Origin of the sequence: Mesocricetibacter intestinalis, from assembly GCF_004363295.1 — a bacterium.
In the GTDB taxonomy this organism is placed as follows: domain Bacteria; phylum Pseudomonadota; class Gammaproteobacteria; order Enterobacterales; family Pasteurellaceae; genus Mesocricetibacter; species Mesocricetibacter intestinalis.
The window spans coordinates 245,080-360,422 of record NZ_SNYQ01000002.1 but is presented as its reverse complement, the minus strand read 5'-3'; the positions used below and the strand labels follow the sequence as shown (position 1 = coordinate 360,422).

The window sequence follows — 115,343 nt, the reverse complement described above, 5'->3', positions numbered from 1 at the left end:
ACGGATACAGCTGTCGAAGGTTGCACCGCCCCAAGCTTCCAACGACCAATAACCGATTTCATCCAGTTGACTGGCAATGGGCAACATATCATCAAGGCGTAAACGAGTGGCAAAAAGAGATTGGTGAGCGTCGCGAAGAACCAATTCGGTAATTTTAATTTTTTTCGTCATAGTAACATCCTTATTATCTACTTGAACTTTATATTTACTTGAACTGCTGGGTACGGCGATGATGGGCGATCGCCGCAGCAATCACCGGGCGTAAACGCTCAAAATCTTCGCCGGGTGCGGCGCTTACGGAAAGTGCGGTGGAATTTGAGAGTGTTTTTGGCGAGAGCTGAGGCTCGGGAAAATATGTGTTGACCAGCTTTGACATCAGCCTGATTGCGCCAATTAAAATAAGCAAAAAGACCAATACAAATCCCATCCCCGCTAGCATCAGATTAACGCCTTCACCGAAAAGTTCTGCCGAAGTCATCTGTATTTCCTTATATTTCTGAAAAGGGGGATTTATTCTAGCGGATTTGGCGAATTAAAACCGTGATTAAGTTCACAATTCGAGCGGATAGAGAACGCGTAGCAGCAAAGTGCGGTGGAAATTCAGGTGTTTTTTTATGGAAAATCGTTGAAAAATCAAAATTATCCGTCCAAAGGGAAAGGAAATTTCATGACAGGGTAACTTCACAAGCCCTTTGACGGATTCGCAGTTTTTAGTATTGGGGCGGGCTTATTTTTGATTCAAACCGAGAAAATCGCCCACTTCATGCTCCAGCTGGCTCATGGCGAGCAAGGCTTCCTGAGTTTGTTTCGCTTCATCTTCGTCAATAATACTCATGGCAAAACCAACGTGAACCAGAACCCATTTACCGAGTAAAGCCTGGGGATCATCATCGCAAATCAGGGAAATATTAACTTCGCGCTGAACCCCGCATACATCGACAGAGGCCAGCTGTAAGGCATTATCGCCGATTTTTACAATTTGTCCCGGAACACCTAAACACATAATTCTCACTCCAATAATAAATTCGCTCTATTTTAACATCGAACGGAAGATGTTACGACGATTTTGATCCGGCGTATCCTGTTTGCTCGGTAAAGATAACAACATACGCAGGCAGTCGTTGCATAATTGTTCGCCCTGCTGCTGCGTCAGCGCCGTATGCAGCGGAGATTGCAAAGAACAGCTGAGATAATGGGGGATAGCCTCAATTCCGCTAACAGTGAAGGTAAGCGCTTTATAAGGCAATTGCAGGGTGATTTTATCTCCGATTTCCCGTGCCGGCCAAACCTGTTCGGGCCCCGGTAAGACCAGAACGCTCATTGTCCAGGGGGTGAGCAAGGTACCTAGCCATTGCTGCTCAAACAAAATAAAGTTTGGACAATAGCAGCTAATATCTTGTCGGTAAAAAGGTAACTCCTGCATGGATTGTGCGATAATTTGCATTTCCTGCCGTACTTTTTCGGCAGGATTGTTCGCAAAGCCCTTGGTTAAGGCCGCAAGAGCGGTGGGATCCTGTTCGTTTTTCTGATGTCTGTACATAAGATATAATCCGTTACCGCCTGAGGACGCCGCTGATTAAAAATAAAACGGCATCCCAGCACTGCTATTCTTGCATAAGATGAAAATGAAAGCCGTAGTCCGCAAGCTGTTTTTCCAAGGCGGTAAAAATTGCCGGAAAAGCGGCTTGCAAGGTGGCGCTTAAGCCGATTCCCGATGTGAGAGATTCGGGTTGAATACCGATGAGACAAAGATGTTTTGGCGATTCTTCGGTTAATTTCAGGGCGGAAAGCACATCGCAAATACCTAATTGATGCGGGGAAATTTTGCGCGAGAAAAAAGTCGGCACCTGTTCGTCGTGCAAAATAATAATTTCACCGGGCGCTTTATTCGCCAACACCGCATCAATAATAATCAAATGTTCCCGCTTCGCCATTTCATCCAATAATTCCATGCCGCAGGTACCGCCGTCGATAATATCGAAGTGTGCGAGTAAATCCGCGCGTCCTTCCAATTCCTGCACGATGCGTACGCCGATACCTTCATCGCCGAGCAAGATATTACCTACGCCTAAAATCAGCGGTTTCATTACAGCACCTTCACTGAAGTAACGTCGCCGTTTTCAGTGTTGACCACATGTACCGCACAAGACATACAAGGGTCGAAAGAGTGAATGGTGCGTACCACTTCCAGCGGTTTGCTCGGATCGGCCACCGGCGTGCCTATAATGGAAAGTTCGTAAGGGCCCATTTGATCTTTTTCATTACGCGGACCGGAGTTCCAGGTTGAAGGTACCACCGCCTGATAGTTTTCGATTCTACCGTCTTTAATCACTACCCAGTGGGAGAGCATACCGCGCGGTACTTCGCCGAAGCCAACCCCTTTAAACTCACCGCTTTGCGGAATATCGGTTTTAATATAAGCGACGGTATCGCCGCGCCCGATATTATCAATGAGCAGTTGCCATTGTTGGGCTAAAATTTCGTTCAGTGTGCAGCAATGCACGGTTCGCCCGATAATTCTGCCCAGGGTGGAATGCAGATGTTCAACGGACAGGTTATTACCGGTCAGGCGGTCATAGATTGCCTTCACCTGATTAAAATGATCAAGGGTTAATTTATCTTTAGCGGCGATACCGCACATTAAATAGGCTAGCGGTCCCACTTCCACCACTTTACCGTAGAAAGTCGGCGCTTTAACCCAGGAATATTTACCGTCGTCCTGCCAGCCGGTATATTTCGGACGGGTTAGTCCGACCCAAGGTTCGAGCGGCTCGTCGTCTTCATACCAGGCGTGTTTACCGCTTTCTTTAATTCCCTGCACCACAAATTCTTCTTTGTGATGTCTGATGCGTTTAAAGCTGACTAAATCTCCGTTTTCAATATAGCCTCCGCTTAAGACAAATTCGGTATTATCGGCATTCAGCGGGTATTCCGGCACGGACAGATAGTTGCCAGAAGTTTTACCCAGGCTTAGCCATTCCGGATAATAGGCGGCGATAATTGCCGTATCGATTTTATACACTTGATTAATAAAGTCGGTTAAACGATCGATACAGGATTTTACAAACATTAGGCGTTCCAAGTTGAGAACCGCCTGGGAATCCAGATTAATCGGGTTGGCAACGCCGCCGATAGCCAGGTTCTGAATATGCGGGGTTTTACTGCCGAGCAGAGCGACCACACGATTGGCGTCGCGTTGGCATTCTAAGGCCTGTAAATAGTGCGCCACGGCAATCAGATTAACCTCCGGCGGTAATTTCATCGCCGGATGACCGAAATAGCCGTTAGCGAAAATACCGAGCTGACCGCTTTCCACCAAGGCTTTAATTTTATTCTGTACATTGCGGAATTCATTGGCACTGTTTAAAGACCAGGTTGAAACCCCTTTCAGCATTTCGGCCGCTTTATCCGGATCCGCCTGCAGGGCGGAGGTAATATCCACCCAGTCCATGGCGGATAGCTGGTAGAAATGGACGATATGGTCATGAATGGAGTGGGCCGCCAGAATCATATTACGGATATATTGCGCATTAACAGGTACTTTGGCGCCGATGGCGTCTTCTACCGCACGAACGCTGATAATGGCATGAACCGTAGTGCAAACGCCGCAGATTCTTTGCATAATCATCCAGGCATCACGAGGATCGGCGCCTTTGACGATATTTTCCATGCCGCGCCACATCGTACCCGATGACCATGCGTTGGTGACTTTACCGTTTTCAATTTCACAATCGATGCGTAAATGTCCTTCAATTCGGGTAATAGGATCGATGCTAATGCGTTTCTTGTCTGTCATGCTTTATCTCCACTCATTTTTGCACTATGTGCCGCTTTTTCCGCAATCATTTTTTCCGATTTTTCCGTACGCGCTTCTTTTAATACCGGCAATACAGGGAATAAACGGATAATTAAAATATAGGCGCAGATTTCAATGGAAACGAAACCGATTGAAATCAGCAGTTCTTCCGCCGACGGGAAGTATTTATAGCCGTTGCCCGGATTATACATTATCAGGGAATAGTTCATTCGCCATAGGGCTGCGCCGAGCAGCATACTGAGGGCGGATACGAATAACCAGCGGGAGTCGGATTTTTTCTCGCCCAGGAATAGGGTGAGTAACGGCAATACCATCAGCCAGATTTCCATCCAGAACATCCAGGCTTCAAATTTATTGAGTTTGTCGAAACCAACCACATAATGCAGTTTATCGTGATAGAACAACTCGCCGAAACGAACCAACAGGAATAAACCGATCAATACCGCGGTAACTTTCGCCAGTTGGGTAAACAGGTGGCGTTCGTCCGGCGTTTTTCCCGCCAGCCCCGCCCGAACCAGGGATCCTTCGAAGATAACGATGGAAAAACCCATAATAAAGGCGGTAAGCAGGGAAAGTACCGGCAGGATTTCATAGCTTTGCCATACCGGATGAACCTTATGACCGGCCGCAATCATCAGGGAACCCATAGAGGACTGGTGCATCATCGGCAGCAGGGCGCCTAAGGCGATAATAAAGAACATCACTTTGTTCAGTTTATTGAACCATTTTTTCAAGCCGAAATAACCGAGCAGAACAGGGGCGAATTCCAGGGTAACCACACATATATAGATGGTCATACAGACTGCGGTTTCAAATAATACGGAATTGGTATTAAATTGGCCCGGAATATAGAAATACGGCAAATGCCAGTAGCGTCCCATATCGATGGTAATGGATAAACCGCCCAGGGAATAGCCGAATAAACTGGCCAGCAGAGCAGGGCGTACCAAAGGATGATATTTGCCTTTATTGAAAATATATACGGTCCAGGCTAAAGCCCAGCCGCCGCAGGCAAAACCGGTACCCACCAGCAGATCGAAAGCGATCCATAAACCCCAAGGATAGCCGCCGTTTAAAGCGGTAACGGAGCCTATACCGAATACCAAACGTTTTAAGATTAGCAGTATACATATTACCGCCAGCGGGCCGAAAAACAGAATGGCGGCGGAGATCAGTCTGCCGCCCACCGGACGTGGATTACTCATGATGCTCATCCTCCGCTTCTTCCATTTCTTTACGCGCCTGAAGCATAGCTTCTTTCCGGGCTTTAATCTGTTCGGCAATTTTATCGCCGTGCATATTTTTATAGGTCATAAAGGTTAGACCGGCTAATGCCACTAACGGCAACGCCATTCCCCGGTACAGGAAATGTTGCAAATGCGCGGCGCGGGCGCCGGTAGCGATTTCGTCCAACTGCGGGAAGCCTAAATTTTCATAAGGCACACCGCTTAGTACCAGTACCTGGGTACCGCCGCCTTCATATTCACCGTAAAGATGGTGCTGATAAACGGGAACAGTGGCGCGATATTTATCGCTGCTGTTCACGTGCTGACGGGGATAATCATATTGGGTGCCGCGTAGCAGGCTTAGGCGCCGTTTGGCTTCCGCCATTAATTCTTCGCGGGTACCGAAAATAATCGCACCGGTCGGACAAACATGGCAACAACCCGGCAGTTCGCCCTTATCGATACGTTCCAAGCCTTTTTGGTTGCAAAGCTCGCATTTACTGATTTCGCCGAAAGGATTGTCATAATCGTATTTAGGTACGTCAAATGGGCAGCCCACCATACAATAGCGGCAACCTGTGCAGATATCGGGATCATATTTAACGATGCCGGTTTTGCTGTCTTTCGTCAGTGCCTGTACGGGGCAAACGGCCACACAGTTTGGATCAACGCAGTGCATACATTGTTTTTTTACATAGGCGTAGCCGTCTTTAACCTGATCCTTATTTTTTCCTTCGCCTTCAGACCAGACCTGAATTACATTCCGGGTGAAAGGGGTCAGCTTATCGTTATTCGACCAGGTTTGTTCGCCCTGAGGGTTAACCGGAGTGCCGTTAAGATGTTGACATTCGGCAACGCAGGCTTGGCAACCCACACATAGGGTGGAATCGTACAGCATTCCTAAAGCGCCGGGAATCGGCGGCAAATTTTCTGCGGCACGAACCTCCACCGCAGGCACGGCGGAGGCGATTCCGCCGAGCAGGCTGGCTTTGAGAAACTTACGTCTGTCCATCTTATTTTCCTGTATTGCGCGGTTGCTGCTGTTCTTCGGCTTTAGCTGCATCGGAACGGGCTTTATGCTGAATACTAAGCTCTCTTAAGGTCATCACGCTGACGCCGGCTAAAATTGCCGCCGCACCGCCTAGCAAAGCTATGGCGGTCATGGACGCACCCTGACCTTCAACATTGGCGACATCAGGTTTATTGACGCGCGGAGTCGGATTTTCTACCGATGCCAGCTGGAAAATACCCTTGGTGAAACCAATTCCCTGTTCATTACAACCGTAGCAAGGGTGGCCTATTCCCACCGGCCAGTTATTACCGCCTACATCACAGAATTCCAAGGTTGAACAGTTACCGTAAGTTTCCGGTCCTTTACAGCCCAAATGATATAAACACCAACCTTGGCGATGACCGTAATCACCGTATTCACGGGCAAAACGTCCCGCATCGAAATGCGGACGACGGTAACAGTTTTCATGGATTAAGCGATCGTAAGCAAATAGCGGACGATTCAGTTTATCCATGCCTGGCAGTTTCTTATAGGTAATAATATAAGCCACGGTGGCAAGGAAGTTGTGCGGATTAGGCGGACAGCCCGGAATATTGATTATCGGGATATTCGGTAAAATCGCCTCCAGTCCCACCGCACCGGTAGGATTGCCGCCGCTGGAAGGCACACCGCCCCAGGCGGCGCAGGAGCCGATAGCGATAACGGCGGCCGCATCCTGTGCCGCTTCTTTGATATGTTCGATAATAGGTCTGCCCGCCACCATACAATAAACACCGCCGTCTTTCAGCGGAATGGAGCCGTCGACCACTAAAACGTATTTTCCTTTATATTTGTGCAGTGCATTATGTTTATTGTCTTCCGCCTGTTGACCGAAAGCGGCGGACAGCACTTCATGGTATTCCAGAGAAATGAGATCCAGCACCAGATTTTCTACGGTAGGGTGAGTGGCGCGCAGCAGAGATTCGGTACAGCCGGTACATTCCTGCGCACCGATCCAAATTACCGGCGGACGCGCAGGCGCCGTTAAGGCCTCACTCATTTCAGCACCGGCACGGGAACTCAGCCCCATGGTCGCCGCCAGAGCAGTACATAATTTCATAAAATCGCGGCGGGAAACATCCGCCAGCGCAGAAAACACCCCATCGTTTCGTTGCATATCTTTCACTCCAAAGCACACATTTTTAATATGGTTATCGGCATGATACGCTGATGAAAAAAAAAAAGATTGATCACTATCAATAAGATAACAATCTGTTTACAAAATAACCTTTATTAGGTATTTTATTTCACGAATATTTCACTAAATAAGATTAATTATTATTTTATTGATATTAATAATAAATTAAGACGGGCGTTGAAAGGGAGTGGGGGCGCGATAATTGAAGGCGCCCCTTATTTATCAATAAAATGCTAGAATTTTGTTAAATAAAAAACTCAATTTATCCTTGTCTTTAACCCCGGGGCAGGACTCCGCACCGGAATTCAGATCCAAACCGAGACAACCTTGCGCCAAGGCGGATTCAATATTATCGGCATTAATGCCGCCGGCAAGCATAATATGGGGTTTCAATTCGGACGGAATTTTCGACCAGTCGAAACTTTGTCCGCTACCGCCGCGACGGTTTCCCACCTTGCTGTCAAAAATATAGCGATCGGCGCAGAAATCTTCGATATTTTCCACCGCACTTTGAGCGTCAATATCTATGCTAATCGCTTTCCAGATTTGAATCTCCGGCGCTAATTTCGTGCGTAATGTGCGGATAAATTCGGGGGATTCCGTTCCGTGCAGCTGCACTGCATACAGATTTAACTGAAGGGCGATTTTTACGATAAATTCCGCCGCCTGATTCTGAAACACCCCGACGAAGCGCAAAGGCGCCCGGGTAACCAGCTCCTGAGCCTGACGCAAACTAAGGCTGCGGGGGGAATGTTCGGCAAAAATCAACCCGGCATATAAGGCGCCTGCGGCATAAGCCGCTTCTACGTCCTGCGCACGAGTGAGACCGCAAACCTTATTTTCACCGTAAATAAGCGCTCTGATCGCATTATTTAAATCTTCGCTGCCCATTAGGCTGCTACCGATTAGAAATCCATTTACATAGGGTTTCAGCTGAACTATCTGCTCATGGCGATAGATACCGGATTCGCTGATAATAATTCGATCCGGCGGAATTTGTGCGGCTAAAGGTGGCGTTCTGTTCAGATCTACGCTGAGATCATGTAAATCGCGGTTATTGATACCTATGACCTTAGCGCCCAAATTAAGGGCTCGCTCCAGCTCCGCCTGATTAGAGGTTTCGGTCAGCACTCCCATTCCCAGTTCGTGAGCCAGCGCCGCCAGATGCAGATAGCTTTCATCGTCCAATACCGACAACATCAATAAAATCGCATCCGCCTGATGATAACGGGCCAGATAGACCTGATAGTCGGAAATCATAAAATCCTTACATAATACTGGTTGTGAAATTTGTTCTCGTACCTGACGGAGATAGCGGAAATCCCCCTGAAAATATTTTTCATCGGTCAGAACCGAAACCGCCGCAGCATAATCTCGGTACACTTCGGCAATCCGAGCCGGATTAAAGTCGCTGCGGATTAACCCCTTGGAAGGAGAAGCCTTTTTACATTCCAGAATAAATGCCGGATTTGCATGCGTACCGCGTTCCAAGGCCTGATAAAAAGAGCGGTCGGATTTTGTGATATTTTTTTCAAATTGCGCTAAGGGCAGTGTTGCCGATGCGCTTTCTACCCATTGGATTTTATCTGCAATAATTTTTTGCAGAATGCTGGGTTTATCATGTAAGTTTTGCATAAATTGCCCGTTAAGGTTAATTGCGACAAGCCGGAGCCTTTAAGGGTCGCTACGAATGATTAATAATGCGTCAGTTTTTCCAAAGTTTGATAGGCTTTACCATCGGCAAGGCAGGCAAGCACCTCCGCGGCGTTTTGTTTCAAATTATCTTTACCGAACAGTTTGAAAACCAGTGCGGTATTCATGGCCACCGCTTGGGCATGAGCGGATTGCCCCTTGCCCTGTAGTAGGGCGGTAATAATCGCCGCATTTTGCTCCGGATCACCGCCGCGCAAACTTTCCAAAGGCTGCGGATTAAAACCGAAATCACTCGGCGAAAGACGGTAATATTCTATTTTGCCGTTATATACTTCCGCAACTTCGGTTTTGCCATGAATAGCCACTTCGTCCAGACCGCAGCCATGTACCACTATCGTATGCTTATGACCCAAGCGTACTGCGGTTTCCGCATAAGGTCGCAGTAAGTCGGGCGAATAAACGCCGAGTAACTGGCGCTTCGGACGGGCGGGATTAATTAAGGGGCCGAGAATATTAAAAATCGTGCGGGTTTTTAATGCCTGGCGGGCGGGCGCCGCATATTTAAAGCCGAGATGATATTGCTGAGCGAACAGGAAACACAGATTAATTTCATCCAGCGCTTTGCGGGCCTGTTGTGCCGACATGGAAATATTTACGCCTAAACGGCTTAGCACATCGCTGGCACCGGTTTTGCTGGATACGCTGCGGTTCCCGTGCTTGGCGATTTTAATATCCATACTTGCCGCCACAATAGCGGAAGCGGTGGAAATATTAATGGTATTGGCGCAGTCGCCGCCGGTACCGACAATATCGGCAAAAGGATAATTGGGGATATCAAAAGGTTGACTGTTATCCAGTAGTGCGCTGACCGCACCGCTGATTTCTTCTGCGCTTTCTCCGCGCAGTTTCAGGGCGATTAAGGCGCCGGCCAGTTGTTCGGAGCTAAGTTCGCCGTTAACGATGGCGCTGAAGAGCAGATTGCTTTCGCTGCGGTTAAGGCTGCTTTGTTCAAACAGCTTGCTGAGTATATGTTCGGTTTGCATTTTATCATCCTTAGATATTTTTATTATGCTATGTAGTTATGGTTTTATCATACGCCGATCGGCGCAGGAAAGGGGAAATATTATCTTTTCAGCAGCCAATCGACGGATTGTGCCAATAATTGCGCCCCTTGAACCGTCAGAATGCTTTCCGGGTGAAATTGGAAGCCGCAAATAGGCAGACTGCGATGGCGAAACGCCATCACCAGCTGATTAAATCGGGCGTTAACCTCCAGTTCCGGGGGTAAGTCCCGTCCGATTAAGGAATGGTAGCGAGCTACCGGCATCGGATTGGTAATACCGGAGAACATTGCCTGCCCGTCGTGCTCAATCCGAGATACTTTGCCGTGCAGTACTTCACCCGCATGTACCACTTTGCCGCCGAAAGCTTCAATTAACGCTTGATGACCCAGGCAGATACCGATCATCGGCACCTTATCTTTTAGACTTTGGATCAGCGTCGGCATATTACCGGCTTCAGAAGGGGAGCTCGGCCCGGGAGAGAGAGCCAGTATGGTACCGGGCTGCGCCAGCACCGCGGCTTCCAGCGATTCCAAGGGGCAATCGTTGCGGTACACCCGTACCCGATGACCGAGGCTGCGGAATTGATCGGTCAGATTATAGGTAAAGGAATCGAAATTATCTAAAAATACAATATTCGCCATAATATCTCCTATTCGTTTCCGGCCCGTTGGTTGGTTTGCTGAATCGCTTTGATTACGGCAGCGGCTTTATGGCGGGTTTCGTCCGCCTCCGCCTGAGGATCGGAATCCAATACTTCGCCGCACCCCGCCTGTATATAGGCGATACCTTGTTGTACGAAAGCGGAGCGGATGACGATACAGGTATCTAAATTTCCGTCGGAAGTTAAATAACCCACTGCACCGCCGTAACTATGCCGCTTTTGTCCCTCGAAACGATAAATCAGCTGCATGGCTTTAATTTTCGGCGCGCCGGTCAGGGTACCCATATTCATACAGGCCTGGTAAGCGTGCAGGGCGTCCAATTCGGGACGCAGCTTGCCCACCACGCGGGAAACCAGATGCATAATCATGGAGTAGCGATCCACCTGCATCAGTTCTTCCACCCGGCGGCTGCCGCTTTCACATACGCGGGCCACATCGTTGCGAGCCAGATCTACCAGCATCAGATGTTCCGCCTGCTCTTTGTGATCCAGACGTAATTCCAGTTCCAGACGGGCGTCCAGTTCGGGATCTATATTGCCTTGTCGATCGAAACCTCGGGGGCGGGAACCGGCGATGGGGTAAATTTCCAGTTGGCGTTTCTCTTCCTCATATTTTAATGCGCTTTCCGGTGAGGCGCCGAACAGGATAAATTCTTCGTCCTGCATAAAGAACATATAAGGGCTGGGATTATTGTGCTTTAACTGATGATAGCTGGCCAAGGGATTGGGACAGGACAGAGAAAAACGACGTGAAGGAACGATCTGAAAAACATCGCCTTTATAAATATGAGATTTCAGTTTGGTGATGATTTGTTTAAATTCCTCGTCCTCAGGATAAACCTTAACTCCTTCCGGTGCCGGGCGAAGCTTCGGCAATGCTTGGATATGTTGCAGTCGAGCGGCGATTTGATCGGCGCTTAACGTCAACGGTTGTAACTGTTGAGGATTAAAACAGAAACTTTGCAACTTTGCCCGCCGATTGGGATGATCCAACTGCAACAGATGTTCCGCTAAATAAAAAACATAATCGGGACAACTGAGGCCGTCGTTACGCAGAGAAATCTCTTGCAGCGGAATAAAATTTGCAACTAGGTCATAGGCGAATAAACCGCCTAAAAATACAGGCACTTCACTATGCCGATAGAGATTATTGATAATTCTCAATCCGTCGAATACCGTACTTGACATCAGCTTGCTGTCTTCATCCAGATTGGCGTCCAAAGGGAAAAAGCGTGCTTCCAACCGTTGCGGCGAGCAAAAATTCGTTTGCGCCTTTTCCTGTAATTCCGCTGCTATTAATTTTAGCAGCGGCGTCGCATTTTCACTGAGGGCGATAAAGCAGACCAGATCGCCCCGACAATGAATTTTCATGGCGCTATTGATCAGCAATAAACTTTTCAGACTGTTTTTACTGCTTATTTCCGCACTTTCCAACAATAGCGTATTGGGCTGGTTTTGGCACAGGGTGGCAAATAATGCGCTGGGATCTTCATGATAATCCACTTCCCGACAAGAGGTTTGAATATAAGCTGGGGACATATAGAATTCCTTGTTAATTAGTTGTGTACTATTAAACTAGTGCGATATTGTGTTGTCAAGATTTTTATTCAGAATCCTCGCTTCAGGCGCATAAATTTTCGATTTGCATAATTTAAGTTTTTTACCATGAAAACAGTTGCCTAAGGCAAATATTTCTTTTTGTCATCAAACTGTAATATTTCTTCACTACACTTTGTAGCGTCATCCGACAACAGTCATTAACAGGAGAATCTTATGTTAGATCGCGTAGTGAAGAAATTTGCGGCCTTAGGCGTATGTTTAGCTGTATTGGCACCTCATGCCATGGCGGAAACCATTACCGGTGCGGGAGCATCTTTCCCTTACCCGATTTATGCCAAATGGGCGTCTTTATATGAAAAAGAAACCGGCAATAAAGTGAATTATCAATCCATTGGTTCAGGCGGCGGCCAGCAGCAGATTATCGCCAAAACCATTGATTTCGGCGCATCGGACGATCCGATGAAACAGGATTTACTGGAACAGCACCAACTTTTACAGTTCCCGGCGATTATCGGCGGTACCGTCCCTGTGGTGAATATTCCTGATATAGGCGCCGGTAAGTTGAAACTGTCCGGTGAAGTTGTTGCGGATATTTTCCTCGGTAAGATCAAAAAATGGAATGATCCCGCTATTGCCGCATTGAACGGCGATATTAATTTACCGAATAAAGATATTATCGTGGTGCATCGTTCCGACGGTTCTGGTACCACTTTCGGCTGGACCAACTATTTATCTAAAGTATCCGCCGAATGGAAAGAAAAAGTCGGTCAGGGTAAATCGGTCAAATGGCCGACCGGGCAGGGCGGTAAGGGCAACGAAGGGGTCGCCGCCTATGTGGCACAGATTAAATATTCCATCGGTTATGTGGAATATGCCTATGCGAAACAAAATAACCTGAGCTGGGCGTCCTTACGTAACCAGGCGGGTAAATTCGTACAGCCGTCAAAAGACAGCTTTATGTCCGCCGCAGCAAATGCTAAATGGGACAGCGCACCGGGCATGGGCGTAATGCTGACGAATGAAAGCGGCGAGGGTTCCTGGCCGATTACCGCCGCAAGCTTTATTTTAATCCATAAAAATGCACCGGATGCGACTAAAACCAAAGCGGTATTCGATTTCTTCGACTGGGCCTTTGTGAAGGGTAAAGAGGCGGCGACGGAGCTGGACTATGTACCTTTACCTCAGTCCGTGGTTGAAAAAATTCAGGCGCAATGGAAAAGCGACGTTAAAGACGCTCAGGGTAAAAGCGTACTCTAAAAGTGCGGCGGATTTTAACCGAGTTTTTGATAACTGTGGCGAAATGCCGCAGTTATCTTAAACCGAACGGATAGAAAAGTATGCAACATTCCATAACCGAACCGAAATGCCTGAACCATAAATGGGTGGAAGGCGTGTTCAGAAATACCACGAAGTTTTTCGCAGTATTTGTATTTATCGTATTGGCGGCAATTTTGCTGTCTTTGATTTTAGGGAGTTGGGACTCTTTAAGTAAATTCGGAATTTCTTTTCTCTGGACCAATGATTGGGATCCGGTTCAGGAAAATTACGGAGCGCTGGTGCCTATTATAGGTACGCTGATTTCTTCTTTTATCGCTTTATTAATTGCCGTTCCCGTTTCTTTCGGCATCGCCGTATTTTTAACCGAACTGGCGCCGGAGTGGATAAAACGCCCGCTCAGTATTGCGGTGGAAATGCTGGCGGCAATTCCCTCCATTATCTACGGTATGTGGGGATTATTTATCTTTGTTCCGCTCTTTCAGGAACATATTCAGCCCCATTTGATTGAAGCCCTGGGGGATTTGCCTTTTATCGGTATGTTATTTTCCGGAGCGCCTTTCGGCATAGGTCTGTTTACCGCAGGTTTAGTGCTTTCCATCATGATTATTCCTTTTATCGCCTCGATTATGCGCGATGTTTTTTCCGTAGTACCGCCTTTATTAAAAGAATCCGCCTATGGATTAGGTTCCACCACTTGGGAAGTGGTGTGGAAAATCGTGGTGCCTTATACCAAATCCGGGATTATCGGTAGCTTTATGTTAGGTCTGGGGCGCGCACTAGGCGAAACCATGGCGGTTACATTCGTGATTGGTAATGCCTTCAACCTGCCGGGATCGATTTTTGCACCTTCCACTTCCATTGCTTCGGCGATTGCCAACGAATTTAACGAAGCGGCCGGATTGCAGAAGTCCGCTCTAATGGAATTGGGATTGATTCTGTTCTTAATTACCACTGTTGTATTGGCCTGTTCTCGATTGTTGATTATGCGTATGGCCAAAAAAGAGGGACGAAAATAATGATGAATCATGCGAATACAAGGTTTCACTGCCGTAAATTAAAAAATAAGATTATGCTGGGCTTATCAATGCTGGCGGTAACCTTCGGTTTATTCTGGCTGCTGTGGATTATTTTTACCCTGGTGATGAAGGGCATTCCCGCGCTTTCTTTCGATATTTTTCTGGATAAAACCCCGGGCCCCGGCGAGCAGGGCGGGTTGATCAATGCCATTATCGGCTCCGTATTGATGGTGGGCGTAGGTACGCTAATAGGTACCCCGGTGGGGATTCTGGCCGGCACTTATTTAGCGGAATACGGCCGCTACAGTAAAATCAGTTGGGTAACCCGTTTTCTGAACGATATATTATTATCCGCGCCTTCCATTGTTATAGGTTTATTTATTTATTCCCTGTATGTGGCTCAGGTAAAACATTATTCCGGCTGGGCGGGTTCCTTAGCTTTGGCAATGCTGGTCATTCCGGTGGTGGTGAGAACCACCGACAGTATGCTGAATCTGGTGCCGAACAGCTTGCGTGAAGCGGCGGCCGCATTAGGCTGCCCGCAATGGCGCGTGATTACCATGATTTGTTATCGGGCGGCGCGTTCGGGCATTATTACCGGCGTATTATTATCGGTAGCCCGTATCGCCGGCGAAACCGCTCCTTTGTTATTTACCGCATTGTCCAATCAGTTCGTGTCTTTCAATATGAACGGGCCGATGTCGAACTTACCGGTAGTGATTTATCAGTATGCGGCCAGTCCCTTTAAAGATTGGAACGATCTGGCATGGGCGGGGGCGACGCTAATTACATTTTTCGTATTGTTCCTCAATATCATTACCCGTATTTTCTTCCAGAATAAACAGAAGTAAGGAATTTTTATGCATAACTTAATCCCGGATCTTTCAGAAACTAAAATTGCGGTCAATAATTTAAATTTTTACTACGGCGATTTTCATGCGCTGAAAGAGATTAATATGCGTATCGCTAGAAATAAAGTAACCGCTTTTATCGGTCCTTCCGGTTGCGGGAAATCCACCCTGTTACGCACTTTCAACCGTATGTTCGAACTCTATCCGACTCAGCGGGCGACGGGAGAAATCAATCTGGACGGTGAAAATTTATTAACCACCAACACGGATATTTCTATTATTCGTGCTAAAGTAGGCATGGTTTTTCAGAAACCTACCCCTTTCCCGATGTCGATTTATGACAATGTGGCGTTCGGTATCCGTTTATTTGAAAAACTGAGCAAGGCGGAAATGAACGAACGGGTGGAATGGGCCCTAACCAAAGCGGCCCTATGGAACGAAGTTAAGGATAAACTGAATCAGAGCGGCGACAGCCTGTCCGGCGGACAGCAACAACGTCTGTGCATTGCGCGCGGCATTGCGATTAAACCCGAAGTGCTGCTACTGGACGAACCCTGTTCCGCTCTGGATCCTATTTCCACCGTTAAAATTGAGGAATTAATTTCCGAATTAAAACATGATTATACCGTGGCTATCGTTACCCATAATATGCAGCAGGCGGCGCGTTGTTCCGACTATACCGCCTATATGTATCTGGGCGAGCTGATTGAGTTCGGCGAAACCAAACAGGTATTTAATCAACCGAAAGAGCAACGTACCGAAGATTATATTTCCGGCCGTATGGGTTAATGCGGAAAGCAAGGGTAAATCTCCGTTCGTCGCCGGTTCGAATAAAAACTTCGGTTTTTTTGACCGCTCTTTCATGTCGGGTAAGGATTAATTTCCTTGCCGGATGGTTCCGGATAAGGATTTACTATGAATGAAAAAATATTAGTGGTGGAAGACGAACGGGCGATTCGTGAAATGATCGTTCTGTTTTTACAACAACACCGGTATCAGGTTATCGAATCGGAAGATTATCAGAGTGCATTGCATAAGTTGGCGGAAAAACCTCAGTTGATTCTACTGGATTGGATGTTGCCCGGCCGTTCCGGGATTCATCTGATTCAGTACTTGAAAAAACAGGAGGAAACCCAGTCGATTCCGGTGATTATGCTAACCGCGCGCAGTGCCGAAGACGACTGTATCACCTGCTTAAATGCGGGGGCGGACGATTATATCAGTAAGCCTTTTTCGCCTAAGGTTCTATTGGCTCGGATTGAAGCGGTACTACGCCGCAGCTATGCACTGCCCAATGATCTTATTGATATTGACGGTTTGGTGCTGGATCGTCAGGCGCAGCGGGTCAGTTATCAACAATGTCAAATTGAGCTGAGCGCCACCGAGTATAAATTATTACAATTTTTTATGACTCACCCGGAAAAAGTTTACAGCCGTGAAAAACTGCTCGATTCCATCTGGGGGGACGATATCTATGTGGAAGACCGAACCGTAGACGTTTATATTCGCCGTTTACGTAAAAGCCTGGAACCCTATGGGTTCGAACAATATATCCAGACCGTACGCGGCAGCGGGTATCGGTTTTCCAATCATTAGGATAAGTGCGGATACTGTTTAGCGCAGTATGGTTTAAGTAAGGGAGAGCGGACTGGCATGAAATTCAAATTTTCCTATAAGCATTTTCTGCTGGAAATTATCGCAGCGGTGGCCGTTGCCTTGCTGTTCGGTTATTTTGCCAAGAGTTTTGAATTCTGGTTCATTGTGATATTGATTTTATTGCTGATCTGGCATCATAACAACGAATACAGCCTGTTACAGCTCCTTAATCCTAAAGCGGAGGGTAAAAAAATATTAACCCCCTGGGATAATTTTTCGCAAACCGTGGCTTTCAGTAAAAAGAAAACGAAAAAAGATAAAATTAAAGCCTTGCGTCTATTATCTAAGTTAAACCGCAATATTCAATATTTGCCGGACGGTGTGATAATCTGCAGCAGAGAAGGAGAAATTAGCTGGTGCAATAATGCGGCGCAGGAGTTATTTTCCTTTTACTGGTCGAAAAAGGTCAGTAAAAATATTTTCAGCGTGATTTTTTATCCGGAATTTAAAAATTATTTCCACCAATCGAAACATCAGCGTCCGCTGGTGATTATTACCCATGAAAAGCGCTATGTGGAAATCAATATCAGCCTCTATGACAGCGACAGCTTAATGATTATCTGCCGCGATGTAACCCAGATGATCAGCCTGATTTCCTCGCGACAAACCTTTCTGGCCAATATGAATCACGAATTGCGTACGCCGCTAACAGTATTACAAGGCTATTTGGAGATTCTGGAATTCGACAGTCAGAGCGGAGAATTACATAAAAAAGCCATCGAAGCCATGCGCGAGCAAACCCTACGTATGGCGAATCTGCTGCAACAGCTGAATATTCTGGCCAAAATTGAAGGTTCGAATAATCTGGAGCATCAGGAAGTGAATATGTCAGAGCTAATTAATTCTCTACAAAAAAGTACCGCATTATTAAATGAGAACGATCACCATATTCACTTTGATATCGAACCGGAGATAAAGGTCTGGGGAGATGAAAACCAGTTGCAAAGTGCGGTTTCCAACCTAATCTTTAATGCCATTAAGCATTCCGGAGCGGGTTCGGAGATTCAAATCAGCTGGAAAGCTTGTGAGAAAGGGGCGAAATTCAGCGTGAAGGATAACGGCGTCGGTATTGATGAAGCCCATTTACCCCATTTGACCGAGCGTTTCTACCGCGTGGACGAATCGCGCAGTAACGCCACGGGCGGCAGCGGTTTGGGGCTGGCTATTGTTAAACATGCTTTGGAACAGCATGGGACTTGCTTGAATATCGAAAGCGAACCGGGGCAGGGCAGTGAATTTTCCTTTGTATTAAAAACCAAACATTAATTAAGCGCCGGAACGGCTAGCGTTACAAATGGGCGTCCTTTGCGGGCGCCCGTTATTTTTGTCCTATAGGAAAGGGCGCGCTAATTTGCTATTGGTTTCGAATCGGTTATTATAAGCGCTTATTTTCGTTATTTAAAGGAGAAGGTATGTGGTCTGAAATTCTGGTCGGATACGGTATTTTTATTTTAGAAATTTTAACCCTGATATTGGTTATCGCCGCCGTTTTTGCCCTGGTTATTAGTTTGAAGCACAAAAAACAGGGCGTGCAGGGCGAATTACAGTTGAGGGATCTGGCACAGGAATATCGGGATAACTGCAAAATAATGCAGGATTTTCACCTGAGCGAAGAAGAATTTAAACGGGCGGAAAAGGCGCAGAAAAAGACGGAAAAGGCTAAGGCAAAAGAGGAAAAAGCCAGACTGAAACGCGGAGAGGAAAGTCCCGCTCATAAGCCTTGTGTTTATGTGCTGAATTTTAAAGGCGATATTCAGGCTTCGCAAACGGAAGCATTGCGGGAAGAAATCAGTGCGGTGCTGAGCGTCGCCGACCCGGAAAAAGATGAAGTGTTATTATGCTTGGAAAGTCCGGGCGGCGTGGTGCACGGCTACGGATTGGCGGCTTCGCAACTTAGTCGCTTAAAGCAAAAGGGCATCAAATTAACTGTTGCGGTAGATAAGGTGGCGGCCAGCGGCGGTTATATGATGGCCTGTGTGGCGGATAAAATTGTCGCCGCACCTTTTGCAATCGTCGGTTCCGTCGGCGTGGTGGCGCAGGTGCCGAATATTCATCGTTTATTAAAGAAACATGATGTGGATGTAGAGGTAATGACGGCGGGAGAATATAAACGCACCCTGACCCTGCTTGGCGAAAATAGCGAAAAAGGCAAGCAGAAATTTCAGCAGGAGCTGGAAGAAACCCATGATTTGTTCAAAACCTTTGTTGCTCAAAACCGCCCGCAGGTAGAAATCGATAAAATCGCTACCGGTGAGCATTGGTTCGGTCAACAGGCCGTGGCGCTGAATTTGGTGGACGAAATTGCTACCAGCGACGATATTATCTTAGCGGCAATTAAAGAAAAATCCGTTATCGGGGTGAAATATGCGCAGAAAAAATCACTGTTGCAGAAATTCGGTAAGCAAGCGGAAGAAAGCGCGGATAATCTGTTGTTAAACTGGTTACAACGTCCGAATAAGAGTCGTTTATAAGCGCTCTAAACAAACTTAACAATCCTTATTAAAAAGCGGGAATATCCCGCTTTTTTAGTTTTATCGCATTTATTAAGTGCGGAAGAAATTATTTTTGAGCAAGCCGCTGCAACAAGGCCTGATCGATTTCCAATAAGGCGTTTAATTTTACATCGGCTAAGGACCAGCGCGGATCCTTATTATCTAAAATGCCGGGAATGACGATACATTTCATCGATGCGGCTTTTACCGCAGTCATACCTACGATGGAATCTTCAATTCCGACGCATTCCGCCGGCGCAACATTCAGCATTTTAGCCGCATGCAGATAAACTTCCGGATGGGGTTTGTTATAGCTGAGTTCAGTGGCGGAAGAGAGGTAGGAAAAATAAGCTTCGATATTGCAGCTTTTGGTAATTTCCTCCAAGAGTTTACGCGGAGAGGCGGAAGCCACCGCCATTTTGTAACCGAGGTCGGCCAATTTTTGCAGCGTTTCTTTCACCCCCTCGATTAAGGGCTTTTTAGCCAGAATCGATGCAATCGCATATTCGTTCAGGTGCGCCGCCATTTCCTCAACGGGCATCGGCTCCGCATTATATTTGGCGTAAATGGCTTTGACGATACCTAGCGCCGGGGTTCCGGTCAGGGCCATTAAATCGTCCCAGGTGGCGGGAATACCGAAGGAATTGAATACATCGACGCCGGATTGCTTCCACACAGGTTCGGAATCGATCAGCACGCCGTCCATATCAAAGATTACAGCTTTTATTGACATTGTTTTCCCTTAGGATAATGAATTAATAATTTTACGGGTCAGGTTTATATAGTTTCCGTTAAAACGGTGGCTGAAGTTTAACAGATAATAGAGCTGATAAATAGGTTTACGGGCCTGATAACCTTCAGGCAGCGGATAGCTTTGCTGATAGCTGCGGTAAAAAGAGGCCGGAAAAGGTTCGAATAATTCGCTGAACGCCAAATCACATTCTCTGTCCCCCCAATAACAGGCGGGATCGTAAGTAAATATTTTATTGCCGACCTTAGCGCAGTTTTCAATCCATAAGTTACCATGTAACAAAGCCGGTTGAGGCTTATGTTTAGCCAGACGCGCCGCTACCGTTCGGATAATTTCATCAATATCGCCGAATTGGATGGATTTTTCTTTGCAAATCTGCAACTGCCAGCCGATACGCTGTTCGGCAAAAAAGGTCGCCCAGTTGGTTTTCCATTCGTTAGGCTGATAAACCGGGCCGAGCCAGGTATCAAATTCCAGACCGTATTTCTGGGTGGCTCCCGATTGATGCAGGCGTGCCAGTTGGCGCCCGAATTCTGCCATGGCATCTTCTTCAACGGCCTCAATAGGCAGCGCCTCCAGCAAGAGAAAACTATGGTTTTGCGAACAGCCGACCCCGTACACTTGCGGCACATGAATCGTATTAGTGGCGGCCAGTAAGGCCAATTGATCGGCTTCGGCACGGAACATGGAACGATAGGATTTTTCATTACTCTTAACGAAAACCGGCTGGATATGATCGTTGATAAGCCAGGATTCGTGCATTTCGCCGTGATGAACCTTCGCTTTCTCTTTGATATTGTAGTAAGCACCGAACTGGTCCGCCAGAACCTGAGAAACTGATTTCCACATATCCGCCTCCGTCCAAAGGATAGTTAGCTGTATTTGCATGATAAAAGGTATCGCTCGAATAATCTGTGAGATAAATCAAAAAACGCGAATAATCTTGAAATAAAACGGAAAAACCGCTTAAATGGAGGCCTTATTGCGAACATAAGGAAGCTAAAAATGAAATTATATGTTTATGATCATTGCCCGTTTTGCGTACGCGCCAGAATGATTTTCGGCCTAAAAAATATTGCGCTGGAACTTATTCAGTTGGCCAATGACGATGAGAAAACGCCCGTCGAACTGGTGGGACGAAAAATGGTACCTATTCTGCAGAAAGAGGATGGTACGGCAATGGCGGAAAGTTTGGATATCGTCGATTATATTGATCGGCAGTTCGGTCGCAAAATCCTTTCTGAAGAGGTTCGCCCGGCATTATCGGATTGGATGCAAAAGGTCGGCGAATATTATAATCATTTATTGCTTCCCCGCTTTATTCACCTCGGTTTAGCCGAGTTTGAAACCCAGAGCGCAGTGGATTATTTTGTCGCCAAAAAACAGGAATATATCGGCGACTTCGCTCGCAATATGGCGGATACGCAACAATACCTCCACAGACTGGAGCAGGATTTAGCCGAACTTGAACCCTTGATTTTAAGCGATACGGCGGCACAGGGAAAATTATCCTTGGAAGATATTCAATTGTTCCCGATGTTGCGTAATCTAACCTGCGTAAAAGGGCTGGTATTTCCGCCAAAAATCGCCCGTTATACCGCCGCCATGGCGAAACTCAGCGCTATCGACCTTTATAGCGAAAAGGCCTTATAACATCTGAGAAAAAATATGTTAAAATAACCGCACTTTTATTACACAATTGTGGGTGTAATCACAAGTAAGGTGCCTTCGGCACTTCGACTCAGGCTTTATCACAAGGGATTGCGTATCCCTTGTTTTATTTCGGCGCAACGGATAACCCCCTTGCGGATAAAGCAAAACTTTTTCATCAAAACAAGTAACCTTGCGTATGGGTTACCACTGTATAAGGATTTAACATGCCAATTATAACTTTACCTGACGGCTCTCAGCGTCAGTTTGATAAACCCGTTACCGTACTGGAAGTGGCGCAGAATATCGGAGCGGGCCTTGCCAAAGCCACCATTGCCGGCCGTGTAAACGGCGTTCGTCGCGACGCTTGCGACTTAATCGAACAGGACAGCAGTTTAGAAATCATTACCGCCAAAGATGAAGACGGTCTGGAAATTATCCGTCATTCCTGCGCACATTTGCTGGGCCATGCGATTAAGCAACTTTTCCCCGATGTAAAAATGGCCATCGGGCCGACCATTGAAAACGGTTTCTATTATGATGTGGATTTGGACCGCTCTTTAAGCCAGGAAGATTTGGATGCACTGGAAAAACGTATGCACGAACTGGCGAAGACCAATTATGAGGTAATAAAACAACCGGTTAGCTGGCAAGAAGCGCGCGATACTTTCGAAAAACGCGGCGAGCCTTATAAAATGGCGATTCTGGATGAAAATATTGCAAAAGACGCCCGTCCGGCCTTATATCATCATCAGGAATATATCGATATGTGCCGCGGCCCGCATGTGCCGAATATGCGTTTCTGTCAGCATTTTAAATTGCAGAAAGTCGCAGGGGCTTATTGGCGCGGCGACAGCAAAAATAAAATGTTACAGCGTATCTACGGCACCGCATGGGCGGATAAAAAACAGCTGGCCGAATATTTACAACGTCTGGAAGAAGCGGCGAAACGGGATCATCGTAAGATCGGTAAAGCGCTCGATCTCTATCATATGCAGGAAGAAGCGCCGGGCATGGTTTTCTGGCATAACGACGGCTGGACAATTTTCCGCGAACTGGAAACCTTCGTACGCACCAAACTGAAAGAATACGACTATCAGGAAGTAAAAGGTCCTTTTATGATGGACCGCGTATTATGGGAACGTACCGGACATTGGCAGAATTACGGCGATTTGATGTTTACCACCTCATCGGAAAACCGCGAATATGCGATTAAACCGATGAACTGCCCGGGCCATGTACAAATTTTTAATCAGGGCTTGAAATCTTATCGCGATCTGCCGCTGCGTATGGCGGAATTCGGTTCCTGCCACCGTAACGAACCTTCCGGTTCATTGCACGGATTAATGCGGGTACGAGGTTTTACGCAGGACGACGCTCATATTTTCTGTACCGAAGATCAAATTGAAAGCGAAGTAACCTCCTGTATCCGTATGGTGTACGATATTTACAGCACCTTCGGCTTTACCGATATTTACGTTAAATTGTCCACCCGTCCGGAAAAACGTATCGGCTCCGATGAAATGTGGGATCGCGCCGAGGCGGACTTAGCCAAAGCTCTGGCCCATAACAATCTGGCTTATGAAGTACAGAAAGGCGAGGGCGCTTTCTACGGGCCTAAACTGGAATTTGCCCTGCGCGACAGCCTGAATCGCGAATGGCAGTGCGGTACGGTACAGCTTGACTTTGCCTTACCGGGCCGTTTAAACGCTTCCTATGTGGCGGAAGATAACGAACGCAGAACCCCGGTTATGATCCACCGTGCGATTTTAGGTTCCATCGAGCGCTTTATCGGTATCATCACCGAAGAATATGCCGGTTTCTTCCCGCCTTGGTTGGCGCCGGTGCAGGCGGTGGTGATGAATATCACCGATTCTCAGTCCGATTATGTCAGTCAGGTCGTAAAAAAACTATCCGATGCGGGACTGCGGGTGAAATCGGATTTACGTAATGAAAAAATCGGTTTCAAAATTCGCGAACATACCCTACGTCGCGTTCCTTATATGCTGGTATGCGGCGATAAGGAAATCGAAGCGGGTAAAGTGGCGGTTCGTACCCGTAAAGGCCAAGATCTCGGTTCCTACAATGTGGACGAATTTATTGAAATTCTGAAAAATCAGGTTAGAAACCGCGCGCTGAAGCTACTGAACGAAGCCTAAAAAACTCGCCGAAAAACAACCGCACTTTATGTAGTGCGGTTTTTTCTATATAGGTAAATAGGTAAATATATTTAATTTACCGGAAGAGAGAAAAAGAGATGGATATACAAGCCCGAGCCGTCGGCGCTTTTTTGGGTTTGGCTTGCGGTGATGCGGTAGGGGCGCGGGTGGAATTTTTGCCCAGAACGCGTTTTAAGCCCTTAACCGATATGCAGGGCGGGGGGAAGTTCCGTCTGGCAAAAGGAAAATGGACGGACGATACTTCCATGGCCATTTGCCTGGCCGAAAGTTTAATCGCTAAAAACGGATTTGACCCCTACGATCAGTTACAGCGCTATTATCAGTGGGCAAGTACGGGGATAAACTCCAGCTTGGACAGAGCTTTCGGTATGGGAAAACAGGTGGCAATGGCACTGGGAGAATTTAGAAAAAAACCTAGGCCCTATAGTTTAAATACCGCGTCCCGCTACTCCGGCAACGGTTCGCTAATGCGTTTGATTCCGGTATTGCTTTTTTATCATCGAGCGCCGGAATTAATGGTGAAATACGCCGGATTAAGCTCTAAAACCACCCATGCTTCGCAGGAAGCGGTTCAATCCTGTGAATATTTCGCTTTGCTGATTTCACGTATTTTTGCCGGCAGAAAAAAACAAAATCTGTTTGAAGACAATGACGCCCTACGTTTTGAGCCATTAACGCACATTTGCCAAGGACTGTTTAAAACCAAGTGCGCTGATCAAGTGGGCAGTGCCGGTTATGTTATTGACAGTTTGGAAGCGGCACTCTGGGCCTTTTGGCATACGGATAATTTCCGTGCGGCGATTTTGGCTGCGGCTAACTTGGGTGATGATGCGGATACCAATGCCGCCATTTGCGGTCAGATTGCCGGCGCTTATTACGGGGTGGAGAATATTCCCTCCCCTTGGCTTGAGGTGCTATACCGGAAAGCGGATATAGAGCAGCTTGCCCTTGGTCTTATTCAGAATCGATTGTAAGATTTTTGTTCGTTTTTCGTCTAAATAAATGTCCTTGACTTAAGGATAGGATTTTTTTAGCTAAAAAGATAAGGAGATCTATGAAAAGTATCAAAAAAACGCTTCGCGGCGTAGGGGCTTTGGCATTATCCGCACTGCTGTTCCCCCAACTCGGTTCGGCGGCGGTGCAGAATAATCTGCCGGAGGATAAGGACATTATGATCCATATTCAGGATAAAGCCATGGAAGTAACCAGCTCCGCCATTGTGGACGGCAAATTTGCGGATAAATTCGGTAAACGCGGTACCCAATTCAGCCCGAACGGTATGCCTTCTTATTCCATTCCTTTCGAAATAAAAAACGCCCCTGAAAACACCAAATCTTTCGCTGTGGTTTTTGAAGATAAAGATGCGGCGGAAGTGGCGGGATTTGTCTGGACCCATTGGCTAATCGCCGATTTGGAACGTACTTCCGTGAAGGAAAACGAAAGTATTTCCGCTAAGGATTTCGTTCAGGGGGCAAACAGCTGGGCCAGTAAAATCAATAACCTTTCGATTAAAGAAGCTTCCGGCTACGGCGGCATGGCACCACCGAATAAACCCCATCGTTACGAGCTTTATGTGTATGCGTTGGATACCAAGCTCAATTTAAAACCGGGATTCCGCTATAATGATCTGCATTTCGCCATGCAGGGACATATCCTTGATCAGGCTTATTTAGTGGGAACCTACGATTCTAAATAATTTCTCGCTTATGCTTGCTTTCTTTTGCCGTTCCTTGTGAACGGCAATTTTATGTTTACTCCGTCCTAAGCTTATTCTTTGCCGATAGTGCGATATTGTTTCGCCTCAACTAAAAAAATACCTTCCCTGTGCTTTTTATTGGCTGCAAGCATTAAATTCAATTGCATAATCAGCAAAAATCCATTAAAATTTTCCGCGTTTTTGCTCGCTTGGAGCAAGCTTTTATCTTCTGCGCCGCAGCAGGATAGCGGATAAACTTACTAGAGGAACAATATTATTAAAACCCTAAAAAAAGCCCCGGTGGCTAATCGTCCTAATCGTATTAATGAAGAGATTAGAGTGAAAGAGGTTCGTCTGATTGACCAAGAGGGTGAACAGGCGGGTATCGTATCAATTCAACAAGCGTTGGATATGGCCGAACAGGCTTCACTGGATCTGGTTGAGATTAGCCCTAACGCAGAACCGCCGGTGTGCCGTATTATGAATTACGGGAAATTCCTTTACGAAAAGAGTAAGACGGCAAAAGAGCAGAAGAAAAAGCAGAAAGTTGTACAGGTGAAGGAAATCAAATTCCGTCCCGGTACTGATGAAGGCGACTATCAGGTAAAACTACGCAGCCTGATTCGCTTCTTAGAAGATGGGGATAAGACTAAGATTACATTACGTTTTCGCGGTCGTGAAATGGCTCATCAGCAAATCGGCACTGAAATGCTGGAACGAATTAAAAACGATCTGGCAGAGTTAGCGGTGGTGGAATCCGCACCGGGTAAACTCGAAGGCCGACAGATGGTGATGGTGCTTGCCCCTAAAAAGAAATAGTCGGTGCTTAGCAAGTAATTAAAAAGTGCGGTCAAAATCTGAAAAGTTTTTACCGCACTTTAATTCGCCCGATTATTATGTATTAACCCAAACAATGCGGAGTTTTTTTAACAATGCCTAAAATTAAAACAGTACGTGGTGCTGCCAAACGTTTCAAAAAAACAGCGTCAGGCGGTTTCAAACGTAAACAATCTCACTTACGTCATATTTTGACTAAAAAAACCACTAAACGTAAACGTCATTTACGTCATAAATCAATGGTGGCGAAAGCCGATCAGGTTTTAGTCGTAGCGTGCCTGCCATACGCATAAGCACGAGCGTACGATTAGTTTATTTTTAGTTAATTTATACAATAGGAGATTAAATAATGGCTCGTGTAAAACGTGGTGTTATTGCAAGAGCACGCCATAAGAAAGTTCTTAAGGCTGCCAAAGGTTATTATGGTGCGCGTTCACGCGTTTATCGCGTTGCGTTCCAGGCTGTGATTAAAGCAGGTCAGTATGCTTACCGCGACCGTCGTCAACGTAAACGTCAGTTCCGTCAGCTATGGATTGCGCGTATCAACGCCGCAGCCCGTCAGAACGGTTTATCTTACAGCAAATTTATCAACGGCTTGAGAAAAGCTTCCGTTGAAATCGACCGTAAGATTCTTGCCGATATCGCAGTTTTCGACAAAGTGGCATTTGCCGCATTAGTTGAAAAAGCAAAATCTGCACTTTAAGTTTTTAAAGTCTGCAAAATGAGGACGCTGAAAAGCGTCCTTTTTTTATGTTTTACTGTATTAGATTAATAGCGGTAATACCGGAGAAAAGTCGTATTGAATAGTCAATTCATCATCATAGTCTTTATAAATGGAGCGATATTTTAGTTTTATTTTTATTTTCCCTTCTTTAAGCATATTAACGAAAGGAACAATACATTGTTGTTTTATCTGAGAATTATTCGTCGAATAAATTAAACTAAGAAATTTGTCTTCTTCCTGCCCGCTGCTTAACACCGATCCTTTAATTAACCAACCCTCGCTCATGGGACATTGTTCCGCAATGCCATGTTGGTGCAAAATATTTTTCCATTGGGAGCCGAGATCGGAAGTATAAGTCTTTCCTGCGCTTATTATCGAAAACTTGTCGATAATGGCCGTACCTTCGCCGTAGTTTCCTACCACCAGTTGAAATTCCAGCCCCTGCGGAACGGTTTTTGAAGCCACAACCTTCGGGGTAAAGAAAATATAGGGGCGTTTTCCCTCAATGATTAACTGGTTTTGATGATAAAGCAAATAAACGGACAAGGCGGCAAATGGGAGAGCAAGAAATGACTGTATAATGGCGCTGAATTTTTTCATCCTTATCTTCCTTGAATGATGAATTAAACTGCGAGAATAAAAAAACGCTATCCGAAAACGGATAGCGGGGAGGTCTTAATAATTAAGAAAGATCTTTAAAAAAAGACAACTGCAGATTGCAGTGCACTAGCAATTAATCAGACTGATAACTTAGCGAAAAGTTCAAATATTTAATAAAAAATTAAGAATTATTTAAAAATTTACTTATCTGCATTTCAATGCCTTGCTTATCTAACTGCAGTTCCGCCAGTATTTCTTGTTGCGTACCCTGCGGAATAAAGCAATCCGGTAAACCCAGTTGCAACAGTTTCACATTTTGTTGCCGCTTGTTCAGGGTTTCGGCTACGGCACTACCGGCACCGCCCTGTATGGCATTTTCTTCCAAGCTAACCAGTAATTCGTGGCTTTGCGCCAGACGAGCCACCATCTCCGTATCCAAGGGTTTGACAAAACGCATATCAACCAGGGTCGCATTTAAATTTTCCGCAACGCATAGCGCTTCTTCCAGCAAGGTGCCGAAATTAAGGATGGCAATTTTTTCCCCTTGACGAATCAAGCGGGATTTACCGATTTCCAGCTTGGTTAAAGGTTCGATTCGGCTGCCCCGGGCATTACCGCGCGGATAGCGCACCGCTGCCGGTTTTCCGCATTTATAGCCGGTATAAAGCATATTTCGGCATTCGTTTTCATCGCTCGGGGTCATAATAATCAGATTCGGAATACAGCGCATAAAGCTGATATCGAAGGCGCCCTGATGGGTTTGTCCGTCCGCGCCGACAACCCCTGCGCGATCAATGGCGAATAACACCGGAAGATTTTGAATGGCGACGTCATGAATCAACTGATCATAAGCGCGCTGCAGAAAGGTGGAATAAATCGCCACGACCGGCTTATATCCGCCGATGGCCAGGCCGGCGGCAAAGGTTACCGCATGCTGTTCGGCAATAGCCACATCAAAGTAGCGATCGGGGAAGCGGTTGGAGAATTCCACCATACCGGAACCCTCTCGCATTGCCGGGGTAATGCCTATGAGCTTCGGATCCTGTTCCGCCATTTCACACAGCCAATCGCCGAAGATTTTCGAATAGGTCGGCTTGGCATTCGTTTTCGGTAATTGACCGATATGGGGATCGAATTTAGGTACGCCGTGAAAACCTATAGGGTCTTTTTCCGCTGGGGCGTAACCTTTGCCTTTTTTGGTGCGGATATGTAAAAACTGCGGGCCTTTTAGGGAACTCATATTATTTAAGGTCGCAATTAAATCCTCGATATTATGACCGTCAATCGGGCCGATATAGTTAAAGCCCAATTCCTCGAACAAAGTGCTGATTGGAGAAATCACTCCTTTCATATGCTCTTCGGTTTTTTTCATGAAATTTTTGATCGGAGGCACATTGGACAGAATTTTTTTACTGCTGTCGCGGAACGAGGAATACAAGGAACCGGAGAAAATACGAGCCAAATGATTATTCAGGGCTCCGACATTTTCCGAAATGGACATTTCGTTGTCGTTTAAAATAACCAGCATATCCGTGTGCAGAGCGCCGGCATGGTTCATCGCTTCAAAGGCCATACCGGCGGTAATGGCGCCGTCTCCGATAACGCAGATGGTTTTGCGCCCGGCATTTTCTTTTTGCGCCGCAACGGCGATACCTAAACCTGCGCTGATGGAAGTGGAGGAGTGGCCGACGCTTAGTACGTCAAATTCGCTTTCTTCCCGCCATGGAAAAGGATGTAAGCCGTTCTTCTGACGGATTGTCGACATCTGATCGCGGCGACCGGTCAGAATTTTATGGGGATAGGCTTGATGCCCCACATCCCAAATCAGTTGATCAAAGGGCGTTTTGAATACATAGTGCAGCGCTACGGTTAATTCTACCGTACCTAATCCGGAAGCAAGGTGGCCGCTGGTTTGGCTGACGCTTTCCAGTAAATATTCGCGTAACTCATGGCAAACCTGAGGTAATTGTTCCTTACTCAGCAGGCGCAGATCGTCCGGCGAGTTTATTAAGGATAAAAGCGGATAGTTTTGCATAGTTATAGCTTAGTCCCACAGATTATTAATTTTTTCGATGAATAATAAATTCCGCCAGTGCCTGTAAGGCACGGGTGTCAAAAGGCAGAGGTTGCAAATGTTGTAATGCGCTCTGATAAAGTTCCTGAGCTTTTTGTTTTGCCCCGTCCAGTCCTAACAGCTTCGGATAGGTATTTTTATCCGCCGCAATATCGGCACCGATATTCTTGCCGATAATTTCGCTTTCGCCCTCGATATCCAGAATGTCGTCCTGAACCTGAAAGGCTAAACCTATGGCTGCCGCATAATTTTCCAGTTGCCGCTGTAAATCCTGATCCCGGTAATGGGGAGAACATAGAAATCCCATGGTTAAGGCGGCGGATAATAAGGCGCCGGTTTTATTGCGATGCACTCTTTCAAGCTCGGCCAGGCCGATGTGCTTATGTTCGGAAATCAAATCCAGACTTTGTCCCAGACACATACCGGAAACCCCGGCATGATGGCTTAGGGTACGCACCTGCAGCAGTTGCTGCAAGGGCGAAACTGTGCTGTTGTGCGTTAAAATTTCAAAGGCAAAGGCTTGTAACGCATCGCCGGCCAGAATGGCGGTGGCATGATCAAAGGCAATATGACAAGTAGGTTGACCGCGGCGCAGGGTATCGTTATCCATTGCCGGTAAATCGTCGTGAATCAGCGAATAGGCATGAATCGCTTCAATTGCCGCCGCCGCATAATCTAGTTGACTGTCTTCGGCACCCAGCATTCTGCCGGTGGCATATACTAAAAAAGGACGAATCCGCTTACCGCCCAGCAGCAAACCGTATTTCATAGCCTCGACAAGCGGGGAGGGGGCGGTATTAATCTTTGCGAGTTGATGATGTAAAAACAGGTTGATACGTTGCTGAACTTGCTGTAAGTCTTGAGAAAATTGATACATTGACACACTCGTTAGTTATCAATATCGGAAGGATAATCGCTTAATTCGGCATTATCGCTTTTCTGGAGTAAAATCTGAATGCGCTGTTCCGCTTGCTGCAAGCGCTCCTGTCCCAGTTTTGCCAGCTGAATGCCCTCTTCAAAATCCTTTAACGCCTGTTCCAGGGGTAAATCTCCGTTTTCCAGACGGGAAACGATGGTTTCCAATTGCTCAAGGGTTGTTTCAAAATCAAGTTCTGTTGTTTTTGCCGGCTTACGCGCCATAGTTGTTTCCTAGCATCGGGGAGAAAATGATTAGTTGGGCTATTGTACTTTATTTTTCGGTTTATGGTTAAAAATTCGTGTACAATAGCGCAAAAATTTTTACTTGGTTAACAAAATAAATAAATTTATGAAATTCGTTATTAAGCTTTTTCCCGAAATCATGATTAAAAGCGAATCCGTACGGAAACGCTTTATTAAAATTCTTACCGGAAATATCCGTAACATACTGAATAAATACGATGATAGCGTCGCCGTGGTGCGTCATTGGGATTATATTGAAGTGCGTTCGAAAAATGAAGAAAATCGACCGCACTTAATTGAACTGCTGGAACGTATTCCCGGCATTCATCATTTTCTTGAAGTGGAAGAGCATCCCTTCGCCGATTTACATGATATTTTCACCCAAACCTTAGCGCTGGTGGGGAATAGTTTGGAAAATAAAACCTTCTGCGTGCGAGTAAAACGTAAAGGCAAACATCCCTTCAGTTCTTTGGATATCGAGCGCTATGTGGGCGGCGGATTGAATCAGCATATTGCCAGTGCCAGAGTGAAACTGACCAATCCCGAAGTAACGGTGCGCATTGATATTGAAAATGAGCATATGATGCTGGTTAAAGCGCGCCATGAAGGAAGCGGCGGCTATCCTATAGGTACTCAGGAAGACGTGTTGTCTCTGATTTCCGGCGGATTCGATTCCGGCGTATCTAGCTATATGCTGATTCGGCGCGGTTCAAGGGTACATTATTGTTTCTTTAATCTGGGCGGTGCCGCACATGAAATCGGTGTGAAACAGATGGCTTATCATATCTGGAACAGATACAGCGGCTCGCATAAAGTACGCTTTGTCGCCATAAATTTTGAAGGCGTGGTGGGTGAAATTTTAGAGAAAGTGGATAACGGCCAAATGGGCGTGATTTTAAAGCGTATGATGGTACGAGCTGCCAGCCGAATTGCGGAACGCTTCGGTATTCAAGCCATTGTAACCGGTGAGGCGCTGGGTCAGGTTTCCAGTCAGACCTTAACCAATCTGCGCCTGATTGATGAAGCCGCCGGGGCTTTGGTACTGCGTCCGCTGATTACCCATGATAAAGAGCAGATTATCGCCATGGCCAAGCATATAGGTACTGATGATATAGCTAAATCCATGCCGGAATTTTGCGGGGTAATTTCTAAAAATCCGACGGTAAAAGCCGTACGTGAAAAAATTCTGCAAGAAGAAGAGAAATTTGATTTCGATATTTTGGAAACTGCGGTACAGAATGCGCAATATTTGGATATTCGTCAGATTGCCGAACAAACGGAGAAAGAGGTGGTTGAAGTGGACAGCGTTTCCGTATTGTCCGCAAATGACGTAATTCTGGATATTCGCAGTCCGGAAGAACAGGAAGAGGCTCCCTTGGAAATGCAGGAACAGGCGATCATACATATGCCGTTTTATAAGCTTTCTACGCAATTTGCTAGCTTGGATCAGGGAAAAAATTATCTGCTGTACTGCGAACGCGGCGTGATGAGCAAACTGCAGGCATTGTATCTGAAAGAGAGCGGCTTTAATAATGTGAAGGTGTTTGCCAAAAATAAATAGGCACATAATACAAGCAGGGGCGCTCCCTGCTTTATTTAAACAGCTATTTAATCAACTTCTTCCAAATCATTAATCAAATCATCAATGGCACGGCACAGCAGTTCCCGATCATGACGGTAGCTGACGTCGTCCGCATGTAAATCGCGGGCGATAACCCGAATATCTTTCAGTTCGGCATGGGGGATAAAAGCAGAGGAGGTAATAATACCGTCGATAATAGGTTTACCAATGCTGTTTTCAATCCATTTAATTCGCTCAGGCAGGGATAAGGCCGCCGCCGCGCTGTGTTCCGTTCCCAAATTATCGATAAAAATCTTTTTCGCCCGACTTTGCCGCAGCGCCTCAATAATTTCCGCCAAAAGAAGCGGCGGCATAATACTGGTAAAAAAACTGCCCGGGCCGAGCAGAATCACTTGCGCCTGCTGCAAGGCTATTACCGCTTCCGGAGTTGCGGGTACCACCGGTGCCGGGTAAAGTCCGGCCGGCGGAGTAGAAAGCGCATCTATATTTACCTCACCGATAATATGCCGTCCGTCGGGTAAAATGGCGGCTAAATCGACGGGAATATCGGACATAGGAATAATAAAGGACTTGATCCGTAAAAAATTGCGAATCAGATTAACCGCTTCGGTGGGGCGAATATGCATATTTTCCAGTGCGGTAAAAATAAGATTGCCCAAACTATGTCCCGCTAATTCGCTATGGCCGCTAAAGCGATATTCAAATACCGCCGAAGCCGTTGTGGGCTTGGTAATAATCTGGTTAATGCAATTACGCAAATCCCCCCATGCGATACCGCCTAGATCATTGCGAATGCGCCCGCTTGAGCCGCCGTTGTCGGTGGTTGTAACAATACCGGTCAGCCTCTCCTGCATAAAACTCAGTGCGGACATCACTCGTCCTAAACCGTGGCCGCCGCCGATTGCTACAATATGCTCAATTCCGGTTAAATATTGCGCTTTTCTCTTCATAGTCTGGTTTCCTTAGCGGACGATGAGAATCGGGATTCGATGTGCCTGATTATATCCGATTAAGGGGGAAAAGTCTTTTTTATCATATTGCTATATATGATTATATAGGCTTGCTTTTAAATAAATTTAAGATTTTTATAGCTGGATCAAAGTAATTGTGATTTTAAGGTTGTGTATGGCCAACGAGTCTTTTACAATAAACCCAATTTCAACTGTGTACCGAGCTTGTCAGCCTAAGTTTTTATCCGATGTGAAAAAATACGGCGGCAATGCCAGCAATAATATCTATTGCTCAGGGATAATGTGGGAAACGACTTATCCTCTCGTATTTAGAAAGGTATCAAAATGCACCAAATTCCAATCAAAAACGTCGCCGGCGCGCGTTTAATCGATCCTTTTCGGCGGGAATATTATTATTTGCGCCTGTCAATCACGGATGTTTGTAACTTTCGTTGTACCTATTGCTTGCCGCAGGGATATCGTCCCGATTCCGGCCGGGAAAAATTTCTCAATCTAAATGAAATCCGCCTTCTTGCTAAGGCTTTTGCCGCCATGGGAACACAAAAGATACGTCTGACCGGCGGAGAACCGACGCTGCGCAAAGATTTTCTCGCAATTGCGGAAAATATTGCACAAATCGAAGGGATTAAACAATTGGCGCTGACTACCAACGGTTATCGAATGGAAAAGGATGTGGCCGCCTGGAAACAAGCGGGGATCAGCTCCATCAATGTTAGCGTCGACAGTCTGGATCCGGGTATGTTTCATAGTATTACCGGCGAAAACAAGTTTCATGAGGTAATGCGGGGTATAGATAAAGCTTTTGCCTGCGGCTATCAGAAAATTAAAGTTAATTCCGTGTTGATGAAACATTTAAATGCTCAGGAATTTAGCCGCTTTTTAGCCTGGATTAAGGATAAACCGATCCAGATGCGCTTTATCGAACTGATGCAAACCGGCGAAATGGACGAGTTTTTCCGCAATCAACATATCTCCGGACAGGTACTTGCCCGCCAATTACTGGAAGACGGCTGGCAATTACAGGAAAAAGGGCATACGGATGGGCCGGCCAAGGTCTTTCGCCATCCTGATTATCTTGGTGAAATCGGTTTGATTATGCCTTATGAGAAGAATTTCTGCGCCAGTTGCAATCGGCTGCGGGTTTCTGCCAAAGGTAAATTGCATCTTTGTCTGTTCGGTGAGGAAGGGATTGAATTAAGAGATATGCTGCAATCGGAACAACAGCAGCTCGCTTTGCAGGCAAGACTGTTTTCCGCACTGCAGGGCAAACGGGAACATCATTTCTTACATGAAGGCGACAGCGGTATCCGCCGTAATTTAGCCACTATCGGCGGCTAATTTTTATAAGTGATTAATTAATATGACAGAATTTACCCATATCAATAGTAACGGCGAAGCCAATATGGTGGACGTTTCCCATAAGCAGGAAAGCGTAAGGGAAGCCCGTGCCGAAGCTTTCGTAACCATGTCTCCGGACACCTTGAATATGATCATCAGCGGGCGCCATCACAAAGGAGATGTTTTTGCCACGGCGCGTATTGCCGGAATTCAGGCGGCAAAACGCACCTGGGAGTTGATTCCTCTTTGCCACCCATTATTACTGGCCAAGGTCGAAGTCAGTTTAACCGCTCTGCCGGAAAGTAACAGAGTTCGAATTGAAAGCCTCTGTAAATTAAGCGGAAAAACCGGGGTGGAAATGGAAGCGCTAACCGCTGCAAGCGTAGCGGCGCTGACCATTTACGATATGTGCAAAGCTGTACAGAAAGATATGATAATTTCCGATATCCGTCTGCTGGAAAAGAGCGGTGGAAAATCGGGACATTTTATTGCGGAAAAATAAAAGCAGGCGCGAATATGTTAAAGGTATTATTTTTTGCTCAGACCCGCGAAATTATCGGGGTTGATCAACTTTCTCTGGCGGCCACCTTCAATAATGTCGAAGAGCTACGCAGCCATTTAGCCGCCAAGGGAGAACGCTGGGCGCTGGCATTGGAAAAAGGCAAATTACTGGCCGCGGTAAATCAAACTCTGGTTCCCTTGGACAGTGCCGTACAATCCGGAGATGAAATCGCATTCTTCCCGCCGGTAACGGGGGGCTAATGGAACAGGATATTTATATCGCCGTCCAGACTCAAACCTTTGATCAAAACGCTTTATATCGCTGGGCATCGGAAAAAAATTCCGTAGGTGCAACGGTGGTTTTTGTGGGTAAAGTTCGAGATTTAAATTTAGGCGATCAGGTAAACGGGCTTTATTTGGAACATTACCCGGCCATGACGGAAAAGGCGCTGGCGGAAATTGCCGCCGAGGCGAAATCCCGCTGGCAGTTGCAGCGTATCGCCGTTATTCACCGTATCGGTCAATTGAATACGGGAGATGAAATCGTTTTGGTGGCGGTCAGCTCCGCCCACCGCAGCGATGCTTATCAAGCCAATGAATTTATTATGGATTATTTAAAAACCAAAGCGCCTTTCTGGAAAAAAGAACAGACGGCGCAAGGGGAGCGCTGGATAGAAAGCAAACAGACTGATCAACAAGCGGCGGACAAGTGGTAGCTTGTCCCTTAAGAGAAATCTGAATAACTCTTTTCGAGAATTAAGCGTTTAAAAAGCCACTCATAGTAAATCAATAACAGCTTTGCAATAGGATAAAAGGATTAAATACCCCTAAGTGAATTTAATCCTTTTGTTTTTATAACTAGCAATTAGCCTTTATTTTTTGTATTAACCAATAGCCATTATAATTAACCAAGGTTAATATCGCCTCGCCGTTACATTGTGTTTTAGAGGCTCTATAATGATACCTTACTGTAAATTGATCATAACTAAGTTTACTAATATCTTCTAACACCAAGGGTTCTCGTAAAGATGAGTAAAATCTGGAAATATTTATCGGATTAAAAGCAGCAGTTCTTCGTTTGGAAGGAATAACATAACTGGCTGCCAATTCTCCGTCAGCAATAGACAAGGCATAATAAAATCCTTTTATGGTTTCAATTTCACTGCTGTAATCCGGGAAGCTTTTTGATAGCTTTTCGAATTGACTGTTAGAATATGTATCCGAATATTTATCCTCTGTATAATAGTTTTCTACATATCCCTTATTCCCTTCGGAAGGATACTGGTATGAATTAACTTCATTTTCTTTTATTTGTCGGTTTTTGTGAGTCGGAACCGATACTTGTGGTTTATAATTATTAAACGATAATTTATTGTGTATATTATTTAAATTTAGCTCTGCAAATAATACATATACTCCGGCCAAAATTATATGTATAATAATAAATGTTAAAGTAAACCAATTTGCCTTTTGATTATTTATTTCAGTTCGCATTACATAAATACCTAGCCATTTATCATAAAACAGCCTAGGAGCCCAATCTTCATTATTACTAAATTTTAATATCATAGCAAAAATAAAGGGGATTGAAATCGGGTTCAAAATCAACCAGTAAGTAAAATATAAACCCTGTTCTTCTATTTCATAGTAAATAATACCCATGCTAACATGATAAATAAATATTATGATTGGTAAAAGAAAGACACATTTAATAAAGGAACGTAAACAATATTTACAAATGGATATAGGCTGGCCGTAGATATCAAATAATCCGAAACCTAATACGCTTCCCCAAATAGGCTTCTTTTTAAAAAGATAATATATAGGTTTAAAAAGTAAAAAAATAATAAACCCAAGTAATAATAAGAAGATTGCTGTTTTTTTTAGTTCAATATCATATGGAAAAGGAAATATAACAGCTATAAGATATATTACCAAAAACCACAGGGATAATAAGGATTCTGAAATAAAAGACAAGATCCGATGATAAATAGATACATTATTAATAACAAAATAATCTATTGATGAATCCTGTGCTTGATAACTCGTTTTTTCTTGTTTTTTTTGATGTAACTTTTGATGTAATGCCTGGCCGCAATTCGAACAAAATTGTTGATTGACCTCTACTTTTTTACCACATTGATTACAAAACATAAATTATCCTTATTAAATTATATTGTTTTTATATAGGTTAAATCCATAACCAAGATAGTATTTTACTAACAGATTTCGAATATAGGTAGATAGCGAAAGATTACTTGCCTTTGCTAAAGTTTGTAAATCTTGTTTTAATTTTGGATGGCAGGATATTTTTATTTCTTTAATATTTTTTCCAATAAAATTTTCCTCTACCACCCGAAAAGCACTAATATGGGGTTTAGAACAAGATTGTGAACTTTTTTCTTCCCGATACCGTTCTCGCATTTGTTGAATCGCGGAAAAGCCATAACAATGAAGCAATAAAATATTGCGGATAACTTCTGTAGTGCTATTACCTTCAAATCCTTTCTTTGCATGATGGCAGGCACAGTTAAAAATTATCATCGGAATCCACAATTTTATTGTTTCACCGAAACTTTTATCAAAGTTCGGCAAGGTATCGCTATAGGGCTTAATATCAAGGTAATTTTCCAGTTTTTTCATTATTCGTTTTCTATATTCAGGATATGGTTTAAACATTTGATGGTAAATTCCGATGAGTTTTTATCAGAAAGGTATTTATTTTAATAAAATCAATTAATATTGCAATTGAAAATTTATAATTGGTTTATTTAGGATAAAATTATGATAAAAAATGTAAATAACAGATATTTCATTTTTTATCATAGAATATTTAATATTGTTGGTAATTAGGTCTTGCAATAAAACCTACTATACCGACGATAATTCCAACTGTGCCGGCCCAATCCGGTGAAATTAAACTTGTGATACCATAAGCTACCCAACCGCTACTCACACCGACAAATAAATATTTGCTTAATAAGAAAGAAACAAGTAAGCTACCGATTATATAGAACGCCATAATAATATCTCCTGCTGTTAAGATAATAAATAAAGTTTAGTTTTCAAAATAGAGATTTTCACATTTATACATTAATTTTTTCATAACCATTTTATTTTCTTGTTCTGCGTAGGCGGGAGAAATCCCAAGTAATGAAACACCATAAGGAGAAAGGAAGCTCATCATTCCTCTACCTGATTCTGCAGCGGAAATAAATCCCGGCGGAGCAAAATTAAAATAACGTTTCAATCCCCAAATGGCTTCTCCGCTCCCTTGCTGAGCTGCAGAAATTAAGTAATATAATCCCTTTTGGCAATTTCTAGGTTTAACATGTCTGATATAAAGCCATCCGAGATTTCTGCCCGCATGGTGAAATCCATTGTTATAAGCACGCAGAAAGTATTTTTCCGCACCTGCAATATCATTGTTTTGTAAGGCAATTAACCCTAATCCGCGGGTTCCTTCCTGATCATCTTCTTTAATCGCCTGCTGATAGTGGAATTTCGCTTTCTCATATTCACCCTTAGTATAATATTCATTGCCTAATTGACCGTTACTTTTAGTCTGCATTGATGAACAGGCGGATAATAGTAAAGAAAGGGCAATAACAGGTAATATCTTCATTTGTATTCTCCATTCTATTTTTTTAATTAAGTTTAATAAAAAATAGCTATTAGTAAATAAAACTAATAGGGACTTTGCTGGTTAAAAATTAACCCAAATGAATAGAGTAGAGGAAAAGAAAAATAAAAGAGCGGTGAAAAATTAGATTTTTTTAACCGCTCTTTTGTATCCTTTCTATTGTTTCAATAGAAAATTAAAGGACTTTGACAATGCTCTGACATAAATGATGAATATTGTCTTCGGTAATACCGGCCACATTAATTCGGCCGGAGCGTACCGCGTAAATGGCGAACTCTTCTTTTAAACGGTCGACCTGTTCGGCGCTCAACCCGCTGAAGGAGAACATGCCATTTTGTTCGATAATAAAGCTGAAATCCTGTTCGGCACCGTATTGCTTCAGTAATTCGACGAAACGGTGGCGCATTTGTTTAATGCGATTGCGCATTTCGCTTAATTCGTCTTCCCAGGATTTTCTCAATTCCGGATCTGCCAACACGGTCGCTACGGTTGCAGCCCCATGAGATGCCGGGTTGGAGTAGAGGGTGCGAACGATGGCTTTTACCTGAGTTAATGCGGTAGCCGCGATCTCTTTTGTTGCCGCCACTAATGTGAAGGCTCCGACCCGTTCATTATATAAACCGAAGTTTTTGGAAAAAGAACTGGAAACCAATAATTCCTGATGAGTGGCTGCAAAAGTTCGCAGCCCCAATGCGTCTTCTTCCAAACCGTTGGCCAGTCCCTGGTAGGCAAAGTCAAATAACGGGAGCCAGCCTTTTTGCGCAGACATTTTCGCCAGTGCTTCCCATTGCGCCGGGGTAGGATCAATACCGGTCGGATTATGGCAGCAGCCGTGTAATAAAACCACATCGCCGGCATCGGCCCGGCTAAGGTCGGCAATCAGGTTATCCCAGTCCAGGGCCTTACGTTCGGCATCATACCAACGGTATTCGCAAATGGTCATACCTACGGCGTTAAATATAGCATTATGATTCGGCCAGGTCGGGCTGCTGATCCATACATTACGCGCTTTGGTCTGACGTTTAATAAATTCTGCCGCAATACGTAAGGCACCGGTACCGCCAAGACTTTGTACGGTGCAGGCTCGTCCTTGACTGACGACTTCAGAATCGGCGCCGAACAACAGCGCTTTGGTACGGGCGTTAAATTCTGCGACACCGTCAATGGCCAGGTAATTTTTACTGGTTTCGAATTTAAACAGACGGCCTTCCGCTTCTTTTACCGCCTGCATAATAGGGGTATTGCCCTTGGCATCTTTATAGACACCGATACCCAAGTTGATTTTATTGCTACGAGTTTCCGATTTAAATGCTTCGCCTAAGCCCAGAATAGGATCGGCCGGTGCGGCATGAATATGTTCAAACATACTGTCATCCTTACTTACTGTGAATAAAATTATGCGCTCGGTTAAGGTTATACTGCGCCTTTGCAGATTTAGCAAGTCTGTTTAAAGAAAATTTTATTATTTATGATATTTATTAAAATTTATCTAAAAAAATTAAATTAACTTTAAATTATTTTAGTTTTTCAACCGCCCAATTTAAACCGGATTGATAATCCGGGGGTAATTCCGCCCTTAATTTTTCCAATTGTGTAATCAATACGCCTTTATCCGGATGGGTCAGGTTAATATGGCCGACCTTTCTACCGCTGCGTACTTCTTTACCGTACCAGTGCAGCTGGGCGAAAGGGGTACTGAGCCAATGGGGATTATGCTCGGTGCCAATCAGATTTACCATAACGCTCGGTGCGAAAATTTGCAACTCCGGCGTCGGTAAGTCCAGCAGGGCGCGTAAATGCAATTCGAATTGGCTGACGGAACAACCGGATTGAGTCCAATGTCCGCTGTTATGTACACGCGGCGCCAGTTCGTTAATTAACAGCCGATCGCCCACCACAAAGCATTCCATCGCCATCACACCGATATAATTCAGTTTGTGCATGATTTTACCGAGCATAGCCTCCGCTTGTTGTTGCTGAGCGGCTTGCTGCGGAAAATCCGTTGCTACCACGCTGTAACGTAAAATTCCGTTCTGCTGTAAATTATGGGTTAGAGGGTAGAATCTTGTATCGCCATTGGCAAATCTTGCCCCCACCAGGGAAACCTCATAATCAAAGGGAATAAACTTTTCCGCAATGGTTTCGCCGAACAGGCTGTTATCAATCAGGGATTTGTTGTGTTCATTGATAATCCATTGACCGCGCCCGTCATAACCGCCCATACGGCGTTTAACCACGAGTTTTTCTCCAATTTGGGAAAATAGCTCCGGCCATTGTGCGGCATTTTCCAACAAGCGCCAAGGAGAAGTCGGTAATTCCAGTTCGTCCAACAGCCTTTTTTGCGACAGTCGATCCGCTAATTTACCGAATACTTCTTTATTTACGAATTTCTTATGGTTAGCCAGTATTTCCGTGAGCGGAGTAGTTTCCCAGCGTTCGATTTCCGCCGTGATAATACTGCTTTCATCCGGTTGAAAGGCCGGTGCATCAAAGGCAAGGGGGCGAACCTCAATATCCAGCGGCGCGCCGGCATAACCTAACATACGGCCGAGTTGACCATTACCGAGAACATAAACTGTAGGATAGATTGTACTTTTCTGCATTATAAAAACCTTACAAAAACTAACCGCACTTTTAGCGTTAAAAGTGCGGTTGAAAAAACGAAAATTTATCCCCGGGGATCCGGATTATCCGTAACCTGAGCGGTTTGCGTTGCTCTGAAGCGACCTAAACGTTTAAGTAGCTCGGGTTCCGTAGTGGCCAGCATCTGAGCGGCGAACAGTCCGGCATTTGCCGCACCGGCAGGCCCTATAGCTAAGGTGCCGACCGGAATACCTTTCGGCATTTGCACGATGGAATACAAACTGTCCACACCGCTTAGCATACTGCTTTTAACCGGCACGCCAAGTACGGGAACCAGGGTTTTTGCGGCCAGCATTCCCGGCAGATGGGCAGCGCCGCCGGCTCCGGCAATAATCACTTTATAGCCCTTTTGTTCGGCCTGTTCGGCAAACTGAAAAAGTTTATCCGGGGTACGGTGCGCGGAAACGATCTCCACATGATAGGGCAGATGCAATTCATCTAAAATATTTGCGGCTTCCTGCATGGTTGCCCAGTCGCTTTTGGAACCCATTACAATGGCGATTTGTATTTTTTGATCCGACATAATTCTCTCAGACAAGGTTAAGATTCAACGCCGCTTAGCATAGCATAACGGGCAAACGATTGCGACAGCTTTATCTCTGTTCGGCGCCCCCCTACGGGGATTGTTTTGAGCTTGGGTTGAGGGCTTTAAGCGCTTGATTTCGGCAGTGAAGAGAGGGAAATATTTGGTTGCAACTTTGTACGTAACGTCATATCCTAAGCCAATTTTTAGTGTTAATTATTGGATGTTTTTTATGCAGGCCAAAGCAAAATACAGAAAAGACTATAAAACTCCCGATTTTACCCTCAGTAATATCTTACTTGATTTCCAACTCGATGCGGCTAAAACCGTAGTTACCGCCACCGGCAATTATAAACGATTAAACCCGCAGGCTACGGAATTGCGCCTGGACGGACAAGGTTTTCAGTTCGCTTCAATTAAAATCAACGGTGAAAACTTTCTCGCCTACCGGCAGGACGGAGAGAGCATTACCCTGGATTTAAAGGGAATCGATGCGGAGGCTTTCGAACTGGAAATCGTTACTTACCTGGTGCCGGCAGAAAATACTTCGCTACAGGGGCTTTATCAGTCGGGCGATGCGCTCTGTACGCAATGTGAGGCGGAAGGCTTCCGCCAAATCACTTATATGTTGGACAGACCGGATGTACTGGCACGCTATACGACCCGAATCAGTGCGGATAAAAGTAAGTACCCTTATTTGCTGTCTAACGGAAATCGAGTCGCCGCCGGGGAATATGAAGACGGTCGCCATTGGGTGGAATGGCATGATCCCTTTCCGAAACCCAGCTACCTTTTTGCGCTGGTAGCCGGTGATTTTGATTTGCTGAAAGACAGTTTTACAACCAAAAGCGGGCGTTCCGTTGCCTTGGAACTCTATGTGGATCGCGGTAATGTAGAACGCGCCGAATGGGCGATGCAAAGTCTTAAAAATGCGATGAAATGGGATGAAGAACGCTTTAACCTGGAATATGATCTGGATATTTATATGATCGTTGCCGTGGATTTCTTCAATATGGGCGCAATGGAGAACAAAGGGCTAAATATCTTTAATTCCAAATATGTACTGGCCAATCCGCAGACCGCGACAGATGAGGATTATTTGGCGGTGGAAAGCGTTATCGCCCATGAATATTTCCATAACTGGACGGGTAACAGGGTTACCTGCCGGGATTGGTTCCAGCTCAGTTTGAAAGAGGGGCTGACCGTATTTCGCGATCAGGAATTTTCTTCCGATACGGGCTCCAGAGCGGTGAATCGTATTACTAATGTAAAATTCCTGCGCACCGCTCAGTTTGCAGAAGATGCCAGCCCGATGTCGCACCCTATTCGTCCGGAAAAAGTATTGGAAATGAATAATTTCTATACCATGACCGTATATGAGAAAGGGGCGGAAGTTATACGTATGATTCATACCTTGCTTGGAGAAAAACGTTTTCAGCAGGGGATGCAACTGTATATTGCGGAAAATGATGGTAAGGCTGCGACCTGCGAAGACTTTGTATCTGCAATGGAGAGAGCTTCGGGGGTGGATCTGGGGCAATTCCGTCGCTGGTACAGTCAGTCCGGTACGCCGGAATTAACAATAAGCGATGATTATGATGAAAAGAAACATATTTATCGTTTATTTGTTGCACAGCTAACCCCGCCTACTGCGGATCAAATGGATAAGGTCAATTTACATATTCCGTTAAAAATCGCACTCTATAATCAAAAGGGAATTCCTTTCACATTAATGAATAACGGACAAGTGGTATCCGACGTACTGGACGTTAAGCTCAAAGAACAGGTGTTTGAATTCCATGATATCAGCAGCAAACCCGTTCCCGCCTTGCTCTGTGATTTTTCCGCACCGGTAAAATTAAATTACGATTACAGTAACCGGCAGCTGATTACCCTATTGAAATCCGCCAAAAATGAATTTGTGCGCTGGGACGCTATGCAAATGCTGTTCTCGGCAGAGTTACGACGTAACATATCTCTGTATCAGCAGGGCGAAGAATTAAACTTTTCCGCCGAGATTATGGAGGCTCTGGCCGATGTTCTGACCCATTATCAGGATAATGCGGCATTAACCCGCTTAATTCTGACCCTACCGAAGGAAACGGAGTTTGCCGAGCAGTTTAAAGTGATTTTGCCCGATGCTATCGCTGCCGTCAGAGATTTTATGCAGCGCAGCATCGCCGAAAATCTGAAGGAGCTATGGTTAAATACCTATAACGCCATTCGATTGGAACAATATCGTATCGAAGCGGAAGATATCGCATTACGCAGCCTGCGTAATTTGTGTCTGTCTTATCTGGCTTTTACCGAATTAGGTAATACCATGGTGCATAAGCATTATCAACACGCCAATAATATGACGGACAGCCTTGCCGCAATGGAAGCTGCGGTAAAAGCGCAACTGAGCTGCCGAGACAATATATTAGGAGATTTTGAACAAAAATGGCGACATGACGGATTGGTTATGGACAAATGGTTTAGTTTGCAGGCTACCCGTCCGGATGATAACGTGCTGTTGCTGGTTCAGCAGCTAATGGAACACCCAAGCTTTAATTTTAATAACCCGAATCGGGTAAGGGCGTTAATCGGTAGCTTTGCCGCGCAGAATCCTAAAGCGTTCCACGCCATTAACGGCGCAGGTTACCGCTTTTTAACCGATATGCTGATTCGCCTTAACCATAGCAATCCGCAGGTAGCCTCACGTTTGATCGAACCCTTGATTCGTTTCTCCCGCTATGACAGCCAACGCCAAACGCTGATGCGGCGTGCATTGGAACGGTTGAACGAAGTGGAAAATCTGTCTAAAGATTTATTCGAGAAAATTGATAAAGCCTTAAACAGCTAAAAATTAAGCCCGTACTCCGGTACGGGCTTAATTATGCAAGGGGGAAGATCCCATAAAAGTGCGGTCAAAAAAATGAAAGTTTTTTTGCCGCCATCGATTTATTCCAAAATCTGGTAGCCCGCCTTTTCCAATGCTGCTAAGGCTTTTCGGTAATTTTCCCGCTTCGTCAGAATATAATCCGTGTTAAAACTGGAAACGGCAAAAATACCGATTTTATGTTCAGCCAGAATTGTTGAGATTTTTGACAATATTCCGATCAATGAAAAATCCAGAATTCCCTGGATACGGAAAGCCCGCCAGCCATCATCGCGTTCTATTACATTGGCGGGAACCTCGTCGCTAATGCAGACCAATGATTTTTCTTGGTCGGTTTTGGCGATAAAGCAGTAATCCGAATCCAAATTCACCTGGGTATAATCCGCCACTTTACAGACGGAAAATTCATAAGAGAGAGATTTAATTTGCATTTATTTGTTTCCTTAAATGAGAAGCCGGCAATTACACCGGTTTGAATAGTGAATTTTTCGGATTAATCCTGCGCTTTTTTAGCCTTTTTAGCTTTATAAACTTTCCAGCCGATAAATAACACCAATAGGGCGAGAATCGCATAAATTCCCATTTGTCCTTTACGGATCTGGGCTTCAATCCATTCATGATTATTACCGCCGTGGAAACCGAGATAAACCCAGATAGGTACGGAAATAATCGCAGCAAAGAAATCGAGCAGCACAAAGCGGGTATAACTTACCCGGCGGGTAATTCCCGCCACCGTATAAATCGGCGCTCTGAGACCGGGCAGAAAACGAGCGACGAATAATACGCGGTTGCCGTATTGATCGAATTTAGCCCGCACCATGCGTAAACGTTGCAAAGTCATTACACGGCGAATAGGGCGGAAGCGCAGAATTTTGACCCCGTAGATACGCCCCAGCCAATACATGGTGCTGTCGCCGAGCAGTACCCCGATCATGCTGACCACCAACATAATATGCGGATTGGCGTAGCCCAGACCGGCAATAATACCGCCGGATACCAAGGTTATATCCTCCGGAATAGGTACGCCGAAACCGCAGATAATCAATACCAGTAACACGGCCCAATAACCGTAATTAATAAAAAAATCGACCAAAATTTCCATTCGGATATTATTCTCTGAGTTGTTACGGTGAAAAAAGATGGGGTTATTTTGCACTTTTTAAGTTGGAAATACCAGTGCAATTTCATTTATTTAGCGCCGAGAGGACGGATTCGTTTGATCTTTTCCCTTTGATTTATTATAATCGCCGCTCTCAAAGTAAGCCTTTGAGCAAATTATGGGAAATCGCTGGGTCGCCTGCGATTTTATCACAAACCTTGATTTTTAAGAGAACATCAAAATGGCATTTAAATTTAACGCTGAAGTTCGTACAACGCATGGTAAGGGTGCGAGCCGCCGCCTGCGTCATAACGGTCAGATTCCCGCTATTGTTTACGGCGGTAGTGAAGCGCCTGTTGCAATCGTATTAAATCACGATGAATTAAACAACGCTCAGGTACATGATTCTTTCTATTCCGAAGTAATCACTCTTGTGATTGAAGGTAAAGAAGTTGCAGTTAAAGTACAGGCGATGCAGCGTCATCCGTTCAAACCTAAACTTGCACATATCGACTTCAAACGTGCTTAATTCGCATTTTTGATATTAGGTATTGAAACCCTTTCGTTACAAGAAAGGGTTTTTTTATCGGAAAAAAACGGCCGAAAACCGACCGCTCTTTTTATACTAGGGACGGTTCGCCAGTTCGAAGAGGGTATTGGCTAAAACCTCGGCTCCGGCGGCAGACCATTCCGGCCGGATATCTTCCGCTTCATTATGGCTGAGTCCGTCAATGCAGGGAATAAACAGCATGGCGGTCGGGAATCTGTCGTTTAACTGGCAGGAATCATGTCCTGCGCCGGAAACTATGTGTTCATAGGAATACCCTAACTGCCGGCATACCTGTTCCATCAGATTCAGGCAATCGGGATTAAAATGCAGCGGATCCAGCGCTAATACCGATTTAATGCTCAGTTTAAGCTTTTCTTCCGCAGCGATTGTTTGCAAACAGCAGCGGATTTCCTGATCAATTCTTGCCAAGGCCTGTTTATCCGGATGGCGAACTTCAAGAGTAAAGTAGGCGGAACCGGGAATAACGTTCGGTGAATTTGGGGTCAGCTGAACGCATCCTACGGTAACTCGTCCTTGATGGGGAATTTCTCGCCGCCCCAACTGATTTAACGCGAGCATAGCCCTTGCCATACCGAGCGATGCGTCTTTGCGCATATCCATAGGAGTGGTGCCCGCATGGGAAGCTACGCCGTCAAAACGGATTTGATACCAGTTTTGCCCCAATGCGCCGCTGACAATACCTATGTCTTTTTGATGCATCTCCAGTATCGGCCCCTGTTCAATATGAATTTCCACGGCACAATGAGCTTGATAGCGGGAAAGATCGGCATTACCGGCGTAGCCGATACGTCGTAATTCATCGCCGACGCTGAGACCTTGCGAATCCCTTGCCGCCAGTGCCTGAGATAAAGGCAATTTCTGCGCAAATACCGCCGCTCCCATCATTGCCGGAGCAAATCTGGCGCCTTCTTCATTGGTCCACATCACCAGATCGATAGGACGTTGGGTTTTAACCTGCTGATCATTGAAGGAGAGCAGGGCTTCCAAACCGGCCAGTACGCCGTAAATACCGTCGAAACGTCCGCCTAGGGGTTGGGAGTCGCCATGGGAACCCACCAAAATCGGCTCGGCTTGGGGATTTTCTCCCGCTCTGCGCACGAAAATATTACCTATAGCATCGATTGTTACCCCGAAACCGGCCTGTTCGGCCAGTTGGACGAAATAATCCCGCGCCTGTTTATCCTCATCGGATAGCGCCAGTCGGGTAACTCCGTTATTCGGGGTGCGGCCGAAATCGGCGAATCGATTCAACAGTTCCTTAAGGCGCCGCTCATTTATCGTCAGCATATTATTTTTCCTTTGCCTCTGTTTTTTCCGCCTGTAATTCATAACGGAAATCACAGAATCCGTCGCCGTTCATTACCGTATGGGGGCGCGTAAGCTTAATGTTGGGCGCATAGCCTTCGATAAACTTACTGTCCCTGTTACAGGATAACAAAAATCCGATTTCCGCCAGCCCCATTTCCTGATACATTTCCGCATAACGACAGCGATGCACATTATAGTCGTAGCGCTGATGGTTATTATTAACCACCTCAATTTTCAGCGCGTCGTCCTTTTCCCATAAATATTGCAAGGCCACAAAGCTTTCTACACTGGTACCTTCAGGTTCTCGCTTTGCATATTCTTTACCGGCATTAATCGCCGCATCGGCAACCGCTTCTTCGATAATTGCCTTGGCTTTTTCCACACCGAATTCACGTTTCATAATTTCATAAATGGGTTTGATTATTTCGGCTTCGATTTTTCTTTGTTGCAGAATACCGATTTCAACAAATTCCTGAGTCATAAATATTTCTCCGCAAGGGTTAATGCTTAAATACTGTAATCGTTCAGTAAAATCTGGTTGTTAATAAAGCGACGGATTCGCGCATCATCATTGTTTCTCAGCTCATCCGGCGTTTGCAGATAAGCGATTTGTCCCGCATCCATAAAGGCGATTTTATCCGAAACCTTCAAAGCGAACTGCATTTCATGGGTAACTATAATCATGGTCATTCCCTCTTTGGCCAGATTTTCCATCACCAACAGCACTTCGCTGACTAATTCCGGATCAAGGGCGGAGGTCGGTTCATCAAACAGCATAATTTTAGGTTTCATCACTAAGGCGCGCGAAATCGCAACACGCTGTTGTTGCCCGCCGGACAATTGATGAGGATATTTATTGGCATGAGCCAACAGACCGACTTTATCCAGCATTGCCAATGCCAGCAAACGGGTTTCCTGCGCCGGCTTATGATGATATTCCGGTGCCAACATCAGATTTTCCAGTACGGTTTTATGCGGGAACAGGTTATAGTTCTGGAATACCATGCCCAGATCCACAATTTTATCCTGCGCCTTAGCGACAAAATGTTTAGCTTCGATAAAGCTTTCGCCGCCCAACAGAATCTCTCCTTGATCCAGGCTTTCCAAGCCGTTGATACTGCGGATTAAGGTGGTTTTACCGGAACCGGAAGCGCCGATAATGGATAGCACTTCACCCCATTTCAGCGAAAGATCAATGCCTTTAAGCACAGGGGTAGCGCCGAAGGATTTTTTCACCCCGCGCAGGGTTAAGGCTTCCGCCGAAACTGCGGCTTCGGTTTTCAGCGTTTCATAAGCTTTAAGGGTTTCTCTGTCGACCTCCGGAGCCTGCTCGCCACCCGTTTCTTTTAAGGAAACGTCCAGTTTATGCTCCAACTTACGCAAAATCCAAGTTACCAGGCTCACAATCAGTACATAATAGAAAGCCACGGCAATCAGGGTTTCCATTACCAAGAAGTTACGCGTATAGAGCTGCTGACCGACCAATAAAATTTCAGTTAGGGAAATAACCGAAACCAAAGAGGTTAGCTTCACAATGGTAACATATTGATTCGTTAGCGGCGGTAATGCGACCTTTAAGGCCTGCGGAATAATAATCAGACGCTGAATACCCCAGAAACGAATGCCCAGCGCTTTACCGGCTTCATATTGTCCTTTAGGAATGGCGGACAGGGCGCTGCGGTGGATTTCCGCAATATAGGCGGATTCGCTTAATACCATGGCGATTAATCCGGCAATGAAGGGGTTGGATAATAGCATCGAACTGGCCGGCCAAAATTGCGGCAGATTATAAATAAAAATAAGTAAAACCAAGAGCGGCAAGCTGCGGAACAACCAAATATAAAGATTCGCGCCTTTGTTCAGCACAATGCGCTTAGACTGGCTTGCCAAAGCCAATAGGAATCCCCATAACACGGCCGCCAGCCAAGTTAGGGTACTGAGTTCTATTACCGTTAATCCGGCTTTCCAAAAGTCTTGGTTATACAATAGGCTAAGCAGGTATTCCCACTGAAACCCTTTGGTTACGGAAGTATTGGTAACATTTTCCGGGTCAGAGGCGGCAATGGCTTCGTCTAAGGCGTTTTCCAGGCCGTTGGCTTTTAACAGTTCGGCATTCGGGAACTGTAAATTATAATTTTTGAGCAGTTCATCATATTCACCGGAAGCCTGCAGCTGTTTGATCGTACGGGCGATGGTTGCCTTGCCGGCATAATCTTCTTTATTGAAGGCTAAACCTATTAATACCGGAAAAAGTTGCTCTTTGCTGGTGATTTTCAAGCGATTGCCCAATTGATTAATAACCATTTGAGCCACCGCCGCATCTTCATATTGCACGTCAACGCCGCCGGATAATAAAGCCTGAGCCGCTTCCGGCGCACTCGGATATTCTTTTACCCTAATCGGCGGCAGATTATTGGCTTTACAGTAATCGGCGGAAACCCGATTTACCGTAGAAATCCAAGCGGCTCCTTTCATGGAAGACATGCTTTTACCGCATAAATCCTCTAATTTCTGCGGTGAAAATTTATCATTCCCCCGTACCACTAATACGCCGCCGGTTTGCAAATAAGGCAAAAAATCCACCTGTTCGGCCCGTTGCGGATTAACATATAGCGCGGAAGCAACAACATCATAATGGCCGGCGTTTAAACCGATAATGATATTTTCGATGCGGGTGTCTTTAAAAACCGTGTCTTTATCTAATTTTTGCCCGATTAAACGCATTAAATCCGGGTCAAAGCCGCTGGCTTTACCCTGATCCAAATAAGCATAAGGGGCATAAGTCAAATCGATTCCTACTTTAAGCGCTTCCTTCTGTGCCGCAGAAGCGGATAGCGAAGTTATAAGCGCTACAAGGCCAAAAATTATTTTTTTAATCATATCTATTTTTTTACAATCAAAATTAAACAGGAAATTCATTATATAAAAACAAAAATGCTTATCGATGAACCGTTTTTTTATAATCAATAACCAAACGGAATATGAATTTGCGTTTAATCTGCTGACATCGGTGAAAAGTGCGGTAGAATTTAGCCGGATTTTTTTGTGTGGATTTAAATTCAGTTTAATAACGGAGTAGAGCGTTAAAAATGAAAATTGCCCTTGGGATCGAATACAGCGGACAAAATTATTTCGGCTGGCAACGGCAGGAAAAGGTGGCCAGCATTCAGGCAAGCCTCGAACAGGCATTGTCTTATGTGGCTAACGAAGAGATTAGCGTGTTTTGCGCCGGCAGAACGGATGCCGGCGTACATGCGACCGGTCAGGTTATTCATTTCGAAACCAATGCGGTTCGTCCGGAAAAGGCTTGGGCCTTCGGTACTAATGCCAATTTACCGGATGATATCGCAGTAAAATGGGCTAAACAAACCGATGAAGATTTTCACGCCCGCTTCAGCGCCACGGCGCGGCGCTATCGTTATATTTTGTATACGAATAAATTGCGTCCGGCCATTTTACCCTACGGTGTAACCCATACCCATCTGCAGCTGGATCATGAATTAATGCACCTCGCCGGCCAAGCCTTATTGGGAGAAAATGATTTTTCTTCCTTTCGGGCCGCCCAATGCCAATCGCACACGCCTTGGCGAAATTTGCAACATTTAAGGGTTACCCGGCAGGGAAACTATATTATCGTGGATATTCAAGCCAATGCTTTCGTACATCATATGGTACGCAATATCGTCGGCAGTTTGCTCGAGGTGGGCTGCGCGAATCAGCCGCCGGAATGGATTGCCTGGTTACTGGCGCAAAAAGATCGGCGCTTGGCGGCGCCCACTGCCAAAGCCGGCGGATTATACCTGGTTAATGTGGAATATCCCGCCCGTTTTGCCTTACCACAAACGCCCATCGGGCCTTTATTCTTAGCGGAAAGGCTTGATTAACGGGAGAAGCCGTCAGTGGTGCTAATCAAACTTTTTCGCCCGGCCTTCCGTCTCACCCGAAGCGGGTAACCGACTTTTTCATCGGGAGCCAAGGGCAGAAAAAGGTATAAAAAAAGTGAATTTTGTGCTTATTTATGGTTAAATAAACGGAATTTTTTATAGATTGATAAAGGTTAAAAATGAGCTGGATTGATAGAATTTTTAGTAAGAACCCGATTTCAAGTTCGCATAAATCGAACGTTCCAGAAGGGGTATGGACCAAATGTACTTCCTGCGAACAGGTGCTTTATCGCGAAGAATTGAAACGCCATCTGGAAGTTTGCCCGAAATGCGGCCATCATATGCGTATTGATGCGCGTGAACGCTTATTGGCGCTATTGGATCAGGACAGCAGCCAAGAAATCGCGACCGAATTGGAACCTAAAGATATTTTAAAATTTAAGGATTTGAAGCGTTATAAAGATCGATTAAGCAGCGCACAAAAAGAAACTGGCGAAAAAGACGCATTGATAGTGCTTTCCGGCACCTTACAGGGAATGCAGATTGTCGCCGCCGCTTCAAACTTCAGCTTTATGGGCGGTTCAATGGGATCCGTAGTGGGAGCTAAATTTGTTCGCGCCGCCGAATATGCCATTGCTCATAATTGTCCTTTCGTCTGTTTTTCCGCCAGCGGCGGAGCGCGTATGCAGGAAGCGCTGATTTCTCTGATGCAAATGGCGAAAACCAGTGCAGTGCTGGCTAAAATGCGAGAAAAAGGTATTCCCTTTATTTCCGTGTTAACCGATCCTACCTTGGGCGGTGTTTCCGCCAGTTTTGCCATGTTGGGCGATATTAATATTGCGGAACCTAAAGCGCTGATCGGCTTTGCCGGCCCTCGCGTTATTGAACAGACAGTACGTGAAAAATTGCCGGAAGGTTTCCAGCGCGCAGAATTTCTGCTGGAAAAGGGTGCTATCGATATGATTGTTAAACGAGCGGATATGCGGGATACCTTGGCCGGTCTGTTAAGCAAATTAATGCACCGACCTTCGCCTTTTGTCGAAGCGGAACTGCTCGAAAGCGAAAAAAGCGAAAATGCAGATTAAGGCGGGGAGCAATCTTTCCTTATGAAACATCATTTAACCGCCGCTTCCTCATTGCAGGACTGGCTTTCCTATTTGGAAAACGCCCATTATAAAAGCATAGATATGGGACTGGAACGGGTAAAATCCGTTGCTCGGGCGCTGGATTTACTTGATCCGGCTCCCTTTGTGATTAGCGTCGGCGGAACTAACGGTAAAGGGACTACCTGCCGTTTACTCGAAACCCTTTTATTAAATGCCGGTTATCGGGTCGGTGTTTATTCCTCCCCGCATTTACTGCATTATAACGAGCGGGTGCGTATTCAGAATCAGGAATTGGCGGACGAAAAACATACGGCTTCTTTCGCCTTTATCGAAGCGAACAAAACCGCTTCTCTCAGTTATTTTGAATTCAGCACCTTATCCGCTCTGCATCTGTTCAAACAAGCACAGCTTGATGTGGTTATTCTGGAAGTAGGGCTAGGCGGTCGCCTGGACGCCACCAATATTGTAGATAATCATATTGCGGTGATTACCAGTATTGATATCGATCATACGGAATTTCTCGGCCACAGCCGCGAAGCCATAGGCTATGAAAAAGCCGGCATTTTCCGTCCCGCTAAAGTCGCCGTTATCGGCGAGCCGGATATTCCCGTCAGTATGCTTGAATATGCCGCTCACCTGAACTGCCGTTGTTATTGCCGCGGGCGGGACTGGGGGTTCGAATCTCAGTCAAATAGCTGGCATTGGTTCGGAAAAAATCTGCAACGGGAAAATCTTCCGCTCTGTGCCATTCCTCTGGCAAATGCGGCCACCGCTTTAGCCGTACTCGAACATTTGCCTTTTAATATTTCCCCCCGGGTTATTGAAGATTCCTTACGCCAAGTGCGGTTAACGGGACGCTTTCAACAAATAGAAGCGGAGCGATTAAGCGCATTATCCGCCGAACTGGGTCGCAACCCTAAGGATCTGGCGCGGATTATTGCGGATGTGGGGCATAATCCCCATGCGGCGCGCTATTTAAGTGAAAAGCTGAAGGCGCTTAAAGAAGCGACCTCCTCCGGCAGAATTATCGCGGTGTGCGGTATTTTAAAGGATAAGGATGCCGAGGGAATTATCAGTCCCTTATTAGCCCTTGTCGATTGCTGGTATTGTGTTAGTCTGACGGGGCCGCGCGGAAGAACGGGGGAAGAATTAAGTACCGTTTTACACCCCCTCGTCCACAAGCAGCCGCATAATATTGAAGTGAAAAGTAAGGATTCGGTACGGCAAGGCGTACTGGCTGCAATTGAGGAGGCGGATGAAAGGGATATTCTGATTATTTTTGGTTCTTTCTATACCGTGGCCGAATTTTTGCAGTTGCTGTAATATGCTCAAAGCAAGGAGGCGCCGATCCTTTAAGTTCCGGCGCCTCTTTTTTATGTTTTGTGTTTTATGCTTCGCTTAAATGCGCGACGTCGTTTAATTTTTCAACGTAAAAATCGCCTTGGGATTTATCTCGGTGCTGAATATAACGCACCATATTGATCGAAGTATTCAACATTGAAACGCTGTTACCTTCTTCACGATGGTTTTGCCAACTTGCCCCGCCGAATAATGCCATCAATAAACGTAGGGTATGGCCGTGAGATACAATCAAAATATTGCCTTGTTGATGAACTCGGATAATGTCGCGCATCGCCTGCATACTGCGTTGAGCCAATTTATCCCAGGTTTCGCCGCCGTTCGTCTGCGCCTTATAATCGAGCGGTGCATTCAGCATCTGCTGAAATTCTTCGAGTTCGCGTAACTGACTGATCCGTTGTCCTTCCCAACGACCGAAATAATGTTCGTTTAAGCCCTTATGTTGAAAGCGGGGGACATCTCTGTCGGCCAAAATATGTTCTGTCGTATCAATGGTACGCTGCAGACAACTGGAATAGGCCGCCGCAAAGGGTACCTGCGCCAAAGCTTTTCCGGTTAAACGCGCACCTCTGATTCCCGCTTCGGTAAGCGGCGAGTCGCCCCAGCCTTGCATCAGACCTTCTTCATTCCAGACCGTGCGTCCGTGGCGGATCAAATAAAAGGTTAATTCTTTTTTCATTCTATTTTCCTGTTTCCTGTTTTTTTTGTCGCTGATTTATAACAGCGGACTGAATAAAAAGAATAGCTTCTCGATAATTCGATAATAGAGAGGGCGGGTACTCCAGCTCCCATAGGTTAAACGCGAGGAGCTATTCATATAATTTTCATGCAGCAGGCTGATTTCACTGGCAAAGCTAATATCTTCCACCAACATGGTAACTTCGAAATTAAGCAGAAAACTGCGCATATCCATATTTACCGTACCCACTAAAACCAAACGGTTGTCGATAAGGATACTTTTGGTATGCAGCAAGCCCTGTTCAAAATGATAAATTTTCACCCCGGCGGCGAGTAAATCTTCAAAGAATGTGCGGCTGGCCCAATGAACCATGAGCGAGTCGTTTTTAGCTGGTACTATTAATGATACCTCGACGCCGCGTAGCGCCGCGATTCGCAATGCCTCCGCAATATTATGGCTGGGAACGAAATAAGGCGAAGTAATGGATATGCTTTTACGCGCCGAAAAAATTGCGGTGGCAAGGGACTGTTCCATTAAATCGTCGGGAAATCCCGGCCCGGTAGCCAAAATCTGTACCGCATGAGCATTGTGATTTTCAATTTCCAAGATCGGGCGACGGGGCAGTTCCAGGGTGCTTTTCTGCCCGGTTTCCATTTCCCAGTCCAATGCTTGCAAGCCGTTTAAAACCGCCGAAACCGGTCCGTTAATCCGAACCATAATATCGATCCATTCCCCCACATGGCGGTCTTGCTTAAAAAATTTCGGATCAACCATATTCATACTGCCGGTATAGGCGATACGGTTATCGATCACAATAATTTTTCGGTGTTGGCGCAAATCGATGCGGCGCAAAAATACTCGGAATAAATTTACATGCAGGGCTTCCGCAATATCTATGCCTTGTTGTTGCATATAAGGATAATTTTTGCCCTTAAAAAATGCGCGGCTTCCTACCGAATCGAGCAACAATCTGACTTTAACTCCCCGTCGTACCGCTCGAATCAGCGCCTTCATCACATCTTCTACCATGCCGCCGTCGAACCAAATATAAAAAATCATATTAACTGAATGCTTAGCGGCATCTATATCCGCAATAATACTTTGCATAATGGTCTGCGGATTATCCAGAATATGCAGTTCATTACCTTCCACACAGGGAATCCCCAAGCGTTTTTGGGTTAAATCAAACAAGGGTTCGGATAGGGGGGAAGGATGGCGGCTGATAATTTCACGGCATTGGCTGATTTTATCAAACCACTGCATATATTCGGCGGTTAGGGCTTTAAAGGCATTGGCCCGTCGTTTACCCAGATTAATTTCGCCGAAAATCAGGTAGGCCAGAATCCCCACCACAGGCACCAGATAAATCACCATCAGCCATGACAGCATAGTGGAGGAGGATTGTTTTTTTAAAAACTGGCGAATGGTAATGGAGACGATCAACGCCCACATTATCACCGGAACGAGATATGCTATAATTTGTTCAACAGTAATCATTACAAATAAACCGCAAGGGATTCCGAGAGTAAAAAGCTAATATGCAAACCGTCGAGATTATACACAAACATCAGGATTTTATCATCATTGACAAACCTTGCGGCATCAGCGTACATAAAGACGGGGAGGAGATGGGTTTTATCCAATCCCTCGCCGCGCAATTATCTCTCCCGCAACTGTGGCTGATACATCGGCTGGATAAAGTAACTTCCGGCTTGCTGATACTTGCGCTGAACCGGAATGCGGCGGCGGAGTTATCGGAACTGTTCGCCGCCCGCCGTATACAAAAAACCTACCTGGCCTTATCTGCCCATAAACCGAAAAAGAAGCAGGGCTTAATTATCGGTGATATGGAAAAAGCACGTCGCGGCGCCTGGAAACTATGTAAAACCAAAGACAATCCCGCCGTTACCCGCTTTTTTTCCTACAGTTGTGAACCGGGCTTACGCTTATTCGTACTGTATCCGCAAAGCGGTAAAACCCATCAGCTCCGGGTAGCGATGAAAAGCTTGGGCAGCCCCATTCTGGGGGACGCTTTATACGGCGATCATGAAAACAGCGACCGCACCTATTTGCATGCCTATGCCCTAAATTTTGAATATCGGGGACAGCACTTCGACATTCGCTGCCCGCCGAAGTGCGGTCATTTTTTTCAACGTTTTTCCGTACTTGAAGCCTTAGCGACGGCCCTTCCTCAGCAATAATGGTGAATTTCTCCCGGATCTTTTCGGTGGAAAGCCGATAGCGGTATATTTTCACAGCATTTTCACGCAATCTAACATTAATAGCGTGATTTTTTAACGGCTTAGTATTATGATTAATACAATTTTTTTAAATAAATAATAAGACTAATAGAGGACGGGTATGCAAAACCTAAAAGAGTTAACGGAGCAGGCACGTACGGCACTGGAAGAGCTACAGGATAAAGGACTGGAAGCCTTGGAAACATTTCGGGTCGAATATTTCGGTAAAAAAGGGCATTTTACCCGCTTGATGCAGGGGCTACGCGATGTAGCGGCAGAAGAGCGTCCGGCTATCGGCGCCAAAATTAACGAAGCGAAGCAATCCGTTTTAGACAGTCTGAACGAAAAAAAAGAACGCTTGGAACAGGCATTATTAAATGCCCAACTGGAAAAAGAGCGGATTGATGTCAGCCTGCCGGGACGCAAGGTAGAAACCGGCGGACTTCATCCCGTTACCCTCACCATTGAACGGGTTAGCAAATTCTTTTCCGAATTGGGCTTTTCCGTTGCCAGCGGTCCGGAAATCGAAAGCGATTATTATAATTTCGACGCCCTGAATATTCCTAAACATCACCCGGCCCGTGCCGATCACGATACCTTCTGGTTTAATCCGGAACTGCTGCTCAGAACCCAGACCTCCGGCGTTCAGATTCGCGCCATGCAGAAACAGCGTCCGCCAATTCGTATTATTGCACCGGGACGGGTTTATCGTAACGATTACGACCAAACGCATACCCCGATGTTTCATCAGATTGAATTGCTGTATGTAAATAAAGACGCCAACTTCACCGAGCTTAAAGGGCTATTGCACGATTTCTTACGCGCCTTTTTCGAAGAAGATTTACAGGTGCGTTTCCGTCCTTCTTACTTTCCGTTTACCGAACCTTCCGCCGAAGTGGATGTTATGGGGAAAAACGGCAAATGGCTGGAAGTATTAGGTTGCGGTATGGTGCATCCTAATGTTTTACGTAACGTCGGTATCGATCCGAACGAATATTCCGGCTTTGCCGTGGGCATGGGAGTAGAGCGCCTGACAATGTTACGTTATAACGTAACCGATTTACGTTCGTTCTTTGAAAACGATCTGCGCTTCTTAAAACAATTTAAATAATTCAAAGTGAGAGATAAGTAATGAAATTCAGTGAACAATGGGTGCGCCAGTGGGTAAATCCCGCAATTAATACGGAACAGCTATGTGATCAAATCACTATGCTCGGACTAGAAGTGGACGGTTGCGAAGCCGTTGCGGGAGATTTTCACGGCGTGGTGGTCGGCGAAGTGGTGGAATGCGCACAGCATCCCGATGCGGATAAACTGCGGGTAACCAAAGTTAACGTCGGCGGCGAACGCTTACTCGATATTGTCTGCGGCGCGCCGAACTGCCGCCAGGGTTTAAAGGTCGCCTGCGCAACGGAAGGGGCGGAATTACCCGGCGATTTTAAAATTAAGAAAACCAAATTGCGCGGTCAACCATCGGAAGGTATGCTTTGCTCTTATAGTGAACTCGGTATTTCCGAAGATCACAGCGGTATTATCGAATTGCCTTCAGATGCGCCGATTGGAAAGGATTTACGCGAATATCTGCAATTAAACGATCAGGCCATTGAAATCAGTTTAACCCCGAACCGTGCCGATTGCTTAAGCATTGCCGGTATCGCCCGCGAAGTGGCGGTAGTGAACCGCTTAAATGCCGATGAACCTCAAATCGCCACCGTGATACCGACCCATTCCGATCAAATTGCCATTGAGGTAGAGGCGAAAGAGGCTTGTCCCCGCTATTTGCTGCGTTCGGTGAAAAACGTAGATATCAGTGCGCCGACACCGCTCTGGATGAAAGAAAAATTGCGCCGCTGCGGCATTCGTTCCATAGATCCTATAGTGGATATTACCAACTATGTATTGTTGGAATTGGGCCAACCGATGCACGCCTTTGATGCGGACAAAGTCAGCCAGCCGGTACAGGTACGTATGGCAAGAGAAGGGGAAGAGTTGGTGCTGCTGGACGGCAATAAAGCCAAATTACAGAGCAATACTTTACTTATCGCCGATCAACAGGGACCTTTGGCAATAGCCGGAATTTTCGGCGGACAGGCCAGCGGAGTTAATGCCGGAACTAAAAATATTATTCTTGAATCCGCCTTTTTCGCACCCCTGGCAATTGCCGGACGGGCAAGACAATACGGTTTGCATACCGATGCTTCCCATCGCTTTGAACGCGGTGTCGATTTTGATTTACAGCAGCGCGCCATGGAACGCGCTACCGCACTGGTATTGGAAATCTGCGGCGGCGAACCCGGTGAAATCTGTGAAGCGGTAAGCCCGGAATTTCTCCCCGAATTAAAACAGGTTCAATTGCGCCGTAGCAAGCTGGATAAGTTGCTGGGTCATCATATTGAAACCGAAACCGTTACCGATATTTTCCGTCGCTTAGGTTTTAGCGTACAGTATCAAGATGATCTCTGGACGGTAACTTCCGTCAGCTGGCGTTTCGATATTGAGATGGAAGAGGATTTAATCGAAGAAGTCGCGCGTATATACGGCTATAACAGCATTCCTAACCATGCACCTTTGGCGCATTTAACCATGCGCGAGCATCGCGAATCGGATCTGGATTTGTCCAGATTGAAAATCGCCCTGGTAGGCAATGATTTCCATGAAGCCATCACTTATAGCTTCGTCGATCCGAAAATCCAACAGCTGTTGCATCCGGAACAGCAGGCATGGATTTTACCGAATCCGATTTCCAGTGAAATGTCGGCAATGCGCGTATCCCTTTTAAGCGGTTTATTAAATGCCGTGGTATATAACCAGAATCGTCAACAAAGCCGAGTACGCCTGTTTGAAACGGGGCTGCGTTTTATTCCCGATAGCGCAGCGGAATTCGGTATCCGTCAGGAATTTGTATTCTCTGCGGTTATGACGGGAGCGCGTTTAAACGAACATTGGAGCGGAAAAGCGGAAAATGCCGATTTCTTTGATCTGAAAGGCTATCTGGAGAATTTATTATCCTTAACCAGTACTGGCAATCAGGTCAAATTTGTTGCAAAATCATATGCAGCGTTCCATCCGGGGCAATCTGCCGCAATTATGCTGAACGATGAAGAAATCGGCTTTATCGGCCAAATTCATCCGAATATCGCTCAGAAAATTGGTTTAAACGGCAAAGCTTTTGCTTGTGAAATTTTAGTTGAGAAAATTTCTCAGCGAAATGTGGCGCAAGCAAAAGAAATTTCTAAATTCCCGGCCAATCGCCGTGATTTAGCCTTGGTTGTTGCCGAAAGTATTCCGGCCGGCAGTATTATTGACTGCTGCCGTGAAGTTGCGGGTGAGAGTCTGGTGCAAGTCAATCTGTTTGATCTGTATCAGGGGCAGGGAGTGCCTGAGGGCTATAAAAGCTTAGCCGTCAGCTTGATTATTCAGGATAGAGAAAAAACCCTTGAGGAAGATGATATCAATAACGTTATATCTACCGTTTTAACCGAGTTAAAACAACGTTTTAATGCTTACTTGAGAGATTAAACTATGACATTGACCAAAGTAGAACTCGCCGATAATCTCATCGAAAAACACGGTCTGACGAAAGCCGAGTCAAAAACGCTGGTTGAAAACTTCTTTGAAGAAATCCGTCTTGCACTGGAAAAAGGAGAAGAGGTCAAGCTGTCCGGCTTCGGCAATTTCGAGCTGCGGGAAAAGGCTTCACGTCCCGGACGCAACCCGAAAACCGGTGAAAGCGTGCCTGTTTCCGCCCGTCGCGTAGTGGTATTTAAGCCGGGGCAGAAGTTACGCGCCAGAGTGGAAAAAACCAAACCTAAAAGTTAAACGACAAAGCATAGGCGAACAACTATCCCCGGCGGGTAGTTGTTCTTTTTTTACAGGATTATTTCTTATGCCAATGTCTTGCAAAAAATTACGCACCGCTTTTTTATGCGCTGTCGTAACCCTTGTATTGGCTGCCTGTTCTAGCGGCAAACGCAGCGGGATCAACTATCAGGGGCAACTGGGCGATCCTATTATGGTTATCGCCTTACTCAGCGAGCAACAGTACGAATGGGCGGGAACGCCTTATGTTTTAGGCGGGCAAAGCCGTCGCGGCGTAGATTGTTCCGGTTTTGTTCAGACCACCTTTATGCACCGCTTTAACGTAGCGCTGCCGCGTATGACTAAAGACCAGGCTAAAGCCGGAGTCTATATCGAAAAAGAAGATATCCAAACCGGCGATTTGGTTTTTTTCAAAACCGGAGCCGGCCCGAACGGCTACCATGTGGGGATCTATGTAAAAGAAGATAAATTTCTGCATGCTTCGACCAAAGGCGGGGTCATTTACTCTTCGCTGCAAAGCCCTTACTGGCGGAAAACCTACTGGCAAGCAAGAAGAATCTAATGATTGAAATGTGAAAAACTTAAAGTTTTTTCCCATCAGGCAAGTCTGTCCATGGGCTAGATAAAAAACGGCCGAAAACCGACCGCTCTTTTTACCTCTTGCAGGAAATCAACCCACTTCTTTAATGCGAATCAGCCCCTCATCACCAAATAGGGCGCTGTTTTCTTCATCTGCCGGCAATTGGCTTTGAGTCGGCAGAATTTCCTTATCAAAGGCGATATCACCTTCCACACCTTCCGGTAACTGGCCGCGTCGAATATTTTTAAAATCGAACAGACGACCGTCGCATAAATGCGAAGGGACGATATTTTGCATGGCGCTGAACATGGTTTCAATTCGTCCCGGGTACTGGCGATCCCATTTTTGCAGCATTTCTTTTACCACCTGGCGCTGCAGGTTCGGTTGAGAACCGCACAGGTTACAAGGAATAATCGGGAAACCTTTAGCGGCGGAGTATTTTGCAATATCCTTTTCTCGGCAATAGGCCAGCGGACGGATCAGGATTTGTTTGCCGTCATCACTCATCAGCTTCGGCGGCATACTCTTTAATTTACCCCCGTAAAACATATTCAGAAACAGGGTTTCCAGCATATCGTCCCGATGATGCCCCAGAGCAATTTTGCTGGCGCCCAGTTCCGTCGCCGTGCGGTAGAGTATTCCCCGTCGTAAACGGGAACAAAGAGAGCAGGTGGTTTTTCCTTCCGGAATTTTTTCTTTTACGATACCGTAAGTATTCTCTTCCACAATTCGGTATTCAACGCCGATACGCTGCAGATATTCAGGCAAAATATGCGCCGGAAATCCCGGTTGTTTCTGGTCGAGGTTAACCGCCACAATATCAAAATGAATAGGCGCGTTTAAGCGCAGATTCAGTAAAATATCCAGCAGGGTATAGCTGTCTTTTCCGCCGGAAAGGCAGACCATCACTTTATCGCCTTCTTCAATCATATTAAAATCGGCGATTGCGTTACCAACGTTACGACGTAACTTTTTTTGCAGTTTATTCAGGTTATAGCTCTGTCTTTTTTCGTCTTTACCGGCTAAATGGGTTGCTTCAGTCATAATGTCCGTTTTCAGTGATAAAATAAAATCAGCGTATAGTAAGACTTTATAAGAAAATTTCAAATAAAAAATCACAAGGGCGGAAAAGTGCGGTCCTTTTTGCGCCAAATTTTTAACAAAGCTACAGAATCCGTTAACGGAGTAGCGAAGCCTATAATTTCAAGCTGTAAGCGACTGAAAAATACTGTATAATCGGCACAATTTTATTTATTTTTTATCAGGTTGCGAGATTCCCTTAAATGCTTGAAACATCACAAACCTTGCCCGAATTGGTTAACTGGGCGAGAGAACGCGAGTTTTCGCTGAATTTGTCAACGGAACGTCTTGCCTTTCTACTGGCCATAGCCATTTATAATAACGAACGATTCGACGGCGAAATGATTGAAGCCGATCTGGTGGATATTTTCCGTCATGTATCCAATCAATTCGAACAGGCGGAAGAAACCGTCGCTACTCGTGCTAATAATGCGATTAACGAACTGGTCAGACAGCGTTTTCTTAACCGTTTCAGCAGCGAGTTTACCGAGGGGCTGGCAATCTATCGGCTGACCCCGCTCGGCGTAGGCGTTTCCGATTATTATATCCGTCAACGGGAATTTTCCGCTCTGCGCTTATCCGTTCAGCTTGCGATTGTCGCCGATGAAATTCAACGAGCCTCGGAAGCCGCCGAAGAGGGCGGAGATGAATATTTCTGGCGCCGTAACGTATTTGCGCCGCTAAAATATTCAGTGGCGGAAATTTTTGACAGCATTGACTTATCCCAACGTGTAATGGATGAAAACCAGCACAGCATTAAAGAAGAAATCGCCGAATTGCTGAGTAAAGACTGGCAGGCGGCTATTGCCAGCTGTGAAAAACTGTTGGATGAAACCTCCGGCAACCTGCGTGAACTACAGGACACCCTAAATGCCGCCGGCGATAAATTACAGGCTCAGCTATTGCGTATTCAGGATTGTGTGATCGGACATCAGGAATTGTATTTTATCGATCAGCTGATTACCGATTTGCAGGCGAAACTCGACCGTATTATCAGCTGGGGACAGCAAGCCATCGATCTTTGGATCGGCTATGACCGCCATGTGCATAAGTTTATCCGTACCGCTATCGATATGGATAAAAATCGCGTATTTTCCCAGCGTTTGCGTAATTCCATTCATAATTATTTTGATGCGCCCTGGTTTTTATGGACGGCACAGGCTCAACGTCTGGCGGATTTGCGCGACGAAGAAGCGGTGCTGCGCGATGAAGACGCACTGGGCGAGCTGCCGCAGGCGTTGGAATACGAACAGCTTTCCGACCTGCATGATCAAGTGGTGGAACAAATGCAGAGCCTGCTGATTCAATACCGTGAAACTAACCGTCCAATCGATTTAAGTGCGGTACTCAGAGCGCAACTGGCGGAATATCCGGCGGCAAGACATTTCGATGTGGCGCGGATTATTGTTGATCAGGCGGTGCGCCTTGGTATGGCCAGCGAAGATTTATCCGGAAATTATGCCGAATGGCGCGAAATAAACTCACAGGGCGCGGAAGTGCAGGCCCATGTAATTGATGAATACAAATAAAAAGAGAAACCATAATGACAGACAATCTTCAGGATCTTATTCCGCTCAAACTGGCGACGGCTATTGCCAATCCCTTATTCCCGGCGGTAGACAGTCAGTTGCGTGCCGGCAGACATATCGGTCAGGAATATTTGGATAATTACAGTTTTTTGGCGGATTTTCAGCACGAACTGGATAGCTTTTACCGACGCTATAATGTGGAACTGATCCGCGCCCCGGAAGGCTTTTTCTATTTGCGCCCGAAAGCCACCACATTAATCGCCCGTTCCGTGTTAAGCGAATTGGAAATGCTGGTGGGTAAGGTTCTTTGTTATTTGTATTTAAGCCCGGAGCGTCTGGCTCAACAGGGGATTTTCAGCGCTCAGGAGGTTTATGACGAACTGCTTAATCTGGCCGATGAAAGCAAATTGTTGAAAGCCATAAACCCTCGTTCCTCCGGTTCCGATTTGGATAAGCAAAAACTGGCGGAAAAGGTGCGTGCCGCTATCGGACGTCTGCGCCGTCTGGGTATGTTGCATACGGTGGGAGAACAGAACAGCGGAAAATTCACGATTTCCGAATCGGTGTTTCGCTTCGGGGCGGAAGTGCGTTCCGGCGAAGAACCGTTGGAAGCCCAATTACGTCTGATTCGGGACGGTGAGGCCGCAACGCCGCAATCTTTACAGTTGGCGAAAGAAGGTGCGGTGAAAAATGACGAAGAAACAGAAGACGAAGAAATTCAAGAGCAAGAAGAAGCAGGAGAGGAAGAATAATGTCTGAAGCGTTAGAACTGGAAAATGAAGTTTTAGAGCAGGATAAGGCGGAAAGCGCCTCTCAGCTAAACTCAAATACATCGGTTGCAAACAAGGTGCCGCGAGGCAAGTTTCGTTCTCTGACTCTGATTAACTGGAACGGCTTTTTTGCCCGTACCTTTGATTTGGACGAACTGGTTACCACCCTTTCCGGTGGGAACGGGGCGGGGAAATCCACCACTATGGCCGGTTTTGTTACCGCACTGATCCCCGATCTGACCCTATTGCATTTCCGTAATACCACCGAGGCCGGCGCCACCAGCGGTTCCCGTGATAAGGGTTTGCACGGTAAACTGCGCCCGGGCGTATGCTATGCGGTGCTGGATACGATAAACTCCCGTCATCAGCGCGTTCTGGTCGGGGCAAGATTGCAGCAGGTCGCGGGACGGGATAAAAAAGTCGATATCAAAACCTTCTCGCTCCAAGGTATCGAATTATCACTAAATCCCACCTCACTTCTCACTGAAAGCGTAAACGAACGTCAGGCCCGCGTGCTGAATCTGCCGGAGTTGAAAGATAAAATCGAAGGTCTGGGCGGACAATTTAAACAATATCATTCCATTACCGATTATCACGGAATGATGTTTGACCTCGGTATTATTCCGCGCCGTTTACGTTCCGCCTCCGATCGCAGCAAGTTTTATAAATTAATCGAAGCCTCTCTGTACGGCGGAATTTCCAGTGCGATTACCAAATCCCTACGCGATTATTTGCTACCGGAGAATCTGGGGGTACGTAAAGCCTTTCAGGATATGGAAAGTGCGCTGCGGGAAAACCGCATGACCCTTGAAGCCATCAAAATGACTCAGGCGGATCGCGATTTATTCAAGCATTTAATTACCGAAACCACCAACTATGTGGCCTCAGATTATATGCGCAACGCCAACGAACGCCAGGGTAACGTTAAAAACGCTCTTGATTACCGGAAAGAATGGTATGCGGCCAAATCGGAGCGGGATTTATCCCAGCATAAATTAATCGACTTAAGCCGTGAGGCCGCGGAGCTGGGCGAAAGCGAAAAAGTCCTCGAAGTGGATCACCAGAGCGCTTCCGATCATTTAAATCTGGTCATGAACGCATTACGCCATCAGGAAAAAATCGAGCGTTACCAAGAAGATGTAAACGAGCTTGCGGAAAAACTGGAAGAACAGAAAATCGTTGTAGAAAGCGCAAACGAGCAGCTGGAAGAAAGCCAAGGACGCGTTGAAGAAACGGAAAACGAACTGGATCAAATTCGTACCCAACTGGCGGATTACCAGCAGGCGCTGGATGCGCAACAAACCCGGGTATTACAGTATCAGCAGGCGTTACAGGCGTTGGAAAAAGCCAAAGCGCTGTGCGGTCTGCCGGAGCTGTCGGTGAAAAACATGGAAGAATATCATCAGGAATTCAGCGCACAGGCGGATACTCTCACCGAACGAGTGCTCGAACTGGAACAGAAAATGTCCGTATCGGAAGCGGCTAAAACCCAATTCGATAAAGCCTATCAGCTGGTTTGTAAAATTGCCGGCGAAGTACCGCGTGCCGCCGCCTGGGAAAGCGCCAAAGAATTATTGCGCGATTATCCGCAACAAAAAGTTCAGGCCATGCAGACGCCGCAACTGCGGGCAAAACTGCATGAGCTGGAACAACGCCAACAGCAACGTCAAAGTGCGGTGGTTTTATTAAAAGATTTTAATCAGCGTGCAGGGCTGAATTTGGATAACGCCGAAGCGCTGGAAGACTATTATGCACAACAAGAGGCTCTGATCGAAGATCTCAATGCGGAGCTGTCGGATCAGTTGGAACAGCGTTCCGCCCTGCGTCAGCAACAGGAACAGCTGAATAGCCTTTACCAAGAAAATGCCGCCAATGCGCCGGCTTGGCTAACCGCCCGCGCCGCCCTGGAACGCCTGCAGGAACAAAGCGGAGAAGTCTTTGAGGATAGTCAGGACGTGATGAACTTTATGCAGCTGCAGCTGGAAAAAGAGCGTGAATATACGATTCTGCGCGATCAGGCGGAGCAGCGCCGCAGCCGGCTGGACGAACAAATTTCCCGTTTAAGTCAGCCGGACGGTTCGGAAGATGCGCGTTTAAACGTACTGGCGGAACGTTTCGGCGGGGTATTATTATCGGAACTGTATGATGATGTGCCGATTGAAGATGCGCCTTATTTCTCCGCCTTATACGGCCCGGCACGCCATGCCATTGTTGTACGCGATTTAAATCAGGTGCGCGAACAACTGGAACAGCTGGAAGACTGCCCGGAGGATTTATATCTAATCGAAGGGGATCCCGCCGCCTTTGACGACAACGTATTATCCGCTCAAGAATTGTCGCAGGGGGTAGTGGTTCAGGTTTCCGAACGCGAATTGCGTTATTCCAAATTCCCGGAAATCCCACTGTTCGGACGGGCCGCCAGAGAGAAACATTTGGAAAAATTACAGCTCGAACGGGACGAAGTGGCGGAGGAATACGCCCAGCGCGCCTTTGACGTACAAAAATGTCAGCGCCTGCATCAGCAACTCAGCCAATTTGTCGGTTTACATCTGGCCCTGGCATTCCGGCCGAATCCGGAAGAAACCATGCAGCAGTTAAACCGCCGTCGCAATGAAATCGGTCGCGAACTGGACAGATTCAATACCGATCAGCAGCAGGTTCGGATAAAACTGGACAATGCCAAAGAACAGATGCAGCTGCTGAACAAACTGATTCCGCAACTCAACCTAATCGCCGATGAAAGCCTGCCGGATCGTATCGACGAATGCCGTGAACAACTGGATTTAGCCGAGCAGGACGAATTATTTATCGCCAGACACGGTGCCGCCTTGGCACAGCTGGAGCCGATAGCCAATACTTTACAAAGCGATCCGGAAAACTATCAGCGCTTAAAACAGGATTTAGCCCAGGCGGCGGAAGCTCAGCGTTTGTTGCAGCAAAAATGCTTCGCCTTGGCCGATGCGGTACAGCGTAAAGCCCATTTCGGTTATGCCCATGAAAATGTGCAAACCGAAACCGGCGAACTGAACGAACAGTTGCGCCAGCGTTTGGAACAGGTTCAGGGGATAAGAGAGCAGCAACGCGAGCAGTTGCGCCAGAAACAGGCGCAATTCGCCCAATATAATCAGCTCTATATTCAGCTGCAAAGCGCCTTCGAAAGTAAAAATCAGATGCTGAAAGAATTGCTGCAGGAAGTCAGCGAATTGGGCGTACGTGCCGACAGCGGGGCGGAGGAGCGAGCGCGTATGCGTAAAGACGACCTCTATCAGCAACTATCGACCACCCGTCAGCGTCGCAGCTATATTGAAAAACAGCTGACCCTGATCGAAAGCGAAGGGGAAAATCTGAACCGCCGTATCCGTAAAGCGGAGCGCGATTACAAAACCCAGCGTGAAATCGTGGTCGCCGCCAAGGTCAGCTGGTGTACGGTGCTCCGTTTATCCCGCAACAGCGATGTGGAAAAACGTCTGAATCGACGTGAATTGGCTTATGTCAGCGCAGAGGACTTACGTTCCATGTCGGATAAAGCATTGGGTGCGTTACGCACTGCGGTGGCCGATAATGAATATTTGCGCGACGCCTTACGCCTGTCGGAAGATAGCCGCAAACCGGAAAACAAGGTTAAATTCTTTATTGCCGTATATCAGCATCTACGCGAACGAATCCGGCAGGATATTATTAAAACCGATGATCCGATCGATGCCATTGAACAAATGGAAATTGAATTATCCCGTCTGACCGAAGAATTGACCGGGCGCGAACATAAGCTTGCCATCAGTTCGGAAAGCGTTGCCAATATTATGCGTAAAACCATTCAGCGCGAACAAAACCGTATTCGTATGCTGAACCAGGGCTTGCAGAATATTTCCTTCGGTCAGGTTAAATCCGTGCGCCTGGTGGTAAATATCCGCGATACCCATGCCATGTTGCTGGACGCCCTGTCCGGCCATCAGGAAGAATATCAGGATTTATTCAGCGATAACCGCATCACCTTCTCGGAAGCCATTGCCAAACTTTATCAGCGCTTAAATCCGCATATTGATATGGGGCAGCGTACGGCGCAAACCATCGGGGAAGAATTACTGGATTACCGTAATTATCTTGATTTGGAAGTGGAAGTTTATCGCGGCGCCGACGGCTGGTTGCGCGCAGAGAGCGGTGCGCTGTCCACCGGTGAGGCCATAGGTACGGGTATGTCAATCCTACTGATGGTGGTACAAAGCTGGGAAGAAGAAAGCCGTCGTATCCGCGGTAAGGATATTATTCCTTGTCGCCTGTTATTCCTGGATGAAGCGGCGCGATTGGACGCCAAATCCATTTCCACCCTGTTCGAACTGTGCGAACGACTGGATATGCAGCTGCTGATCGCCGCACCGGAAAACATCAGCCCGGAAAAAGGTACCACCTACAAACTGGTACGTAAAATTTCCGGCAATCAGGAACAGGTACATGTGGTCGGTTTACGCGGTTTCGGCACAACGGAGCAGTAATTGCACGACTAAGGAAGCAGCATAAAAAAGTGCGGTGAAAAGTTATCAAATTTTCACCGCACTTTTTAATGGAATACAAAATGGCTTTTTCAATCTAGCTTTATTAATTGAAAATCTATTTTCTCCAAATTTTTTTGCACTACATTTAGCGATACAGGAGAAATATCAACACCAATCCACTGTCTACCCAGTTTTTCCGCCATTTTCAATGTTGAACCACTACCGGCAAAGCAATCTAGAACAATAGAATCCTGATTTGATGACTGAGCGATGATCATTTCCAACATCTGTAAATTTTTCTCAGTCGGATATATAGGGTAGGCGGGATCTTTAAAAGTCCATACATCTTGGATTTTCTTACCTTTGTGTTCATCAGCAAATTTTTTAATGCGCGGAACCCCATTTTTCGACCATTCAATAAGATTTTTTGCATCCAGCTCATCAAGCTCTTTAGGCGACACTCGCCAATGTCTGCCTTTGGGAGGCAGCATCCCTTTCCATTCTCTGCCTGTATCGCCATTTACCGTTTCACCCGGTGCATGAACCGGTACCGTATTATATCTCCTGCCAGCACCATCCACTTTGTTGAACATTCGAATTTTGTCATCTTCAGATAGGGGTTCAGTAACATTGTTGAATATGTTTTTTTTATGATTTTTGGCGTAGAAAAGTACAATATCTTTTTCATTACCATAAGCTCTACGACTAAAATTTTTAGGATTGGATTTTATCCGAGATATGTCATTAATAAAATTATCTGCGCCAAACACTTCATCAAGTATCAATTTTAAGTAATGTCCCATTTTGCTATCTATATGCACATATAAGGAACCTATATCCGACAGCAATTCTCGAATAAGGAACAATCGCTCGCGCATAAATTCCAAATAATTGGAAAGCGTAAAATTATCATTGTATGCGATTAATGTATTCGAACTTTTTGTACGGCTTATAGTACTGCTTCTTTCCCCCTCGGACACTGTAAAAACTTGATTGGTATTATATGGAGGATCAATATAAATCAGGTCGATAGAACCTTTTAAACCTTGTGCAAGTAATACGGAAAGCGCCTTAAAGTTATCTCCGAAAAAAAATAAATTACGTTCTTTTTCAATCTTATAAGCATCCGGGGAACATTTAGAAAGTTCTAAAATTTCCTCTACGCTTTTTTTACCTTGATATATCAATTCCATAATTTACAAATGATATAAATAATCTCTTAACAAAACTGATGAAATAACAATTTCATTATCATCAAAAGAACGCAATTCTTTCATCATCTTATGATTCCCTTTTATATAAAGAACGCCATCAAGAATGGAAATAATTTTTACATTTTTATCCGTCTTCTTAAGTGCTGATTTCATCGTCGAAATAGCATCGTTAAATTGTGCATTTTGATGTCCACCAAAGTCGGTCAAGAACTTTGTTTCAGCCAAAATATAGGTATGGTTAAATTTAGCAATAAAATCTAACCCTTTTTCGTGGTCATATCCTAAATACTGCCCCGCATATTTTTTCATTGCATCATCAGAGCTATTAAAAATGATATTCCCATCTCTTTTTAAGAAGCGTTCAAAATCATTAGTGACCTCAGCCCCCAAGGCTCCCGTATTAATCCAACGCTTGAATAGGGGGCCTATCTGTCGATTGGTTTCTTTAGGCGCTGTGGCTTTATCAATTATTTCATCAAATCCCATATCTACTAATATTCCGAAAATACGGTCTACAGTATTCGGGTTTCGATCTATAGCGGATTTGTCTTTTTTTAAATAGGCGATATAGCTATCTTTAATGGGGAATACTTCCTGTTCCAGGAGCGTCAAAAGTAAATTTTTCTTATCTTTATTTTCAAGAAAAATTCTTATTTTATTTTTGGTTGTTTGATCTATTTCACGTCTTAAATTTACTGACATCGGATAAACTTTATAGAGTAGATCCAGGTAGTTTTGTTGGCTTGCCAGTTCAATGCTTTTTATTGTCCATATATTCATATGTTCCCCGAATAATCACTCTTAAAATTTATTGTTATTATATTATCGGCTCAGGTTATTGAAAAATCCCTGGATTTATTAATCGAAAATATTCATTTAATAGGGTAGCTTGATAAAGTCGATATATAAATCAGTCTTTTGTAACCACCTGTGGAATCAACTTTTCCAGATTTTTCAGTTTGCCGTAAACCTCTTCGTTCAAACCGTGCTTTTTGCCGATGCTATCCGTATCGTTGAGGGTAACGAATACTTCACCTTTTTGGTCTTCCCATACTAGGGCTTTAACCGGTAAATCGATGGCCAGGGTAGGCGCAGCCAGCATCATCGGCGTACCGGCTTTCGGGTTGCCGAAAATTACCACGGAGGCAAAGGGCATACTGAGTCCGGCTTCTTTTGCGGCGGCCTGATGGTCAATGACGGTAAATAATTTTAATCCGTTTTTTTCCACCGCCTGTTTAATTTTATCCAAGGTCTGGGCCGAATCGTATCCGCTTTTTACGGTTTTAAGGGGTGCCGTTTCAGCCTGGGCCAACAGGGGAGCGCTAATCAGCGGCAGGGTTAACAAGAGGGTTTTAAATACTTTCATTGCAATCTCCATTTGTAGTGAAAAACGTTCTCATTCTAGCGGATTATAAAAATTAAACAAGAAGGGGATTCGAGCCGGGTTCAGCCCGGAAAAAAACAATGTTATAATTGGCGTCCCCTTTTGTTTATCGGATGATTATGCTTAACCTTATTCTTGCCGTACTCTGCAGTGTGGCCGTATCCGTTTTATTGAAGATCGCCCGGCGGAGAAATATTGTTATCCGTCAGGCCATTGCTTTTAACTATATCCTCGCTTCGGCATTATCCTATTATGTGCTGACTCCGGATTTCAAAGGCCTCGGCTTTACCGAATTTGTTCTGCAAAGCGAACAGGCTTTTATCTTTCTCGCCTTGGGCATTTTATTACCCAGCGTATTTATGATTATGTCGAAAGCCGTAGAGTACGCAGGTATTGTACGCGCCGACGCGGCACAACGCCTGTCCTTATTTTTACCCATTATCGCCGCCTTCGTTATTTTTGGCGAAACCCTGAGCAGTGGGAAACTTATCGGCATTATTCTGGCCTTTGTCGCCTTATGCTGCCTATTGTATAAAGCGGCGGACAAACAGCTGCAAAAGGGCGGTATCGCACTGGCTTTTGTCTGGCTGGGTTACGGCGTTATCGATATTCTGTTCAAACAGGTAGCCAAAAGCGGCGCGGCATTTCCGGCCACTTTATTTATCGCTTTTATCCTTTCCGCTTGTGTAATGTTCGGCTATTTGTTGTTTAAACGCGAAATCTGGACGGTTCCCGGTTTTATCGGCGGAATTATTTTAGGCGGCTTAAACTTTATGAATATCTTATTCTATATTAAAGCCCATCAAAGCCTGAGTGCGAATCCGAGCCTGGTCTTTGCCGGCATGAATATCGGGGTGATCTGCTTAGGCAGTATCACCGGCGCCCTTGTCTTTAAAGAAAAAATCAGTAGGGTCAATTTGGCGGGAATTTTATTGGGAATCGCCGCAATTTTGGTTCTTTTTTACTTTAATCAGCTTTTCGGATAAGAGATATGCAGCAGGATTTTAGTTTTTTTATTTACGATTATGAAAGCTTCGGGGTTAATCCCGCCTCCGATCGGCCGGCTCAATTTGCCGGAGTGCGCACCGATGAAAATTTTAATATTATCGGTGAGCCGGTAATTTTATATTGTAAACAAACCTCCGATTATCTGCCTGCGCCGGAAGCCGTGCTGGTAACAGGCATTACACCGCAGCAATGCAATGAGCGGGGGATTAGCGAACCGGAATTTGCCGAAGCTATCCGTCAGGAATTCAGCCGGCCGAATACCTGTGTAATGGGCTATAACAATATTCGCTATGACGATGAAATGACGCGCTATACCTTCTATCGTAATTTTATTGACCCTTATGAATACAGTTGGAAAAACGGTAATTCCCGGTGGGATTTATTGGATTTGGTGCGTGCTTGCTATGCCTTACGTCCGGAAGGTATCCAATGGGCTTTCGATGAAGAGGGTATGCCGTCCTTTAAACTGGAAAAACTGACCCGAGCCAACGGTATTGAACATAGTAATGCCCATGATGCTATGGCGGATGTTTACGCCACCATTGAAATGGCAAAATTGATTAAACAAAAGCAGCCGAAATTATTTCAGTTCTTTTTTGATATGCGCGGTAAAAAAGAAGTGGAGAAAATGGTCGATACGGCAAATATGACGCCCTTGGTGCATGTGTCCGGTATGTTGGGCAATCAGCGTGGTAATACGACCTGGATAGCGCCTTTAGCCTGGCATCCGAGTAATCAGAATGCGGTTATTGTTTGCGACTTATCCGCCGATATTGATGATTTATTAAGCAAAGATGCGCTCGAATTAAGAGAAAATTTATATACCAAGAAAGCGGAATTGGAGCGGCAGGGGGTATTATCGGTTCCACTAAAACTTGTGCATATCAATAAATGTCCGATTATCGCCCCGGCAAAAACCTTGCTGCCGGAAAATGCGGCGCGACTTGGCATCAACAGGGAATATTGTCTGCAAAATCTGCAAAGATTAAAAAAATCACTGGATATTCGCGAAAAAGTCTGTGAGATTTTTTCCGATGACCGATCATTTGAACCCTCAGATAATGTAGAAACCGAACTTTATAACGGATTTTTTAGTTATGCGGATAAAAATAATATGGCGATTCTGCGTAGCTTAGCGCCGGAAAAACTGGCCGACAGCGGCTTGAGCTTTGAAGATAAGCGCATTCCGGAGTTGTTATTTCATTATCGCGCCAGACATTTTTATAAAACCTTAACCCGAGCCGAACAGATCAAATGGCAAAAATACTGCCGCAATAAATTGGAAAAAAGTGCGGTGGTTTTTAGTGAAAGTTTACAAAATTTAGCCCGGCTGCATGAAAATAATCCGCGTAATATGCAGTTACTGCAACAATTGTATGAATACGGAAGCAAGCTGCTAAATCAATATTAATTATTTTCGGATAACCTCCGCCTTTAATTTCAGATTATCCTAGGCGTAAAATAAGACCCATCCTCTTAAATTGCGGGCTATTTTTCGCCTAGCGTTGTCATTATTTCCATAAATAATTTATCGGAAGAAGGTACCGATAATTAAAGAGCAACTTTTAATATTTCATTTCTTATTGAGTTACATCGTAACAATATTAAATTCAACAGCGCATTTGCATACTTTAATTTTTCCGCAAAAATCCCGTCTTATATTTATTCATAACATCCCATAGCACAAATTATCGATTCGAATTCCCATCGCAATTTGAGAGAGAGAAGCGGCTTATTTTATAGCCCTAAAAAAGTTACGCTTGCGCATATCTTATTTAACATAATATACATTATGCGAAATAAGTTATAAGGTAAGGAAACACTACGGGTTAAGTAAATCACAGAGTTATGCACAGGTGTGAAATACCGTTTAAGCAATACAAATTATACAGTTACATCATATTGGTCGGGTTAAAATGCCGTATTGTTCAAGTTGAAAAAATAAAAAAGGCTCGAACAAAATTTGTACTCTAGGATTTTTTTATCCGTTTGAGTTAAATTCGCCCCATGGGATTTTTTGCTTTAGTTAATCCCCAATTCGGTTAACCCCCTTTAAATAAGCCCTGATTATTTTTTACTTTCCGTTACGGTTGTAAATCGTTCTCATATTATTGATTTTAATAAGAATGGTTTTTATTAAAAACTTCAATTAAATTAATAATTTAGACTAGAAATAACTTGCAAAGAGAAGAAATCTGGTTAGAATAAGAACGAATTTAGCTATGTTAATGATTAATTTTAGGAGGAAAGTTAGGTGTTAAATAAAGCGATTACCGATAAATTGAACGAGCAGATTAATTTGGAATTCTACTCTTCAAATATTTATCTACAAATGAGCGCCTGGTGTTCAATTCACGGATACGAAGGTGCCGCTGCATTTTTGTTGCGTCATGCCGATGAAGAAATGCAGCATATGCAAAAATTATTTACCTATGTGAGCGAGACCGGCGGCTTGCCGTTATTAGGAAAAATCGATGCGCCGAAGAATGAATACGCTTCATTAAAAGAAGTATTTGAAACCACCTTGGCCCATGAGAAGCTGGTAACGGCGAAAATCAACGAATTAGTCGAGGTAACTTTCGAGCATAAAGACTACTCCACCTTTAACTTCCTGCAATGGTATGTGGCCGAGCAACATGAGGAGGAGAAATTATTTAACGGTATTATCGATAAATTCAATCTTCTTGGTGAAGACGGACGCTCGCTCTACTTTATCGATCGTGATTTAGCCACTTTATAAAGATTGAACGGGAGAATATATAATGTTATCGGAAAATGTGATTAAACTTTTAAATGCACAGATGAACCTGGAATTCTATTCCTCCAATCTTTATCTGCAGATGAGCGCTTGGTGCGATCAGAAAGGCTATTATGGCGCGGCGCAATTTTTATCCGCTCATGCTGCGGAAGAAATGCAGCATATGCGCAAATTATTTACCTATCTGAATGAAACCGGCGCTAAAGCGGTGATTGAAGCCATCGAAGCGCCGCCGCACGAATTTACTTCTTTAAAACAAGTGGTTGAATTGACTTATCAGCATGAAAAACTGATTACCAGCAAAATTAACGAATTAGTCGGTAAAACCTTTGAAGAAAAAGACTATTCCGCCTTTAATTTCCTGCAATGGTATGTTGCGGAACAGCATGAGGAAGAAAAACTATTCGGTGCTATTCTGGATAAATTCAATATTCTCGGTTCTGAAGGTAAAGCCCTGTTCTTTATTGATAAGGAACTTGCCGCTATGGCAACATCTAACTAAATACAAAGGGCCGATAGTTTTGCTATTGGCTTCTTTGCATCCTACTATTTTTCTCTCCCGCCAAAATTTCTTTCTCTGCCAAAAGTTACAATGTAACTATATTTAAGCTAAGGATATTCCGAATCTCTCCATAAGAATGCAATGTTTTCTATTCTTATTCATTAAACCGTTTCTTAATCTTTGGTTTAATGTTATCATTTATTGCGTTAGATCAAATTAATCTCTGCTGTATTGAATTTATTTTATTGGTTATTGGGGAACTAAATGAAAGTCTTAACTGCTGATCCGAAAACAGGTCGTCGGATTCAATCGGGAGGTTGCGCCATCCATTGTCAAGATTGCAGCATCAGCCAACTTTGTATTCCTTTCACATTGAATGAGCATGAGTTGGATCAACTTGATAATATTATTGAGCGTAAAAAGCCGATTCAGAAATCACAAATTCTTTTTAAAGCAGGAGACGAACTGACTTCTCTCTATGCCATCCGTTCCGGCACGATAAAATCCTATACCATTAGTGAAACCGGTCAGGAGCAAATCACCTCTTTCCACCTTCCGGGCGATTTAGTCGGGTTTGACGCTATTATTAATATGAATCATCCGAGTTTCGCACAAGCGCTGGAAACCGCAATGGTATGCGAAATCCCCTTTGATATTTTGGACGATTTATCCGGAAAAATGCCGAAACTCCGTCAGCAGATGATGCGTTTAATGAGTAATGAAATTAAATCCGATCAGGAAATGATTTTATTACTTTCCAAAATGAATGCGGAAGAGCGCCTCGCCTCCTTTATTTACAATCTGTCCAAACGCTATTCCGCACGGGGATTTTCTTCGCGGGAATTCCGTTTGACCATGACCCGGGGCGATATAGGTAATTATCTGGGATTAACCGTAGAAACCATCAGTCGCTTGCTCGGTCGTTTTCAAAAAATCGGTATTCTGTCGGTGCAGGGAAAATACATTACCATTAACGACATGAATCAGTTAATCGAATTATCCGGCACGGCTCGAACCAAAATAGAAATGGCTATTTAAGCTGAGCGATTCCCCTAAAAAATGACGGTGTAACTTTTTTGGCAGCCGTCATTTTTTTATGCTTCAAATTTTGCCTTGTATCACATTTTTTAATTCTTTTTCTTGTTATCCCTCCGGTTCTCCTCTATTCTATCGGCGTAATTGCAGATTGGAATGGAGGTAATTATGAAGTTTAATAATATACTTGTTGTCCTTAACCCCGAAAACGAAAAACAATACGCCCTTTCAAGAGCGGTAAGACTGGTTAAAGAACAAAAAAACGAAAAACCGGTAAAAATCACCGTATTCTCGGCAGCCTATGATTTATCTTATGAAATGTCGGCTCTGCTTTCTTCCGAAGAACGGGAAGAAATGCATCAGGGAATGATCGAACAGCGCAGACAATATGTGAATACCTTTTTGGAAAAATACGCCGATCCTATGATTGAGTTCGATACCAATATCGTCTGGAGCAGCAATGAGGCGGAATCTATCGTCGCCTTATTTGAACAGCACCATTATGATTTGGTCGTAAAATACACCAAAGAGGAAGAAAGCCTCACTTCACTGATCTTCACGCCGATGGATTGGCAGTTGCTGCGTAAATGCCCGGTGCCGATTTTGATGGTTAGAGATGGCGACTGGAAGCATCAGCGTCGTATTATTGTGGCGGTAAATGTTTCCGGCGATGAAGAATATCATGATGAATTTAACCAACAGTTGGTTTCCCTGGGAATTGATCTGGCAGATAATCTGGAGCGCGGTAATATTCATTTGGTCAGCGCTTATCCTCCGACTCCGATTAATATGGCAATTGATCTACCGGAATTTCATACCAGCGAATATACCAATGGTATCCGCGGTCAGCATCTGATCAATATGAAGGCGTTACGCCAAAAATTCGGTATTGACGAAGATCATACCCATGTACGCGAAGGATTTCCGGAAGATGTAATTCCGCAGGTAGCGGAAGAACTGGAAGCGGAACTGGTCGTATTGGGTACGGTAGGACGCACCGGCCTGTCCGCCGCCCTGTTGGGAAATACTGCCGAGCATGTTATCAGTAAACTGAAATGTAACTTACTGGCGATTAAACCGCCGAAAAATTAACCTCGGCAATATTTTTTATCTAAAGTGCGGTTATTTTTCCGCACTTTTTGTTTGTTCAGAAGCACATTTATTCCTTAACTCCCGGGCGACAATGGCAATCGCCTCTCCGCTGCCGATTCCCCGGGCCATTAATAGCTGTATTCGCTCTACAGCCTGTTGTTGCTGCTCATGATTTAGATTTAATAATTCATTGTCCGGCATTATTTTTCCTCTTCTTACTCAATATTACCAACCGAAAGTCGCCATAAGCCCCTTCCATTGTTCATCGGTATCGGCAAATATTTCAAGATAATCCCCAGAACGGGGATGATGAAATCCCAAGCATTGGGCGTGCAGCATCAGGCGGGATACTCCGGTATGTTCCGCCAAGGCTCTGTTTTGGTGTAAATCGCCATATTGCGTATCACCTAAAATGGGATGGAAAATATGTTTCATGTGACGACGTAACTGATGTTTGCGTCCCGTTTGCGGCGTTAGCTGCAACAATGTATAACGCGCACTGGAATAACGCCCTGCCGGATAAGGCATTTCCACCGTTTTTAGGCTTTGATAACGGGTTATTGCCGCCTGCGCCTCTTTATCTTCGCGGCTAAATTTATCAGCAATTTTATCGCGTCGAATTTTCAACGGATAATCAATTTCTCCCTTGCCTGCCACATAGCCGCGTACCAACGCCAAATAAGTTTTATAGATAAATTTCTGTTCAAACTGGCGGCATAATTTATTCGCATCTTCACTGCTCAGGGCAAACAACAGCACCCCGGAGGTCGGGCGATCTAAGCGATGAATGGGATAGACTAAACGCCCTATCTGCTCCCTAAGGGTTTGCATAACGAAACGGGTTTCATGCTTATCCAACCAGCTGCGATGTACCAGCATCCCGGCCGGCTTATTCACGGCGACAATATGTTCATCCCGATATAAAATTTCCAGCATGATTTTTAGCTTTCCTGCAACAACTTTTCAAGTTCCAGTAAGGGCGCCAGTAATAATCCTAATCCCTCCGTTTCTTTCAGTGCTTCTTCAATATAAGGGGATACAGCAATCCGGCTCGGTAATCGGGCGCGGCTGTCTGCCAAAGCCTGCATACGGGGAATAAATACCCATTGCAGCCATTCCGTCGCACTCATCGCATCAATAGCGAAGGGTTCAATACTGTTAAATGCCTCTTCCGGCGGTGGCGACGCCTGCCATAAACCGAGTTGCCGCATATTATCCTGCAGCCGATTTAAATGTTGTTTGGTCTGAATATAAATGGGCAAAATAGACCTCTGCTCTGTTATCGCGTATGATGGGCGCCTATTTTAAACAAAATCGGTTCAAAATTGTAAAAAATGTATCTGACGGAAGTGTTTTTCAGTAATGCGGGGCAACAAGATTGCCGGCAACAGGCAGATGCCGTTAATCAAATTGTGGAACAATGGCGTTATAACGGTCAGATTATCGGGCGGGAAATTCCGCTGTTTTTAGCCCGACATGAGGAAGAAAACGGCATCGCCTTGCGGGTAACCTGCCCCGAACAGCAAAGTTTGTTGCCCGATTATAATAATCTCGAAGTGGAACGCGCATTAGGGCTGGCGGAAAAGTGCGGTGTTTTTTTGGAAAGTTTTCAAATTGTCGCCGATGACCTCAATTCCGATGTAACGGCGGAAAACAGCAGGCCGACCTGGCAACTGCTCTACACCACTTATCTGCAATCCTGTTCCCCGTTGCACAGCGGCGATGACTTGGCGCCAATTCCTTTATATAAGCAACTAAAGGAGCTGCCTCATCTGAGCATGGATTTAATTAAATGGCAGGAAAACTGGCAGGCTTGCGATCAGCTGCAAATGAACGGCTCAATTCTAGAACGGCAGGCATTAGGGGAAATTTCTTCGACCGAAAGTCGCTTATTTAAACATGGTAATTATCTGGCCAACGCCATTGAAACCCATACTGGAATTCCCACCTATTATTATCTGTATCGCTGCGGCGGAGAAGATGCCGAACAGGAAAAAAATCGCCGCTGTCCGCAGTGCGGAAAGCACTGGCATTTGTCCCAGCCAATCTTTGACCTTTTCCATTTTAAATGCGATCATTGCCGCCTGCTTTCCAATCTATCATGGAATTTTTTATAGCCAGTAACGAGGAAAAATGAATTATCAGGATCATAGCTTAAACACATTAAAACTGGGCAAAAAAACCGAATACGCGAGCGACTACGATCCCCGTTTATTACAGGCGGTGCCGCGTGCTTTAAATCGAGACGGTTTAGGCATTACTCTCCAACAACCCTTTACCCTGGGCGCAGATATCTGGACTGCTTATGAAATTTCATGGCTTAATCCTAAAGGCGTCCCCCAGGTTGCCGTGGCCGATATCGAAATTGATTTCCGCTCTGAGAATCTGATTGAATCGAAAAGTTTTAAACTCTATCTGAATAGCTTTAATCAAACTAAATTTACCGATGCCGCTGAAGTGCAACGGGCTATGCAGCTTGATCTTAGCGCCTGTGCAGGAGGTGGGGTGAAAGTGCGGTTAAATTCTCTGGCGGATTATAGCGGAATACCTATTGCCGCCCTCCCAGGACAATGTATTGATAATCAGGATATAGAAATAAAAGATTACCGCTTTAATCCGAACCTGCTTGAAAATTGTACCGACGCTCAAATCGTGGAAGAAACCCTAGTCAGCCATTTATTGAAATCCAACTGTCTGATTACCGCCCAACCGGACTGGGGCAGCATTCAAATTCATTATATCGGCGCACGGATTCAACCTGAAAAGCTGCTGCGTTATCTTATTTCATTCCGCCAACATAATGAATTTCATGAACAATGCGTCGAACGAATATTCTGCGATCTGCAACATTATGCCCGTCCGCAAAAATTAACGGTGTATGCCCGCTATACAAGACGGGGCGGATTAGACATTAACCCTTTCCGTTCCAATTTTGAACCCTGCCCCGCCAATTTTCGTCTGGCTCGGCAATAAGCAAGGATAAATATGAGCAATATTCATTACGTCAACCCGAAAGGAAGCATGGATCAACTGTCCCATCTTGAAGTGGAACAGCTGACTAAAAAAGCACAGTCCAAGCTTTATACCCTTTACCGCAACTGCTCTCTGGCGGTTCTTAATTCCGGTTCGGTTACCGATGATAGCCGGGAATTACTGAATAAATATCCCGATTTTGATATTTATTTACTCGCCACGGAGCGGGGAGTACGCCTTGAGCTGCATAATCCTCCGGCGGAAGCCTTTGTAGATAAAGTAATAATCCGCAATATTCAGTACCATTTATTTGCCGTATTACGCGATATTTTATTTGTGCATTTACTCAATCAGCGCATTAATCCCTTAGATTTTCAAGACGGAAAACATATTACCAATCAGGTTTTTTCCATTTTGCGTAATGCGAAAGCCCTAATCGTCGGCGAAGAGCCTAACCTTATCGTATGTTGGGGCGGACATTCGGTTAATCAGACGGAATATCAGTATTGCCGTGCGGTTGGAATGGAATTGGGGCTGCGCGAACTTAATATTATTACCGGTTGCGGTCCCGGTGTTATGGAAGCGCCGATGAAAGGCGCCGCTATCGGCCATGCCAATCAGCGTTTTAAAAACAGCCGTTTTATCGGTATTACCGAACCTTCGATTATTGCTTCCGAACCGCCGAATCCGATTGTTAACGAGCTGATTATTATGCCGGATATTGAAAAACGTCTGGAAGCTTTTATCCGTATGGGACATGGGTTTGTAATCTTCCCTGGCGGGCCGGGAACCTTTGAAGAATTTATGTATATTCTGGGTATCAAGCTCAATCCGGAAAATAAGTTGCAGGATTTACCGCTGATCCTAACCGGCCCGCAGGAAAGTGCCGATTATTTCGCCGCCATTGATCGCTTTGTGGGGGAAACCTTGGGTGAAGATGCGCGCAATTTGTATCAGATTATTATTGAAGACGCCCCCGCCGTCGCCCGCCAAATGAAAGCGGCGATGCAAGCTATCCGGCAGCTGCGTTATCAACATTCGGACAGCTACTGTTTTAATTGGTCGCTAAAAATCGATCCTCTCTTTCAGCAGCCTTTTGTGCCGAGCCATCAAAATATGGAGGCGCTTAATTTACATCGGCAGCAGTCTACGCTGGATTTAGCCGCTAATCTGCGCCGAGCTTTTTCAGGTATAGTGGCGGGAAATATCAAACCTGAAACTCAGGATCTGATTGAACGCAAAGGAAAATTTAAACTACATGGGGATCCTGCTTTAATGGAAAAAATGGATCGGCTGTTACAGGATTTTGTGGTTCAGCATCGTATGAAGCTCCCGGGCGGCGATGCCTATGAGCCTTGCTATGAAATAGTCAAATAAACCGCCTTACTTTTTGGGGCTAAGAACGCTCAAAGAAACCCTCTTTTAGCAATATAGGATAAAATAAGGACGCCGATATGGCGTCCTTATTCATGGGTAGGTGCCGGAGGAAATGAAAATTTAGTCCCGGCTTTTTATCTTCCGCCTTTAATTGCGCAGCCCCACGCCATGACGAATCAAATAATAGGCAAAGGCATACAACCCCAGAATAAATAAGCTTAGAACCCCGAAGGTATACCCCAATCCCACATCCGTTATCCCTAAAAAGCCGTAGCGAAAACCGTTGATCATATATACGATGGGGTTTAGTTTCGACACTGCCTGCCAAAAGGGCGGCAACAGACTGATGGAATAAAAAACCCCTCCCAGGTAGGTTAAGGGCGTTAATACAAAGGTCGGGATAATGCTGATATCGTCAAAGGAACGGGCGAATACCGCATTGATTAATCCGCCCAAGGCAAAGGCGGAAGTCGTCATCAGCAAGGTGAGAAAAATCACCGGCCAGGAATGAATCTCAAAGGAAACAAAAAACAACGAAACCGCAGTTACCAAGGCGCCCACACATAAGCCGCGCGCCATACCGCCCGCCATATAGCCCAGAATAATCACATGCGGCGATGTCGGCGAAATCAGCAATTCTTCCACATTGCGGGCGAATTTGGTGCTGTAAAAGGAGGAGGCTACATTGGCGAAGGCATTGGTCAGCGAAGACATCATTATCAATCCCGGCACGATAAACTGCATATAGCTGAAGCCGTTCATTTCACCGATGCGTCCGCCGATTAATTTACCGAAAATCACAAAATAAAGGCTCATGGTAATCACCGGCGGTACCAGAGTCTGCACCCAGATACGGGTGAAACGGCGAATTTCCTTATGTAAAATCGTATTAAAGGCAACCCAGGCTAATTTCATTTTTTTCTTCCTTCGTTATTTGCGGCTTTGGCTTCTTCATGGGGTTTATTCAGAGACATTCCGACAAATAACTCTTCCAGTCGGTTCGCCTTATTACGCATACTTAGCACGCTGACACCCTGTGCCGAGAGCTGCTCGAACAGCCGATTCAGCCCCTGTTCGCGATGCACCTCAGCTTCCAATGTATTCTTATCCAGTAATCTAATATGGTAGTCCGACACTTTCGGCAGCGGACCGCCTTGGGCTAAATCCAGAATAAAGGTTTCGGTTTCCAGTTTGGCGAGCAGATCTTTCATCGGCATATCGATAACCAACCGCCCCTGTTGAATAATGCCGATATGACGACAGAGCATTTCCGCCTCTTCAAGGTAATGGGTGGTAAGAATAATGGTGGTTCCCTGCCGGTTCAGTTCCTGCAGAAAAGTCCACATGGTGCGGCGCAGTTCAATATCCACCCCAGCGGTCGGCTCGTCCAGAATCAGAAGGCGGGGCTGGTGCATTAATGCTCTGGCAATCATTAGGCGGCGCTTCATACCGCCGGACAAACGCATAGCCTGCTGCTCTTTTTTATCCCATAAATCCAGTTTTTTCAGCCAGTATTCCGCTCTTTTTTCCGCCTCGGCGCGGCGGATACCATAATATCCCGCCTGATTAGACAGAATATCGATAACCTTTTCAAACTGATTAAAATTGAATTCCTGCGGCACTAAACCGATTTGCTGTTTTAATAAGGCCGGTTGGGAATCTAAATCATAGCCGAATACCTTCACCTTACCGGCGGTTTTATTAATCAAGGTGCTGACGATACCTATAGTTGTGGATTTACCCGCACCGTTATGTCCGAGCAATGCGTAAAAATCTCCGGCCTGTACACGAAGATTCACTCCCTGCAAGGCTTTTACCCCGTTTTTATATTCTTTGGTTAATTCCGTTATTTCTAATGCGAACACTTGATTCTCTCAATAAAATTTGACGCAAAGCGTCGTTCCTATATACTTGCAATCCGAATTGGCCATTATAGCAGAAGTCGCGGGAGTATCGCAGAATGAAAAAAATAGAGCAATTATTTGCCAATAACCACAGCTGGGCCTTGCGCATGAAGGAAGAAAATTCTTCTTACTTCAAAGAATTGGCCGATCATCAGACGCCGAGTTATTTATGGATCGGTTGCTCCGACAGCCGTGTCCCCGCAGAAAAACTGACGAATTTAGGCCCCGGCGAATTATTTGTGCATCGCAATGTGGGTAATCAGGTTATCCATACGGATCTAAATTGTCTGTCCGTGGTGCAATATGCCGTGGACGTGTTGAATATCGAACATATCATTATTTGCGGGCATACCAACTGCGGCGGCATCAAATCCGCCATGGCGAATCAGGATCTGGGGCTCATCAATAACTGGTTGCTGCATATCCGCGATATTTATTTTAAATATAATCATTTGCTGGGCAACCTTTCCGCCGAGAAGCGCGCCGATATGCTGACCAGAATCAATGTAGCGGAACAGGTATATAACCTCGGACGCTCCTCGATTATTCAATCCGCCTGGCAAAAGGGAAAAAACCTATCCTTGCACGGCTGGGTATATGATGTGAAGGACGGTTTCCTCATCGATCAGGGGGTTACCGCCAGCAGCCGCGAAAACTTGGAAATCTCCTATCGCAATGCCGTGGCAAAATTACAAATACTGGAAGATTAATCATTATTTCCGATAAAAAATACCGCACTGCACCGGAACGAAACCGGGCAAAAGTGCGGTATTTTTTTACCGAGTTTTTGTTGCGGATTTAATCCTGTCCCTAAGCTATTTTTTTCACCGATTTACGGATCACCAGCTCCGGATGGATTTCGATGGTTTCCCGCTTAGCGCCTTTATCAGCGATACGCTCGAATAATAATTTCAGCGCCCGTTCGCCCAAACGCGCTTTTGATTGATGTATGGTGGTGAGCGGCGGCGAATAAAAACGCGAGGCATGTACATTATCGTAACCGATAACGGAAAAATCCTGCGGTACCTGATACCCTCGCTCGGTCAAGGCCGACATCGCACCTAATGCCATCACGTCATTACAGCAGAATACGGCGGTCGGATGTTTTTCCTGCGCCAGAATCTTATTCATGCACTCATAACCGTCTTCAGGTTCAAAGGCACCCTCCAGCAGCCAATCGGGATTCATTTCTATGCCCGCCTCGGCCAGCGCCTGTAAAAAACCTTCGTAACGTTTTCTTGCCGTGGTTTTACTTAAATCCGCACTAAGGTAGCCGATTTCCCTATGGCCGTTATCAATTAAATGCTTACCGGCCAGATAGCCGCCTTCAAAGCTGTTGTCTAAAATCAGATCCGTATCCGGATTTATCGGGCCCCAATCCATCACGACCATCGGCAGATAGCTGTAATTTTTTAATAGGTTGCGACTATCCTGTTTGTATTCGGAACACATCACCAACACCCCGTCAACTCGCTTCTTCGCCAGCATTTCCAGATGGTTCTTGATTTTTTCCGGATTATTCTGAGTATTACACAAAAACAGCGAGTAGCCCTGTCGGTAACAATGCTCCTCTACCGCATGAATAATTTCGGCAAAATAAGGGGCTTCGCTATTGGTAACGATCATACCGATGGATTTTGTGGTATTAACCTTTAAACTGCGCGCTACCGCACTGGGGGAATAATTTAATTGTGCAATAGCCGCTAATACGGCTTGTTTGGTTTCCTCCGCCACATGGCGGGTATCATTAATGACATGAGATACCGTGGTAGTAGATACGCCGGCCATTTTTGCGACATCTTTAATCGTTGCCATTATCTTTCTCCATAAAAATCTGCAGGTATTATAAAGATTAGGGGGCGAATGGTTAATCTTTAATTGGTATAAATGGGAAAAATTTGCGCTTCATCACAAATTCCCGTTGAAATTGCTGGAAAAAATAGCTTTGTGCCTTGCCTGCTGATACAATGCCTGCGTTTATCATTAATTAGGAGTGAAAAAATGGGTACTTTCGGTTATGCCATGCTTACGGTTATCCTTTCTTTAGGTCTTATCGTCGGATTATCCGTTGCGATTTTCTAACCCTAGCAACCAATAAAAATATAGGATAAAAAATACCGCACTTTATATTTAAACAGCTAAAGTGCGGTATTTTTTTACATAATTCTAATGGCGGGCGCCAATTCTCTCCGATTTGATAAAAGCCGGCTATCCGCCCTATTAATATCCCTGCCGGTAAATTAATTCGAGCAGACGTACCGCCAACAAGGCGATATTAAAACGTTGCTCGTCCGCCACCGACCAGAAGCGAATTTCATTCTCGCTCAGGCTGAAATCACTAATATGCAGATGCACTAGCTCTTCGCCGTTCTCCCTTTCGCCGTTAATCACCGGGGTAATCCCTTTATTTTCATGGAAGCGAATAAGATCGCCGCTCTGCCATTGCCCGATGATCGCTTCCCTATCTGCGGCATAATCCGTTATCCCGGTAACCATCTGCGCCATACCGTAGAATACAGGTACGTGAATCGAATGAAAGACCAGATTGTCATTTAACTGCGGAAATATTTTCTGTAACTGGCGCTGCAATTGTTCGTTACGTGCGGGGTAAACATCAAATGCCAGTCGCTGCTGTTCGTCCTCCAGCGGAATGCCGTTTAACAGCTGTGCAGTCTGTCCGATCAGCTGAGTTACGCTTTCAGCATTCTCATAAGAAGCCGGTAATAATGTGCTGACCAAAAAACGACTTGCCGCATTTTCACCAACCAACCCGGCAATAGCCAAAGCAAGCTGACTAACAATAGGATCCGGCAGCGAAACAATATTACGCTGGCGCAGTTCGATCAACTGCTGCGGGTTCACCTCCGGAACAACGACAGGGACATCGGATAAGGAGGAACAAACCCCTTTTATATCCAAACCGATACAACCCGCCTGTGCCGCCGTCGCCAGATATTGCACCTGATTAATATCACCGCCGAATAAAAGATAATCGAAATCCGCCCACTGCGCTTCTTCCGCGCTTATCTGCGCCACTGCTTTTCCCTGAAAGCGTATGCTCTGCTCTTCTTTAAAAGGATAAATTTCAATAACGGATAATCGCTCAATGTCCAATTGGCTTAATTGTAAAAACTCTGCAATTTTTTCACATAAATCAAATTCCGCCGCAACGGCGATATGTAAGCTCTTCATATTTATTTCTCCCGGCGATACAATAAGGCGTTATTCTACTGATTTTTAGCGAGAAAATACAATGACACCGGCTATCGATTTATTGAAAAAGCAGAAAGTCCCTTTTATTCCGCATAGCTACGAGCATAATCCGGACAATACCCATTTCGGCGATGAAGCGGCGGAAAAGCTGGGGATAGATCCGAATCAATCCTTCAAAACCCTCTTGGTCGCCGAAAACGGCGATCAGAAAAAACTGGCCTGTTTCGTCTTGCCTACCGCCCATATGCTGAGCCTGAAAAAAGCGGCAAAGGCTATCGGGGTGAAAAAAGTCGAGTTGGCGGACAAGGATTCCGCTCAGAAAAGCAGCGGTTATCTGGTGGGCGGAATCAGCCCGCTGGGACAAAAAAAACGCCTGAAAACCGTTATCGACCAATCCGCCTTAACATTTGAGCATATCTATATTTCCGGGGGGAAACGCGGCCTAAGCGTAGAGCTTTGCCCCCGCCATCTGGCCACAATACTGAATGCGCAATTTACCGATATTTTAGATACGGATTGAGCCTTCCCCAGCCAATCCGCCCTATCATTTCACTTAGGTAGTGTGGAGATTTTTCCGCAACAATCCGCAACAAATTGGTATGGGGAGAATTGATTTATCGAGAAAACAAAAAAAGCAAGAGGATAACCAAGAATCAAGATGAAAACCATTGATGATACGGACTTTTCCCAACTCTACCATAATCATATAAAGCTGTGCGCACGCAAACCCAAACAAGCCCTAGATTGGGATGACAAAGCACGTCAGCTGCAAACGCGGAATACCGATCTGAATCAGGATTATATTCGTCGCTTTTTAGCCGCTATGGATTTTAGCCGTAACGACAGCTTGCTGGATGTGGGCTGCGGCGGCGGAGCCATAGCTTTATCCCTGGCGCCCCAAGTAAAACAGGTATATGCGCTGGACTATAGCCGTGCGATGCTGGATTTATTAACACAGCGGGCAAAAGCGTTAAACATCGAAAATGTTACAACGTTACATTGTGCTTGGGAAGATAATTGGGATCATATCCCCCAATGCGATATTTGCGTCTCCTCTCGTTCTTCAATGGTAGGAGATTTACAGTCGGCACTGGATAAACTGAACAGCAAAGCGAAAAAGGCGGTATATATGACCATGAGGGTAGATAAGGATTTTAGCCTCCGCCGCCTACTGCGCCAGATCGGGAGGGATAAAATAGCCTTTCCGAGCTATATTTACGCAGTCAATATGCTCTATCAACAGGGCTATCGGGTTAATGTGAATTTTATTGAAGATGCGACACCAAACAAGCCGCTTGAACTTAGCTCGGAAGATTTTATCCAATCGGTAAAAAGCCTTGTAGATTCCGAACTGAATGAATGGGAAATCCATAAGCTGCAAGATTATTATCGAACCCATAGCCAAAGTTTAAGCCGCAGCCCTCGGCAGCATTGGGCATTGCTAAGTTGGCGGAAATAACCGCCGAAGGGGATTCCGTCCGCTATGGGTATAAAAAATAACATAGGGAAACCCTAGGTTTCCCTTTTCTATTTAGCCAAACGGCTTTTTTAACTATTAGTGCAAATAGTAAAAAAGTGCAAATATTGCAAAAACCTTTGCTTTTCCCGGCCTAGTTTTATTCCGGTTTTCGGTAATCATTGGCCTGTTGCAGTAACTGACGGCTTTCGCGCATAAACTGCTCGGAATATTCACCGAACCATTGTTTCACCTGATTAAAGGCCTGAATAAAGCCCTCTTTATCGTTATTCTTGAAAAAGGCCAGTCCGTTTTCGTAACTTTGCTTCAGGCTTTCGATTACCGCCAGATTTTCCGGTTTATCCATTATAATATCCGCATAAAGCGCACCGTCCTGAGCGAATAAACGTCCGATCATAGCCAGTTCCAGGCGATAAATCGGCGAGGAAAAAGCCAGTAACTGCGCCAGTTTTACCGGTTGTTGCGATAAATGCAGACCGTAAGCAAAGGTGGAAAAATGGCGCAATGCCTGAATATAGGTCATATTGCGATCATGTTCCGCCGCATCCGCCTTATAAAGGCTAGCTCCCCAAATGCTTATCTGCTCCAGCAGCCATTGATAACGTTCCGGATAACGTCCGTCGCAACACACAACCACCTGTTTTGCCATACTGGCGATATCCGGACCGAACATCGGATGCAGGCCGAGCACCGCCCCTTTATGCACTTCCAGCATTTTTTCCAGAGGCTGCCGTTTTACCGAAGTTAAATCGGTCAGCAACATATTATCGCGTAAATAGGGTTGCAGACGTTGAATGGTTTCGAGGGTTGTAGCAATAGGTACGCACAGGATTACCACATCCGCCCCCGCCATAATTTGTTGCGCATCTCCCCAGTCCTGATGCCCTAATAAAGCGACAGGGTAACCGGACGCCTGCAAGTAGCGGGCAAATAAACCGCCCAATTTTCCTCTGCCGCCCACAATAACGATTTTTTTAATAGCCTCGTTTACGGTTTTAAAGCCGAAGGCGTTTTCATGTTGGTAAGATTCACGCATCAGGCGGCGTAACACGTCTTCAATTAAATCGGCGGAAATGCCCATTTGTTCCGCTTCCCTTCTTCTTGCCGCCAACATATCCGCTTCCCTATCGGGAACATAAAGGGGCAGCCCGTGCTGGCGTTTCACTTCACCGACTTTTTTTACCAGTGCCAGGCGTTTGGCAAACAATTCCAGCAAGGCATGATCCAAATGATCGATTTCCGCCCGCAGCGATGCTAATCTTTCCACAATAATATCCTTTTCCGTTAACTGAATAGGGCGTTTAATTTGACATAACTTCCGCCCGATGCCAAGGGGCGGCGCTATTTAAAATGACGCTGTTCCGCCCCCGTCCTTAGTCCCTGTGCTTAACCCCGGCTAAACTTGCGGCGATATCCCTTAATAAACCCTCGGTGGTTTCCCAATCGATACAGGCGTCGGTAATGGATACGCCGTATTTCATTTCGCTCACCGCCTGCTCAGCGCTCTGATTTCCGGCATGAATATTACTTTCCAGCATCAGCCCGGTAATGGATTTATTGCCCCCTACAATTTGAGCCACCGCATCTAACGCCACAATCGGCTGGCGACGATAGTCTTTATTGGAATTACCATGGCTGCAGTCAATCATAATCGAACATTCCAAACCGGCTTTCTTCATCTCCTGTTCACATTGTGCGACAAATTCAGCCTGATAGTTCGGCGCTTTTCCGCCGCGTAAAATAACATGCCCGTCGGGATTGCCTTCGGTATGCAATAAATTCACCTGCCCCTGTTGGTTGATCCCGATAAAACTGTGTGCCTTAGAGGCCGCCTTCATCGCATTGATTGCCGTGGCCAGACTGCCGTCGGTACCGTTTTTGAACCCTACGGCCATTGATAAGCCGGAGGCTAATTCACGATGGGTCTGAGATTCTGTAGTACGCGCGCCAATAGCAGACCAGCTGAATAAATCGGCCAAATATTGCGGCGTCATCGGATCCAGAGCTTCCGTGGCTAACGGCAAGCCCAATTCGGCTAAATCCAATAATAATTTACGCCCGATATGCAGCCCGCGTTCCACCTCAAAGCTGCCGTCGATATTAGGATCATTAATCAGACCTTTCCAGCCCACAGTAGTCCGCGGTTTTTCAAAGTAGACCCGCATCACCAGGTACAATTGCTCCTTTAATTCCTCGCTCAGAACTTTCAGGCGCTTAGCATAATCCAATGCAGCAACGGGATCATGTACGGAACAGGGACCGATAACCACCAGTAGGCGTTTATCACGCTTATGCACAATATCGGCAATTTCCCGACGATGGGTTTCTATTTGGCTGCGTAATGAGGCGGGAAGCGGCAATTTATGTTTTAGCTGAGCCGGGGTGATCAGTACTTTTTCGTCAACAATATGTACGTTATGAATGCTGTCTTTCATTTTGCTTTCCTTAGTTTATATAAATATTCTAACTGTAAATTAATATTTACAACTTAAGTAACGAATAAATTACACCAATAAAACTAAGAATGCAATCCCCAAAATAGAATCAAATGGAAATTGGCAGAAGGTGTCGCTATTATCGAGCAAGCCTTACCCATTAACCCAAAGAATCATACCGGCATTCTTATTAATTAGCGTCGGACAAAATTCGAGCGGAATAAAAAACCGCCCTGGGATTCGGGCGGTAAAAATTAGGGTTCAAGGGTTAATTTACCCGGAAGCAATTCAGACAATACAAATACTGCCCTTTAGGATCATTAAAACCATTAAAGCCTTCACTTTGTTTACCCAGTTGCTTCAGCAATGGGCTTAAGCCTAGACTTTGTCCCCAGGCTTCCCGCACGGACAGGCTAATATCTCGTTTCAGATCCCGCAGAAGTGCGGTAAAGGTGCCGATTTCACGTTCGTTGAACCATTCAACGGCAAAATTCTCAATCATTTCGCCACCCTGTAGGTTACGGTTAACCAGTTCTCCGGCACGTTCCACCGCCACATCAAAATTGCCCAACTCATCTACCAGCTTCAGTTTTAAGGCTTCCTGCCCTAACCAAACCTGTCCCTGAGCCACTTTATCCACTTGCCCTTTGGAAAGCTCCCGGCCACGGCTGACTATATCAAGAAATTTGTCATAGCCTCGTTCGATCTGTAGCTGATAAATATCGCTCAGTTCCGGCGATAAACGGCTGAAAGGCGTAGCGCCGCTTAAGGGGGAGGTAACAGCTCCGTCGGAAGAAATACCCGCTTTTTTCAGGGTCTTTTCAAAGGTCGGGAACATGGCAAAAATACCGATGGAACCGGTTAAGGTATTTTTATCGGCAACGATATAATCTGCCGTACTGGAAATCCAATAACCGCCGGAAGCCGCCATTTCGCCCATGGATACGACCACAGGTTTGCCGGCTTTTTGCAGATTTTCGGTTTCCTGACGGATAATTTCCGAAGCGAAAGCGCTGCCGCCGGGACTGTTAACCCGCAATATTACGGCTTTCACCCTCTGATCTTCATAGGCCTCACGTAACAATCCGGCGATAGTATCTCCGCCAACGTTTTCTTCATCGCTTTCCCCGTCCGTAATCGCCCCTTCAACATTAATAACGGCAATTTTATTTTCCGCACCGCTATCCACCGCCATACGATCCGGCAACAGCTTCAGATAACCTTCAAATTCCAGCATGTTCGGCATTCCTTCATTATCTTTACCGAAAAGCTCAACGAGCTTTTGCTCCAGCTCCAGACGAGTCGCCAGAGTACTGATCAGTTTACGTTGCTGAGCATAACGAGCTTCATCACCCTTTAGGGTTTTAAGTTCGTTCAGATAGGTTTGTAAAGGCGGCAAAACATCTTTTTTATCTATATGCCGATTCTCGGCAACGGCACTTTGATAATTGCTCCACATTTGATCAAGCCAGCGTTGCAAATTTTGCTTGGCTTCCGCCGACATATCATCTCTTAGAAAAGGCTCCACTGCCGATTTATAGGTGCCCACCCGGAAAATATGCGGGTTGACTTCCAGTTTATCCAGCATGGATTTGAAAAACAGGTTGTTTACCGCCAGCCCCTGGATTTCTACCGCACCAATGGGGTTAAGATAGATTTCATCAGCGTAGCTAGCCAGTAAATATTGGCTCTGAGTATAGTTATCCGCAAAGGCGATAACGGTTTTTTTACTCTGTTTGAAATGTTGAATCGCATCACCGACATATTCCAGCGCCGGTAAGCCCGCCCCTTCAAAATTATTCAGATCCAGCGCCAATCCGCTGATCCGCTCATCTTCGGCGGCATGTCTAATGGCATATACCAGATCAAATACCGAAATTTTACTCGGTACGCGCTGTCCGTCCAATTCCTGCAGCGCCTTACGCCAACCCAGACTATCATCTCGATTATCCGCCAGATAGCCGTCCAGATTTAATAATAATGCACCCTGCATATTTTCCGCATTGCGTTTATCACCCGATTCTCGGCTGATGCCGATCATAAAGATAACCAATAAAACAAAAACCAGAAAAATCATATTCATAACTAAATTACGTATAAAATTCAACAGGTTCCAGCAGAATTGGAAAAAGGCGACAATAGACTTCATAACTTATCCTTAGTTTGTTTTGATCCCGCTTAAAATACCATAATTTGAAAAATATGCTAGAATTGACCGCACTTTAGATTGCATCCGATAACAAGGAAAGGAGGAAATCTTCATGGATACTTTAACCCTTTTAAACTCCCGTCGTTCGGTTAAAAATCTGACCGCCCCCGGCCCGAATCCGGAACAGCTGGCGCATATTCTACAGGCGGCGCTCCATGTCCCCGACCACGGAAAACTACATCCCTATCGGTTTATCGTTATTCAGAATGAGAGCATGGACAAATTCGAAACGCTGCTTAAACAGGCCGCCGTCGAATTCAATATGGATGAAAACAGCAGCAAAAAAATCGAAAGAATCGCACGCCAGACCCCGTTGGTCATCGCCGTAGTGGCAAAAATCGATCCCAATATCGGCAAAGTACCGCCTGCGGAACAATTACTTTCCGCCGGTTGCGCCGCCTATTCGATTCAACTGGCCGCCAATGCTTTAGGTTTCGATAATGTCTGGATCAGCGGTAAATGGGTAAAAGGCAGCGCTCTGCGCAAGGCCTGTGCTTGTTCCGAACAGGATGAAATCATCGCCCTGTTAAGAATCGGCAGTGATAAAGATAAGGACGAGAAAATCGAACGTGAAAGAAAAAACGCTGATCTGAATCGGTTGGTGAGTTATCTGTAAGCCTCTCTTAGGCATAAAAGGCATGGTTAAGCACCATGCCTTTCTCTTATTTAATTTATCTCTCGCCGATTATTTACCGAGCAAACTCAGAAACTCTTTGCGGGTTTCACGATCGTTCAGAAATACGCCGCCGAATGCCGAAGTTACCGTATAGCTGTTGCTATCCTTAATACCGCGGCATTTGACGCAGAAATGGGTGGCTTTCATATAAACCGCCACATCTTCGGTTTCCAGAATGGTCTGAAAAGCCAACAGTATCTGTTCGGTTAAACGTTCCTGCACCTGCGGACGTTGAGCGAAAAACGCAACCACCCGGTTAATTTTAGAGAGACCGATAACCCATTTCTTCGGATAATAGGCGACGGACACTACGCCGTCGATAGTCACGAAATGGTGCTCACAGGTACTGGTTAGGGTAACATCGTTCACTAACACCATTTCGCTGACTTTCATTCGGTTTTCAATATTGGTGATTTTCGGAAAATTGGCATAATCCAGTCCGCTAAAAATCTCATCAACAAACATTTTGGCCAAACGGTTCGGCGTTTCTTCCAGGCTATCATCGCTTAAGTCCAGCCCTATCAGTTTCATAACCTCGCGCATATGGGCTTCAATAGCCGCACGGCGCTGATCCTTATTTTGAGCGGAAGGCAACATAGGCGTTTCTATACCCTTTGCTACCAACGCCTCGCGCACCTTTTCCGCTTCCGGTGAAATTTTCTCCATTATGTACATCTAACTCCAGCATAAAATAATCGCGTTATTCTATCAAAGTCCGCCCCAATAACAAATAGAACATTAACAAATCGATTACATTAAATCTTATTTCATCGCTGCTAAAAGTGCGGTGATTTTTATGCGGATTTAGGGTAAACTAAGCGGCATTTTCCGATACGCTTCTTATATGCGGATCCATTCTTAATTAACTTGAGGTAAACATGACAAAAATCGTATCCGTCGCGGATGTGCTGCAAGGTAAAGCGGCCGTCGGCGAACAGGTTTGTGTGCGCGGTTGGGTTCGTACCCGGCGCGATTCAAAAGCCGGCCTTTCATTTTTAGCCGTCTATGACGGTTCTTGCTTTGATCCTATTCAGGCCATAGTTGCTAATGATATCGAAAACTATGAAAGCGAAGTATTACGTCTGACTACGGGCTGCTCCGTTATTGTCAGCGGTACGGTGGCGGAATCCCCGGCTCAAGGTCAGGCGGTGGAACTCCAGGCGCAGAGTGTCGAAGTTTGCGGCTGGGTGGAAGATCCGGATACCTATCCCATGGCGGCGAAACGCCATTCCATCGAGTATTTGCGCGAAGTGGCGCATTTGCGTCCGCGCACCAATATTATCGGTGCCGTAGCCCGTGTTCGCCATTGCCTGGCACAGGCAATTCACCGTTTCTTCCACGAACGCGGCTTTTATTGGGTGGCTACCCCATTGATCACCGCTTCGGATACCGAAGGCGCGGGCGAAATGTTCCGAGTTTCCACTTTAGATCTGGCCAATCTTCCCCTCGACGAACAAGGTGCGGTAGATTTTTCACAGGATTTTTTTGGTAAAGAGTCCTTTTTAACCGTATCCGGTCAGCTAAACGGTGAAACCTATGCCTGCGCCTTAAGTAAAATTTATACTTTCGGCCCAACCTTCCGTGCTGAAAATTCAAATACGACCCGTCATCTGGCGGAATTCTGGATGGTTGAACCGGAAGTGGCCTTCGCGACTTTGGAAGATAACGCCAAACTGGCCGAGGATATGCTGAAATATGTGTTCCGCGCCGTTTTAAACGAACGTAAAGACGATTTAACATTCTTTGAAAAGCATGTGGATAAAGACGTAATCCGTCGTCTGGAAAACTTTATTGAATCCGATTTCGCCCAAATCGATTACAGCGATGCCATTGAAGTATTGTTAAAATCAGGTAAAACCTTTGAATTCCCGGTATCCTGGGGGATCGATTTATCCTCCGAGCACGAACGCTACCTAGCCGAAGAACATTTTAAATCGCCGGTGGTGGTAAAAAACTATCCGAAAGATATTAAAGCCTTCTATATGCGCTTAAACGACGACGGCAAAACCGTTGCCGCAATGGACGTTCTGGCACCGGGTATCGGCGAGATTATCGGCGGTTCGCAACGTGAAGAACGTTTACAGGTATTAGACCGGCGTATGGCGGAAATGGGACTTAATCCGGAAGATTACTGGTGGTATCGGGATCTACGTAAATACGGCAGCGTACCTCATTCCGGGTTCGGATTAGGTTTTGAACGTCTGATCGTCTATGTAACCGGCGTACAGAATATCCGAGATGTTATCCCCTTCCCGCGTTCGCCGCGCAACGCCAATTTCTAATCGGAAAACAATTTCCTCATCAATATATGCCTTGATTCGCTATCAAGGCATTTTTTTGTGCTTATTTTTGTTCTTTATCCTTGCTTTGAGCCGCAAAGCTTTTCATCATCTTGCTCATCTCTTCGCAGTTATGTTTAAATCCGCGGCAATAGGGGCAAATCAGCAAATGGCTCATTAATCCCGCCTTTTCGGACCATTTCAGCTCCCGCTCTCTGGCATCGGAAATAGCGCGGGTGGCCTGGGCGCACTTCATATTAATCTCCTTATTTAAGATAACTTTTCAGACAAACAGTTTTGTAACTGTAAACGGGCTCTATATAAGAGTACATGTAAATTAGACGTAGAAATCTCCGTTTGCATACAAATTTCGTTGGCCGAAAGATCAAGATATTCCCGCATCATAAATACTCTGGCCTGTTTTGCCGGCAAATAAGTCAGGCAGGCTTCGAATAATACCCAGAACTGATCGGAGTACACCGCCTGTTCGGAAGCCTGCCAACTGTAGGTATAATATTCTTCCTTCCAATGGTCTTTATCATCAAAAAAATTATTTTTGCCCTCTTCGTTTTCTATTTCGCTTTCCAGCACAAAACGGCCTTTCTTACGTAAATAATCAATAATTTTATTTTTCAGAATAGCAAATATCCAAGTTTTTAACGCCGCCTGACGCTGAAATTTGTCGATATTCTTTAAGGCGCTGAGCAACGCTTCCTGTACGATATCTTCCGCCAATACGATATTCTGCAATTGCAAATTGGCGAAATTCAGCATTTGCTCTCTAATCTCAAGAATTTGTCGATTTGATATACAATGAAATCCTTTTTTCTCCATTTTTTATATTTTCCTGAAAAAAATTGTAAGAATTTCGTTTATACCACGACTAAGGTAAAGTGAAAAGGATTTCACGCCAATTCAGGAAGCAATTCCTGATATATCTGCTACCCGCCGCCATCACTATATCGATGTTTTGCCCTCAGGATGAGCCTTCGGCACTGGTCGATATATATGGGAAGCCCCGGCGGGTAGAAAGATGAAATTCTCACTCTGAACTTTCAATGGTCAGAAAGAGAATAGGAAAAAAATCGAAATGCAGGCAATTATATCTCGCTAACCTTTGCAAGATTCTCGCCGGCGGAAAGCAGGAAACTGCCGCACGGACAGAATGGATTGCCTGCATCGGATTTCAAAGGAAGTCGATAACAAAGGATATGGAATCGGACATGATGTCATGGGCATAAGATAAGGAGAACATCACTCGGATATATGTGCCAGGGATAAAGGTCTTCAAATCCGATAAGAAAGAAACAACAAAGCGCTAGATAAATAAGAAGGCCGCAACAGGAGGAAATTATGGATAAACTGACCGAAAAAGACATTACGCCGGAAGGAATTTTTCATCAACGACGTAAAATTATTCAGGCTATGGGAATTATCGGTACCTCTGTTGCCGTACCTAGTTGGGTTAAAGCGGCTGCGACGGAAAAGGACGCGCGTCGCCCGTTGGATTTTATCAAGGACGAATCCGGACAGAACCTGTCCTTAACTCCGGAAAATAAAGTGATCGGGTATAATAATTTCTATGAATTCGGCGTGCCCAAGGAAGCGCCCGCCAAATATGCTTCTTCATTGAAAACCGACCCCTGGACCATTGAGATCAGCGGTGAGGTTGAAAATCCCGTTACTATAAATATGCAGCAGCTTCTTACACAGTTTCCGCTGGAAGAACGGATTTATCGCCTGCGTTGTGTAGAAGCCTGGTCGATGGTAGTGCCATGGATTGGCTTTGAATTGAATAAATTACTGGCTTTGGTCAGACCTACGCGAAAGGCCCGTTTTGTCGAATTTGAAACAATTTATGATCCGGATAATATTCCGGGTCAGAAAAACATCTTCTTCGGCGGCGGGTTAAAATATCCTTATGTCGAAGGTCTGACCATGGAGGAAGCCATGCACCCGCTGACCATTATGGCGGTGGGACTCTATGGTAAAACGCTGTCGCCGCAAAACGGCGCCCCGATACGCTTAGTCGTACCTTGGAAATACGGATTTAAAAATATCAAATCCATCGCCAAGATTCGTCTGAAGGAACACAGACCGCAAACGACATGGAATATACTCGCCCCTAAAGAATACGGATTTTATGCCAATGTGAATCCCAAGGTGGATCACCCTCGTTGGTCGCAAGGAAGCGAAAGGGTTATCGGCGGAGGCGGCCTATTTGATATTAAGCGTCAGCCTACATTGATGTTCAACGGTTATGAGAAGGAAGTCGGGCACTTATACGCCAATTTGGATTTGAAGGAACATTTCTGATGTTTGCAGCTTCCTTCCTGCGGATCGTCGCTCATCTGTGTTGCTTTTTACCCTTAGTATGGTTGGCTCTGGTACTCTATACCGGCGCAGAAAATTTGGGCGCGGATCCGATAAAAGGGATTCAACATTTTCTCGGTTTCAGCGGATTAACAATCTTTATTGCCTTATTCCTACTGCGATTAGTGGTAGCGCTGTTGAAAATGCCAAGGCTTTTGGCTTTACACAGTGCGCTCGGACTATGGGGGATATTTTATAGCTTAGCTCATATCCTCTCCTACTTCGTCCTTGAGCTAAACACGGATATTGAACTTTTCCTGCACGAACTGACCGAACGCAGTTACCTTATAGCGGGAGCGCTGAGTTTTCTGCTGTTCGGCATAACGGGGTTAAGTACCCTGTCATTGCTGCGGCGGAAAATAAAGACGGGTTGGTTGAGTTTACATAAACTCTCTTACTTGGCGTTAGCATTAGCAGTGTTTCATTATTATCTGTCCCTCAAGGGTACCGAATGGATGTTGGTGATTTATTCAGCCCTTACCCTGCTGATGTTGGGGATTATCTGGTACAGAAAAGGTTTTCCTCTAAAATAGAGTAATAAATACAAAAAAAGGAGAGATTCACGGACTGATCTCTCCTTTTTCTTTTTAGGACAAAACTATTATCTGACTTCCAATTCAATATTTTCAAAAATCTTCTGCACGGCATTATTGTCGCGCAGCTTTTCCGCTTTTTCTACTTGCGGACGGGTCAAATGCGGTGAGAAATAATTAATAAAGTCATACATATAATTACGCAGAAAGGTACTATGTTTAAATGCAATCTGCGTCATACTCGCTTTGAACAAATGGCTGGCGTCTAGCGCCAGCAAATCGGTATCCGCTTCCGTATGCGCCATCGAGGCGATAATACCCACCCCCAGCCCTAAACGAACATAGGTTTTAATCACATCCGCATCAGTTGCGGTAAATACGATATTCGGTAAAATTCCCGCCCGATTAAAGGCATAATCCAGATCGGAAACGCCGGTAAAACCGAAAGTATAGGTAACCAACGGATATTTGCCCAATTCCTCAATGGTCAGGTTTTCACATTGTGCCAGAGGATGATCGGGTTTTACCACCACAGACCGATTCCACATATAGCAGGGCAATAGTACCACATCATCAAATAAATACTGTGCTTCGGTGGTAATAGCAAAATCTACCTCACCGGACAACAATGCGTCATATAGCTGATTAGGCGACCCCTGATGGACGTGCAGGCTAACATCCGGATATTGTTTGGAAAAACGTTCGATTACGGAAGGCAGCACATAGCGCGCCTGCGTATTCGTAGTCGCCAGCCGTAATACGCCGTGATTGGGCTGGGTGTATTCATTGGCTATGGATTTAATACTCTGGGTTTTTACCAGCAATTCGCGAGCGATGGCCACGATTTTTTTACCTGCCGGGGTAACGGATTTAATATGCTTACCGTTACGCTCGAAGATTTCCAGGCCCAATTCGTCTTCCAGTAATCTGACCTGCTTACTGATCCCCGGTTGAGAGGTATATAACGCATTGGCAGCCTCGGTAACGTTTAAATTTTGATTTACAATTTCAACGATATAGCGTAATTGCTGGATTTTCATAGGACCTTCCGTTTAACCGATTAACATAACGGTAATAAAGATTAAATGTATCGGGTAAAATACAGCGAGCGGTGAACTAAGCTAAGCATCTTTTATTTTTTATAACGTTTACTCTGTTCGGAGTAGCGTTTTACCGCCTTACGAATTTTAGCCGTTTTCGGTCGACGTTTGGTTTTCGTAATATCCAGACGGCTTTCCGTTTCCGGCGCTAACCCCACCAGTTCGCGTAAATAATTAACCTGCTCGAGAGGCATTTCTTCCCAGCCGCCGCGTGGCAAGGATTTCATCAGTTGAATATTACCGTAGCGAATACGAATCAGACGACTGACCTGAATCCCCTGGCTCTCCCATAAACGACGAACCTCCCGGTTGCGTCCTTCCGATAAAACCACATCGAACCATTGGTTCATTCCGCTGCCGCCCGTGGCCTTAATGGCCTTAAAATTGGCCGGCCCGTCTTCCAACTGAACGCCTTTTTTCAAACGGTTCAGCATCGCATCGTCCACCTGACCGAACACCCGTACCGAATATTCGCGTTCCACTTCCCGACTCGGGTGCATTAAGCAGTTGGCGAGTTCGCCGTCGGTTGTAAACAGCAGCAATCCGGAAGTATTAATATCCAGACGGCCTACCGCAATCCAACGCGAGCCGGTCAGGCGCGGCAAACGATCAAATACTGTCGCCCGTCCTTCCGGATCATGACGGGTACAGAGTTCGCCTTCCGGTTTATAGTACATTAATACGCGACAGAGCTCTTTTTGAGCGGCGGCCAGATTCACCAGATGCCCGTCAATACGTATCTTGATCCCCGGATACAGTTTTACCCTATCCCCCAAGGCGGCGATTTTCCCATCCACGCTGACGCGATTAGCGGAAATCATTCCTTCAATTTCGCGCCGAGAACCCTGCCCTGCGCGAGCCAATATTTTCTGTAATTTTTCCCCTTCGGCAACGGTATTTTTTGTCGGTGCCGCCATCTCTTTCACTTCTCTTTTAGAGGTTGCGGAAGATGAGCTAAAGTGCGGTCGTTTTTCCCTGAGTTTTTTCGGGCTGTCTGTGGTCTGAAATTTCATAAATGTCCTTGTCGCTTTCACAAGCGTCTTTGGTTAAATAAAAGGCTGAATCGAGCCACTGCCTTCACGCAGTATTTCCGGTGTTTCCCGGGTCAAGTCCACCACCGTAGTGGCTTCCTGCCCCAAATAACCGCCGTGAATAATAAGATCCACCCGGTTTTTCAGCCTATCGCGGATTTCTTCCGGATCCGACTGAGTAATATGCTCTTCGTTCGGCAGCATCAGCGAGCAGGATAAAATCGGCTCGCCTAATTCTTTCAGCAAATCCAGCGCAATCTGATTATCCGGCACGCGAATCCCAATGGTTTTGCGTTTCGATGTCATTAAACGGCGCGGCAGCTCTTTGGTGGCGGTCAAAATAAAGGTGTAACGTCCGGGCGTATTATTTTTAATTAACCGATACACCACGTTGTTCACCACCGAATAATTGGAAAGTTCCGATAAATCGCTGCACATCAGGGTAAAATTATGCCCTTCCGGCAGATGACGGATTTCAACAATACGATCCATCGCATGCTTATCGCCGATCATACAACCCAGTGCATAACCCGAATCGGTAGGATAAACGATAACGCCGCCGTTACGCAGGATTTCCGCCGCCTGCGCAATTAAACGCGGCTGAGGGTTATCGGGATGAATATAGAAAAACTGGCTCATAGTTGCTTTCCCACAAAGATTGTTGCGATTATAACTGATATTATCGCGATCTTATAACAATTTGTAACAAAAAAATCGGTTTATGTAGCTGATGGTAATATTCATTGCAGCGCTTCACCGCCCAATTCCGCCCTGTGCCACACAGGTATGACGCCCTCGGGCAAGGTTAGGGATTTTCCCAATTCAATCCAGGCACAGGGGAAATGAAAATCCGATCCTGCGGAGGCGAGCAAATTGAAGTCCTGTGCCCAACGGGCCAATAATAAACGCTGTTCCGCCGTTTGCCCGCAGCCGGATACTTCCATAGCGGTACCGCCCCAGCGTTTAAAATCCGCCAACAGACGCTTCAGCTGGCGGTTAGTCATGGTATAACGCAGCGGATGGGCAAGAATACTCAATCCCCCGCTTTGGGCGATCACTTCGATAGCGCTAGGAATATCACACCATTCGGCTTTAACATAGCAGGATTTTCCCTGTGCAAGATAACGCTTAAAGGCCTGCCCTTCGTTGGCGACCTTGCCTATCTGCACCAGATAGCGGGCATAATGAGCCCGAGTTACCTCGCCGCCGGCTAACTTTTTGGCACCCTCAAAGGCATCGGGAATCCCTGCCTTTGCCAGTTTTTCTCCGATTTCCTGCGCCCGTTTTAGTCGCACTTGCCCTTGTTGTTCCAGCAACTGCAACATCGGCTCGCTATTTTCATCGAAGCCAAGACCGACAATATGAATAGCTCGGTTTTCCCATTGGGTGGAAATTTCCACCCCGTTAATTAGTTTAATCGAAGATTCCTGCGCCTGACGCCTTGCTTCGGCCAAACCGGCAATGCTGTCATGGTCCGTTAAGGCCAGCACATGCACCCCTTTCTCCGCAGCACGCAGCACCAATTCCGTCGGCGATAATAGGCCGTCGGAAGCATTGCTGTGGCAATGCAAGTCATAAATTTTATTCATCGGTTCGCCCCAAAGAGCGGTTGTTTTTCTAAGGTTTTTTTCACAATCCGTTATTACTTAAGGTGAGAAGAGCGGATTTTTTCAATATATTTGCCACACCGCTCAAGACTTATTTTATACTGCCCACAAGTTGTTTAACCAATGCCGGGCCATGATAAATAAGACCGGAATACAATTGCAGTAACTGGGCGCCGGCAGCTATTTTTTCCCGCGCATTCTGTACGCCGTCAATACCGCCGCTACCGATAATGGGAATCTCACCCTTCAATTCTTCCTGCAAACAACGAATAATCTCGGTACTTTTCTGCTGGAGCGGTTTGCCGCTTAACCCACCGCTCTGCTCCGCATTTTTTAAACCCGCCACATTATCCCGCGCAATAGTAGTATTGGTGGCGATCACTCCGTCGATTGAGTTACGTCGTAACGTATCCGCTACGATAACCAATTCCTCTCGACTGAGATCCGGTGCGATTTTTACCGCCAGAGGTACATATTTATTATATTGCCGGGCCAGAATTTGCTGGCGCGCCTTTACCGACTTAAGTAAATCCTCCAGCGCATCGCCATATTGCAACTGGCGTAATCCCGGCGTATTCGGTGAAGAAATATTAAGGGTGATATAGCCCGCATAATTATAGGCCTTGTTCAGGCAAAAAATGTAATCGTCCTTACCGTATTCCAGCGGCGTGGTTTTATTCTTACCGATATTAATGCCGATCACCCCGTCAAATCTGGCTTTCTTAACGTTTTCCAGCAAATAATCAATACCGCGATTATTAAAGCCGTTACGGTTTATAATGCCTTCCGCCTCAATCAGACGGAACTGGCGGGGTTTGGGATTCCCTTCTTGGGCTTTCGGGGTTACCGTTCCCACCTCAATAAAACCGAATCCCATAGCGGCGAACCCCTCAATGGCTTCAGCGTTTTTATCGGCGCCGGCAGCCAGTCCGATCGGGTTTTTAAATTTAATCCCCATTACGGTTTTTTCCATTCCCTGCGGACAGGCTAACAAAGCTTTCAGTATGTTATTGAAGGGAGGCCGTGCGGCCAAGTGAAGCAATTTAATGGTTAAATCGTGGGCATTTTCGGGATCGAGGGAAAATATCCCTTTGCGTATTAATGAATACATACTCGTTTATCTCTCCGGATAGTTAGAACTGCCCGGGCATTATACTGATTTTCCGACCTATTGATAATTAAAATTTAAGCACCAAAGTCCGCTATTCAGCTATTTTGCTCTTCATCAATTACAAATTCAAACCAATCGATCACATCTTTTTCATGTACGCCCCCCGCAATCATTATACCGGCACGGGCAACTGAAGCTTCATCACCAGAAATAAGGGGGTGCCAGTCAAACAACGGTTTATTTTCGTATAACAGACGGTAGGCGCAGGTCGCCGGCAGCCAATGGAAATCAGGCAGGTTTTTTTTGGTCAGCTTGGTGCAGTCTTCAACCCGTTTAAAACGATTTTGGTAATCCGAACATTTCCCGCTGTTCAGATCCAGCAGGTTACAGGCGATACGGGTAAAATACAGTTTTTGTCGCTTACCGCGCCCTTCTACAAACTTTTGGTAGCAGCATTTGCCGCAACCGTCGCAAAGGGCTTCCCATTCGGCGTCGTTCATTTCGGTGAGGGATTTATTTTTCCAGAATTCGGGCTCAAGCTGCATTATTTGCTCGGAAATAAAATAAGTGCGATTAAAGATAAAAAACTTTATCAAAAATAACCGCACTTTTGTGATAATGCCGTAGCCCCGTACCGCTCTGCACAATAACGGCAAAATAACGGGGCCTTATAAAGAAGGGAATAAAGCTTAGAACCCTTCTTTTAATCCGACGGTAAGATTAAAAACCAAGCCATCGGCGCGACTGTCTTTACTGTCGGCGCAATAATAGCCTTCACGCTCGAACTGATAAGCTTGTTCCGCTTCGGCGCCGGCCAGATTTTTTTCCACGAAGCCCTGCTTAATAATCAGAGAATCCGAATTAATAGCAGCCAGGATATCCTCTTCCGCACTCGGATTCGCAACATTAAATAAGCGGGAATACAAACGGAATTCGGCAGGCAGATTATCGCTGGCCGATACCCAATGAATCACCCCTTTTACTTTACGTCCGTCATTCGGATTCTTACCCAAGGTGGTTGGATCATAACTGCAGTAAACCGTGCTGATATTACCCTGAGCATCTTTTTCCACCCGTTCCGCTTTAATGATGTAAGCGTTGCGCAGGCGAACTTCTTTGCCCAGAACCAGGCGTTTGTACTGTTTGTTCGCTTCTTCGCGAAAATCCGCCCGATCAATATAAAGTTCGCGGGTGAGAGGCAACTCGCGCTGCCCCATTTCAGGACGGTTCGGGTGATTAGGAACGGTCAGAATTTCCACGCCCTCAAAATTTTCAATCACAATTCGCAGCGGATCCAACACAGCCATAGCGCGCGGTGCATTCTGGTTTAAGTCGTCGCGAATACAGGACTCCAGCGCACTATATTCCACTACGTTATCCTGCTTGGTTACCCCGATACGGCGGCAAAATTCACGAATGGCCGCCGGCGTATAGCCGCGACGGCGCAACCCGGAAATCGTCGGCATACGCGGATCATTCCAACCGTCAACCACCCCTTCCTGCACCAGTTTTAATAATTTGCGTTTGGAAGTCAGGGTATATTCCAGGTTCAGACGGGAGAACTCGTACTGATGCGGTAAAGGTCGCTCAATGGAAATATGTTCCAATACCCAGTCATACAGGCGGCGGTTATCCTGAAATTCCAAAGTACACAGCGAATGGGTAATACGTTCGATGGCGTCGGAAATACAATGAGTGAAATCATACATCGGATAAATACACCATTTATCGCCGGTCTGATGATGGCTGGCGAATTTAATCCGATACAAAACGGGATCACGCATCACCATAAAAGGAGATGCCATATCGATTTTAGCGCGCAGGCTGGCGCTACCCTCGGCAAATTCGCCGTTTTTCATTTTTTCAAATAAGGCCAGATTTTCTTCTACGCTGCGATCCCGGTACGGACTGTTTTTACCCGCTTCGGTCAGGGTGCCGCGATATTCGCGCATTTGCTCCGGCGAAAGCTCGTCCACATAAGCCAGCCCCTTTTTAATCAGTTCAATGGCATAAGCATAAAGCTGATCGAAATAGTCCGAGGCATAACGCACCTCCCCTTCCCATTGGAAACCCAACCATTGCACGTCCTGTTTAATGGAATCCACGTATTCCGTATCTTCTTTCACCGGATTGGTGTCGTCAAAGCGCAGATTACATAATCCCTTATAGTCTTTGGCAATCCCGAAATTCAAGCAGATGGATTTAGCATGACCGATATGCAAATAACCGTTAGGTTCCGGCGGAAAACGGGTATGCACTCGGTTAAGTCTGCCGCTTTGTAAATCTTCGTCAATAATATGACGGATAAAATTTGTCGGGTGATGAGCTGTATTTTCAACAATTTCGTTGCTATCCATTAATAACCTCAGATTCAGATGAATTCTCGTCTAGAAAATCCGTCCATTCTACACTGTTTACGGCCATAACACAAAGTGCGGGCGGTCGCGGGAAAATTACGCCCTATCCCCCTGTTCGGGCGGAAGAAGGCCTATGTTATCCTCCCGCCCAACAGGGGAACTAAGCTAAAAATAAGGCACCGAGGCGAAATAAACGAAAAAATTGTAAAAAAAGATTCCTTATTTTTCTGAATCACATATAATGCCACAGCTACAAATATGAATGAATGTTCATTCATTAGCGTCGAACCGCTCTTAATTAAGGATTTCTTAAGTTACTGCGTATAATATTAACCCTTTGTTCAGCACCTTCGGGTATTAATACATTCGGCAATACTATATATGATGAAAAAGAAAGTTATCGTTATTCTTTTGATCCTGATATTTACTATCGGCGCTTTTTTCTATTTTTTTAACCGCAACGGCGGTACGACAACCACTTATCTGACGGAAACCGTTATGCGTGGCAATCTACAGAAATCCGTAATCGCCACAGGTACGGTACGCAGCTTTAACCGTGTTGAAGTCGGCGCCCAGGTTTCCGGTAAAATTGAAAAAATTCACGTTATTCTGGGTCAGCAGGTTAAACAGGGAGAATTAATTGCGGAAATCGATTCTCAAACCCAGCTCAATACGCTAAATACGGCACAGGCCAAATTGGCATCTTATCAGGCCCAACTCACCTCAAAACAAGTGGCGCAGGAAGTGGCGCTTTCCTCTTATCAACGTACAGTTAAGCTGTATGCGCAAAAATCCGCCTCACTGGACGATTTAAATAACGCCAAAAACAGCCTTGCCTCGGCAAAATCCGCGGTGCTGGAAGTGGAAGCATTAATTAAGCAGGCGGAAATTGAAGTAAATACCGCCAAAACCAATTTGGGCTATACCAAAATTGTGTCGCCAATTCAGGGAACCATTATTTCCATTCCGGTATCGGTGGGACAAACGGTAAACGCCAATCAAACCACACCGACCATTGTTCAGGTGGCAGATTTAAACAAAATGCTGATTAAAGCGGAAATCTCCGAAGGGGATATTACCAAGGTAAAACCCGGTATGGCAGTGGAATTTACGACGCTCGCCGATCCGGACAACCAATATAAAGCGCAGATAACCTCGGTGGATCCGGCAATGACCACATTGACCGACAACGAATATGAAGAAAGCGTTACCGATACCAATGCGGTTTATTACTATGCCAATGTAGTGGTGGATAATCCGGAGCAAAAACTGCATATCGGCATGACAACCCAGAACAACATTATTATCGCAGAGGTAAAAGATGCCCTGCTGGTACCTACCCTGACCCTGAAAAAGCAAGGGGGGAAAACCTTTGTGCAGGTGCTGAACGGCGATAAGGTCGAACAGCGGGAAGTCGGCATAGGTCTGAATGATGATATTAATACTCAGATTCTATCCGGGCTGCAAGAAGGGGAAAAAGTTATTTCCTCTCAGCTTGCCGAAGGGGAAAAACTGAGTATGCCGGGGCGCGGCCCGAGAATTTTCTAAAGTGCGGGCGAAACCATGAATATTATTGAAATTAAAAATCTCAGCAAATATTTCGGTCAGGGGGAGAACCGCACCCAGGTATTGAAAGATATCAACCTTGAAATCGAGAAAGGCGATTTTATTGCGATTATCGGTCAGTCCGGTTCGGGCAAATCCACGCTGATGAATATTATCGGCTGCCTGGATACGCCGAGCCTCGGCACCTATAAAATCGGTACGACCGAAGTCAGCGGTTTAAACAATGATGAACTGTCAGATTTACGTCAGAAAAAATTCGGTTTTATCTTCCAGCGCTATAATTTGCTTTCGACCCTCAGCGCCTTGGAAAATGTGGCTCTGCCGGCGATTTACGCCGGGCTGGATCAGAAATCCCGTCTGCAGCGTGCCGCCGCCCTGTTGGAAAAATTAGGGCTGGGCGATCGTTTGCAGAATAAACCCAGTCAACTTTCCGGCGGTCAGCAGCAGCGGGTTAGTATCGCCCGCGCCTTAATGAACGGCGGTGATATTATTCTGGCGGACGAACCGACCGGCGCCCTGGACAGTAAAAGCGGCGAAACCGTAATGAATATTATCCGTCAACTGCACCGGGAGGGTCATACGGTTATTTTGGTTACCCATGATAAAAATATTGCCGCCTTCGCCAATCGGATTATTGAAATCCGGGACGGAAAAATTATCGAGGATCAGCGCAAATCCCATGCCATTTCCTCCAAAAGGGAAAATCCGCAGGTAAATAAAAGCCCTTTCAGCTTTTATCGGGATCAGTTTATCGAATCCTTTAAAATGTCCGTTAATGCCATTGTGGCGCATAAGTTACGCTCTCTGCTAACCATGCTTGGGATTATTATCGGTATTACCTCGGTGATTTCCGTGGTGGCCTTGGGAAACGGTTCGCAACAGAAAATTCTGTCCAATATTAATGCCATGGGTACCAATACCATGGATATTTATAACGGTACCGGATTCGGCGATCGGCGGGCGGAAAAAAACCGCAATTTAACCGTCAAAGATGCGGATATTTTAGGGCGGCAAAGCTATATCGAAAGCTCAACCCCGAACAGTTCGGTCAGCGGTACGCTAACCTATGCCAATCAAAGTTTTACCGCCGCGGTGAAAGGCGTCGGAGAACAATATTTTAATGTGAAAGGTATGATTTTGCTCCAGGGGAGATTGTTTAATCTCCAAGAGGTTAAACATAGCGAACAGGTAGCTGTTATTGATGAAAACACTCTGGCGCAGGTGTTTAAAAACCAAGACGCCCTGGGCAAAGTTCTGATGATGAATAAAAAGCCCCTGCGGGTTATCGGCGTGGCGAAAATGCAAAGCAATATGGGAATGAGCAGCACCAGCCTGAACATTTATATTCCCTATACCACGGCCATGAATAAAATTTCCGGCGAACAGAAAATCGATTCGATTACGGTTAAAATTGCGGATTCGGTCAACTCCGGCGTAGCGGAAAAGGATCTGACCAATTTGCTCCGCATTCGCCACGGGAAAAAAGATTTTTTCGTAATGAATACGGATACCATTAAACAAACCATCGAGAGTACCACCAATACCATGAAATTATTGATTTCTTCCATTGCTCTGATATCCCTTGTGGTTGGCGGCATCGGCGTAATGAATATAATGCTGGTATCCGTTACCGAACGAACCAAGGAAATCGGCATCCGTATGGCCATCGGCGCCAGACAGTCCAATATTTTGCAACAGTTTCTGATTGAAGCGGTTTTAATCTGTCTGATCGGCGGTGTTACCGGTATTTTACTTTCAGTGGTTTTAGGGACGATATTCAATCTGTTGATAACCGACTTTACCATGGTTTTTTCAACATTTTCCATTGTCGCCGCCGTACTCTGCTCTACCCTTATCGGGGTGATTTTCGGTTATATGCCGGCGAAAAACGCCGCCGCTCTAAATCCGATTACGGCATTGGCCAGAGAGTAAAGTTTATTGGGGAAACCTAATTTAAATTTATCCGTTTTGATAAAATTGTTATACTGCGCAATACAACAAAAGTACGTTCGAAACGACCGCACTTGGCATTTGCAGCTCTTGCATTTTATCGGCGGGTTTTCATAGTTAAAAGGAAAAATAATGTTTAAATTTAATAAATTAGCGCTTAGCGTCATTCTTTCCACCGCATTGGTCGGCTGTGCCAATATTAACGATTCCTATCGCACTGCTCAGCAGGATTTCAAGCAATATGAAGAAATCACCGCACAATACAATATTAAAGAGGATTGGTGGACGCTGTATCAGGATTCGCAATTGAATAAAGTCGTGGAACAGGCATTGCTAAACAACAAGGATTTAGCCAAAGCCGCCATTTCGGTAAACTCCGCACTCTATAAAGCAAATTTATTGGGCGCCGATTTAGTCCCTTCTTTCAGCGGATCCACTTCTTCTTCCGCAACTAAAAACATTAGAGAAGGCGGCAATTCCAGCATTTCTCACGGCGGTTCGCTCAGCGTAAGCTATACCCTGGATTTATGGCGTCGTCTTGCCGATGCGGCTTCCGCCGGCGAATGGACCTATGCGGCCACCCAACAGGATATGGAATCGACCCGTCTGTCTTTAATTAATTCCGTGGTTACCACCTATTATCAGATCGCCTATTTGAACGATGCGATTACTGCCGCTCAAGACAGCGTGAATTACTATAGCCAGATCAACAATATTATGCAGAACCGCCTTAGCCAGGGAATTGCCGATCGGGCCAGTACCGATCAGGCTCAACAATCCGTACTCTCCGCCCGGAATACGCTGATTAGCTATCAAACCGAGCGGAAAACGGCGGAACAAACCCTACGCAATCTGCTTAACCTAAAACCGAACGAAGCTCTGAATATTAACTATCCGCATATTCTGAATGTGAAAAACACGGAAGTGAATCTAAATGTGCCTTTCTCCACCATTGCTAACCGTCCGGATGTTAAGGGCTATCAATATCGTCTTAACAGCGCCTTTAAAGACGCTAAAGCAATGCAGAAAAGCTGGTTCCCGACAATTAGCCTGGGCGCCGGTTTATCTTCCGAAGGTACTAAGGTGAATAACGCCTTTAATGTGCCTCTGGCCAGCGGAACCCTGGGAATTTCCTTACCGTTTCTGGACTGGAATCATGTTAAATGGAACGTAAAAATTTCCGAAGCCGCCTATGAAACGGCGAAATTAAACTTCGAGCAAAGTATTACCAGCGCATTGAATGATATTGATACCAATTACTTCAGCTATACTCAGGTAAAACAAAACTTTGCCAATCTGCAACAAAAATATGAATACGACAAGCGTATCACCCAGTATTATCGCAACCGCTATAATGCCGGCGTTTCCGAATTGCGTGAATGGCTGAATGCGGCGAATACGGAGAAAGCCTCACAAATTTCCATACTGAACGCCAAATATAGCCTGATTCAGTCCGAAAATGCCATATACAGCTCAATGGCAGGCTATTATTCGCCGAAACCTTCACAACAATAAGCCTATAATAATCTAATTTTAAGGGGCGCTCTTTATGCGCCCCTTAGTATTTCTAGCATTCCTTATAATATTTCTCCCGGCAATTTATACCGCTGCGGATAATCTTCTTTCTTCAGTTACTTAATAAAAATACAAAATATTGCGAACTTGTTTATTTTTATTGTGCATTTATTGGCTCATTAAAAAATCCGCCCAAAAACCACCGCTCTTTTAGCTCGAAGCATACAACCAAAACGAAATATAAAGAGCATGCTAACCTGAAGTCGGAATTTACCTACCGACATAGCGAATAGAATAAAAAAGTAAAATAGAATAAAAAAGCAAAAAAGGCAGGATTGCTCCTGCCTTTGCTTATATAAGATGACATGAAAAACTGGGAAAATAAGGTGCGGAAATTACTCGATAATAGGGATAATTTTCGTTGCGTGCGAACCTTTATCGCCGTGAACCGCTTCAAAATTAACTTTCTGGCCGGCTTTCAGCGAACGGTAGCCGTCCATTTCAATCACAGAGTAATGCGCAAAAATATCCGCATCACTGCCTTCGGCATTTATAAAACCGAACCCTTTCGCATTGTTAAACCATTTTACAACACCGACTTCCATATATGTTACCCCTATGTGGCTTTAGTCTTTACAAGACGACATAACAACTTTTAATAAGACTTTCCGCCTTATTGCCCGATACAGGTTAATATCTAAGAAATTCCCGCTTTTCGCAACCGTTAATCTTTCAAAATCAAACGGAGATCACAAAATATTTTCCCGCGGCAATAAAAAAATGCGAACCGCCAAAAATAGGCAAGGTTCGCATTTAAACTTAATCGGCGCTAAAAGGGCGGAAAATTATTTTTTGCTTCTTTCCTGCCACTTTCCGTCGTTAAAATCCACAATCCATTTGGTCGCCTTACCGTTTTTCTCTGAGGTAACATATTGGCGTTTTTCCTTGCGGCTGAAACGTACAATCGCCTCGTTACCCTCAGGATCCTGTTGCGGCGCATCGGCCAGATATTTCAGTTTTTCCGGTAATCGCTCGCGGAAACGGGCCAACTCCGCCACTTTAGGCGCCCGGGTCTCACGGGATTTAGGGAAATTATGGGCGGACATAAACACGCCGCTAGCACCGTCGCGCAGAACAAAATAAGCATCGGATTTTTCACATTTCAATTCAGGGAAATGGGTCGGTTCTTCTTTCGGCGGCGCAACTTCACCGTTTTTCAGAATCTTGCGTGTATTGTCGCATTGGGTACAGGCCATATATTTACCGAAACGCCCCGATTTTAAGTGCATATCCGCACCGCATTTATCACATTCGACAACGGGCCCTTCGTAACCTTTAATTTTAAAGCTGCCCTGCTCCACCAAATAGCCGTCGCAATTCGGGTTATTACCGCAAATATGCAGTTTACGCTGAGCATCTATCACATAGCTGTCCATGGCGGTACCGCAAATCGGACAGCGTTTACGCTCCATTAACGCCTTAGTTTCCGATTCGCTGTCCAATACATTCAGCAATTCCGCTTCGGGAATTAAATTTATCGTGGTTTTACAGCGCTCTTTCGGTGCCAGCGCATAACCGGAACAACCGAGGAAGACCCCGGTACTGGCGGTTCGAATCGCCATTTTTCTAGCGCAAGTCGGGCAGTCTATATCGGTCAGAACCAAACTGTTCGGCTTCATACCGCCTTCGATTTCATCTAATTCGGCACGTCCCAGCTGGGCGGAGAAGTCCTTAAAAAACTGATTTAATTCGCTCTTCCAGTTCTTATTGCCGCTGGCAATCTGATCCAAACGATCTTCCATTCCGGCGGTAAAATCATAATTCATTAAATTAGCAAAGGACTGATTCAGACGATCGGTAACGATTTCCCCCATTTTTTCCGCATAAAAACGGCGGTTTTCAATTTTAGCGTAACCTCGTTCCTGAATGGTGGAAATAATCGCCGCATAGGTTGAAGGGCGACCGATACCGCGTTTTTCCAGTTCTTTAACCAAGGCTGCCTCGGTAAAACGTGCCGGCGGCTTGGTGAAATGCTGAAGCGGACGTATATCTTTTAATTTCAACATCTCTCCCACACGCAGCGCCGGTAATTCCTGATCTTCCGCCGATTTACCCATTTGCGGCAGCACTTTCGTCCAACCGTCGAAGCGTAGAATACGTCCTTTGGCTTTGAGGCGATAATCGCCTGCGCTAACCGTTAAGGTGGTACTGTCATATTGCGCCGCCGGCATCTGACAGGCGACGAACTGACGCCAGATTAGATCGTACAAACGTACGGCGTCTTTTTCCATAGCGCTTAAACTTTCCGCGCCGATATAAACATCGGACGGGCGAATGGCTTCGTGCGCTTCCTGGGCGTTTTCCTTACTGGAATAAAAATTCGGCTTCGGCGGCAAGTAATTTTCCCCGTAATGTTCGCCGATATAGCGGCGCGCCATAGATAAAGCGTCTTGGCTCAAATTGGTAGAATCGGTACGCATATAAGTAATATAGCCCGCTTCATACAAACGCTGCGCCAGCATCATGGTTTTTTTCACGCTGAATCCTAAACGGGTACTCGCCGTTTGCTGTAAGGTCGAGGTGATAAAGGGCGCTCTCGGCTTCGAACCCGTAGGACGGGTTTCCAGCTCCGATACCATATAATCGGCCTTCTCCAAAAAATCCACCGCAGTTTGTGCTTGTTGTGCGGTTTTAGGCTCGAATTTTTTCCCCTGATATTCGCTGATATCCAACTGTACCGATTGCTTATTCGCATCGGCGACCACCGCCACTTCCCAGTATTCCTGCGGTTGGAAAGCTTTAATTTCATGTTCGCGCTCCACCAGTAGCTTCACCGCAACGGATTGTACCCGTCCGGCAGATAAACCGCGCGCTACTTTTTTCCACAACAGGGGAGAAACCATAAAACCAACCACGCGATCCAGAAATCTTC

The 115,343-nt window shown here is 45.5% G+C and carries 111 protein-coding genes, 1 pseudogene and 1 riboswitch (2 of these 113 only partly in view); of the genes and pseudogenes, 51 read left to right on the top strand and 61 right to left on the bottom strand.

Annotated features, from left to right (window positions below; translation table 11 throughout):
• From oadA to trpE, 13 genes are all read right to left on the bottom strand, one after another.
• Positions 1-171 carry the start of a sodium-extruding oxaloacetate decarboxylase subunit alpha gene (gene oadA, locus EDC45_RS04400; protein WP_133543839.1) on the bottom strand. It extends 1,620 nt beyond the left edge of the window, so 171 of the gene's 1,791 nt are visible here — the first part of the coding sequence; the start codon lies at positions 169-171; its stop codon lies off the left edge, out of view.
• A gap of 34 nt (positions 172-205) precedes the next feature.
• Positions 206-478: an oxaloacetate decarboxylase subunit gamma gene (locus EDC45_RS04395; protein ID WP_133543837.1), complete on the bottom strand. Its 273-nt coding sequence runs from the start codon at positions 476-478 to the stop codon at positions 206-208.
• A gap of 249 nt (positions 479-727) precedes the next feature.
• Entirely contained in the window at positions 728-1,003 is a 276-nt protein-coding gene (gene hybG / locus EDC45_RS04390) for a hydrogenase maturation factor HybG (RefSeq protein ID WP_133543835.1), read from the bottom strand.
• 27 nt (positions 1,004-1,030) lie between these two features.
• The gene (gene hybE, locus EDC45_RS04385; protein ID WP_133543833.1) at positions 1,031-1,540 is read right to left on the bottom strand and encodes a hydrogenase-2 assembly chaperone; all 510 of its coding nucleotides are present in this window, start codon (positions 1,538-1,540) and stop codon (positions 1,031-1,033) included.
• A 64-nt stretch (positions 1,541-1,604) separates the two neighbouring features.
• Complete coding sequence (locus EDC45_RS04380; protein ID WP_133543832.1) at positions 1,605-2,087, bottom strand: HyaD/HybD family hydrogenase maturation endopeptidase; 483 nt, start codon at positions 2,085-2,087, stop codon at positions 1,605-1,607.
• Entirely contained in the window at positions 2,087-3,796 is a 1,710-nt protein-coding gene (gene hybC / locus EDC45_RS04375; protein WP_133543830.1) for a hydrogenase 2 large subunit, read from the bottom strand. The genes EDC45_RS04380 and hybC overlap by 1 nt, the downstream gene beginning before the upstream one ends.
• Positions 3,793-5,022 (bottom strand): Ni/Fe-hydrogenase cytochrome b subunit, encoded by a 1,230-nt coding sequence (gene hybB, locus EDC45_RS04370; RefSeq protein WP_133543828.1) that lies wholly within the window; start codon positions 5,020-5,022, stop codon positions 3,793-3,795. Before hybB ends, hybC begins: the two co-directional genes overlap by 4 nt.
• On the bottom strand, positions 5,015-6,055 hold the full coding sequence (gene hybA / locus EDC45_RS04365) for a hydrogenase 2 operon protein HybA (RefSeq protein ID WP_133543826.1): 1,041 nt from the start codon (positions 6,053-6,055) through the stop codon (positions 5,015-5,017). Before hybA ends, hybB begins: the two co-directional genes overlap by 8 nt.
• A 1-nt stretch (position 6,056) precedes the next feature.
• Complete coding sequence (gene hybO / locus EDC45_RS04360; RefSeq protein ID WP_133543824.1) at positions 6,057-7,211, bottom strand: hydrogenase 2 small subunit; 1,155 nt, start codon at positions 7,209-7,211, stop codon at positions 6,057-6,059.
• 243 nt (positions 7,212-7,454) lie between these two features.
• Entirely contained in the window at positions 7,455-8,867 is a 1,413-nt protein-coding gene (gene trpCF / locus EDC45_RS04355; RefSeq protein WP_133543822.1) for a bifunctional indole-3-glycerol-phosphate synthase TrpC/phosphoribosylanthranilate isomerase TrpF, read from the bottom strand.
• Positions 8,868-8,926: 59 nt separating this feature from the next.
• Positions 8,927-9,928: an anthranilate phosphoribosyltransferase gene (gene trpD, locus EDC45_RS04350; RefSeq protein ID WP_133543820.1), complete on the bottom strand. Its 1,002-nt coding sequence runs from the start codon at positions 9,926-9,928 to the stop codon at positions 8,927-8,929.
• Between the two features lie 80 nt (positions 9,929-10,008).
• On the bottom strand, positions 10,009-10,590 hold the full coding sequence (locus EDC45_RS04345) for an aminodeoxychorismate/anthranilate synthase component II (protein ID WP_133543818.1): 582 nt from the start codon (positions 10,588-10,590) through the stop codon (positions 10,009-10,011).
• Between the two features lie 8 nt (positions 10,591-10,598).
• Complete coding sequence (gene trpE / locus EDC45_RS04340) at positions 10,599-12,149, bottom strand: anthranilate synthase component I (RefSeq protein ID WP_133543816.1); 1,551 nt, start codon at positions 12,147-12,149, stop codon at positions 10,599-10,601.
• A 234-nt stretch (positions 12,150-12,383) separates the two neighbouring features.
• Between trpE and pstS the strand changes: the two genes are divergently transcribed.
• The 7 genes from pstS to sohB all read left to right on the top strand — a co-directional run bounded on the left by pstS (position 12,384) and on the right by sohB (position 19,442).
• Complete coding sequence (gene pstS / locus EDC45_RS04335) at positions 12,384-13,427, top strand: phosphate ABC transporter substrate-binding protein PstS (RefSeq protein ID WP_133543814.1); 1,044 nt, start codon at positions 12,384-12,386, stop codon at positions 13,425-13,427.
• Positions 13,428-13,507: 80 nt separating this feature from the next.
• Positions 13,508-14,464: a phosphate ABC transporter permease subunit PstC gene (gene pstC / locus EDC45_RS04330; protein ID WP_133543812.1), complete on the top strand. Its 957-nt coding sequence runs from the start codon at positions 13,508-13,510 to the stop codon at positions 14,462-14,464.
• Positions 14,464-15,315 (top strand): phosphate ABC transporter permease PstA, encoded by an 852-nt coding sequence (gene pstA / locus EDC45_RS04325; RefSeq protein WP_133543810.1) that lies wholly within the window; start codon positions 14,464-14,466, stop codon positions 15,313-15,315. Before pstC ends, pstA begins: the two co-directional genes overlap by 1 nt.
• A 9-nt stretch (positions 15,316-15,324) precedes the next feature.
• Complete coding sequence (gene pstB, locus EDC45_RS04320) at positions 15,325-16,104, top strand: phosphate ABC transporter ATP-binding protein PstB (protein WP_133543808.1); 780 nt, start codon at positions 15,325-15,327, stop codon at positions 16,102-16,104.
• A 126-nt stretch (positions 16,105-16,230) separates the two neighbouring features.
• The gene (gene phoB, locus EDC45_RS04315; RefSeq protein ID WP_133543806.1) at positions 16,231-16,911 is read left to right on the top strand and encodes a phosphate regulon transcriptional regulator PhoB; all 681 of its coding nucleotides are present in this window, start codon (positions 16,231-16,233) and stop codon (positions 16,909-16,911) included.
• 57 nt (positions 16,912-16,968) lie between these two features.
• Positions 16,969-18,237, top strand: coding sequence for a phosphate regulon sensor histidine kinase PhoR (phoR, locus tag EDC45_RS04310; RefSeq protein WP_133543804.1), 1,269 nt, complete (start codon positions 16,969-16,971; stop codon positions 18,235-18,237).
• A 146-nt stretch (positions 18,238-18,383) separates the two neighbouring features.
• Positions 18,384-19,442, top strand: coding sequence for a protease SohB (gene sohB, locus EDC45_RS04305; RefSeq protein WP_133543802.1), 1,059 nt, complete (start codon positions 18,384-18,386; stop codon positions 19,440-19,442).
• An 88-nt stretch (positions 19,443-19,530) separates the two neighbouring features.
• On the opposite strand, the gene hxpB is transcribed toward sohB, so the two are convergent.
• Positions 19,531-20,196 carry a hexitol phosphatase HxpB gene (gene hxpB / locus EDC45_RS04300; RefSeq protein WP_133543800.1) on the bottom strand — a complete coding sequence of 222 codons (666 nt, stop codon included), beginning with the start codon at positions 20,194-20,196 and terminating at the stop codon, positions 19,531-19,533.
• A gap of 9 nt (positions 20,197-20,205) precedes the next feature.
• On the bottom strand, positions 20,206-21,063 hold the full coding sequence (locus EDC45_RS04295) for a fructosamine kinase family protein (RefSeq protein WP_133543798.1): 858 nt from the start codon (positions 21,061-21,063) through the stop codon (positions 20,206-20,208).
• 156 nt (positions 21,064-21,219) lie between these two features.
• Between EDC45_RS04295 and grxB the strand changes: the two genes are divergently transcribed.
• The 7 genes from grxB (at position 21,220) to rplT (ending at position 27,280) form a co-directional block, all read left to right on the top strand.
• A complete protein-coding gene (gene grxB / locus EDC45_RS04290; protein ID WP_133543796.1) occupies positions 21,220-21,867 on the top strand; it encodes a glutaredoxin 2 in 648 nt (215 codons plus the stop codon).
• A gap of 224 nt (positions 21,868-22,091) precedes the next feature.
• Positions 22,092-24,023: a threonine--tRNA ligase gene (gene thrS, locus EDC45_RS04285; protein WP_133543794.1), complete on the top strand. Its 1,932-nt coding sequence runs from the start codon at positions 22,092-22,094 to the stop codon at positions 24,021-24,023.
• A 98-nt stretch (positions 24,024-24,121) separates the two neighbouring features.
• Complete coding sequence (locus EDC45_RS04280) at positions 24,122-25,018, top strand: ADP-ribosylglycohydrolase family protein (RefSeq protein WP_133543792.1); 897 nt, start codon at positions 24,122-24,124, stop codon at positions 25,016-25,018.
• A gap of 221 nt (positions 25,019-25,239) precedes the next feature.
• Positions 25,240-25,740 (top strand): YbhB/YbcL family Raf kinase inhibitor-like protein, encoded by a 501-nt coding sequence (locus tag EDC45_RS04275; protein WP_133543930.1) that lies wholly within the window; start codon positions 25,240-25,242, stop codon positions 25,738-25,740.
• 300 nt (positions 25,741-26,040) lie between these two features.
• Complete coding sequence (gene infC, locus EDC45_RS04270) at positions 26,041-26,559, top strand: translation initiation factor IF-3 (RefSeq protein ID WP_341777536.1); 519 nt, start codon at positions 26,041-26,043, stop codon at positions 26,557-26,559.
• Between the two features lie 113 nt (positions 26,560-26,672).
• Positions 26,673-26,870, top strand: a complete 198-nt coding sequence (gene rpmI, locus EDC45_RS04265; RefSeq protein ID WP_005596065.1) for a 50S ribosomal protein L35 — start codon at positions 26,673-26,675, stop codon at positions 26,868-26,870.
• Positions 26,871-26,926: 56 nt separating this feature from the next.
• Positions 26,927-27,280, top strand: a complete 354-nt coding sequence (rplT, locus tag EDC45_RS04260; protein ID WP_005700416.1) for a 50S ribosomal protein L20 — start codon at positions 26,927-26,929, stop codon at positions 27,278-27,280.
• Between the two features lie 60 nt (positions 27,281-27,340).
• Here the strand turns inward: rplT and EDC45_RS04255 are convergent, their stop codons facing one another.
• From EDC45_RS04255 to xseB, 4 genes are all read right to left on the bottom strand, one after another.
• Positions 27,341-27,901: a hypothetical protein gene (locus EDC45_RS04255; RefSeq protein WP_133543788.1), complete on the bottom strand. Its 561-nt coding sequence runs from the start codon at positions 27,899-27,901 to the stop codon at positions 27,341-27,343.
• 181 nt (positions 27,902-28,082) lie between these two features.
• Complete coding sequence (dxs, locus tag EDC45_RS04250; protein WP_166635104.1) at positions 28,083-29,936, bottom strand: 1-deoxy-D-xylulose-5-phosphate synthase; 1,854 nt, start codon at positions 29,934-29,936, stop codon at positions 28,083-28,085.
• 25 nt (positions 29,937-29,961) lie between these two features.
• On the bottom strand, positions 29,962-30,852 hold the full coding sequence (gene ispA / locus EDC45_RS04245) for a (2E,6E)-farnesyl diphosphate synthase (protein WP_133543784.1): 891 nt from the start codon (positions 30,850-30,852) through the stop codon (positions 29,962-29,964).
• A gap of 11 nt (positions 30,853-30,863) precedes the next feature.
• Positions 30,864-31,115: an exodeoxyribonuclease VII small subunit gene (gene xseB / locus EDC45_RS04240; RefSeq protein ID WP_133543782.1), complete on the bottom strand. Its 252-nt coding sequence runs from the start codon at positions 31,113-31,115 to the stop codon at positions 30,864-30,866.
• Between the two features lie 127 nt (positions 31,116-31,242).
• Between xseB and thiI the strand changes: the two genes are divergently transcribed.
• Entirely contained in the window at positions 31,243-32,697 is a 1,455-nt protein-coding gene (gene thiI, locus EDC45_RS04235) for a tRNA uracil 4-sulfurtransferase ThiI (protein WP_133543780.1), read from the top strand.
• 47 nt (positions 32,698-32,744) lie between these two features.
• On the opposite strand, the gene EDC45_RS04230 is transcribed toward thiI, so the two are convergent.
• Positions 32,745-33,668 carry a gluconeogenesis factor YvcK family protein gene (locus tag EDC45_RS04230; RefSeq protein ID WP_133543778.1) on the bottom strand — a complete coding sequence of 308 codons (924 nt, stop codon included), beginning with the start codon at positions 33,666-33,668 and terminating at the stop codon, positions 32,745-32,747.
• A 205-nt stretch (positions 33,669-33,873) separates the two neighbouring features.
• A riboswitch (molybdenum cofactor riboswitch) is annotated at positions 33,874-34,024 on the top strand.
• Here EDC45_RS04230 and moaA point away from each other — a divergent pair.
• From moaA to moaE, 4 genes are all read left to right on the top strand, one after another.
• A complete protein-coding gene (gene moaA / locus EDC45_RS04225) occupies positions 34,014-35,027 on the top strand; it encodes a GTP 3',8-cyclase MoaA (protein ID WP_133543776.1) in 1,014 nt (337 codons plus the stop codon). Its footprint overlaps the riboswitch before it by 11 nt.
• A 22-nt stretch (positions 35,028-35,049) precedes the next feature.
• Positions 35,050-35,529, top strand: a complete 480-nt coding sequence (gene moaC / locus EDC45_RS04220) for a cyclic pyranopterin monophosphate synthase MoaC (protein WP_133543774.1) — start codon at positions 35,050-35,052, stop codon at positions 35,527-35,529.
• Positions 35,530-35,543: 14 nt separating this feature from the next.
• Complete coding sequence (gene moaD / locus EDC45_RS04215) at positions 35,544-35,789, top strand: molybdopterin synthase sulfur carrier subunit (protein ID WP_133543772.1); 246 nt, start codon at positions 35,544-35,546, stop codon at positions 35,787-35,789.
• Positions 35,789-36,244, top strand: coding sequence for a molybdopterin synthase catalytic subunit MoaE (gene moaE / locus EDC45_RS04210; protein WP_133543769.1), 456 nt, complete (start codon positions 35,789-35,791; stop codon positions 36,242-36,244). The genes moaD and moaE overlap by 1 nt, the downstream gene beginning before the upstream one ends.
• Before the next feature lie 142 nt (positions 36,245-36,386).
• On the opposite strand, the gene EDC45_RS04205 is transcribed toward moaE, so the two are convergent.
• From EDC45_RS04205 to purE, 7 genes are all read right to left on the bottom strand, one after another.
• Positions 36,387-37,682, bottom strand: coding sequence for a zinc ribbon domain-containing protein (locus EDC45_RS04205; protein WP_133543767.1), 1,296 nt, complete (start codon positions 37,680-37,682; stop codon positions 36,387-36,389).
• Between the two features lie 12 nt (positions 37,683-37,694).
• Positions 37,695-38,171 (bottom strand): hypothetical protein, encoded by a 477-nt coding sequence (locus tag EDC45_RS04200; RefSeq protein WP_133543765.1) that lies wholly within the window; start codon positions 38,169-38,171, stop codon positions 37,695-37,697.
• Positions 38,172-38,361: 190 nt separating this feature from the next.
• A complete protein-coding gene (locus EDC45_RS04195) occupies positions 38,362-38,550 on the bottom strand; it encodes a hypothetical protein (protein ID WP_133543763.1) in 189 nt (62 codons plus the stop codon).
• Between the two features lie 36 nt (positions 38,551-38,586).
• Entirely contained in the window at positions 38,587-39,153 is a 567-nt protein-coding gene (locus tag EDC45_RS04190) for a tetratricopeptide repeat protein (protein ID WP_133543761.1), read from the bottom strand.
• Positions 39,154-39,346: 193 nt separating this feature from the next.
• The gene (locus EDC45_RS04185; protein WP_133543759.1) at positions 39,347-40,537 is read right to left on the bottom strand and encodes an amino acid aminotransferase; all 1,191 of its coding nucleotides are present in this window, start codon (positions 40,535-40,537) and stop codon (positions 39,347-39,349) included.
• Positions 40,538-40,685: 148 nt separating this feature from the next.
• A complete protein-coding gene (gene purK, locus EDC45_RS04180; protein ID WP_133543757.1) occupies positions 40,686-41,774 on the bottom strand; it encodes a 5-(carboxyamino)imidazole ribonucleotide synthase in 1,089 nt (362 codons plus the stop codon).
• Positions 41,775-41,839: 65 nt separating this feature from the next.
• Positions 41,840-42,337, bottom strand: a complete 498-nt coding sequence (purE, locus tag EDC45_RS04175) for a 5-(carboxyamino)imidazole ribonucleotide mutase (RefSeq protein ID WP_133543755.1) — start codon at positions 42,335-42,337, stop codon at positions 41,840-41,842.
• Positions 42,338-42,569: 232 nt separating this feature from the next.
• On the opposite strand from purE, the gene pepN reads away from it, so the two are divergent.
• Positions 42,570-45,182, top strand: a complete 2,613-nt coding sequence (gene pepN / locus EDC45_RS04170; protein WP_133543753.1) for an aminopeptidase N — start codon at positions 42,570-42,572, stop codon at positions 45,180-45,182.
• 98 nt (positions 45,183-45,280) lie between these two features.
• Here pepN and EDC45_RS04165 read toward each other — a convergent pair whose 3' ends face one another.
• A complete protein-coding gene (locus tag EDC45_RS04165; RefSeq protein ID WP_133543751.1) occupies positions 45,281-45,649 on the bottom strand; it encodes an ACT domain-containing protein in 369 nt (122 codons plus the stop codon).
• Between the two features lie 62 nt (positions 45,650-45,711).
• Entirely contained in the window at positions 45,712-46,320 is a 609-nt protein-coding gene (locus EDC45_RS04160) for a DedA family protein (protein ID WP_133543749.1), read from the bottom strand.
• A 238-nt stretch (positions 46,321-46,558) separates the two neighbouring features.
• Between EDC45_RS04160 and rplY the strand changes: the two genes are divergently transcribed.
• Positions 46,559-46,846, top strand: a complete 288-nt coding sequence (gene rplY, locus EDC45_RS04155; protein ID WP_133543747.1) for a 50S ribosomal protein L25 — start codon at positions 46,559-46,561, stop codon at positions 46,844-46,846.
• Positions 46,847-46,942: 96 nt separating this feature from the next.
• On the opposite strand, the gene EDC45_RS04150 is transcribed toward rplY, so the two are convergent.
• The 4 genes and pseudogenes from EDC45_RS04150 to EDC45_RS10470 form a co-directional block, all read right to left on the bottom strand.
• A complete protein-coding gene (locus EDC45_RS04150; RefSeq protein WP_208107246.1) occupies positions 46,943-48,175 on the bottom strand; it encodes a Zn-dependent hydrolase in 1,233 nt (410 codons plus the stop codon).
• A gap of 1 nt (position 48,176) precedes the next feature.
• Entirely contained in the window at positions 48,177-48,677 is a 501-nt protein-coding gene (locus tag EDC45_RS04145) for an L-2-amino-thiazoline-4-carboxylic acid hydrolase (RefSeq protein WP_133543743.1), read from the bottom strand.
• Between the two features lie 26 nt (positions 48,678-48,703).
• Positions 48,704-49,480 carry an amino acid ABC transporter ATP-binding protein gene (locus EDC45_RS10475; protein WP_243728763.1) on the bottom strand — a complete coding sequence of 259 codons (777 nt, stop codon included), beginning with the start codon at positions 49,478-49,480 and terminating at the stop codon, positions 48,704-48,706.
• 87 nt (positions 49,481-49,567) lie between these two features.
• Positions 49,568-51,076 (bottom strand): annotated as a pseudogene (locus EDC45_RS10470) (ABC transporter substrate-binding protein/permease); the annotation flags it as partial.
• A 209-nt stretch (positions 51,077-51,285) separates the two neighbouring features.
• Between EDC45_RS10470 and truA the strand changes: the two are divergent.
• The 3 genes from truA to folC all read left to right on the top strand — a co-directional run bounded on the left by truA (position 51,286) and on the right by folC (position 54,509).
• Positions 51,286-52,080 carry a tRNA pseudouridine(38-40) synthase TruA gene (gene truA / locus EDC45_RS04135; RefSeq protein WP_133543739.1) on the top strand — a complete coding sequence of 265 codons (795 nt, stop codon included), beginning with the start codon at positions 51,286-51,288 and terminating at the stop codon, positions 52,078-52,080.
• 179 nt (positions 52,081-52,259) lie between these two features.
• Positions 52,260-53,165: an acetyl-CoA carboxylase, carboxyltransferase subunit beta gene (accD, locus tag EDC45_RS04130; protein WP_133543737.1), complete on the top strand. Its 906-nt coding sequence runs from the start codon at positions 52,260-52,262 to the stop codon at positions 53,163-53,165.
• Between the two features lie 21 nt (positions 53,166-53,186).
• Positions 53,187-54,509, top strand: a complete 1,323-nt coding sequence (folC, locus tag EDC45_RS04125) for a bifunctional tetrahydrofolate synthase/dihydrofolate synthase (RefSeq protein WP_133543735.1) — start codon at positions 53,187-53,189, stop codon at positions 54,507-54,509.
• 64 nt (positions 54,510-54,573) lie between these two features.
• On the opposite strand, the gene EDC45_RS04120 is transcribed toward folC, so the two are convergent.
• Both EDC45_RS04120 and cls read right to left on the bottom strand, forming a co-directional pair.
• The gene (locus EDC45_RS04120) at positions 54,574-55,224 is read right to left on the bottom strand and encodes a histidine phosphatase family protein (protein ID WP_133543733.1); all 651 of its coding nucleotides are present in this window, start codon (positions 55,222-55,224) and stop codon (positions 54,574-54,576) included.
• Positions 55,225-55,260: 36 nt separating this feature from the next.
• Positions 55,261-56,718: a cardiolipin synthase gene (cls, locus tag EDC45_RS04115; RefSeq protein ID WP_133543928.1), complete on the bottom strand. Its 1,458-nt coding sequence runs from the start codon at positions 56,716-56,718 to the stop codon at positions 55,261-55,263.
• A 44-nt stretch (positions 56,719-56,762) separates the two neighbouring features.
• On the opposite strand from cls, the gene EDC45_RS04110 reads away from it, so the two are divergent.
• The 5 genes from EDC45_RS04110 to EDC45_RS04090 all read left to right on the top strand — a co-directional run bounded on the left by EDC45_RS04110 (position 56,763) and on the right by EDC45_RS04090 (position 61,845).
• Positions 56,763-57,425 (top strand): TIGR01621 family pseudouridine synthase, encoded by a 663-nt coding sequence (locus tag EDC45_RS04110; RefSeq protein WP_133543731.1) that lies wholly within the window; start codon positions 56,763-56,765, stop codon positions 57,423-57,425.
• A gap of 160 nt (positions 57,426-57,585) precedes the next feature.
• Complete coding sequence (pheS, locus tag EDC45_RS04105) at positions 57,586-58,575, top strand: phenylalanine--tRNA ligase subunit alpha (protein WP_133543729.1); 990 nt, start codon at positions 57,586-57,588, stop codon at positions 58,573-58,575.
• A gap of 20 nt (positions 58,576-58,595) precedes the next feature.
• Positions 58,596-60,983, top strand: a complete 2,388-nt coding sequence (pheT, locus tag EDC45_RS04100) for a phenylalanine--tRNA ligase subunit beta (RefSeq protein WP_133543727.1) — start codon at positions 58,596-58,598, stop codon at positions 60,981-60,983.
• A 3-nt stretch (positions 60,984-60,986) separates the two neighbouring features.
• Positions 60,987-61,283: an integration host factor subunit alpha gene (locus EDC45_RS04095; protein WP_133543725.1), complete on the top strand. Its 297-nt coding sequence runs from the start codon at positions 60,987-60,989 to the stop codon at positions 61,281-61,283.
• Between the two features lie 67 nt (positions 61,284-61,350).
• Positions 61,351-61,845, top strand: coding sequence for a C40 family peptidase (locus EDC45_RS04090; protein WP_133543723.1), 495 nt, complete (start codon positions 61,351-61,353; stop codon positions 61,843-61,845).
• Positions 61,846-61,953: 108 nt separating this feature from the next.
• Here EDC45_RS04090 and ttcA read toward each other — a convergent pair whose 3' ends face one another.
• Entirely contained in the window at positions 61,954-62,907 is a 954-nt protein-coding gene (gene ttcA / locus EDC45_RS04085; protein ID WP_133543721.1) for a tRNA 2-thiocytidine(32) synthetase TtcA, read from the bottom strand.
• A 239-nt stretch (positions 62,908-63,146) separates the two neighbouring features.
• Here ttcA and mukF point away from each other — a divergent pair, with 239 nt between their 5' ends.
• The 3 genes from mukF to mukB are packed head-to-tail and all read left to right on the top strand — an operon-like array spanning position 63,147 to position 69,732.
• Entirely contained in the window at positions 63,147-64,472 is a 1,326-nt protein-coding gene (gene mukF, locus EDC45_RS04080; RefSeq protein WP_133543719.1) for a chromosome partition protein MukF, read from the top strand.
• A 14-nt stretch (positions 64,473-64,486) separates the two neighbouring features.
• A complete protein-coding gene (gene mukE, locus EDC45_RS04075) occupies positions 64,487-65,224 on the top strand; it encodes a chromosome partition protein MukE (RefSeq protein WP_133543716.1) in 738 nt (245 codons plus the stop codon).
• Entirely contained in the window at positions 65,224-69,732 is a 4,509-nt protein-coding gene (gene mukB, locus EDC45_RS04070; protein ID WP_133543714.1) for a chromosome partition protein MukB, read from the top strand. Before mukE ends, mukB begins: the two co-directional genes overlap by 1 nt.
• An 89-nt stretch (positions 69,733-69,821) precedes the next feature.
• On the opposite strand, the gene EDC45_RS04065 is transcribed toward mukB, so the two are convergent.
• The 3 genes from EDC45_RS04065 to EDC45_RS04055 all read right to left on the bottom strand — a co-directional run bounded on the left by EDC45_RS04065 (position 69,822) and on the right by EDC45_RS04055 (position 72,312).
• Positions 69,822-70,925, bottom strand: coding sequence for a site-specific DNA-methyltransferase (locus tag EDC45_RS04065; RefSeq protein ID WP_133543712.1), 1,104 nt, complete (start codon positions 70,923-70,925; stop codon positions 69,822-69,824).
• A 3-nt stretch (positions 70,926-70,928) separates the two neighbouring features.
• Complete coding sequence (locus tag EDC45_RS04060; protein WP_133543710.1) at positions 70,929-71,726, bottom strand: restriction endonuclease; 798 nt, start codon at positions 71,724-71,726, stop codon at positions 70,929-70,931.
• A gap of 130 nt (positions 71,727-71,856) precedes the next feature.
• Complete coding sequence (locus EDC45_RS04055) at positions 71,857-72,312, bottom strand: DUF302 domain-containing protein (RefSeq protein ID WP_166635103.1); 456 nt, start codon at positions 72,310-72,312, stop codon at positions 71,857-71,859.
• Between the two features lie 137 nt (positions 72,313-72,449).
• On the opposite strand from EDC45_RS04055, the gene EDC45_RS04050 reads away from it, so the two are divergent.
• The 6 genes from EDC45_RS04050 to uspE all read left to right on the top strand — a co-directional run bounded on the left by EDC45_RS04050 (position 72,450) and on the right by uspE (position 78,725).
• Positions 72,450-73,316, top strand: a complete 867-nt coding sequence (locus EDC45_RS04050; RefSeq protein ID WP_133543707.1) for an EamA family transporter — start codon at positions 72,450-72,452, stop codon at positions 73,314-73,316.
• Positions 73,317-73,321: 5 nt separating this feature from the next.
• Entirely contained in the window at positions 73,322-74,749 is a 1,428-nt protein-coding gene (gene sbcB / locus EDC45_RS04045; RefSeq protein ID WP_133543705.1) for an exodeoxyribonuclease I, read from the top strand.
• Between the two features lie 843 nt (positions 74,750-75,592).
• Entirely contained in the window at positions 75,593-76,078 is a 486-nt protein-coding gene (gene ftnA, locus EDC45_RS04040) for a non-heme ferritin (protein ID WP_133543703.1), read from the top strand.
• A gap of 22 nt (positions 76,079-76,100) precedes the next feature.
• Positions 76,101-76,598: a non-heme ferritin gene (gene ftnA / locus EDC45_RS04035; RefSeq protein ID WP_133543701.1), complete on the top strand. Its 498-nt coding sequence runs from the start codon at positions 76,101-76,103 to the stop codon at positions 76,596-76,598.
• 264 nt (positions 76,599-76,862) lie between these two features.
• Positions 76,863-77,636, top strand: coding sequence for an FNR family transcription factor (locus EDC45_RS04030; protein WP_133543699.1), 774 nt, complete (start codon positions 76,863-76,865; stop codon positions 77,634-77,636).
• A gap of 165 nt (positions 77,637-77,801) precedes the next feature.
• Positions 77,802-78,725 carry a universal stress protein UspE gene (gene uspE / locus EDC45_RS04025; protein ID WP_133543697.1) on the top strand — a complete coding sequence of 308 codons (924 nt, stop codon included), beginning with the start codon at positions 77,802-77,804 and terminating at the stop codon, positions 78,723-78,725.
• Between the two features lie 30 nt (positions 78,726-78,755).
• On the opposite strand, the gene EDC45_RS04020 is transcribed toward uspE, so the two are convergent.
• The 3 genes from EDC45_RS04020 to EDC45_RS04010 are packed head-to-tail and all read right to left on the bottom strand — an operon-like array spanning position 78,756 to position 79,981.
• Positions 78,756-78,926, bottom strand: coding sequence for a YoaH family protein (locus EDC45_RS04020; RefSeq protein WP_133543695.1), 171 nt, complete (start codon positions 78,924-78,926; stop codon positions 78,756-78,758).
• 24 nt (positions 78,927-78,950) lie between these two features.
• Complete coding sequence (truC, locus tag EDC45_RS04015; RefSeq protein ID WP_133543693.1) at positions 78,951-79,661, bottom strand: tRNA pseudouridine(65) synthase TruC; 711 nt, start codon at positions 79,659-79,661, stop codon at positions 78,951-78,953.
• A 5-nt stretch (positions 79,662-79,666) separates the two neighbouring features.
• On the bottom strand, positions 79,667-79,981 hold the full coding sequence (locus EDC45_RS04010; protein ID WP_133543926.1) for a YqcC family protein: 315 nt from the start codon (positions 79,979-79,981) through the stop codon (positions 79,667-79,669).
• 78 nt (positions 79,982-80,059) lie between these two features.
• On the opposite strand from EDC45_RS04010, the gene EDC45_RS04005 reads away from it, so the two are divergent.
• From EDC45_RS04005 to ppnN, 3 genes are read left to right on the top strand one after another with little or no spacing between them, the layout of a single operon-like run.
• The gene (locus EDC45_RS04005; RefSeq protein ID WP_133543691.1) at positions 80,060-80,842 is read left to right on the top strand and encodes a Zn-ribbon-containing protein; all 783 of its coding nucleotides are present in this window, start codon (positions 80,060-80,062) and stop codon (positions 80,840-80,842) included.
• A 16-nt stretch (positions 80,843-80,858) separates the two neighbouring features.
• Complete coding sequence (queF, locus tag EDC45_RS04000; RefSeq protein WP_133543689.1) at positions 80,859-81,698, top strand: NADPH-dependent 7-cyano-7-deazaguanine reductase QueF; 840 nt, start codon at positions 80,859-80,861, stop codon at positions 81,696-81,698.
• 12 nt (positions 81,699-81,710) lie between these two features.
• Positions 81,711-83,075, top strand: coding sequence for a nucleotide 5'-monophosphate nucleosidase PpnN (gene ppnN, locus EDC45_RS03995; RefSeq protein WP_133543687.1), 1,365 nt, complete (start codon positions 81,711-81,713; stop codon positions 83,073-83,075).
• A 147-nt stretch (positions 83,076-83,222) separates the two neighbouring features.
• Here the strand turns inward: ppnN and EDC45_RS03990 are convergent, their stop codons facing one another.
• Both EDC45_RS03990 and EDC45_RS03985 read right to left on the bottom strand, forming a co-directional pair.
• The gene (locus tag EDC45_RS03990; RefSeq protein WP_133543685.1) at positions 83,223-83,990 is read right to left on the bottom strand and encodes an ABC transporter permease; all 768 of its coding nucleotides are present in this window, start codon (positions 83,988-83,990) and stop codon (positions 83,223-83,225) included.
• Positions 83,987-84,940 carry an ABC transporter ATP-binding protein gene (locus EDC45_RS03985; protein WP_133543683.1) on the bottom strand — a complete coding sequence of 318 codons (954 nt, stop codon included), beginning with the start codon at positions 84,938-84,940 and terminating at the stop codon, positions 83,987-83,989. Before EDC45_RS03985 ends, EDC45_RS03990 begins: the two co-directional genes overlap by 4 nt.
• 95 nt (positions 84,941-85,035) lie before the next feature.
• Between EDC45_RS03985 and can the strand changes: the two genes are divergently transcribed.
• Positions 85,036-85,689 carry a carbonate dehydratase gene (can, locus tag EDC45_RS03980; protein ID WP_133543681.1) on the top strand — a complete coding sequence of 218 codons (654 nt, stop codon included), beginning with the start codon at positions 85,036-85,038 and terminating at the stop codon, positions 85,687-85,689.
• Between the two features lie 100 nt (positions 85,690-85,789).
• Here the strand turns inward: can and purR are convergent, their stop codons facing one another.
• Complete coding sequence (gene purR / locus EDC45_RS03975; RefSeq protein WP_133543679.1) at positions 85,790-86,794, bottom strand: HTH-type transcriptional repressor PurR; 1,005 nt, start codon at positions 86,792-86,794, stop codon at positions 85,790-85,792.
• A gap of 405 nt (positions 86,795-87,199) precedes the next feature.
• On the bottom strand, positions 87,200-88,171 hold the full coding sequence (locus tag EDC45_RS03970; RefSeq protein ID WP_133543678.1) for an oxidoreductase: 972 nt from the start codon (positions 88,169-88,171) through the stop codon (positions 87,200-87,202).
• Positions 88,172-88,232: 61 nt separating this feature from the next.
• On the opposite strand from EDC45_RS03970, the gene ybaK reads away from it, so the two are divergent.
• Positions 88,233-88,712: a Cys-tRNA(Pro) deacylase gene (ybaK, locus tag EDC45_RS03965; protein WP_133543676.1), complete on the top strand. Its 480-nt coding sequence runs from the start codon at positions 88,233-88,235 to the stop codon at positions 88,710-88,712.
• A 138-nt stretch (positions 88,713-88,850) separates the two neighbouring features.
• Positions 88,851-89,651 (top strand): class I SAM-dependent methyltransferase, encoded by an 801-nt coding sequence (locus EDC45_RS03960; RefSeq protein WP_133543674.1) that lies wholly within the window; start codon positions 88,851-88,853, stop codon positions 89,649-89,651.
• 157 nt (positions 89,652-89,808) lie between these two features.
• Here the strand turns inward: EDC45_RS03960 and tyrA are convergent, their stop codons facing one another.
• The 3 genes from tyrA to sppA form a co-directional block, all read right to left on the bottom strand.
• Positions 89,809-90,936: a bifunctional chorismate mutase/prephenate dehydrogenase gene (gene tyrA, locus EDC45_RS03955; protein WP_133543672.1), complete on the bottom strand. Its 1,128-nt coding sequence runs from the start codon at positions 90,934-90,936 to the stop codon at positions 89,809-89,811.
• A gap of 106 nt (positions 90,937-91,042) precedes the next feature.
• Positions 91,043-92,104 carry a 3-deoxy-7-phosphoheptulonate synthase gene (locus tag EDC45_RS03950; protein WP_133543670.1) on the bottom strand — a complete coding sequence of 354 codons (1,062 nt, stop codon included), beginning with the start codon at positions 92,102-92,104 and terminating at the stop codon, positions 91,043-91,045.
• A gap of 268 nt (positions 92,105-92,372) precedes the next feature.
• Positions 92,373-94,253 carry a signal peptide peptidase SppA gene (gene sppA / locus EDC45_RS03945; RefSeq protein WP_133543668.1) on the bottom strand — a complete coding sequence of 627 codons (1,881 nt, stop codon included), beginning with the start codon at positions 94,251-94,253 and terminating at the stop codon, positions 92,373-92,375.
• 112 nt (positions 94,254-94,365) lie between these two features.
• Between sppA and EDC45_RS03940 the strand changes: the two genes are divergently transcribed.
• Entirely contained in the window at positions 94,366-94,929 is a 564-nt protein-coding gene (locus EDC45_RS03940) for a nitroreductase family protein (protein WP_133543666.1), read from the top strand.
• A gap of 69 nt (positions 94,930-94,998) precedes the next feature.
• Here EDC45_RS03940 and folE read toward each other — a convergent pair whose 3' ends face one another.
• On the bottom strand, positions 94,999-95,655 hold the full coding sequence (folE, locus tag EDC45_RS03935; RefSeq protein ID WP_133543664.1) for a GTP cyclohydrolase I FolE: 657 nt from the start codon (positions 95,653-95,655) through the stop codon (positions 94,999-95,001).
• A 212-nt stretch (positions 95,656-95,867) separates the two neighbouring features.
• On the opposite strand from folE, the gene asnS reads away from it, so the two are divergent.
• Entirely contained in the window at positions 95,868-97,271 is a 1,404-nt protein-coding gene (asnS, locus tag EDC45_RS03930; protein ID WP_133543662.1) for an asparagine--tRNA ligase, read from the top strand.
• Positions 97,272-97,332: 61 nt separating this feature from the next.
• On the opposite strand, the gene EDC45_RS03925 is transcribed toward asnS, so the two are convergent.
• Both EDC45_RS03925 and EDC45_RS03920 read right to left on the bottom strand, forming a co-directional pair.
• Complete coding sequence (locus tag EDC45_RS03925; RefSeq protein ID WP_133543660.1) at positions 97,333-97,524, bottom strand: zf-HC2 domain-containing protein; 192 nt, start codon at positions 97,522-97,524, stop codon at positions 97,333-97,335.
• Positions 97,525-97,538: 14 nt separating this feature from the next.
• Positions 97,539-98,102, bottom strand: coding sequence for a sigma-70 family RNA polymerase sigma factor (locus EDC45_RS03920; RefSeq protein WP_133543658.1), 564 nt, complete (start codon positions 98,100-98,102; stop codon positions 97,539-97,541).
• 519 nt (positions 98,103-98,621) lie between these two features.
• Here EDC45_RS03920 and msrP point away from each other — a divergent pair.
• Together msrP and EDC45_RS03910 are read left to right on the top strand one after the other, a co-directional pair.
• The gene (msrP, locus tag EDC45_RS03915) at positions 98,622-99,584 is read left to right on the top strand and encodes a protein-methionine-sulfoxide reductase catalytic subunit MsrP (protein WP_133543657.1); all 963 of its coding nucleotides are present in this window, start codon (positions 98,622-98,624) and stop codon (positions 99,582-99,584) included.
• Positions 99,584-100,174: a ferric reductase-like transmembrane domain-containing protein gene (locus EDC45_RS03910; protein WP_133543655.1), complete on the top strand. Its 591-nt coding sequence runs from the start codon at positions 99,584-99,586 to the stop codon at positions 100,172-100,174. Before msrP ends, EDC45_RS03910 begins: the two co-directional genes overlap by 1 nt.
• Positions 100,175-100,242: 68 nt before the next feature.
• Here the strand turns inward: EDC45_RS03910 and cysB are convergent, their stop codons facing one another.
• From cysB to glnS, 7 genes are all read right to left on the bottom strand, one after another.
• A complete protein-coding gene (cysB, locus tag EDC45_RS03905) occupies positions 100,243-101,214 on the bottom strand; it encodes an HTH-type transcriptional regulator CysB (RefSeq protein WP_133543653.1) in 972 nt (323 codons plus the stop codon).
• A 92-nt stretch (positions 101,215-101,306) separates the two neighbouring features.
• On the bottom strand, positions 101,307-102,287 hold the full coding sequence (gene rluB, locus EDC45_RS03900; protein WP_133543651.1) for a 23S rRNA pseudouridine(2605) synthase RluB: 981 nt from the start codon (positions 102,285-102,287) through the stop codon (positions 101,307-101,309).
• A gap of 33 nt (positions 102,288-102,320) precedes the next feature.
• Positions 102,321-102,944 (bottom strand): L-threonylcarbamoyladenylate synthase, encoded by a 624-nt coding sequence (locus EDC45_RS03895; protein ID WP_133543649.1) that lies wholly within the window; start codon positions 102,942-102,944, stop codon positions 102,321-102,323.
• Positions 102,945-103,045: 101 nt separating this feature from the next.
• Complete coding sequence (rnm, locus tag EDC45_RS03890; protein WP_133543647.1) at positions 103,046-103,894, bottom strand: RNase RNM; 849 nt, start codon at positions 103,892-103,894, stop codon at positions 103,046-103,048.
• Between the two features lie 109 nt (positions 103,895-104,003).
• Positions 104,004-105,023 (bottom strand): quinone-dependent dihydroorotate dehydrogenase, encoded by a 1,020-nt coding sequence (gene pyrD / locus EDC45_RS03885; protein ID WP_133543645.1) that lies wholly within the window; start codon positions 105,021-105,023, stop codon positions 104,004-104,006.
• Between the two features lie 95 nt (positions 105,024-105,118).
• Positions 105,119-105,568: a YcgN family cysteine cluster protein gene (locus tag EDC45_RS03880; RefSeq protein WP_133543643.1), complete on the bottom strand. Its 450-nt coding sequence runs from the start codon at positions 105,566-105,568 to the stop codon at positions 105,119-105,121.
• Positions 105,569-105,712: 144 nt separating this feature from the next.
• Positions 105,713-107,380 (bottom strand): glutamine--tRNA ligase, encoded by a 1,668-nt coding sequence (gene glnS / locus EDC45_RS03875; RefSeq protein ID WP_133543641.1) that lies wholly within the window; start codon positions 107,378-107,380, stop codon positions 105,713-105,715.
• A 384-nt stretch (positions 107,381-107,764) separates the two neighbouring features.
• Here glnS and EDC45_RS03870 point away from each other — a divergent pair, with 384 nt between their 5' ends.
• The 3 genes from EDC45_RS03870 to tdeA all read left to right on the top strand — a co-directional run bounded on the left by EDC45_RS03870 (position 107,765) and on the right by tdeA (position 112,411).
• On the top strand, positions 107,765-108,928 hold the full coding sequence (locus EDC45_RS03870) for an efflux RND transporter periplasmic adaptor subunit (RefSeq protein WP_133543924.1): 1,164 nt from the start codon (positions 107,765-107,767) through the stop codon (positions 108,926-108,928).
• 15 nt (positions 108,929-108,943) lie between these two features.
• Entirely contained in the window at positions 108,944-110,878 is a 1,935-nt protein-coding gene (locus tag EDC45_RS03865; RefSeq protein WP_133543639.1) for a MacB family efflux pump subunit, read from the top strand.
• Between the two features lie 150 nt (positions 110,879-111,028).
• Positions 111,029-112,411 carry a toxin/drug exporter TdeA gene (gene tdeA, locus EDC45_RS03860; protein WP_133543637.1) on the top strand — a complete coding sequence of 461 codons (1,383 nt, stop codon included), beginning with the start codon at positions 111,029-111,031 and terminating at the stop codon, positions 112,409-112,411.
• A gap of 395 nt (positions 112,412-112,806) precedes the next feature.
• On the opposite strand, the gene cspD is transcribed toward tdeA, so the two are convergent.
• Together cspD and topA are read right to left on the bottom strand one after the other, a co-directional pair.
• Positions 112,807-113,016 (bottom strand): cold shock domain-containing protein CspD, encoded by a 210-nt coding sequence (gene cspD / locus EDC45_RS03855; protein ID WP_133543635.1) that lies wholly within the window; start codon positions 113,014-113,016, stop codon positions 112,807-112,809.
• A gap of 240 nt (positions 113,017-113,256) precedes the next feature.
• Positions 113,257-115,343, bottom strand: the 3' portion of a protein-coding gene (gene topA, locus EDC45_RS03850) for a type I DNA topoisomerase (RefSeq protein ID WP_133543633.1). The gene runs 520 nt beyond the window's last position; the window shows 2,087 of its 2,607 coding nt (coding positions 521-2,607); its start codon lies off the right edge, out of view — the gene reads right to left on this strand; the stop codon is at positions 113,257-113,259.

Excerpts from the sequence above, each read along its gene's own strand:
- EDC45_RS04275 (WP_133543930.1), top strand. The coding sequence starts at position 25,240 with ATGGAAGTAACCAGCTCCGCCATTGTGGACGGCAAATTTGCGGATAAA.
- trpCF (WP_133543822.1), bottom strand. The coding sequence starts at position 8,867 with ATGCAAAACTTACATGATAAACCCAGCATTCTGCAAAAAATTATTGCA.
- hybO (WP_133543824.1), bottom strand. The coding sequence starts at position 7,211 with ATGCAACGAAACGATGGGGTGTTTTCTGCGCTGGCGGATGTTTCCCGC.
- thrS (WP_133543794.1), top strand. The coding sequence starts at position 22,092 with ATGCCAATTATAACTTTACCTGACGGCTCTCAGCGTCAGTTTGATAAA.
- sppA (WP_133543668.1), bottom strand. The coding sequence starts at position 94,253 with ATGAAGTCTATTGTCGCCTTTTTCCAATTCTGCTGGAACCTGTTGAAT.
- rpmI (WP_005596065.1), top strand. The coding sequence starts at position 26,673 with ATGCCTAAAATTAAAACAGTACGTGGTGCTGCCAAACGTTTCAAAAAA.
- EDC45_RS03870 (WP_133543924.1), top strand. The coding sequence starts at position 107,765 with ATGAAAAAGAAAGTTATCGTTATTCTTTTGATCCTGATATTTACTATC.
- ttcA (WP_133543721.1), bottom strand. The coding sequence starts at position 62,907 with ATGACTGAAGCAACCCATTTAGCCGGTAAAGACGAAAAAAGACAGAGC.
- folC (WP_133543735.1), top strand. The coding sequence starts at position 53,187 with ATGAAACATCATTTAACCGCCGCTTCCTCATTGCAGGACTGGCTTTCC.
- queF (WP_133543689.1), top strand. The coding sequence starts at position 80,859 with ATGAATTATCAGGATCATAGCTTAAACACATTAAAACTGGGCAAAAAA.
- EDC45_RS04280 (WP_133543792.1), top strand. The coding sequence starts at position 24,122 with ATGGATATACAAGCCCGAGCCGTCGGCGCTTTTTTGGGTTTGGCTTGC.
- EDC45_RS04030 (WP_133543699.1), top strand. The coding sequence starts at position 76,863 with ATGAAAGTCTTAACTGCTGATCCGAAAACAGGTCGTCGGATTCAATCG.
- mukB (WP_133543714.1), top strand. The coding sequence starts at position 65,224 with ATGTCTGAAGCGTTAGAACTGGAAAATGAAGTTTTAGAGCAGGATAAG.
- trpD (WP_133543820.1), bottom strand. The coding sequence starts at position 9,928 with ATGCAAACCGAACATATACTCAGCAAGCTGTTTGAACAAAGCAGCCTT.
- accD (WP_133543737.1), top strand. The coding sequence starts at position 52,260 with ATGAGCTGGATTGATAGAATTTTTAGTAAGAACCCGATTTCAAGTTCG.
- EDC45_RS04205 (WP_133543767.1), bottom strand. The coding sequence starts at position 37,682 with ATGTTTTGTAATCAATGTGGTAAAAAAGTAGAGGTCAATCAACAATTT.
- ybaK (WP_133543676.1), top strand. The coding sequence starts at position 88,233 with ATGACACCGGCTATCGATTTATTGAAAAAGCAGAAAGTCCCTTTTATT.
- hxpB (WP_133543800.1), bottom strand. The coding sequence starts at position 20,196 with ATGTCAATAAAAGCTGTAATCTTTGATATGGACGGCGTGCTGATCGAT.
- EDC45_RS04090 (WP_133543723.1), top strand. The coding sequence starts at position 61,351 with ATGCCAATGTCTTGCAAAAAATTACGCACCGCTTTTTTATGCGCTGTC.
- EDC45_RS04190 (WP_133543761.1), bottom strand. The coding sequence starts at position 39,153 with ATGAAGATATTACCTGTTATTGCCCTTTCTTTACTATTATCCGCCTGT.
- tdeA (WP_133543637.1), top strand. The coding sequence starts at position 111,029 with ATGTTTAAATTTAATAAATTAGCGCTTAGCGTCATTCTTTCCACCGCA.
- ppnN (WP_133543687.1), top strand. The coding sequence starts at position 81,711 with ATGAGCAATATTCATTACGTCAACCCGAAAGGAAGCATGGATCAACTG.
- EDC45_RS04160 (WP_133543749.1), bottom strand. The coding sequence starts at position 46,320 with ATGGAAATTTTGGTCGATTTTTTTATTAATTACGGTTATTGGGCCGTG.
- EDC45_RS04120 (WP_133543733.1), bottom strand. The coding sequence starts at position 55,224 with ATGAAAAAAGAATTAACCTTTTATTTGATCCGCCACGGACGCACGGTC.
- EDC45_RS03970 (WP_133543678.1), bottom strand. The coding sequence starts at position 88,171 with ATGAAGAGCTTACATATCGCCGTTGCGGCGGAATTTGATTTATGTGAA.
- EDC45_RS04295 (WP_133543798.1), bottom strand. The coding sequence starts at position 21,063 with ATGTGGAAATCAGTTTCTCAGGTTCTGGCGGACCAGTTCGGTGCTTAC.
- EDC45_RS03895 (WP_133543649.1), bottom strand. The coding sequence starts at position 102,944 with ATGAGCCAGTTTTTCTATATTCATCCCGATAACCCTCAGCCGCGTTTA.
- truC (WP_133543693.1), bottom strand. The coding sequence starts at position 79,661 with ATGCTGGAAATTTTATATCGGGATGAACATATTGTCGCCGTGAATAAG.
- moaA (WP_133543776.1), top strand. The coding sequence starts at position 34,014 with ATGCACCAAATTCCAATCAAAAACGTCGCCGGCGCGCGTTTAATCGAT.
- sohB (WP_133543802.1), top strand. The coding sequence starts at position 18,384 with ATGTGGTCTGAAATTCTGGTCGGATACGGTATTTTTATTTTAGAAATT.
- rplY (WP_133543747.1), top strand. The coding sequence starts at position 46,559 with ATGGCATTTAAATTTAACGCTGAAGTTCGTACAACGCATGGTAAGGGT.
- EDC45_RS03865 (WP_133543639.1), top strand. The coding sequence starts at position 108,944 with ATGAATATTATTGAAATTAAAAATCTCAGCAAATATTTCGGTCAGGGG.
- EDC45_RS03960 (WP_133543674.1), top strand. The coding sequence starts at position 88,851 with ATGAAAACCATTGATGATACGGACTTTTCCCAACTCTACCATAATCAT.
- asnS (WP_133543662.1), top strand. The coding sequence starts at position 95,868 with ATGACAAAAATCGTATCCGTCGCGGATGTGCTGCAAGGTAAAGCGGCC.
- msrP (WP_133543657.1), top strand. The coding sequence starts at position 98,622 with ATGGATAAACTGACCGAAAAAGACATTACGCCGGAAGGAATTTTTCAT.
- hybA (WP_133543826.1), bottom strand. The coding sequence starts at position 6,055 with ATGGACAGACGTAAGTTTCTCAAAGCCAGCCTGCTCGGCGGAATCGCC.
- EDC45_RS04195 (WP_133543763.1), bottom strand. The coding sequence starts at position 38,550 with ATGGCGTTCTATATAATCGGTAGCTTACTTGTTTCTTTCTTATTAAGC.
- pepN (WP_133543753.1), top strand. The coding sequence starts at position 42,570 with ATGCAGGCCAAAGCAAAATACAGAAAAGACTATAAAACTCCCGATTTT.
- hybG (WP_133543835.1), bottom strand. The coding sequence starts at position 1,003 with ATGTGTTTAGGTGTTCCGGGACAAATTGTAAAAATCGGCGATAATGCC.
- EDC45_RS03880 (WP_133543643.1), bottom strand. The coding sequence starts at position 105,568 with ATGCAGCTTGAGCCCGAATTCTGGAAAAATAAATCCCTCACCGAAATG.
- hybE (WP_133543833.1), bottom strand. The coding sequence starts at position 1,540 with ATGTACAGACATCAGAAAAACGAACAGGATCCCACCGCTCTTGCGGCC.
- EDC45_RS04380 (WP_133543832.1), bottom strand. The coding sequence starts at position 2,087 with ATGAAACCGCTGATTTTAGGCGTAGGTAATATCTTGCTCGGCGATGAA.
- rplT (WP_005700416.1), top strand. The coding sequence starts at position 26,927 with ATGGCTCGTGTAAAACGTGGTGTTATTGCAAGAGCACGCCATAAGAAA.
- glnS (WP_133543641.1), bottom strand. The coding sequence starts at position 107,380 with ATGGATAGCAACGAAATTGTTGAAAATACAGCTCATCACCCGACAAAT.
- uspE (WP_133543697.1), top strand. The coding sequence starts at position 77,802 with ATGAAGTTTAATAATATACTTGTTGTCCTTAACCCCGAAAACGAAAAA.
- pheS (WP_133543729.1), top strand. The coding sequence starts at position 57,586 with ATGCAAAACCTAAAAGAGTTAACGGAGCAGGCACGTACGGCACTGGAA.
- EDC45_RS04065 (WP_133543712.1), bottom strand. The coding sequence starts at position 70,925 with ATGGAATTGATATATCAAGGTAAAAAAAGCGTAGAGGAAATTTTAGAA.
- moaD (WP_133543772.1), top strand. The coding sequence starts at position 35,544 with ATGTTAAAGGTATTATTTTTTGCTCAGACCCGCGAAATTATCGGGGTT.
- EDC45_RS04060 (WP_133543710.1), bottom strand. The coding sequence starts at position 71,726 with ATGAATATATGGACAATAAAAAGCATTGAACTGGCAAGCCAACAAAAC.
- EDC45_RS04050 (WP_133543707.1), top strand. The coding sequence starts at position 72,450 with ATGCTTAACCTTATTCTTGCCGTACTCTGCAGTGTGGCCGTATCCGTT.
- sbcB (WP_133543705.1), top strand. The coding sequence starts at position 73,322 with ATGCAGCAGGATTTTAGTTTTTTTATTTACGATTATGAAAGCTTCGGG.
- thiI (WP_133543780.1), top strand. The coding sequence starts at position 31,243 with ATGAAATTCGTTATTAAGCTTTTTCCCGAAATCATGATTAAAAGCGAA.
- EDC45_RS03920 (WP_133543658.1), bottom strand. The coding sequence starts at position 98,102 with ATGGAGAAAAAAGGATTTCATTGTATATCAAATCGACAAATTCTTGAG.
- EDC45_RS04145 (WP_133543743.1), bottom strand. The coding sequence starts at position 48,677 with ATGACTCAGGAATTTGTTGAAATCGGTATTCTGCAACAAAGAAAAATC.
- mukE (WP_133543716.1), top strand. The coding sequence starts at position 64,487 with ATGACAGACAATCTTCAGGATCTTATTCCGCTCAAACTGGCGACGGCT.
- EDC45_RS04200 (WP_133543765.1), bottom strand. The coding sequence starts at position 38,171 with ATGAAAAAACTGGAAAATTACCTTGATATTAAGCCCTATAGCGATACC.
- grxB (WP_133543796.1), top strand. The coding sequence starts at position 21,220 with ATGAAATTATATGTTTATGATCATTGCCCGTTTTGCGTACGCGCCAGA.
- EDC45_RS04020 (WP_133543695.1), bottom strand. The coding sequence starts at position 78,926 with ATGCCGGACAATGAATTATTAAATCTAAATCATGAGCAGCAACAACAG.
- cspD (WP_133543635.1), bottom strand. The coding sequence starts at position 113,016 with ATGGAAGTCGGTGTTGTAAAATGGTTTAACAATGCGAAAGGGTTCGGT.
- cysB (WP_133543653.1), bottom strand. The coding sequence starts at position 101,214 with ATGAAAATCCAGCAATTACGCTATATCGTTGAAATTGTAAATCAAAAT.
- pstA (WP_133543810.1), top strand. The coding sequence starts at position 14,464 with ATGATGAATCATGCGAATACAAGGTTTCACTGCCGTAAATTAAAAAAT.
- folE (WP_133543664.1), bottom strand. The coding sequence starts at position 95,655 with ATGGAGAAAATTTCACCGGAAGCGGAAAAGGTGCGCGAGGCGTTGGTA.
- hybC (WP_133543830.1), bottom strand. The coding sequence starts at position 3,796 with ATGACAGACAAGAAACGCATTAGCATCGATCCTATTACCCGAATTGAA.
- EDC45_RS04005 (WP_133543691.1), top strand. The coding sequence starts at position 80,060 with ATGTATCTGACGGAAGTGTTTTTCAGTAATGCGGGGCAACAAGATTGC.
- trpE (WP_133543816.1), bottom strand. The coding sequence starts at position 12,149 with ATGTCCCCAGCTTATATTCAAACCTCTTGTCGGGAAGTGGATTATCAT.
- moaC (WP_133543774.1), top strand. The coding sequence starts at position 35,050 with ATGACAGAATTTACCCATATCAATAGTAACGGCGAAGCCAATATGGTG.
- EDC45_RS04150 (WP_208107246.1), bottom strand. The coding sequence starts at position 48,175 with ATGCTGACGATAAATGAGCGGCGCCTTAAGGAACTGTTGAATCGATTC.
- EDC45_RS04110 (WP_133543731.1), top strand. The coding sequence starts at position 56,763 with ATGCAAACCGTCGAGATTATACACAAACATCAGGATTTTATCATCATT.
- pstB (WP_133543808.1), top strand. The coding sequence starts at position 15,325 with ATGCATAACTTAATCCCGGATCTTTCAGAAACTAAAATTGCGGTCAAT.
- EDC45_RS04345 (WP_133543818.1), bottom strand. The coding sequence starts at position 10,590 with ATGGCGAATATTGTATTTTTAGATAATTTCGATTCCTTTACCTATAAT.
- purR (WP_133543679.1), bottom strand. The coding sequence starts at position 86,794 with ATGGCAACGATTAAAGATGTCGCAAAAATGGCCGGCGTATCTACTACC.
- EDC45_RS04055 (WP_166635103.1), bottom strand. The coding sequence starts at position 72,312 with ATGAAAGTATTTAAAACCCTCTTGTTAACCCTGCCGCTGATTAGCGCT.
- purE (WP_133543755.1), bottom strand. The coding sequence starts at position 42,337 with ATGTCGGATCAAAAAATACAAATCGCCATTGTAATGGGTTCCAAAAGC.
- can (WP_133543681.1), top strand. The coding sequence starts at position 85,036 with ATGAAAAAAATAGAGCAATTATTTGCCAATAACCACAGCTGGGCCTTG.
- EDC45_RS03925 (WP_133543660.1), bottom strand. The coding sequence starts at position 97,524 with ATGAAGTGCGCCCAGGCCACCCGCGCTATTTCCGATGCCAGAGAGCGG.
- EDC45_RS03990 (WP_133543685.1), bottom strand. The coding sequence starts at position 83,990 with ATGAAATTAGCCTGGGTTGCCTTTAATACGATTTTACATAAGGAAATT.
- EDC45_RS04095 (WP_133543725.1), top strand. The coding sequence starts at position 60,987 with ATGACATTGACCAAAGTAGAACTCGCCGATAATCTCATCGAAAAACAC.
- ispA (WP_133543784.1), bottom strand. The coding sequence starts at position 30,852 with ATGTATCAATTTTCTCAAGACTTACAGCAAGTTCAGCAACGTATCAAC.
- EDC45_RS04230 (WP_133543778.1), bottom strand. The coding sequence starts at position 33,668 with ATGAAGAGAAAAGCGCAATATTTAACCGGAATTGAGCATATTGTAGCA.
- pyrD (WP_133543645.1), bottom strand. The coding sequence starts at position 105,023 with ATGTATTCATTAATACGCAAAGGGATATTTTCCCTCGATCCCGAAAAT.
- EDC45_RS04395 (WP_133543837.1), bottom strand. The coding sequence starts at position 478 with ATGACTTCGGCAGAACTTTTCGGTGAAGGCGTTAATCTGATGCTAGCG.
- rluB (WP_133543651.1), bottom strand. The coding sequence starts at position 102,287 with ATGAAATTTCAGACCACAGACAGCCCGAAAAAACTCAGGGAAAAACGA.
- EDC45_RS04165 (WP_133543751.1), bottom strand. The coding sequence starts at position 45,649 with ATGCAAATTAAATCTCTCTCTTATGAATTTTCCGTCTGTAAAGTGGCG.
- mukF (WP_133543719.1), top strand. The coding sequence starts at position 63,147 with ATGCTTGAAACATCACAAACCTTGCCCGAATTGGTTAACTGGGCGAGA.
- truA (WP_133543739.1), top strand. The coding sequence starts at position 51,286 with ATGAAAATTGCCCTTGGGATCGAATACAGCGGACAAAATTATTTCGGC.
- pstS (WP_133543814.1), top strand. The coding sequence starts at position 12,384 with ATGTTAGATCGCGTAGTGAAGAAATTTGCGGCCTTAGGCGTATGTTTA.
- rnm (WP_133543647.1), bottom strand. The coding sequence starts at position 103,894 with ATGAATAAAATTTATGACTTGCATTGCCACAGCAATGCTTCCGACGGC.
- phoR (WP_133543804.1), top strand. The coding sequence starts at position 16,969 with ATGAAATTCAAATTTTCCTATAAGCATTTTCTGCTGGAAATTATCGCA.
- EDC45_RS03910 (WP_133543655.1), top strand. The coding sequence starts at position 99,584 with ATGTTTGCAGCTTCCTTCCTGCGGATCGTCGCTCATCTGTGTTGCTTT.
- pheT (WP_133543727.1), top strand. The coding sequence starts at position 58,596 with ATGAAATTCAGTGAACAATGGGTGCGCCAGTGGGTAAATCCCGCAATT.
- xseB (WP_133543782.1), bottom strand. The coding sequence starts at position 31,115 with ATGGCGCGTAAGCCGGCAAAAACAACAGAACTTGATTTTGAAACAACC.
- moaE (WP_133543769.1), top strand. The coding sequence starts at position 35,789 with ATGGAACAGGATATTTATATCGCCGTCCAGACTCAAACCTTTGATCAA.
- dxs (WP_166635104.1), bottom strand. The coding sequence starts at position 29,936 with ATGCAAAACTATCCGCTTTTATCCTTAATAAACTCGCCGGACGATCTG.
- EDC45_RS03940 (WP_133543666.1), top strand. The coding sequence starts at position 94,366 with ATGGATACTTTAACCCTTTTAAACTCCCGTCGTTCGGTTAAAAATCTG.
- hybB (WP_133543828.1), bottom strand. The coding sequence starts at position 5,022 with ATGAGTAATCCACGTCCGGTGGGCGGCAGACTGATCTCCGCCGCCATT.
- purK (WP_133543757.1), bottom strand. The coding sequence starts at position 41,774 with ATGCAGAAAAGTACAATCTATCCTACAGTTTATGTTCTCGGTAATGGT.
- pstC (WP_133543812.1), top strand. The coding sequence starts at position 13,508 with ATGCAACATTCCATAACCGAACCGAAATGCCTGAACCATAAATGGGTG.
- phoB (WP_133543806.1), top strand. The coding sequence starts at position 16,231 with ATGAATGAAAAAATATTAGTGGTGGAAGACGAACGGGCGATTCGTGAA.
- EDC45_RS03950 (WP_133543670.1), bottom strand. The coding sequence starts at position 92,104 with ATGAAAGACAGCATTCATAACGTACATATTGTTGACGAAAAAGTACTG.
- ftnA (WP_133543701.1), top strand. The coding sequence starts at position 76,101 with ATGTTATCGGAAAATGTGATTAAACTTTTAAATGCACAGATGAACCTG.
- EDC45_RS04255 (WP_133543788.1), bottom strand. The coding sequence starts at position 27,901 with ATGAAAAAATTCAGCGCCATTATACAGTCATTTCTTGCTCTCCCATTT.
- EDC45_RS04185 (WP_133543759.1), bottom strand. The coding sequence starts at position 40,537 with ATGTTTGAACATATTCATGCCGCACCGGCCGATCCTATTCTGGGCTTA.